Origin of the sequence: Frigidibacter oleivorans (assembly GCF_003993775.1) — a bacterium.
Lineage (GTDB): Bacteria > Pseudomonadota > Alphaproteobacteria > Rhodobacterales > Rhodobacteraceae > Frigidibacter > Frigidibacter oleivorans.
In genome coordinates this window covers 55,566-165,987 of the sequence record NZ_RJRZ01000006.1, presented here as the reverse complement: position 1 = coordinate 165,987, position 110,422 = coordinate 55,566, and the positions used below count along the sequence as shown (strand labels likewise).

General features: G+C 70.1%; 111 protein-coding genes, 1 tRNA gene, 1 other RNA gene and 1 pseudogene (1 of these 114 running past the window's edge). 49 read left to right on the top strand and 65 right to left on the bottom strand.

What is annotated here, in order from left to right:
• The 23 genes from EEY80_RS10465 to EEY80_RS10355 form a co-directional block, all read right to left on the bottom strand.
• The coding region (locus EEY80_RS10465) for an N-acetylmuramoyl-L-alanine amidase (protein ID WP_205749083.1) at window positions 1-449 on the bottom strand (449 nt) is incomplete at its 3' end.
• A gap of 108 nt (window positions 450-557) precedes the next feature.
• Window positions 558-929: a helix-turn-helix domain-containing protein gene (locus EEY80_RS10460; protein ID WP_126976512.1), complete on the bottom strand. Its 372-nt coding sequence runs from the start codon at window positions 927-929 to the stop codon at window positions 558-560.
• Entirely contained in the window at window positions 926-1,213 is a 288-nt protein-coding gene (locus tag EEY80_RS10455; protein WP_126976511.1) for a hypothetical protein, read from the bottom strand. Before EEY80_RS10455 ends, EEY80_RS10460 begins: the two co-directional genes overlap by 4 nt.
• Window positions 1,210-1,455, bottom strand: a complete 246-nt coding sequence (locus tag EEY80_RS10450) for a hypothetical protein (RefSeq protein ID WP_126976510.1) — start codon at window positions 1,453-1,455, stop codon at window positions 1,210-1,212. The genes EEY80_RS10455 and EEY80_RS10450 overlap by 4 nt, the downstream gene beginning before the upstream one ends.
• Window positions 1,452-1,694, bottom strand: a complete 243-nt coding sequence (locus tag EEY80_RS10445) for a hypothetical protein (RefSeq protein ID WP_126976509.1) — start codon at window positions 1,692-1,694, stop codon at window positions 1,452-1,454. The genes EEY80_RS10450 and EEY80_RS10445 overlap by 4 nt, the downstream gene beginning before the upstream one ends.
• Entirely contained in the window at window positions 1,691-1,888 is a 198-nt protein-coding gene (locus tag EEY80_RS10440; protein ID WP_126976508.1) for a hypothetical protein, read from the bottom strand. The genes EEY80_RS10445 and EEY80_RS10440 overlap by 4 nt, the downstream gene beginning before the upstream one ends.
• Window positions 1,885-2,337, bottom strand: coding sequence for a hypothetical protein (locus tag EEY80_RS10435; RefSeq protein WP_126976507.1), 453 nt, complete (start codon window positions 2,335-2,337; stop codon window positions 1,885-1,887). The genes EEY80_RS10440 and EEY80_RS10435 overlap by 4 nt, the downstream gene beginning before the upstream one ends.
• Window positions 2,337-2,798: a regulatory protein GemA gene (locus tag EEY80_RS10430; RefSeq protein WP_126976506.1), complete on the bottom strand. Its 462-nt coding sequence runs from the start codon at window positions 2,796-2,798 to the stop codon at window positions 2,337-2,339. Before EEY80_RS10430 ends, EEY80_RS10435 begins: the two co-directional genes overlap by 1 nt.
• On the bottom strand, window positions 2,795-3,034 hold the full coding sequence (locus EEY80_RS10425) for a hypothetical protein (protein ID WP_126976505.1): 240 nt from the start codon (window positions 3,032-3,034) through the stop codon (window positions 2,795-2,797). Before EEY80_RS10425 ends, EEY80_RS10430 begins: the two co-directional genes overlap by 4 nt.
• Complete coding sequence (locus tag EEY80_RS10420) at window positions 3,031-3,279, bottom strand: hypothetical protein (RefSeq protein WP_126976504.1); 249 nt, start codon at window positions 3,277-3,279, stop codon at window positions 3,031-3,033. Before EEY80_RS10420 ends, EEY80_RS10425 begins: the two co-directional genes overlap by 4 nt.
• Window positions 3,279-3,473 (bottom strand): hypothetical protein, encoded by a 195-nt coding sequence (locus EEY80_RS10415; RefSeq protein ID WP_126976503.1) that lies wholly within the window; start codon window positions 3,471-3,473, stop codon window positions 3,279-3,281. The genes EEY80_RS10420 and EEY80_RS10415 overlap by 1 nt, the downstream gene beginning before the upstream one ends.
• On the bottom strand, window positions 3,470-4,120 hold the full coding sequence (locus EEY80_RS10410) for a DUF3164 family protein (RefSeq protein WP_126976502.1): 651 nt from the start codon (window positions 4,118-4,120) through the stop codon (window positions 3,470-3,472). Before EEY80_RS10410 ends, EEY80_RS10415 begins: the two co-directional genes overlap by 4 nt.
• Window positions 4,121-4,145: 25 nt before the next feature.
• Entirely contained in the window at window positions 4,146-4,331 is a 186-nt protein-coding gene (locus tag EEY80_RS10405) for a hypothetical protein (protein ID WP_126976501.1), read from the bottom strand.
• Entirely contained in the window at window positions 4,328-4,723 is a 396-nt protein-coding gene (locus EEY80_RS10400; protein WP_126976500.1) for a hypothetical protein, read from the bottom strand. The genes EEY80_RS10405 and EEY80_RS10400 overlap by 4 nt, the downstream gene beginning before the upstream one ends.
• On the bottom strand, window positions 4,720-5,280 hold the full coding sequence (locus tag EEY80_RS10395; RefSeq protein WP_126976499.1) for a hypothetical protein: 561 nt from the start codon (window positions 5,278-5,280) through the stop codon (window positions 4,720-4,722). Before EEY80_RS10395 ends, EEY80_RS10400 begins: the two co-directional genes overlap by 4 nt.
• Window positions 5,277-6,050 carry an AAA family ATPase gene (locus tag EEY80_RS10390; protein WP_126976498.1) on the bottom strand — a complete coding sequence of 258 codons (774 nt, stop codon included), beginning with the start codon at window positions 6,048-6,050 and terminating at the stop codon, window positions 5,277-5,279. The genes EEY80_RS10395 and EEY80_RS10390 overlap by 4 nt, the downstream gene beginning before the upstream one ends.
• A 41-nt stretch (window positions 6,051-6,091) precedes the next feature.
• Window positions 6,092-8,227 (bottom strand): transposase domain-containing protein, encoded by a 2,136-nt coding sequence (locus EEY80_RS10385; protein ID WP_126976497.1) that lies wholly within the window; start codon window positions 8,225-8,227, stop codon window positions 6,092-6,094.
• A complete protein-coding gene (locus EEY80_RS10380; protein ID WP_126976496.1) occupies window positions 8,224-9,129 on the bottom strand; it encodes a ParB/RepB/Spo0J family partition protein in 906 nt (301 codons plus the stop codon). The genes EEY80_RS10385 and EEY80_RS10380 overlap by 4 nt, the downstream gene beginning before the upstream one ends.
• A complete protein-coding gene (locus tag EEY80_RS10375) occupies window positions 9,126-9,353 on the bottom strand; it encodes a hypothetical protein (protein WP_126976495.1) in 228 nt (75 codons plus the stop codon). The genes EEY80_RS10380 and EEY80_RS10375 overlap by 4 nt, the downstream gene beginning before the upstream one ends.
• On the bottom strand, window positions 9,350-9,664 hold the full coding sequence (locus tag EEY80_RS10370) for a hypothetical protein (RefSeq protein WP_126976494.1): 315 nt from the start codon (window positions 9,662-9,664) through the stop codon (window positions 9,350-9,352). The genes EEY80_RS10375 and EEY80_RS10370 overlap by 4 nt, the downstream gene beginning before the upstream one ends.
• Window positions 9,661-9,882 carry a hypothetical protein gene (locus EEY80_RS10365; RefSeq protein ID WP_126976493.1) on the bottom strand — a complete coding sequence of 74 codons (222 nt, stop codon included), beginning with the start codon at window positions 9,880-9,882 and terminating at the stop codon, window positions 9,661-9,663. The genes EEY80_RS10370 and EEY80_RS10365 overlap by 4 nt, the downstream gene beginning before the upstream one ends.
• Entirely contained in the window at window positions 9,879-10,058 is a 180-nt protein-coding gene (locus EEY80_RS10360) for a hypothetical protein (RefSeq protein ID WP_126976492.1), read from the bottom strand. The genes EEY80_RS10365 and EEY80_RS10360 overlap by 4 nt, the downstream gene beginning before the upstream one ends.
• Window positions 10,055-10,303 carry a hypothetical protein gene (locus tag EEY80_RS10355; protein WP_126976491.1) on the bottom strand — a complete coding sequence of 83 codons (249 nt, stop codon included), beginning with the start codon at window positions 10,301-10,303 and terminating at the stop codon, window positions 10,055-10,057. The genes EEY80_RS10360 and EEY80_RS10355 overlap by 4 nt, the downstream gene beginning before the upstream one ends.
• A 119-nt stretch (window positions 10,304-10,422) precedes the next feature.
• Between EEY80_RS10355 and EEY80_RS10350 the strand changes: the two genes are divergently transcribed.
• The 11 genes from EEY80_RS10350 (at window position 10,423) to EEY80_RS10300 (ending at window position 23,322) form a co-directional block, all read left to right on the top strand.
• On the top strand, window positions 10,423-11,091 hold the full coding sequence (locus EEY80_RS10350) for a S24 family peptidase (protein WP_126976490.1): 669 nt from the start codon (window positions 10,423-10,425) through the stop codon (window positions 11,089-11,091).
• A 4-nt stretch (window positions 11,092-11,095) separates the two neighbouring features.
• Window positions 11,096-11,590 carry a hypothetical protein gene (locus tag EEY80_RS10345; protein WP_126976489.1) on the top strand — a complete coding sequence of 165 codons (495 nt, stop codon included), beginning with the start codon at window positions 11,096-11,098 and terminating at the stop codon, window positions 11,588-11,590.
• Between the two features lie 531 nt (window positions 11,591-12,121).
• Window positions 12,122-13,363 (top strand): efflux RND transporter periplasmic adaptor subunit, encoded by a 1,242-nt coding sequence (locus EEY80_RS10340; RefSeq protein ID WP_126976488.1) that lies wholly within the window; start codon window positions 12,122-12,124, stop codon window positions 13,361-13,363.
• A 9-nt stretch (window positions 13,364-13,372) separates the two neighbouring features.
• Window positions 13,373-16,624 carry an efflux RND transporter permease subunit gene (locus tag EEY80_RS10335; protein WP_126976487.1) on the top strand — a complete coding sequence of 1,084 codons (3,252 nt, stop codon included), beginning with the start codon at window positions 13,373-13,375 and terminating at the stop codon, window positions 16,622-16,624.
• 319 nt (window positions 16,625-16,943) lie between these two features.
• Entirely contained in the window at window positions 16,944-17,642 is a 699-nt protein-coding gene (locus EEY80_RS10330; RefSeq protein WP_126976486.1) for a gluconate 2-dehydrogenase subunit 3 family protein, read from the top strand.
• Window positions 17,643-17,644: 2 nt separating this feature from the next.
• Window positions 17,645-19,414 (top strand): GMC family oxidoreductase, encoded by a 1,770-nt coding sequence (locus EEY80_RS10325; protein ID WP_126976485.1) that lies wholly within the window; start codon window positions 17,645-17,647, stop codon window positions 19,412-19,414.
• 10 nt (window positions 19,415-19,424) lie between these two features.
• Entirely contained in the window at window positions 19,425-20,744 is a 1,320-nt protein-coding gene (locus EEY80_RS10320) for a cytochrome c (protein ID WP_126976484.1), read from the top strand.
• A gap of 133 nt (window positions 20,745-20,877) precedes the next feature.
• Window positions 20,878-21,702, top strand: coding sequence for a 2,3,4,5-tetrahydropyridine-2,6-dicarboxylate N-succinyltransferase (gene dapD, locus EEY80_RS10315; protein ID WP_126976483.1), 825 nt, complete (start codon window positions 20,878-20,880; stop codon window positions 21,700-21,702).
• 138 nt (window positions 21,703-21,840) lie between these two features.
• A complete protein-coding gene (locus EEY80_RS10310) occupies window positions 21,841-22,098 on the top strand; it encodes a GlsB/YeaQ/YmgE family stress response membrane protein (RefSeq protein WP_126976482.1) in 258 nt (85 codons plus the stop codon).
• 92 nt (window positions 22,099-22,190) lie between these two features.
• The gene (locus EEY80_RS10305) at window positions 22,191-22,919 is read left to right on the top strand and encodes a YetF domain-containing protein (protein ID WP_235829786.1); all 729 of its coding nucleotides are present in this window, start codon (window positions 22,191-22,193) and stop codon (window positions 22,917-22,919) included.
• 58 nt (window positions 22,920-22,977) lie between these two features.
• Complete coding sequence (locus tag EEY80_RS10300; protein ID WP_126976481.1) at window positions 22,978-23,322, top strand: hypothetical protein; 345 nt, start codon at window positions 22,978-22,980, stop codon at window positions 23,320-23,322.
• Between the two features lie 16 nt (window positions 23,323-23,338).
• On the opposite strand, the gene EEY80_RS10295 is transcribed toward EEY80_RS10300, so the two are convergent.
• Window positions 23,339-24,418 (bottom strand): Hint domain-containing protein, encoded by a 1,080-nt coding sequence (locus EEY80_RS10295; RefSeq protein ID WP_126976480.1) that lies wholly within the window; start codon window positions 24,416-24,418, stop codon window positions 23,339-23,341.
• 9 nt (window positions 24,419-24,427) lie between these two features.
• Window positions 24,428-25,996 carry a Hint domain-containing protein gene (locus EEY80_RS10290; RefSeq protein ID WP_126976479.1) on the bottom strand — a complete coding sequence of 523 codons (1,569 nt, stop codon included), beginning with the start codon at window positions 25,994-25,996 and terminating at the stop codon, window positions 24,428-24,430.
• A 360-nt stretch (window positions 25,997-26,356) separates the two neighbouring features.
• On the opposite strand from EEY80_RS10290, the gene dapE reads away from it, so the two are divergent.
• From dapE to EEY80_RS10275, 3 genes are all read left to right on the top strand, one after another.
• Entirely contained in the window at window positions 26,357-27,523 is a 1,167-nt protein-coding gene (gene dapE / locus EEY80_RS10285; protein WP_126976478.1) for a succinyl-diaminopimelate desuccinylase, read from the top strand.
• Window positions 27,524-27,657: 134 nt separating this feature from the next.
• Window positions 27,658-29,934, top strand: coding sequence for a ribonuclease R (gene rnr, locus EEY80_RS10280; RefSeq protein WP_126976477.1), 2,277 nt, complete (start codon window positions 27,658-27,660; stop codon window positions 29,932-29,934).
• A 66-nt stretch (window positions 29,935-30,000) separates the two neighbouring features.
• Window positions 30,001-31,236: a lytic murein transglycosylase gene (locus EEY80_RS10275; RefSeq protein WP_126976476.1), complete on the top strand. Its 1,236-nt coding sequence runs from the start codon at window positions 30,001-30,003 to the stop codon at window positions 31,234-31,236.
• A gap of 48 nt (window positions 31,237-31,284) precedes the next feature.
• Here EEY80_RS10275 and EEY80_RS10270 read toward each other — a convergent pair whose 3' ends face one another.
• The gene (locus tag EEY80_RS10270; protein WP_126976475.1) at window positions 31,285-33,546 is read right to left on the bottom strand and encodes an ATP-binding protein; all 2,262 of its coding nucleotides are present in this window, start codon (window positions 33,544-33,546) and stop codon (window positions 31,285-31,287) included.
• 151 nt (window positions 33,547-33,697) lie between these two features.
• Here EEY80_RS10270 and EEY80_RS10265 point away from each other — a divergent pair, with 151 nt between their 5' ends.
• Both EEY80_RS10265 and pbpC read left to right on the top strand, forming a co-directional pair.
• Window positions 33,698-39,172, top strand: coding sequence for an alpha-2-macroglobulin family protein (locus tag EEY80_RS10265; protein WP_126976474.1), 5,475 nt, complete (start codon window positions 33,698-33,700; stop codon window positions 39,170-39,172).
• The gene (gene pbpC / locus EEY80_RS10260; RefSeq protein ID WP_235829785.1) at window positions 39,153-41,201 is read left to right on the top strand and encodes a penicillin-binding protein 1C; all 2,049 of its coding nucleotides are present in this window, start codon (window positions 39,153-39,155) and stop codon (window positions 41,199-41,201) included. Before EEY80_RS10265 ends, pbpC begins: the two co-directional genes overlap by 20 nt.
• Before the next feature lie 11 nt (window positions 41,202-41,212).
• Here the strand turns inward: pbpC and EEY80_RS10255 are convergent, their stop codons facing one another.
• Window positions 41,213-41,791 carry a TetR/AcrR family transcriptional regulator gene (locus EEY80_RS10255; RefSeq protein ID WP_126976472.1) on the bottom strand — a complete coding sequence of 193 codons (579 nt, stop codon included), beginning with the start codon at window positions 41,789-41,791 and terminating at the stop codon, window positions 41,213-41,215.
• 168 nt (window positions 41,792-41,959) lie between these two features.
• Here EEY80_RS10255 and EEY80_RS10250 point away from each other — a divergent pair, with 168 nt between their 5' ends.
• The 3 genes from EEY80_RS10250 to EEY80_RS10240 are packed head-to-tail and all read left to right on the top strand — an operon-like array spanning window position 41,960 to window position 45,763.
• Entirely contained in the window at window positions 41,960-42,454 is a 495-nt protein-coding gene (locus EEY80_RS10250) for a (2Fe-2S)-binding protein (RefSeq protein ID WP_126976471.1), read from the top strand.
• Window positions 42,451-43,506, top strand: a complete 1,056-nt coding sequence (locus EEY80_RS10245; RefSeq protein ID WP_126976470.1) for an FAD binding domain-containing protein — start codon at window positions 42,451-42,453, stop codon at window positions 43,504-43,506. The genes EEY80_RS10250 and EEY80_RS10245 overlap by 4 nt, the downstream gene beginning before the upstream one ends.
• The gene (locus EEY80_RS10240) at window positions 43,499-45,763 is read left to right on the top strand and encodes a xanthine dehydrogenase family protein molybdopterin-binding subunit (protein ID WP_126976469.1); all 2,265 of its coding nucleotides are present in this window, start codon (window positions 43,499-43,501) and stop codon (window positions 45,761-45,763) included. Before EEY80_RS10245 ends, EEY80_RS10240 begins: the two co-directional genes overlap by 8 nt.
• 82 nt (window positions 45,764-45,845) lie before the next feature.
• Here EEY80_RS10240 and EEY80_RS10235 read toward each other — a convergent pair whose 3' ends face one another.
• A complete protein-coding gene (locus EEY80_RS10235; RefSeq protein ID WP_126976468.1) occupies window positions 45,846-46,604 on the bottom strand; it encodes an SDR family oxidoreductase in 759 nt (252 codons plus the stop codon).
• A gap of 97 nt (window positions 46,605-46,701) precedes the next feature.
• Between EEY80_RS10235 and EEY80_RS10230 the strand changes: the two genes are divergently transcribed.
• Window positions 46,702-47,679 carry an AraC family transcriptional regulator gene (locus EEY80_RS10230; RefSeq protein ID WP_268885650.1) on the top strand — a complete coding sequence of 326 codons (978 nt, stop codon included), beginning with the start codon at window positions 46,702-46,704 and terminating at the stop codon, window positions 47,677-47,679.
• A 37-nt stretch (window positions 47,680-47,716) separates the two neighbouring features.
• On the opposite strand, the gene EEY80_RS10225 is transcribed toward EEY80_RS10230, so the two are convergent.
• From EEY80_RS10225 to EEY80_RS10215, 3 genes are all read right to left on the bottom strand, one after another.
• Complete coding sequence (locus EEY80_RS10225; protein WP_126976467.1) at window positions 47,717-48,013, bottom strand: hypothetical protein; 297 nt, start codon at window positions 48,011-48,013, stop codon at window positions 47,717-47,719.
• Window positions 48,014-48,179: 166 nt separating this feature from the next.
• The gene (locus EEY80_RS10220) at window positions 48,180-48,875 is read right to left on the bottom strand and encodes an HAD family hydrolase (protein ID WP_164738217.1); all 696 of its coding nucleotides are present in this window, start codon (window positions 48,873-48,875) and stop codon (window positions 48,180-48,182) included.
• A gap of 11 nt (window positions 48,876-48,886) precedes the next feature.
• The gene (locus EEY80_RS10215; RefSeq protein WP_126976465.1) at window positions 48,887-49,846 is read right to left on the bottom strand and encodes a sugar-binding transcriptional regulator; all 960 of its coding nucleotides are present in this window, start codon (window positions 49,844-49,846) and stop codon (window positions 48,887-48,889) included.
• Window positions 49,847-50,087: 241 nt separating this feature from the next.
• Here EEY80_RS10215 and EEY80_RS10210 point away from each other — a divergent pair, with 241 nt between their 5' ends.
• The 8 genes from EEY80_RS10210 to EEY80_RS10175 all read left to right on the top strand — a co-directional run bounded on the left by EEY80_RS10210 (window position 50,088) and on the right by EEY80_RS10175 (window position 57,459).
• Window positions 50,088-51,503, top strand: coding sequence for an ABC transporter substrate-binding protein (locus EEY80_RS10210; protein ID WP_126976464.1), 1,416 nt, complete (start codon window positions 50,088-50,090; stop codon window positions 51,501-51,503).
• A 98-nt stretch (window positions 51,504-51,601) separates the two neighbouring features.
• Complete coding sequence (locus EEY80_RS10205; protein WP_126976463.1) at window positions 51,602-52,477, top strand: carbohydrate ABC transporter permease; 876 nt, start codon at window positions 51,602-51,604, stop codon at window positions 52,475-52,477.
• Window positions 52,474-53,322, top strand: coding sequence for a carbohydrate ABC transporter permease (locus tag EEY80_RS10200; protein WP_235829783.1), 849 nt, complete (start codon window positions 52,474-52,476; stop codon window positions 53,320-53,322). The genes EEY80_RS10205 and EEY80_RS10200 overlap by 4 nt, the downstream gene beginning before the upstream one ends.
• 3 nt (window positions 53,323-53,325) lie before the next feature.
• The gene (locus EEY80_RS10195) at window positions 53,326-53,508 is read left to right on the top strand and encodes a DUF2160 family membrane protein (protein ID WP_126976462.1); all 183 of its coding nucleotides are present in this window, start codon (window positions 53,326-53,328) and stop codon (window positions 53,506-53,508) included.
• Between the two features lie 3 nt (window positions 53,509-53,511).
• Entirely contained in the window at window positions 53,512-54,552 is a 1,041-nt protein-coding gene (locus EEY80_RS10190; RefSeq protein WP_126976461.1) for an ABC transporter ATP-binding protein, read from the top strand.
• 3 nt (window positions 54,553-54,555) lie between these two features.
• Window positions 54,556-55,326 carry an SDR family NAD(P)-dependent oxidoreductase gene (locus EEY80_RS10185; RefSeq protein WP_126976460.1) on the top strand — a complete coding sequence of 257 codons (771 nt, stop codon included), beginning with the start codon at window positions 54,556-54,558 and terminating at the stop codon, window positions 55,324-55,326.
• Between the two features lie 4 nt (window positions 55,327-55,330).
• Entirely contained in the window at window positions 55,331-56,425 is a 1,095-nt protein-coding gene (locus tag EEY80_RS10180; RefSeq protein WP_205749082.1) for a zinc-binding dehydrogenase, read from the top strand.
• Complete coding sequence (locus EEY80_RS10175) at window positions 56,422-57,459, top strand: NAD(P)-dependent alcohol dehydrogenase (RefSeq protein ID WP_126976459.1); 1,038 nt, start codon at window positions 56,422-56,424, stop codon at window positions 57,457-57,459. The genes EEY80_RS10180 and EEY80_RS10175 overlap by 4 nt, the downstream gene beginning before the upstream one ends.
• A gap of 285 nt (window positions 57,460-57,744) precedes the next feature.
• Here EEY80_RS10175 and EEY80_RS10170 read toward each other — a convergent pair.
• Both EEY80_RS10170 and EEY80_RS10165 read right to left on the bottom strand, forming a co-directional pair.
• A tRNA-Ala gene (locus tag EEY80_RS10170) sits at window positions 57,745-57,820 on the bottom strand.
• A 194-nt stretch (window positions 57,821-58,014) separates the two neighbouring features.
• Window positions 58,015-58,341 (bottom strand): TIGR02300 family protein, encoded by a 327-nt coding sequence (locus tag EEY80_RS10165; RefSeq protein ID WP_126976458.1) that lies wholly within the window; start codon window positions 58,339-58,341, stop codon window positions 58,015-58,017.
• Window positions 58,342-58,507: 166 nt separating this feature from the next.
• Between EEY80_RS10165 and EEY80_RS10160 the strand changes: the two genes are divergently transcribed.
• From EEY80_RS10160 to EEY80_RS10150, 3 genes are all read left to right on the top strand, one after another.
• Window positions 58,508-59,266, top strand: a complete 759-nt coding sequence (locus EEY80_RS10160; RefSeq protein WP_126976457.1) for a M48 family metallopeptidase — start codon at window positions 58,508-58,510, stop codon at window positions 59,264-59,266.
• 32 nt (window positions 59,267-59,298) lie between these two features.
• A complete protein-coding gene (locus EEY80_RS10155) occupies window positions 59,299-59,943 on the top strand; it encodes a GntR family transcriptional regulator (RefSeq protein ID WP_126976456.1) in 645 nt (214 codons plus the stop codon).
• Between the two features lie 169 nt (window positions 59,944-60,112).
• A complete protein-coding gene (locus EEY80_RS10150) occupies window positions 60,113-60,961 on the top strand; it encodes a DUF1194 domain-containing protein (protein WP_126976455.1) in 849 nt (282 codons plus the stop codon).
• Between the two features lie 14 nt (window positions 60,962-60,975).
• On the opposite strand, the gene EEY80_RS10145 is transcribed toward EEY80_RS10150, so the two are convergent.
• The 6 genes and pseudogenes from EEY80_RS10145 to EEY80_RS10125 form a co-directional block, all read right to left on the bottom strand.
• On the bottom strand, window positions 60,976-61,986 hold the full coding sequence (locus EEY80_RS10145; protein ID WP_126976454.1) for an FAD:protein FMN transferase: 1,011 nt from the start codon (window positions 61,984-61,986) through the stop codon (window positions 60,976-60,978).
• The gene (locus tag EEY80_RS20725) at window positions 61,979-62,107 is read right to left on the bottom strand and encodes a PepSY-associated TM helix domain-containing protein (protein WP_407920729.1); all 129 of its coding nucleotides are present in this window, start codon (window positions 62,105-62,107) and stop codon (window positions 61,979-61,981) included. The genes EEY80_RS10145 and EEY80_RS20725 overlap by 8 nt, the downstream gene beginning before the upstream one ends.
• 46 nt (window positions 62,108-62,153) lie before the next feature.
• Window positions 62,154-62,591, bottom strand: a pseudogene (locus tag EEY80_RS10140) (PepSY-associated TM helix domain-containing protein); the annotation flags it as partial.
• Window position 62,592: 1 nt separating this feature from the next.
• Entirely contained in the window at window positions 62,593-63,102 is a 510-nt protein-coding gene (locus EEY80_RS10135) for a DUF2271 domain-containing protein (RefSeq protein ID WP_126976453.1), read from the bottom strand.
• On the bottom strand, window positions 63,099-63,647 hold the full coding sequence (locus EEY80_RS10130) for an EF-hand domain-containing protein (RefSeq protein WP_126976452.1): 549 nt from the start codon (window positions 63,645-63,647) through the stop codon (window positions 63,099-63,101). Before EEY80_RS10130 ends, EEY80_RS10135 begins: the two co-directional genes overlap by 4 nt.
• 84 nt (window positions 63,648-63,731) lie before the next feature.
• Window positions 63,732-65,693, bottom strand: a complete 1,962-nt coding sequence (locus tag EEY80_RS10125; RefSeq protein ID WP_126976451.1) for a TonB-dependent receptor plug domain-containing protein — start codon at window positions 65,691-65,693, stop codon at window positions 63,732-63,734.
• Between the two features lie 288 nt (window positions 65,694-65,981).
• Here EEY80_RS10125 and EEY80_RS10120 point away from each other — a divergent pair, with 288 nt between their 5' ends.
• Together EEY80_RS10120 and EEY80_RS10115 are read left to right on the top strand one after the other, a co-directional pair.
• Window positions 65,982-66,455, top strand: a complete 474-nt coding sequence (locus tag EEY80_RS10120) for a carboxymuconolactone decarboxylase family protein (RefSeq protein ID WP_126976450.1) — start codon at window positions 65,982-65,984, stop codon at window positions 66,453-66,455.
• Window positions 66,445-67,308 (top strand): sigma-70 family RNA polymerase sigma factor, encoded by an 864-nt coding sequence (locus EEY80_RS10115; RefSeq protein WP_126976449.1) that lies wholly within the window; start codon window positions 66,445-66,447, stop codon window positions 67,306-67,308. Before EEY80_RS10120 ends, EEY80_RS10115 begins: the two co-directional genes overlap by 11 nt.
• Window positions 67,309-67,371: 63 nt before the next feature.
• Here EEY80_RS10115 and EEY80_RS10110 read toward each other — a convergent pair whose 3' ends face one another.
• The gene (locus EEY80_RS10110; protein ID WP_126976448.1) at window positions 67,372-67,833 is read right to left on the bottom strand and encodes a carboxymuconolactone decarboxylase family protein; all 462 of its coding nucleotides are present in this window, start codon (window positions 67,831-67,833) and stop codon (window positions 67,372-67,374) included.
• A gap of 133 nt (window positions 67,834-67,966) precedes the next feature.
• The gene (locus EEY80_RS10105) at window positions 67,967-68,707 is read right to left on the bottom strand and encodes an SDR family NAD(P)-dependent oxidoreductase (protein ID WP_126976447.1); all 741 of its coding nucleotides are present in this window, start codon (window positions 68,705-68,707) and stop codon (window positions 67,967-67,969) included.
• 80 nt (window positions 68,708-68,787) lie between these two features.
• Between EEY80_RS10105 and EEY80_RS10100 the strand changes: the two genes are divergently transcribed.
• Window positions 68,788-69,441, top strand: a complete 654-nt coding sequence (locus tag EEY80_RS10100) for a TetR/AcrR family transcriptional regulator (RefSeq protein WP_126976446.1) — start codon at window positions 68,788-68,790, stop codon at window positions 69,439-69,441.
• A gap of 117 nt (window positions 69,442-69,558) precedes the next feature.
• On the opposite strand, the gene EEY80_RS10095 is transcribed toward EEY80_RS10100, so the two are convergent.
• Window positions 69,559-70,512: an alpha/beta fold hydrolase gene (locus EEY80_RS10095; protein WP_235829782.1), complete on the bottom strand. Its 954-nt coding sequence runs from the start codon at window positions 70,510-70,512 to the stop codon at window positions 69,559-69,561.
• A 58-nt stretch (window positions 70,513-70,570) separates the two neighbouring features.
• Between EEY80_RS10095 and EEY80_RS10090 the strand changes: the two genes are divergently transcribed.
• On the top strand, window positions 70,571-71,593 hold the full coding sequence (locus EEY80_RS10090) for a GlxA family transcriptional regulator (RefSeq protein ID WP_235829781.1): 1,023 nt from the start codon (window positions 70,571-70,573) through the stop codon (window positions 71,591-71,593).
• A gap of 70 nt (window positions 71,594-71,663) precedes the next feature.
• On the opposite strand, the gene ffs is transcribed toward EEY80_RS10090, so the two are convergent.
• From ffs to EEY80_RS10060, 6 genes are all read right to left on the bottom strand, one after another.
• Window positions 71,664-71,760: signal recognition particle sRNA small type (ffs, locus tag EEY80_RS10085), an RNA gene on the bottom strand.
• A gap of 67 nt (window positions 71,761-71,827) precedes the next feature.
• On the bottom strand, window positions 71,828-72,592 hold the full coding sequence (locus tag EEY80_RS10080) for an ABC transporter permease (protein WP_126976444.1): 765 nt from the start codon (window positions 72,590-72,592) through the stop codon (window positions 71,828-71,830).
• On the bottom strand, window positions 72,592-73,380 hold the full coding sequence (locus EEY80_RS10075; RefSeq protein ID WP_126976443.1) for an ABC transporter ATP-binding protein: 789 nt from the start codon (window positions 73,378-73,380) through the stop codon (window positions 72,592-72,594). The genes EEY80_RS10080 and EEY80_RS10075 overlap by 1 nt, the downstream gene beginning before the upstream one ends.
• Window positions 73,381-73,453: 73 nt before the next feature.
• The gene (locus EEY80_RS10070; protein WP_126976517.1) at window positions 73,454-74,458 is read right to left on the bottom strand and encodes an ABC transporter substrate-binding protein; all 1,005 of its coding nucleotides are present in this window, start codon (window positions 74,456-74,458) and stop codon (window positions 73,454-73,456) included.
• Window positions 74,459-74,622: 164 nt separating this feature from the next.
• Entirely contained in the window at window positions 74,623-75,282 is a 660-nt protein-coding gene (locus EEY80_RS10065; RefSeq protein WP_205749080.1) for an HAD family hydrolase, read from the bottom strand.
• A gap of 20 nt (window positions 75,283-75,302) precedes the next feature.
• Window positions 75,303-77,144, bottom strand: a complete 1,842-nt coding sequence (locus EEY80_RS10060) for a bifunctional 2',3'-cyclic-nucleotide 2'-phosphodiesterase/3'-nucleotidase (protein WP_164738215.1) — start codon at window positions 77,142-77,144, stop codon at window positions 75,303-75,305.
• A 356-nt stretch (window positions 77,145-77,500) separates the two neighbouring features.
• Between EEY80_RS10060 and nudC the strand changes: the two genes are divergently transcribed.
• Together nudC and EEY80_RS10050 are read left to right on the top strand one after the other, a co-directional pair.
• The gene (gene nudC / locus EEY80_RS10055) at window positions 77,501-78,469 is read left to right on the top strand and encodes an NAD(+) diphosphatase (protein WP_126976441.1); all 969 of its coding nucleotides are present in this window, start codon (window positions 77,501-77,503) and stop codon (window positions 78,467-78,469) included.
• A gap of 30 nt (window positions 78,470-78,499) precedes the next feature.
• Window positions 78,500-78,973: an SRPBCC family protein gene (locus EEY80_RS10050; RefSeq protein WP_126976440.1), complete on the top strand. Its 474-nt coding sequence runs from the start codon at window positions 78,500-78,502 to the stop codon at window positions 78,971-78,973.
• Window positions 78,974-78,983: 10 nt separating this feature from the next.
• On the opposite strand, the gene EEY80_RS10045 is transcribed toward EEY80_RS10050, so the two are convergent.
• The 3 genes from EEY80_RS10045 to EEY80_RS10035 form a co-directional block, all read right to left on the bottom strand.
• Window positions 78,984-79,835 carry a C40 family peptidase gene (locus EEY80_RS10045; RefSeq protein WP_126976439.1) on the bottom strand — a complete coding sequence of 284 codons (852 nt, stop codon included), beginning with the start codon at window positions 79,833-79,835 and terminating at the stop codon, window positions 78,984-78,986.
• Window positions 79,832-81,262: a leucyl aminopeptidase family protein gene (locus EEY80_RS10040; protein WP_126976438.1), complete on the bottom strand. Its 1,431-nt coding sequence runs from the start codon at window positions 81,260-81,262 to the stop codon at window positions 79,832-79,834. Before EEY80_RS10040 ends, EEY80_RS10045 begins: the two co-directional genes overlap by 4 nt.
• Window positions 81,263-81,484: 222 nt before the next feature.
• The gene (locus tag EEY80_RS10035) at window positions 81,485-81,901 is read right to left on the bottom strand and encodes a hypothetical protein (RefSeq protein WP_126976437.1); all 417 of its coding nucleotides are present in this window, start codon (window positions 81,899-81,901) and stop codon (window positions 81,485-81,487) included.
• 160 nt (window positions 81,902-82,061) lie between these two features.
• Here EEY80_RS10035 and EEY80_RS10030 point away from each other — a divergent pair, with 160 nt between their 5' ends.
• Together EEY80_RS10030 and EEY80_RS10025 are read left to right on the top strand one after the other, a co-directional pair.
• Complete coding sequence (locus EEY80_RS10030) at window positions 82,062-82,709, top strand: carbonic anhydrase (protein ID WP_126976436.1); 648 nt, start codon at window positions 82,062-82,064, stop codon at window positions 82,707-82,709.
• A gap of 72 nt (window positions 82,710-82,781) precedes the next feature.
• Window positions 82,782-83,423, top strand: coding sequence for a hypothetical protein (locus EEY80_RS10025; RefSeq protein ID WP_126976435.1), 642 nt, complete (start codon window positions 82,782-82,784; stop codon window positions 83,421-83,423).
• A 50-nt stretch (window positions 83,424-83,473) separates the two neighbouring features.
• Here the strand turns inward: EEY80_RS10025 and EEY80_RS10020 are convergent, their stop codons facing one another.
• From EEY80_RS10020 to EEY80_RS09970, 11 genes are all read right to left on the bottom strand, one after another.
• The gene (locus EEY80_RS10020; RefSeq protein ID WP_126976434.1) at window positions 83,474-84,496 is read right to left on the bottom strand and encodes an aspartate-semialdehyde dehydrogenase; all 1,023 of its coding nucleotides are present in this window, start codon (window positions 84,494-84,496) and stop codon (window positions 83,474-83,476) included.
• 222 nt (window positions 84,497-84,718) lie between these two features.
• The gene (locus EEY80_RS10015) at window positions 84,719-84,913 is read right to left on the bottom strand and encodes a hypothetical protein (protein ID WP_126976433.1); all 195 of its coding nucleotides are present in this window, start codon (window positions 84,911-84,913) and stop codon (window positions 84,719-84,721) included.
• A gap of 44 nt (window positions 84,914-84,957) precedes the next feature.
• Window positions 84,958-86,100, bottom strand: a complete 1,143-nt coding sequence (locus tag EEY80_RS10010) for a capsular polysaccharide export protein, LipB/KpsS family (RefSeq protein ID WP_126976432.1) — start codon at window positions 86,098-86,100, stop codon at window positions 84,958-84,960.
• A gap of 10 nt (window positions 86,101-86,110) precedes the next feature.
• On the bottom strand, window positions 86,111-87,082 hold the full coding sequence (locus tag EEY80_RS10005) for a 2-hydroxyacid dehydrogenase (RefSeq protein WP_126976431.1): 972 nt from the start codon (window positions 87,080-87,082) through the stop codon (window positions 86,111-86,113).
• Window positions 87,079-87,633 (bottom strand): NADPH-dependent FMN reductase, encoded by a 555-nt coding sequence (locus EEY80_RS10000; RefSeq protein WP_126976430.1) that lies wholly within the window; start codon window positions 87,631-87,633, stop codon window positions 87,079-87,081. Before EEY80_RS10000 ends, EEY80_RS10005 begins: the two co-directional genes overlap by 4 nt.
• Window positions 87,634-87,708: 75 nt before the next feature.
• On the bottom strand, window positions 87,709-89,424 hold the full coding sequence (locus EEY80_RS09995) for an ABC transporter permease (RefSeq protein WP_126976429.1): 1,716 nt from the start codon (window positions 89,422-89,424) through the stop codon (window positions 87,709-87,711).
• Window positions 89,414-90,400 (bottom strand): ABC transporter substrate-binding protein, encoded by a 987-nt coding sequence (locus tag EEY80_RS09990; RefSeq protein ID WP_126976428.1) that lies wholly within the window; start codon window positions 90,398-90,400, stop codon window positions 89,414-89,416. The genes EEY80_RS09995 and EEY80_RS09990 overlap by 11 nt, the downstream gene beginning before the upstream one ends.
• Before the next feature lie 8 nt (window positions 90,401-90,408).
• Window positions 90,409-90,996, bottom strand: a complete 588-nt coding sequence (locus EEY80_RS09985; RefSeq protein ID WP_126976427.1) for a histidine phosphatase family protein — start codon at window positions 90,994-90,996, stop codon at window positions 90,409-90,411.
• The gene (locus EEY80_RS09980; RefSeq protein ID WP_126976426.1) at window positions 90,990-92,060 is read right to left on the bottom strand and encodes an MBL fold metallo-hydrolase; all 1,071 of its coding nucleotides are present in this window, start codon (window positions 92,058-92,060) and stop codon (window positions 90,990-90,992) included. Before EEY80_RS09980 ends, EEY80_RS09985 begins: the two co-directional genes overlap by 7 nt.
• A 5-nt stretch (window positions 92,061-92,065) precedes the next feature.
• Complete coding sequence (locus EEY80_RS09975) at window positions 92,066-93,178, bottom strand: ABC transporter ATP-binding protein (RefSeq protein WP_126976425.1); 1,113 nt, start codon at window positions 93,176-93,178, stop codon at window positions 92,066-92,068.
• A gap of 172 nt (window positions 93,179-93,350) precedes the next feature.
• On the bottom strand, window positions 93,351-94,031 hold the full coding sequence (locus EEY80_RS09970; RefSeq protein WP_235829780.1) for a PadR family transcriptional regulator: 681 nt from the start codon (window positions 94,029-94,031) through the stop codon (window positions 93,351-93,353).
• Window positions 94,032-94,174: 143 nt separating this feature from the next.
• On the opposite strand from EEY80_RS09970, the gene EEY80_RS09965 reads away from it, so the two are divergent.
• The 4 genes from EEY80_RS09965 to EEY80_RS09950 all read left to right on the top strand — a co-directional run bounded on the left by EEY80_RS09965 (window position 94,175) and on the right by EEY80_RS09950 (window position 98,973).
• Window positions 94,175-94,936 carry a siderophore-interacting protein gene (locus EEY80_RS09965; RefSeq protein ID WP_126976423.1) on the top strand — a complete coding sequence of 254 codons (762 nt, stop codon included), beginning with the start codon at window positions 94,175-94,177 and terminating at the stop codon, window positions 94,934-94,936.
• 195 nt (window positions 94,937-95,131) lie between these two features.
• Window positions 95,132-96,019, top strand: coding sequence for a YghX family hydrolase (gene yghX, locus EEY80_RS09960; RefSeq protein WP_126976422.1), 888 nt, complete (start codon window positions 95,132-95,134; stop codon window positions 96,017-96,019).
• Between the two features lie 171 nt (window positions 96,020-96,190).
• Window positions 96,191-97,591: a beta-propeller fold lactonase family protein gene (locus tag EEY80_RS09955; RefSeq protein ID WP_126976421.1), complete on the top strand. Its 1,401-nt coding sequence runs from the start codon at window positions 96,191-96,193 to the stop codon at window positions 97,589-97,591.
• Between the two features lie 83 nt (window positions 97,592-97,674).
• On the top strand, window positions 97,675-98,973 hold the full coding sequence (locus EEY80_RS09950; RefSeq protein WP_126976420.1) for a class I SAM-dependent methyltransferase: 1,299 nt from the start codon (window positions 97,675-97,677) through the stop codon (window positions 98,971-98,973).
• 72 nt (window positions 98,974-99,045) lie between these two features.
• Here EEY80_RS09950 and EEY80_RS09945 read toward each other — a convergent pair whose 3' ends face one another.
• The gene (locus tag EEY80_RS09945; RefSeq protein ID WP_126976419.1) at window positions 99,046-101,064 is read right to left on the bottom strand and encodes a FepA family TonB-dependent siderophore receptor; all 2,019 of its coding nucleotides are present in this window, start codon (window positions 101,062-101,064) and stop codon (window positions 99,046-99,048) included.
• Between EEY80_RS09945 and EEY80_RS09940 the strand changes: the two genes are divergently transcribed.
• Entirely contained in the window at window positions 101,036-102,919 is a 1,884-nt protein-coding gene (locus EEY80_RS09940; protein WP_164738214.1) for a metallophosphoesterase family protein, read from the top strand. The genes EEY80_RS09945 and EEY80_RS09940 overlap by 29 nt on opposite strands.
• On the top strand, window positions 102,916-104,250 hold the full coding sequence (locus EEY80_RS09935) for an aspartate aminotransferase family protein (RefSeq protein WP_126976417.1): 1,335 nt from the start codon (window positions 102,916-102,918) through the stop codon (window positions 104,248-104,250). The genes EEY80_RS09940 and EEY80_RS09935 overlap by 4 nt, the downstream gene beginning before the upstream one ends.
• A gap of 320 nt (window positions 104,251-104,570) precedes the next feature.
• On the opposite strand, the gene EEY80_RS20590 is transcribed toward EEY80_RS09935, so the two are convergent.
• Window positions 104,571-106,142 carry a sensor histidine kinase gene (locus tag EEY80_RS20590; RefSeq protein ID WP_126976416.1) on the bottom strand — a complete coding sequence of 524 codons (1,572 nt, stop codon included), beginning with the start codon at window positions 106,140-106,142 and terminating at the stop codon, window positions 104,571-104,573.
• Window positions 106,135-106,872 carry a response regulator transcription factor gene (locus EEY80_RS09925; protein WP_126976415.1) on the bottom strand — a complete coding sequence of 246 codons (738 nt, stop codon included), beginning with the start codon at window positions 106,870-106,872 and terminating at the stop codon, window positions 106,135-106,137. Before EEY80_RS09925 ends, EEY80_RS20590 begins: the two co-directional genes overlap by 8 nt.
• 209 nt (window positions 106,873-107,081) lie before the next feature.
• Here EEY80_RS09925 and EEY80_RS09920 point away from each other — a divergent pair, with 209 nt between their 5' ends.
• The 4 genes from EEY80_RS09920 to EEY80_RS09905 all read left to right on the top strand — a co-directional run.
• On the top strand, window positions 107,082-108,326 hold the full coding sequence (locus EEY80_RS09920; RefSeq protein ID WP_126976414.1) for an ABC transporter substrate-binding protein: 1,245 nt from the start codon (window positions 107,082-107,084) through the stop codon (window positions 108,324-108,326).
• A 70-nt stretch (window positions 108,327-108,396) separates the two neighbouring features.
• Window positions 108,397-109,269, top strand: coding sequence for a carbohydrate ABC transporter permease (locus EEY80_RS09915; RefSeq protein WP_126976413.1), 873 nt, complete (start codon window positions 108,397-108,399; stop codon window positions 109,267-109,269).
• Window positions 109,262-110,170 carry a carbohydrate ABC transporter permease gene (locus EEY80_RS09910; RefSeq protein ID WP_126976412.1) on the top strand — a complete coding sequence of 303 codons (909 nt, stop codon included), beginning with the start codon at window positions 109,262-109,264 and terminating at the stop codon, window positions 110,168-110,170. Before EEY80_RS09915 ends, EEY80_RS09910 begins: the two co-directional genes overlap by 8 nt.
• A 4-nt stretch (window positions 110,171-110,174) precedes the next feature.
• On the top strand, window positions 110,175-110,422 hold the start of the coding sequence (locus EEY80_RS09905) for an ABC transporter ATP-binding protein (RefSeq protein WP_126976411.1). Its footprint extends 850 nt past the window's final position; 248 of the gene's 1,098 nt are visible here — the first part of the coding sequence; the start codon lies at window positions 110,175-110,177; the stop codon falls past the right edge of the window.

Below are 110,422 nucleotides of genomic sequence, written 5' to 3'. Positions count from 1 at the left end.
GCGCCGATCTGCGGTTCGGGGTATGGCATCCAGAGCCCGTGCCCGTGCTGACTCGTCTCGATCAGCTCGATCCCGAAGAGCGAGATCGACAACAGCTCTCCCCACCATGCCCGCGCCATCGTCTCCGAGGCCCAGGTCATCCGCCCGGCATTCACCATCTCGATGCCGAGCGAGAAGTCGTTGCATCCGGACCGGCCCTGCCAGGTGGATTTTCCGGCATGCCAGGCGGCGCGGTTCGCAGGCACCTGCTGGGTGATCTGCCCGTCGCGTTCCACCACGAAATGCACCGACACCTTGGCGTCGTTCCGGGCGAGGTAGGAGGCGGCGGCACCGGGGACAAGACGGCTGGCGGTGTCGTGCAGCACCACGATCTCGGGGGCGATCTCGCCGCCCATCCATTGCGCCTCCTGGAAGGGCACGCCCATCAGGCGGTGGTTTTCGATCCGCATCACATCCGAGCCTCCGATGGCTGATATTCCGGGCCGGTCATGCCCAAGCCGACGAGGCCACAATGGCCGGAGGCGCGACGCGAAAACGCCCGCAAGGATTTGCGGGCGTCAGAACAGGCGCATCTGTCGGGGATCGGACGGCGGGTCGGTCTTGCTGCGCTTCAGCCAGGATCTGACCGTCACATCCGTCGCATGCAGTCTGCGGGCGATCTCGGCCACAGGCAAGCCCTGCGACCGGAGCACTGCGGCGATCCACGGCTTGGCCGTCGGCACCCGCCGGGGCAGCAGCTCCTCCGCCAATGCCAGTGCCTTGTCGCGGCCGACCAGCCCCGCCACGCGGTTCCGCGCCTGCGGCGAGGCGGCGATGTAGATCTCCGCGCCCCCGAAGGTCATGAGGAACTCTACCGCAAGATCGAGACCGAGGACGCGGACATAGGGCGCGACATGCGCCGGGGGCGGAGGGATGGGCGCGGCAGTCATGCGATACCACCCGCCACCAGCTCGCGCTGCGACAGCGTCACGGTGAAGAGATCCGCCGGCAGGCCGCTGCCCTCGAGCCTCACCCAGAGGGCCCGGCCGCTGAAGGGCGGCGCGGGATCTCCGAGGCCGATCTCGAGCCGGCCGGACCCGTCCGTGAACAGCCCCTTGAAGACGCCTTCATCGGCGTCGAAAGCCAGCACGCAGCATTCGTCGAGGACGTGCGCGATCAGCGTGTCCCGCGTCGCCAGATCGAGCGCGCGACGCAGCTCCTGTTCCCCGGTCATGCGCGCCTCCGCTTGCGGCCGAGCCGGATGTCGGGGCTGCCGGTCGATACGACGGTCACGACGCGCCCGGCCTCGATCCGGTAGGACCAGCCGTCGATCGTCGTGCCGCAGGCGCCCATTTCGACCGCGCGATCAACCTTGCGCCCGACCTCGTCCCGGATGCCCTCGACATCCATGCCGAGGACCCGCTCGAGATAGCGCAGCAGCGCATGATCGGTGACCACGGCCAGCGGCTTCTTCATGCCTCGCCCCTCAGGTGCCGGCAGCCGGCGATGTCGCAGACCGGACAGACCGCGATGCGGATATTCCCCGCGGCAACGCGAGTATCGCCGACTGGACCGCCGGACGCTGGCGCCAGCCGCAGGGCCTCGCCCGCGATCGCCTTCGCTTCGTCCAGCGACGCGCAGAGCGCGATGCGGGTCATTGCCTGCTCGAGGCGCCGATACCGGGCGTCGAGTGCGCGGACGTCGATCCCGTTCATCGGGTCCCTCCGCCCGGCTTGCGGCGCGGCGGCACCGTGGCGTCGGTGGCGGACTCGGGCTCCTCGAGCTCGTCCCAGGGTGCCGCAGGCAGAGACACGGGCGTTTCGTAGATCTCGCCATATCCGCCCACGCCGGCGAACTTGCGCACCAGGTGGACGCGCTTGCGAAGGGGCAGCACGCCGGCGGGCTTCATCTGTCTGCCCCCTTCCCGGTCAGCGGCCAGTCGGCGCCCCTCGCCACGTTGAAACGAGCCTCCGCACAGTCCGCGGTCTCGCAGCGCACCGAAGCGCCGCCATGCCAGCGGCCCCAGCGGAGGGTGCCACCGCAATTGGGGCAGTCGAGATGACCGACGCACCCGATCGGCAGCGGCGCTGGCAAGGCCGCGACCGCGTTGCCGAGGCGCACGAGGCGGGCCGAAATCCAGTCCTCCCAGGCCGCACGCTCTTCGGCCGTGTACTCGCTGCGGAGCGGGCACTGGCGCGGCGGGTTCCGCAGTTTCTCCGGATCGGGCCAGCAGCTGCGGCTCGCACCCGGAGCGCCGAGATCCATGCCGAGGGCGCAGGTGGGCTCGCCCGCCCGCCGATCGAATGAGTAATGCCGGCAATGGCCGGTGGCCCGCAACGGGCGGTGATAGACGTTCATCACCGGCCCCCGTCGCGATAGGGCACGCCGGCGCGCTGGCACATCGCCTTCAGCGCGTCGAGGATGTCGGCGATCTGGCGATGATCGGTCATCGCGTCGATGTCGATCGGCACCGATCCCCAGACGCTGCCAAAGCGCGAGCGGATGAAGGCGTTGAGGCCGCGCGGCCCCGGCTGCCGCACGACGCCCCGCTCGGCCATCAGCCGCCAGAGCACATGGGCATAGCGGACATCGGCTCGGCGCGCGGGGGGCCGACCCCGACCGCCGCGGGCGGGGGTGCCGAACGGCTTGAAGCCCCGGCACTTGAGCGCCTCGACCACCGCCTGCAGCTCAGCCTCGCTCATGTCGCGCAGCGAGGCCTTGCCGGTGACGGCCAGCTGCAGGTCGTGGCGGGTATCGGCGCCGAGCCCGAGCTCGCGGCAGCCGACATGGATCATTCGCTGAAGGGCACGGTCGGTCATTTCTTCACCACCAGGGACAGCGGGGATTGGGACGGTTTGGGCGGGTCTTCGTTGAAAAGGCGCGCCAGGCGGGCCTGCTCGCCCTGCGCGATGGCCGAGAACATCTCCGGCTCTTCCTCGGCCGTCTCCGCGGCGGCGGCGAAGAGGCGGGTCACATCCGAGTGCCAGCGGTCGCGCGCGGCCAGAAGCCGGTTCGACGCCTCCCGCAACAACCGCTGGAACTCGAGCGGGCTCATGAGTGCTCTCCCGGAACAAGCGAGGTCCGATCGGCCGTGGTCAGCGCCAAGGGCGAATTCGGCCGTGCCGGCTTCAGCTGCTGTCCCGCTTGCACCTCGGCCAGCTCTTTGAGCGCGTGGCCGAGCGCCCACATGTCGCTGGTTTCGATTTCGATGCGGATGACCGCCTTCGCGCCTTTCGAGGTCGACCCGAAAGACTTGAGCCTCAGGGTCTCGTCGGGCGCGCCGAGCAGGTGAAAGCTCATCACCGCCCACCCAGTGCCAGGCCTGCCGCAAAGAGCAGGATGATCGATGCCGCGAGTCCGATGGCCGAGAGGATCAGGGCGGCCCGCGCGCCGGTGCTTTCCTTGGTGAGCGACCAGCTGACCGCGACGGCCAGGACGAAGGTCGGGATGAACAGAAGCAGGGCCGCGGCCAGCAATACCCACCCCATCGTCAAGCCCTCGCCAGATCGATGGTGACAGCCTCCCAGGGCGCATCCGACGCCGCCCGGCGGTAGAAGCGCACGTAGCTCTTCGAGCCGACCACCCGCATCGCGTCGCGGATCGCCTGCATCGCCTGCTTCCAGCGCGGGTCGGAGATCTCCAGCCGCAGCAGATGATAGAGCGCCGGCCGGTTGATCTGGCCTTCCTTGTCGGTGTTGAAGGCGCGGGTGATGACGGCTCGAAGCTCTTCGGCCGCACCTGCGCTCCACTCGGTCAGGCATTCGTCGACGAGCGTCTTCGCGACCTGCAGCTCGGGGCCAAAGACCACGTGGTCCGCGACCTGGACGGTGATCTTGTAGAGCCCGTCATAGCTCATCAGCGTCTTGTTGCCCTTCCGGCCGCCGATGCCCGTTCCATAGCGCTCGGCGATCAGATCCTCGAAGGCCCCGAGGTTTTCGAAGAAGTGCCCCAGGAAGCGCGACAGCTGCTCGGAGAGCGCCACCGCATGGCCGATCTCCTGCCGCACCAGCTCGTCCTCCATGACGTGCTGGGGCTTGACGATGGCGAGCGGCAGCTTGGCGCCGTCGGGGCCTAGGATGTGCTCGACGCCGTCCAGGACCGTTCGGCCGGACGGGATCTGCGCGGGCGGGTAATGGGTCATTGAAAGGCTCCTTTCAGGAGGGGGATCATGCCTCTGGCGCTTTGGCGCCGGGCGGTATCGCTGGGAGGCCGAGGAGCACGAGAGCGAGCGCCATAGCCTCGATCTCGTCCTGGCTCAGCATGGTCAGGCCGCGGGTGCCCCAGTGGTCCACCTTGCCCAGCGCGCGGGCGGCGGTGCTCAGGACACTGCGGGCGGTGGGTACCTGCGTCATTCCGGTTCCTCCTCGGGCTTGCGGCAGCGCGGGCAGGCGCTGCAAGCGCGGTACATCCGCACGCGGAGGGCGTTGACGTTGACGAACTGGCGTTGCTTGTCCCGCCAGTCGCGGCACTCGTTGGTCGGAATGTGGCCAAGCGCCGGACAGGTGACGGTCGCATTGCGGAACACGCCTTCGAAGAGGTCCTGCACCGCCTGGAGATCGCCCGGGTATTTCCGGGCGAGGACCTGGCTCACCAGCGAGCCAGAGCGGCCGAGCCGTCCGGCCACCTTGCTCTGGCTCATGCCGGGACGCGCGCATTCCCGCGCCAGCGCGAGCACCCACTCGGGCAGCTCCGCGCCCCATGCCTCCTGCGCCCGCTCGACCGGGGTCTTGCCGGCGGGGCTCATTTCGAGGCTCCTGCGATGTGCACATATTCGCCGAGGTTCGGGTCGAGGACCGCCCGCACCCGCTTCTCGACCGGCGCCTCGGGGCCGGTGTTGCGGATCAACCGGTAGGTGGCACGCCGCCGCGGCGGGCGGGCCTTTTCCAGCACCCGCAGATACCCGCCTCGTAGCAGCAGCTGGCAATATGCGCTGGCATCGGCCTCGCTGACCGGGGTCTCGGGGGTGTTGGCGTGGATCGCGATGTCGAGGGGCGTGAACCGCTGCAGGAGGCGCGCCGCAGCCCACATGTTCCAGAGCGGGTCGGGAGAAAGCGGTTGCGTACTGTTGACCTGCTGCTCCTCGGCTTTCGCGACCTGGTAGAAAAGCCTCGTACCCTGCCGCTCCAGGAAGGTGATCTCGCCATTCCTCTCCCAGACGGAAATGTAATGGCGAACGGTGATCGGGCTCACCTTGAGCGGTGCCGCGATATCGGCCGCGGTGAACCTGCCGAGTTCGCACGCTGTCTTCCACGCACGCCGGTAGTTGTCGCTGTTGTAGCCGCGGACGATCTGATCGCTCATGCAATTTCCCTCCGCGCGCCGGGGATCACGCGGAACTCGCGGCGTGCCGGGGGGGCCTCGCCGGAAAAGAAGCGCCGGCTGCCCCATTCCTTCCGCCCCACACGCTCCACCGCGAGGGTGCGAGCCAGTTCGGCAAGCCGGTCGAGATTGACGCAGATCCGACGGATCGAGCCCGCCGACTGCCGCACCAGCTCCTGCCGAAGATCTTCCTCGATCTCGAGGCCGGGGCAGTAGACCGGCGCTAGGTGCAGCAGGTCGTGCATGTCGCCCGGCTCGGCCGCAACCCAGTCCAGCATCCGGCCGTGGACCCGTTCCCAAGTCTGCAACTTCTGCGGCAGCCGCTCTTCGCCGATCAACACGATCGCCGCGCCCGAACTCTCGTAGATGTCGCGGACCAGTTCGACCATGCGCCGGTCGATCAGATGGTCGGCCTCGTCGATCAGGAGCGGGCGCCCGGTGCGGGCCAGTTCCTCGCTGATCTGGTCGACCATGTCGGCCGTGATGCGGGCAGGCTTCAAGCCGAGGTCGATCAGCACTGCCTCGCAAAATTTCTTCGCGGTCCAGGTGCTCTTGATCTGGACCGTGTAGGCGCGAAACTTCGTGGTGGCGTAGACGCAGGCCGTGCTCTTGCCGAACCCGCTCGGACCGTAGAAGGTCGCCATGCCGGGCAGGCCGTGGCCCCGGCCCTGCACCCGATCGATCAGGGCCACGAGGGCAGCCACATTGCGCAGGGGTGCGACGCTGCCATACAGGTGCTTTTCTTCCCTCATCCGTTTCTTCTCCTTTGCTCGGTCCCGCTGCCGCGGGGGCCTCATCCGAAAATCGCGTCCCCGAAATCGTCCCAGATCATCTTCTCGGCCCGGTATTCTGGGGTGGTCTGGTAGGCGCGGAGCCAGCGCTGCTGGTCGGCCGTCGCCTCCGACCCGCCGCGCGCCAGGGCACGCTCCAGTTCGAGCGCGCGCCGGAACCGCTCCCGGGGAGCTTCCTCCGGCCGCTCCGGCGCGCGGCGACTGGCAAGGTCGGCCACCACTGCGGCATGGGCCGCATCGATCTCGGGCGCGGCGACAGGTGGCGCCGGCGGCTCGGCGCGACGGAAGACCGGGCGCACCACCTTGGCTTCGGGCGGCGCTGCGCCTGTCACGATCGGCATCGAGTTCAGAACAGCCCCGATCTCCGACGCCTTGAGCTTCCGATGGGCGGCGAGCGCCAGCTTCTCGGCGGTCAGCCAGGTCTTGCGCGCCTTCGAATGCGAACGCGCCTCTGCCATGTCCATGAACCCTGCCTTGTCGCGGCAGGGCGCCTCGCCGAGGTAGGAGTTGTCGGCGCCGTAGATATGCAGCCCGGCCCAGAGGTCGGCGGGATCGAAGCGGATGATGATCTGCTGTCCTGCGATGTCGGCCATCCAGGGCGCCCAGTATTCGTTCTTGCGGAAGCGGACGAGGCCGGTCCTGCGGTTCGCGGTCAGCCCCTCCGCCCCGAGCAGCCAGAGCCTCCGCTGTGCCTCGGTCGCCTTGCGGATCGGCGCGGTCGCATAGCTCTCGTCGAAGACCTCTGCGAAGGACCGGCCATAGGCCACTTCCGACCGCCTTCCCTGCCGGGTGTTGTGCTCCTCGATCCCTTCGGCGAGGACCGACAGGAAGGCGTCGAGATCGATGACGCGACTGCCATAGTCCTCGGGCTTCGCGTCGGGACGATTGCCGGTGTAGGCGCCATCGAAGCGGGGATCCTTGGCGATCGAGTCGCACATATCGCGAAACGCGCGTTCGATCGGCTTCGACTGGCCCGAATAGGGCGTGGCCCAGTGGATCTTGCAGCCCAGCGTGGTGAAGAGACCGGGCACGTCGCTGGGACGCACCTTGAAGCGGTAGCGCGTGGGTGCGCCGCCGGTGAGAGCCTTCGCCGCGAACTCCCGACCGTTGTCGAGCAGGATGTGCTCGGGAATGCCCCAAGTCTCGATCATGTCGCCCGCGGCCAAGGCCACGGCGGTCGAGTTGGGCGTCTGGTCGACGCGCCAGGCGAGGATGCGGCCGGAATGGATGTCCTGGAAGGCCACCATCTGGGGACGGCCGACATAGGGACGCTCGTCTTGTCCGAAGTCGCCGGGCCAGCGCACGAAGACGTCGAACTTGTGGAAGTCGGCATTCACCACCTCCATGGCGTGGAGCGCGGTCTTGTCCCGGACCTGGCTTGGGTAGAGGCGCTTGAGCGCATCGAGCCCCTTGCGCGCCAGCACCTGCGTCGCCTCGCTCACCTCCGCGTCAAGCCTGCGGCGAAGAGTGCGCTCGTCCGCGAAACTCCAGCCCTTCTCTTCCGCCACGCGCACCGCCCGCCGGAAACAGCTGCTGAAGGACGGACCGGCCGGACGCAGATAGTCCGACTTGAGGAACTCCATGAAAGCGAGGTCGACCGCGGCCTTCGCCGGCCGGCGCTGGACCGCGCGGTGACGAGGAGCCAAATAGGCAAGACGGTCATCGAGCCGGACACCCTCGACCAGGTCGAACCAGTTCCAGATCGAGCGAGCGGCGATTTTTTCCAGCCGGGCGACCGTGACAACCGCAAGGTTCTTCGTGTGCCCCGCGGAGGCCAGAGCCTCGACCTTCTGCAAGGTCAGCAGCCGCGAGCGCGCTTTCGCCTTCACGCTCTCGGGCAGCTGGTCGAACCACTGCCAGGCAGCGTCGCGGTCTTTCGATACCGCTGGTATCTCAACGCTCGCCAGAATTACCTGGGCCAGCAATCGCTGCTGCGCGCGGGCGGGGAACAACTTCCAAGAGTATTCCCACCCGCCGCCACGGCCGGTCCGCCGACGGGCGAGGTCAAGGTGGCCGCGCCAGTTCAGGCGCTTCGCCAGCGCCTCGACTCCCTGTTGGCTGGACGGCATGTCCGTGAGGTTTGCCGCAGCGATCTCTGCCGCAGTCCACCATTCCTGCGCGGGCGCGATGCGGGTCATTCTGCGGCCACCGCCTCTGCCGCGGCTGCCGTCTCCTCCGCCGCCTCGGACCAGTTGTTGAGCGCGGCGCCAGAGTTCTGTGCGTGCCAGATGTCCCGCGCGAATTCGAAGAGGAACCGCTTGCGGGCCGCAGCTCCGGCCCGCGTCCAGGCATCCGACAGGGCGCGGAACTGCGTGTCGACGGGGTCCTTCACCGGGGCTTCAACGCCGGCTTCAACGCGCAGTCTCTTCCGCGCGGCGGCGGCGGATTTGGCCCGCCCCTCGGCCAGCGCAGCGACGATGTCCATCCGCTCGCCGTACTCGGCTTTCCCGATCACCTGCAGATCGGCGAGCGTCACGGCCCCGGGGGCGTCGCGCAGCCGCTTGACGTCGTGGGGGGTCAGGGCGCTCCCAGCCGCAATCATCCGGCGCACATGGCGATCCGTGAGGTTGAACTTCTCGGCCGTAGCGGCGGCGAAAGATCGAACGGACATTGTGTCCGCTTGAAACACTGCGCTGCGCCGATCTCCGCCGTGCTTGGTCTCCGGGTGCAGCCGCTCGTAGACCTCTTTCCGCCGGGCCAGAAACACCGCGGTGTCCAACGCGTTCATCTCGGCCCCGGCCAGGTTGTCGTCGATCTCCATCAGTCGCGCCCAATCGTCGGTCACGTCCGCCCAGACCTTCGCCTCGATTTCCTCCCATCCCAGACGTCGGGCTGCCTCCAGCCGATGCGCCCCGGCGATCAGCACCAGGGTGCCGTCTTTTTTCTTCCGGAGGTGGATCGCGTCCTTCATGACGCCCGTTTCGGCGATCGAGGCGATCAGGCTCTGCACGCCCGCTTCGGACACCGGCCGCAGGCGGCTGATCTCGCGCACATCGGCAACAGCCACCCGGCTCGTCTGTATCAGGATCGGGGTCTTCATTCCTTGGGTGCCTTCGTCATTGTGTAGTAGAAGCGCCGCGCGCCGTTCACGATCTGCGCCTGGCAAATGATCTCTGCCCCGTGGAACCGCAGTTCTGCGATGCAGGCATTCACCGCCATCACCCGCGCCCGCCGCACGATGTCGCGCGTCGTATGGGGCCTGCCGTCCTTCAGCAGGGTCAGCACCCGCTGCAGCCGAGGCGAGGCGAGCGGTGCCGCGTTCATCTGAGGCCCGCGCGCCCCGAGGAGTGCGCGGCCTTCCGCATCGCCGGCAGGCCGGGCGCCCGCTCGCCCCAGGCCACGGCCTCGCCCCTGCTGCAGATCGGGCAGAGCCGGTCGTGAATACCCTCGCTGGCGAAGACCCGGTCGCACTTGAGGCAGGGCCGGTCCTGTGGCGCCCGGGTGGTCGAGAGGCGGGCTGCAAAGGCCTCTGCCGTCTCCCGCCGGACGAAGACCGGGCTGACCCGCTCTCCGCCGCTCGTCACCGTCCAGCCGAGCGGCCGCTCGACCACGCGGAACTGCTGCTGATCCATCATCGATCCCTCCGGTTCAGGAAGTTGAGGAGCGCCGCCAGATCGCCGGTGGCGCGCAGCGCCTTCAGCTCGGCGAGGATGCCGTCGACGGCGCTCACATAGCCGTCGGTCGCCTGGTCCCGGGCCTCGCCGGGCTGCGCGGGATCGGACATCAGGTGATCCGCCGCGATGGCCTCGGTCACCAGCTGGTTGATGCGCGCAAGGCGCTTGGCGGGGCTCATTGCAGCACCCCCGCGGCGACCACGAGCGCGATGCCGGTCAGCATGAGACAGAAGGCCCCCAGCAGATCGCCGATCCAGCATGCCTCGATCCTCGCGTTCAGCCGGACGAGCCAGCGCCAGCCGGTCGAGTAGATGAACCGCGCCACGCTGGGGCGCAGACGGGACAGGCGCATCATGCGGCCTTCTCTTTTGTTTTCGGTGGACGGGGGATGTCGTGCGGCCAGTCCAGGTCGGCGGGCCAGTGGTCGGAAAACCACTGCATCACCAACTCGGCCTTCCTGAGGGTGCAGCTGGTGGTGGCACCCTTGAGCCCCGGGAGCCACTTGCCGTCGTTCGCGGCATAGGTCGAGACGGTCGACAGCTCGAGAACGAGGTGCCGACCGTAGAGCTCGCCAAGTTGGACAAGGTGTTGCTTGTTCATGTTCGCTCGCGTCGGAGTATTCTCCGATACTATAAGCGGTGTTTTCTCCGATTTGCAAGCGCGCAACTTTTCGGTATTTTCTCCGAATCGTGGAGACCGCTGAACAAACCCTTGCCGCGATGATCGACCAACGCCTTAAGGCATTGGATACGAACGCTTTTGCGTTCGAGCGATCACACGGACTTCCGGCGGATGCCGTGCGGAGCGTGCTTCGCGGCAACAAGAAGTCAGGGACTACGCTCAACCGGGCTCAGCAGCTCTGCGACGCGCTCGGGATCGAGCTCTACATCGGTCCTCCTCGGTCTGATGATGCAGAACCCAAGGCATCGCCAGACGAGCAACGAAACGCGATCCTGTGGTTCCAAGAAAACTTCGGCATCGTGAAGGCGTACGAAGCCGACATGTCAGCGGGCGGCGGATCGACCAACAGCGCCGAGGTCGCGGCCTCAGGCGTGGCTTTCCGGCGGGATTGGCTGAAACGGTTGGGGATCAGCCCTGATCGAGCCTGCCTCGTGAGAGTAAAGGGCGACAGCATGGAGCCTGGCCTGCACGATGGGGACTCGGCTCTGATAGATCAGTCCAGGACATCCATCAGGACCGGCCACGTCTACGCATTTAATGATGTCGACGGGAGTACCAGGGTAAAACGCCTCGAGGTTGTCGATAAGTCTGGTGTAGCCCTTCGCTCTGACAATCCGGAATACAAGCTCGAGTACCGAATGGGATATGAAGCGAACCGGCTCAGTGTGATCGGACAGGTTGTTTGGTCCGGCCATGTTTGGAGATGATAGAATGCGCCTTGCCTTCATCGTCCTTTTTGCTCTTTCTCCCGCCATTGCAGCGGCAGACGAAAGAAAAGAAGCGGCTATTCATTGTCTTGAAGCCGTCACGAGCGGCGATTTCGTAACTGCTGCGCAAGTTGCCGAGGGAATTAAATCATGGAGCTACGAGTTTAACTTCGAAACCGTGAGACTCGGAGAGCAGTGCCTGAATTCCGCCCTTGGGGAGGAATGGCTGTACTCTTCTGTTGCAGGAAAAATGGTCACTCGCACCGCGGCCGCTGCAATGACTGAAGAGAGCGTCGAGAACAGCAGCCTACGCGAACAGCAAGAAGCTGCCGCTCGTGTCGAGCGTGTTACGCAACTCGAGAGGGAGGCTGACGCTCGCTTCGAGCTGGAACGACGGATACTTGCGGCGTGTCGCACTCTGTTCCTGAGGGATGAGGTCGAAGCACTGACCAATGAGGTCTGTGTGCCCGTCTTCCGAGTGACGGGCCTTCCCGATTGACGGGTCCCGAAGACCCAGTTGTATGTTTCCGGTCGCCGGCTTCCCCGATCCCGCCAGCGTAAATCTATAAATTTCCGGTGGTTAGCCGCAACCTACAACTGGCGTCCGAACATACAAGCCCGGTTGTAGGTTCCGCGGCGCCCGTGTCGCGCCCTACGGCACGGAATGCCCTTGTTTCTTTGGCGTTTAAGCCTGCTTCAACGACCTGCGACAGATCGCCCTCGATCGCCCCCGGCGCGCGCTTCGCGCCCTCTACTGCAAGAATGCTCGCCAGCCCGAGCGCCTCGCAGCATCGCAGGCAAGCCGTTGTATCCCCGCCCTTTTTCGAGTCTTCCCGGCTGATCCCACCTGATCCCGGTTCACTGCAGGAATATCTGTCAGCGCACAGCCGCGCCTCCACCCCACCCGCGGAATTCCTTTCAATGTGACAGAAGAATAATGTACCATCGGGTTCAGTTCCAGACAGGAGCCTTGTCCGCCGTTCCGGTCCGTCACCGCCGCCTTCCCTGTTCCTCCTGTTCGGGTTGTCCGATGCCCTGCCTCCTTCCCGCCCTGCGGCGTGCCGCCGCCCGCGCCTGTCTCGCCGGCCTGACCGCCGGCTGCCTCGCCGTCCTGCCCGCCTCGGCGCAGGAGGCGGCGCCCGATCCCGCGGCCCCCGGACCCTCGACCGAGGTGCAGCTTCCGGCCATCACCGTGGCCACCGTCGCCCAGGCGACGCTGCGCGACCGCGTGGTGGCGACGGGCGAGATCGCGCCGGTGGAGACGGTGCAGGTGCAGCCGCTGATCGAGGGCCAGCCGATCGAGGCGCTGCTGGCCGATGTAGGCGACCGGGTGGCGGCGGGCCAGCCGCTGGCCCGGCTGTCCGATGCCTCGCTGACGCTGGCCAAGGGCCGGCTGGTGGCCAGCCGCGCCGCCGCCGCCGCCGCCATCGCCCAGGCCGAGGCGCAGCGGATCGAGGCGCAGAGTTCCGCTGACGAGGCGCAGCGCGTCCGGCGGCGGACCGAGGATCTGCGCCGCGACGGCACCGCCTCGCAGGCGGCGCTGGATCAGGCGGTGGCGCAGGCCGAGGCTTCGCAGGCCCGGGTCACCGCGGCGGAACAGGGCCGTCTGGCCGCCGAGGCGCAGCTGCAGGAGGCCGAGGCCCAGATCGCCGACATCGACCTGCAGTTGCGGCGCACGCTGATCGTGGCGCCGGTGGCGGGGCTGGTGACGGCGCGCAACGCCCAGGTGGGCGCCATCGCCACGGCCGCGGCCGGGCCGATGTTCACCCTGATCCGCGACGGCGCGCTGGAGCTGCGGGCCGACGTGGCCGAACAGGACCTGTTGCGGCTGGCGGAGGGGCAGGCGGTCACGCTGCGCCCGGTGGGGCTGGCCGAGCCTCTGGCCGGCCATGTGCGGCTGGTCGAACCCTCGGTGGACAGCGCCACCCGGCTGGGCCGGGTCCGCATCGCCGTCGATCAGCCCGAGCGCGTGCGCCCCGGCCTGTTCGCCGAGGCCGAGATCCTGGTGGCGGAACGGCAGGCGCTGGCGGTGCCGGCCGCCGCGATCCGGCGGGACGACGGGCAGAACGGGACCGGGGGGCAGGATACCGTGCTGCGGGTGGCCGCGACGGGCGAGGTGGAACGGGTCGAGGTCACGACCGGCATCCGCGACGGCGCGCTGGTCGAGGTGACGGGGCGGCTCTTCGCCGGCGACACCGTGGTGGCGCGCGCCGGCGCCTTCGTGCGGCCGGGCGAGAGGGTCTCGCCCGTTCCCGCCCCAGCGACGAATTGAGGGCACGGGATGAACTTCTCCGCCTGGTCGATCCGGAACCCCATCGCCCCCATCCTAGCCTTCGTGCTGCTGATGGTGCTGGGCTGGCAGTCCTTCAACACCCTGCCGATCACCCGTTTCCCCAATATCGACGTGCCGCTGGTCGCGGTGACGGTAACGCAGGCGGGGGCCGCCCCCGCCGAGCTGGAACTGCAGGTCACCAAGGAGATCGAGGATGCGGTGGCCGGCATCGCCGGCGTCAAGCGCGTGTTCTCGAAGGTGACGGACGGGGTCTCCACCACCTCGGTCGAGTTCCGGATGGAGGTGCCGACGGATCAGGCCGTGCAGGACGTCAAGGACGCGATCGACCAGATCCTCGGCGACCTGCCCGGCGATGTCGACACCCCGATCGTCAGCCGCATCGACGTCGAGGGGCAGGCGATCATGACCTTCGCCGTCTCCTCCCCCGACCGCACCATCGAGGAACTGTCGTGGTTCGTCGAGGATGTGGTGCGGCGCGACCTGCAGGGCCGGCCCGGCATCGGCCGGATCGACCGCTATGGCGGCGCCGACCGCGAGATCCGGGTGGAGCTGGACCCGGTGCGCATGGACAGCTTCGGCATCACCGCCGCGCAGGTCAGCCAGCAGCTGCGCGCCACCAATGCCGACCTCGGCGCCGGGCGCAGCACGCTGGCCAGCGGCGAACAGGCGATCCGCCTGCTGGGGGATGCGCGGGCGGCCGACGACCTTGCCGCGACGACGATCGCCCTGCCCTCGGGCCGCTTCGTGCGGCTGTCGGACCTCGGCACCGTGGTGGACGGGTATGAGGAGCTGCGCTCCTTCAGCCGCTACAACGGCGACCAGGTGGTCACCTTCGCGGTGTTCCGCGCCAAGGGCGCCTCCGAAGTGTCGGTGGCCGAAACGGTGGAAGAGTCGCTGGCGGCGATCCGCGCGGCGCATCCGGGCATTGCCATCACCCCCGTGGACGACACCGTGGGCTATACCTACGGCAATTACGAGGCGGCGCTGCACACGCTGATCGAGGGCGCGATCCTCGCGGTGCTGGTGGTGCTGGCCTTCCTGCGCAACTGGCGCGCGACGCTGATCGCGGCGATGGCGCTGCCGCTGTCGGCGGTGCCGACCTTCTGGGTCATGGACCTGCTGGGCTTCTCGCTGAACCTCGTCAGCTTTCTCGCGATCACGCTGGCGACCGGGATCCTCGTCGACGATGCCATCGTCGAGATCGAGAACATCGCCCGGCACATGGGCATGGGCAAGTCGCCCTATCGCGCGGCGGTCGAGGCCGCGGACGAGATCGGGCTGGCCGTGATCGCGACGACGCTGACCATCGTCGCGGTCTTCGTCCCCGTCTCCTTCATGCCGGGGATACCCGGGCAGTATTTCCGACAGTTCGGCCTGACCGTGGCGATATCGGTGCTGTTCTCGCTGCTGGTGGCGCGGCTGATCACGCCGATGATGGCGGCCTACCTGATGCGCGGATCGGACGCGGATCACGGGCATGAGGGCGCGCCCGACGGGCGGGTGATGCGGGCCTACAGCCGCGTCGTGCGCGCAACGATGCGGATGCGCTGGCTGACGCTGGCGGCGGCGATCGGCGTCCTCGTCGTCTCGCTGCACTTCATGCTTCAGATTCCCGGCAGCTTCATCCCGCCCGAGGATGTCAGCCGCATCTCGCTGTCGGTGGAACTGCCGCCCGGCGCCGCGCTGGAGGATACCGACGACACGACCGAGCAGATGCGCGAGATCATTGCCGGGGTGGAGGGCGTGCGCGACGTCTTCGTGCTGGGCGGGTCGTCCCCCGTGGGCGACCTCGACATCCGGTTGGCGGCGATCAGCGTGCTGCTGGAGGATCTGGACCATTCGCTGGTCAACCGGCTGCACGAGATCGGCCGCGGCCTGCCGCTGGTGGGCGGGCTGCTGCCGCCGGTGCAGCACGAGGGCCGCACCCGGCCGCAACATGCCATCGAGGCCGAGATCTTCGACCGGCTGGCCGCCGTGCCCGACATGCGCGTTTCGAAGCTGAACGACCGGGGCGAGCGCGACATCTCGTTTTCCGTCCTCGCCCCTGACGCGGCAACGCTGAACCTTGCCGTGGCGCGACTGGAAGGCGCGCTGCGGGGCGATCCGCTGCTGGCCAATGTCGCGACCTCGGGCGCCCTGCCCCGGCCCGAGGTGCAGATCCGTCCCCGCCGGGACGAGGCGGCCCGGCTGGGCGTCTCGACCGCCGCGATGGCCGAAACCATCCGGGTGGCGACCATCGGCGACTATGACGCAGCGCTGGCCAAGGTGTCGGTCGACGACCGGCTGATCCCGGTGCGGGTGCAGGTGGACGAGGCGGTGAAGGACGATCTGGACCGGATCGCGGCGCTGCGGGTGGCCACCGCCGCCGGCACCACCGTGCCCCTGGGCGCCGTGGCCGAGATCGCGCTGGCCGAGGGGCCGAGCCTTGTGGACCGGCTGGACCGCGAACGCCGCGCCACCATCGGGGCAAGCCTGCCGCAGGGCGTGGCGCTGGACACCGCAACGGCCCGGTTCCGCGAACTGGCGGCATCGGTGGACCTGCCCGCCGGCGCCCGGATCGAGGAGGCGGGCGATGCCGAGGTGCAGCAGGAACTGCTGGTCAGCTTCCAGAACGCGATGATCATGGGGCTGATGCTGGTGCTGACCGTGCTGATCCTGCTGTTCGGCAGCGTGATTCAGCCCTTCACCATCCTGCTGTCGCTGCCCCTGGCCATCGGCGGGGTCGCGGCGGCGCTGATCCTGACGGGCAGCCCGGTGTCGATGCCGGTGCTGATCGGCATCCTGATGCTGATGGGGATCGTGACCAAGAACGCCATCCTGCTGGTCGATTTCGCCATCGAGATGCGCGCCCGCGGCCTGCCCCGGTTCGAGGCAATGGTCGAGGCAGGGCGCAAGCGGGCGCAGCCCATCGTCATGACCTCGATCGCGATGTCGGCGGGGATGCTGCCCTCGGCGCTCGGGGTCGGCGAGGGCGGCACCTTCCGCGCGCCGATGGCCATCGCGGTGATTGGCGGCATCATCATGTCCACGATGCTGTCGCTGGTGGTGGTGCCCTCGTTCTTCCTGATCATGGACGATCTGGGCCGGGTCCTGGGCTGGCTCTTCGGCCGGCTGATCGGCCCGAAAGAGGACGAACCCGCCGCCCCCGATCCGGCGACCCTGGCGGCGGAGGTGGAGGCGGTGAAGTCCCGGCTGTCGCGGCTGGAACAGCCGGGCGACCTGCGGCACGCCGCGGAATAGGCGCCGCGGCCGCCCGCCCACCCGCCGATCACGGGTCCGTGATCTTCCGGAACGATTTGCTCACGGGATCGTTGCCCCCCTGAACAGGGGGACGGCACGCCATGGCCCGACGCATCTGCACCCCGCGCCCCGGTCGCGCGGTCGAGGTCGACGCAGCCGTGGCGTCCGCGATCCGGTCGGATGGTGTCCAGCTGCGTCGTTCCCCCCTCCCCGGCCGCCCCAGCGCCCTGCCCTTCCTCGATCCCGGATAGGCCCTGCCCCTGCCAGCGACGCGCCCCTCGCGGGGCAATGGGCAAGCATCAGGGACAGGACGAGACAGATGCCACTACCGGACTGGAAGACGACCCGCCGCGGATTCATCGGAGGCGGGGCAGCGGGTGCCGCGCTCGGCGCGATGGCGCTGCGGGTCGAGGCGCAGCAGGCGGAACCGCCGTCGCTGACCGAATACACCCCCGAATTCTTCGGCGCCGAGGAATGGGCCTTCGTGATGGCCGCCTGCGCGCTGCTGATCCCCTCCGACGACAGCAGCCCGGGCGCGATCGAGGCGCGGGTGCCGGTGTTCATCGACCTGCAGATGACGGGCGAGTTCGGCGCGGCCAGCGACTGGTACATGGAAGGCCCGCACGATCCTTCGGCCGATCCGTTGCTGGGCTACCAGTCGCCGCTGACGCCGGCCGAAATCTACCGGCAGGGCATCGCCGCGGTGAACGACTGGTGCAGCCGCAGCCATGACGCGGTCTTCGCCGACCTGCCGCCGGAAACCCAGCTCGAGGTGCTGACCGCGCTCGACGCGGACGAGATCGAGCTCGCACCCGAGATCCGCGACTTCTTCAACCTGCTCCTGCAGAACACCAAGGAAGGCTTCTTCGCCGACCCGATGTATGGCGGCAACCACCGTATGGCCGGCTGGCTGCATGTCGGCTTTCCCGGGGCGCGGGCAAGCTACCTCGAATGGATGGACAAGCCCGGCGTGCCCTATCCGCTGGGACCGGTGGCGATTTCCGGGGAAAGGGGCTGATCATGGCGCGCACCGACCCGAAAAAGGATGTGGTGATCGTCGGTCTCGGCTGGACCGGCGCGATCATGGGCATGGAACTGGCGAACGAAGGGCTGGAAATCCTCGCGCTGGAACGCGGCCCCGACCGCTATACCGTGCCGGACTTCAAGTATCCCGACGTCATCGACGAACTGAAATACGGCATCCGCTTCGGCTTCATGCAGAAACCGCGCAACTCGACCCTCACCGTCCGCCGCGGGCTGGACGAGGTCGCGCGCCCCTACCGGCAGCTCGGCTCGTTCCTGCCCGGGGATGGCGTGGGCGGCGCGGGCATCCACTGGAACGGCCAGACCTGGCGCCCGATGGAGGAAGAGTTCCGCCTGCGCTCCTATGTCGAGGAAAGCTTCGGGGCCGAGATCATCCCCGAGGACATGACGATCCAGGACTGGGGCGTCACCTACGAGGAGCTCGAGCCGCATTTCGACCGCTTCGAATACATGGCCGGCATCGCCGGGCAGGCGGGCAACATCCAGGGCGAGATCCAGGAAGGCGGCAACCCTTTCGAGGCGCCGCGGTCGCGCGGCTTCCCGCTGCCGCCGATGAAGCAGGGGCTGGATGCGCAGATGTTCGCGGATGCGGCGCGCGGGATGGGGCTGCATCCCTTCCCGCGCCCGGCGGGCAACGCGACGGCGCCCTATGTGAACGAATACGGGATGCAGCTTGGCCCCTGCAACTATTGCGGGTTCTGCGAACGCTATGGCTGCCTGAACTATTCCAAGTCCTCACCGCAGACCTGCATCCTCGACGCGCTGCGCCGCAAGCCGAACTTCAGCTACCGCGTCAATTCCGAGGTGCTGCGGGTGGAGCTGGCCGAAGACCGGCAGACGGCCACCGGCGTCACCTACTGGGACGAGGAGGCGCAGGAAGAGGTGTTCCAGCCCGCCGACATCGTGCTGCTCTGCGCCTATCAGCTGCATAACGTGCACCTGATGCTGCTGTCGGGCATCGGCCAGCCCTATGACCCGACGACGGGCGAGGGCGTTACCGGCAAGAACTATGCCTATCAGATGAACGGCGGCACGACGCTGTTCTTCCGCGAGCATGACTTCAAGCCCTTTGCCGCCGCGGGGTCGAACGGCATGTCGATCGACGACTATGCGATCAACCGCATCGACTTTGCCGCCGAGGGCTTCATCGGCGGCAGCTATATCACCGCCGGCATCTCCAACGGGCAACCGATCCGCGGCATCTCGCTGCCGCGCGGCACGCCCTCCTGGGGGCCGGAGTGGAAGGCGGGCATCCGCGAATGGTACGGGCATGCGATGTCGATCGGGTCGCACGGGTCGAACATGTCCTATCGCGACTGCTATCTGGACCTCGATCCCACCTATACGGACCGGCACGGCCGCCCGCTGATGCGGATGACCTTCAACTGGAAGCCGAACGACATCCGCATGACCCAGTTCATGCGCTCGAAGATCGAACCCATCGCCGAAGCGATGGCCCCCGACAGCTGGCAATCCTCCTACAAGGCCGAGGGCGCGCAATACGACGTGCGCCCCTACCAGACCACGCATAACGTGGGCGGGGCGATCATGGGCACGGATCCCAACACCTCGGCCGTCAACCGCTATCTGCAGGCCTGGACCCAGCACAACGTCTTCTCGCTGGGCGCGGGCGCCTTCCCGCAGAACATCCAGTACAACCCGACCGGGGCCGTGGGCGCGCTGGCCTACTGGACGGCAGAGGCGATCCGCCGGGATTACCTGCCCAATCCCCGGCCGCTGATGTGAGGGTGCCGCAATGATGACCTTTCTCCGCATCCTCACCGCGCTGGTCCTGATCGGGATCGTCGCCCTTCTGGCCTTCATCTTCGTGCCGCCGCAGGTCACCGGCCCGCAGACGGCGCTGACCGCCGACTGGCAGCCCGAAGAGGGCGCCGGCGAATACACCATGCGGCTGGCCGATTGCGAGGCCTGCCACACTGCCGAGGGCGGCACGCCCTTTGCCGGGGGCCGGCCGATCGAAAGCCCGCTGGGCACGATCTATTCGACCAACATCACCCCCGACCCCGAAACCGGGATCGGCGACTACACGCTCGACCAGTTCCGCAACGTGCTCTACGACGGGCTGCGCGAGGATGGCGCGCATCTCTACCCGGCGATGCCCTATGCCAACTACCGCCGCCTGTCGGAAGAGGATGTCCGCGCGCTCTATCACTTCTTCATGGAAGAGCTGGAGCCGGTGAGCGCCCCCGACCACGAGAACGAGATGCCCTTCCCCTTCAACCAGCGTTGGGGCATCCGGGCGTGGAAATGGGTGGGCCTGGGCGAGGGCAACCTGTCCTCGGAGGATCGCGGCGCCTATCTGGTCGAGGGGCCGGGCCATTGCGGCGCCTGCCACACCCCGCGCAACGCGGTCATGGCCGAAAGGGGCTACACCGCCGACGACCCCGCCTTCCTGACCGGGGGCGAGATCGCGGGCTGGACCGCGCCGCCGCTGCACGGCCCGGCCAGCGCGCTGCGCGGCTGGAGCGACGAGGACATGAAACTGTTCTTCGCCTCGGGCCGGAACGACCATGTCGGCGTGAATGGCGAGATGGCGCTGGTCGTGCGCGACTCGACGCAATACTTCCGCGACGAGGATCTCGACGCGATGGTGGCCTACCTGAAGGGGCTGGGCCAGCCCGCCCCCGCCACGGCGGCCGCGGCCGATGCCGGCGGCACGCAGGCCGTGCTGGAGGCGGCCGATCCGGGCATGGCGCTCGGGCCGCGGCTCTATCTCGACAACTGCAATGCCTGCCACTTCACCAATGGCCGGGGCGCCGACCAGGTCTTCCCGGAACTGGACGGCAGCTCGCTCGTCACCGCCGCCTCGCCGGTGGGCCTGATCGAGACGATCCTCTGGGGCGCGGAACTGCCCTCGACCGAGGCGCGGCCCTATTCGCTGCGGATGCCGGGCTTCGCCGACCGGCTGAGCGACGAGGAGGTGGCCGAACTCGCGACCTTCCTGCGGGACGGCTGGTCCAACGATGCCGGTCCGGTGACGGCCGACGCGGTGGCCGAACGGCGGCAGGACGACACGCGCGAGCCGTCGCAGCAGCCGCAGCCCGCGCAACGCTGACCCGGTTGCACCGAACGACGGAAAGGGGCGGTCCGCAGGGGCCGCCCCTTTCCGCATGTCCCGGTCCCGCGTTGCGCGGTCGGACGGGCCGGTCTATAGCCCGGACACGCCGACCCTGACCCGAGGAGACCCCATGACCACCGCCGCGCTGGAAGCCGCCATCGAAGACGCCTGGGATGCCCGCGACACGATCACCCCCGCCACCGCGGGCGACACCCGCGACGCGATCGAACAGACGCTGGCCGCGCTCGACGCAGGGACCCTGCGCGTGGCGGAACGGCGCGGCACGGACTGGCATGTGAACCAGTGGGCGAAGAAGGCGGTGCTGCTCGGCTTCCGGCTGAAGGACATGGAACCGCTGACCGGCGGGCCGCAGGACAGCAGCTGGTGGGACAAGGTCGACACCAAGTTCAAGGGCTGGGGCGACAACCAGTGGCGCGAGGCGGGCTTTCGCGCGGTGCCGGGCGCCATCGTCCGGCGGTCGGCCTTCATCGGCCGGGGCGTGGTGCTGATGCCCTCCTTCGTCAACCTCGGCGCCTATGTGGACGAAGGCACGATGGTCGACACCTGGGCCACGGTCGGCAGCTGCGCGCAGATCGGCCGCAACGTGCACCTGTCGGGCGGCGTCGGCATCGGCGGCGTGCTGGAACCGATGCAGGCCGGCCCGACGATCATCGAGGACGACTGCTTCATCGGCGCCCGGTCCGAGGTCGTCGAGGGCGTGATCGTGCGCGAGGGCTCGGTGCTCGGCATGGGCGTCTTCATCGGCAAGTCGACCAAGATCCTCGACCGCGAGACGGGTCAGGTCTTCTATGGCGAGGTGCCGGCCGGATCGGTCGTCGTGGCCGGCTCGATGCCGTCGAAGAACGGCGTCCACCTCTATTGCGCGGTGATCGTGAAACGGGTCGATGCGCAGACCCGGTCCAAGACCTCGATCAACGAACTTCTGCGCGACTGACCGGGGATCGTCCCTCCGGACAGCCGCACCGAAGGCCGGAAAACATCCGGCGCAGGGAACCAGCCCCCCGCCCGCGCGTTCCGCCGCAGGAAAGCCGGGGGGCTGGCCCCGGCTGCATAACTTCGGGAGTACGGGACAATGGAAGGCCTCGGCTGGATCCTGACGATCATCATCGGCGCGCTTGCGGGCTGGATCGCGGAAAAGATCATGAAATCGGACCACGGTCTGCTGATGAACATCATCCTCGGCGTCGTGGGCGCAATCGTGCTGAACTTCATCCTCGCGGCCATCATCGGCTTCGAGGCCTATGGAATCATCGCCAACCTGATCGTGGCGGTCATCGGTGCCTGCCTGCTGATCTGGGTGGGCCGCCTGATGCGCGGCCGCCGCGTCTGACGCGGGCGCGACCGGCCCCCGGGCCGTGAGGCAGACAACCCGCCCCCGGCGCCCGGCGCCGGGGGTTTTTCGCCTCGGAGACTACGCGCGCGATGGACCAGACGGTAATCCCCTTCGACCTGCCCCGGATGCTGATGGGGGACGAACCGCCCCTGTTCCTGCTCGAAATCCTCGTCCGCACCGCCATCATCTACATCTATACGCTGCTGCTGATCCGCTGGGTCGGCGGGCGCGGCGTGTCGCAGCTGTCGCTGGTGGAATTCCTGCTGGTGATCGCGCTCGGGTCCGCCGTGGGCGACGCGGCCTTCTATCCCGACGTGCCGATGCTGCACGCGATGCTGGTGATCACGCTGGTCGTGCTGATCAACAAGGGGCTGGACCGGCTGATCCTGCGCCACGACGCCGCCAAGCGGGTGATCGACGGCGTGCCGGTCGCGGTGCTGCGCGACGGGCGGCTGCTGGCCGCGGGTCTGGGCCAGCGCGACATCGGCGCGGCCGAGGCGATCGCCGCGCTGCGCAAGCAGGGCATTCGCAACCTGGGCGAGGTGGAACATGCCTTCGTCGAGGGCGACGGCCAGTTCAGCGTCTTTCGCCGCGACCGGCCCCGGCCGGGCCTGCCCATCGTGCCCCCGGCCGAGGTGGAGCCGCTGCACATGCTGCACGATCCGGCACTGGCGGCGGACGGGCAGGCCTGCTGCACCCGCTGCGGCACGGTGGAGCCGGCCGCCGAGGTCCTGCCCGACGGCGCCTGCCCGCATTGCGGCCACCGCCAGTGGACGGCCCCGCGCCTGCACGCCGCCCCGGGCATTGCTACCGACTGATGCCTTGAACGCCGGCGGAAAGACTGCCATCGCTGCGATCCAGCCGCGGGAGGAGACCATGACCGACACAGCCGATCCCAAACCGAAACGCCCCCAGCAGGTCTTCACGCTGGTGGTCGAGGTCGGCCGCTCGGCCGAGGACGGGCTGCCCAAGGGGGCGACCGGCGCGGCGCTGATGTGCTTCGCCTCCGGCGTGGACGAGGCCGAGGCGGTGCGCGAGACGGTCGCGGTGCTGAAACAGGCGGACCTGTCGCCGCTGGACGTGCAGGGCTATGGCACGCTGGACGAACGGTTGGCGCAGGGGCACGAGATCGAGGCCGAGGAGCGCGCGCTGATGCAGCGGGCCCTGGACGAGAATGCGGTGATCGTGGCGCAGATGACGCCGTTCTTCGACAAGGACTAGCGGCAGGAACCGGGCCTCAGGCCGCCAGCGGCCCCCGCGCCCGCATCCGCATCGCCGCCAGCGCCCGCGCCTCGCAGCCGTGCAGGTCGGGCAGGCAGGGTCGGCGGTGCAGCGGCAGCGCCCCCTTCGCGGCCAGATCGGCGAACAGCGTCGTCGCCGCCAGCGCGGGCCGCCGCGCCAGACTGCCGGCAAACAGCGTTTCCACCGCCAGCCCGCCGGCAAGGACCAGATGGTGGCCCGCCAGCATCAGCCCGTGCCATGTCATCACCGGCGCCTGCGGGTCGGGCCGCACCGCCGCCTCGTCCACCAGATGCCGCAGCTCGGCCAGCGCCCGTTCGCGCCCCGTCGCATCCTCGAGGTCCAGCCCTTTCAGCAGGATGCGCTGATGCGGGGCGAGGATCAGGTCGTCCTCGCAGCCGAAGCAGGCCGCCGCCAGCCGCAGCGGCGTGAACATGCCCGAGGCCGGCGCCGTCATCCGCCCCGACCAGATCACCGGCTGCGGGCCTGCGTCGAGCGTGGTCACCGTCATCCCCGGCCGCAGCGCCTCGACCGGCAGGGGACCGTCCGGCGTGTCGATCCGCGTGCCCGCCGCCAGACCGGGGCAGGGTCCGGGGCAATGGACGTGGCTCGCCGCCGCGAACCAGGCCGCCGCGCCGTCGCGCCGGGCCAGCGGCGCGGTGAACAGCCCCTCCAGCGCCCGGCCCGGTACCGGCAGCGCCATCGCCAGTTCCGACTGGCGGACCGCGCCCGTCGCCGGATCCTCCAGCGTCAGCAGGCTGCGCCCCGCCGCCGCGTCCCAGGAAAAGGTCAGCCGGGTGCGGTTGGCGACGCTGTCCACCCAGCCCGACAGGGTCAGCGACAGGTCCTGCCCGTCGCGCGACGTGGCCAGCCGCACCCCGCCATCGGCGAGGATGTCGAGCGCGATCCACCAGCCCGCCGCCGGATCGTTATGTCCCAGCAGCCAGTGCCCGCGCGGCACCGGGCCGGGGGACAGGATCTCGATGCACAGGCTGCCGCGCGCCATTTCGGCCGGGAAGGCGGCGGGCAGCAGCCGGCGCGGGCCGCGGCGATGGGTGAAGGTCGCGAGCCAGGCCATGCGCGGGCCTCAGGCGGCGGCCAGAACCCGCGCCTCGAAGGGGCGCAGGGTCCGGCGGGCGGAGGGGCCGTAGCCCGCGCCGGTGGCCGGATCGAGTTCGGGGAAGACCGCCACGATCTCGGCCAGGACCTCGGCCTCCAGGCTGCGGGCCATCACCGGTCCGGGCAGGAAACTTTCGCTGGGCAGACCCTCGGACAGGACGATCTGGTGGCGGTCGAACAGCAGGTGGACATAGTCGACCGTCCCGCCCGGCAGCCGCCGGACCGCGCGACCGTCGACCAGATCGCGCGCGGCGACCAGCACCTCGTCCTCGCCGAACAGCAGTTGCGCCCGCGCGTCGCGCAGCAGGATCCGGTGCAGGGGCGACACCGTCAGGTCGCGATGCGGGCCGAAGGTGCCCGCGGCGATGTGCACCGGGGCGAGGTCGCCCTCCGCCGCCACCCGCCGCCGCCCGATCCAGCGCAACGGCTGCGGCCCGTCATCCCGGGTCAGCACCAGATCGCCGGGCCGCAGCGCCTCGACCGGCCGCTCGCCCCCCGGCACGCGGATCAGGGTCCCGGCGGTGAAGCAGGGCACGGTATCGACCGTGACCATGCCGATGTCGGTCTTTCCGCTGCCGTTCGCGATCTGGTAGGTAAAGTTCACCTCGTCGCCATCGGCATCCGAGGTGAAGCTGAAGGTCATGTCGGCGTTCAGCTTCACGCTGTCGCCCGAAGGCAGCACCACCGTGTCGCCGGGGTTTACCGCCACGCCGTTGATATGGGTGACCCGGACGTTGCTGTTGCCGGTGGTGTTGATGTCGTTGCCCAGCACGTCGATGACGGTCGTCGCGTTCAGGTCGCCGTTCGCGGCATCGTCCATCGCGATGAAGGTGGTCTGGCCGCTGTCCGCCGCGATAAGCACGGCGGAATCGTAGTTGCTGTCCGACACGTCGGCGACGCCGATGCGGATGGAGTTCACCTGCCCCGGCACCACCGGAAAGGTCACCGACATGGTGACCGTGAAGCCGTCCATCTCGGTGTTGTAGGTGTCGCCGGTGTTGTTGATGTAGAGGTTCTGGTTCGCGCTGCCGTTGATGTTGGTGACGCTGGCATCGCCATTGCCGGCGCTGAGGCTGACGGGCTGGCCGTTCACCCAGATGCCGACCATGTCGTTGTACTGCGAGTTGATGTATTCGGGATATTCCTCGGAGGCGAAGGTGAAGGACAGCGTCATCGTGTTCCCGGTGGGGATGAAGTCGATGTCCAGCATCGCCGCGTCATAGGTGTTGGTGCCGGCGAGGTCGTCGAAATCGTCGTTGCCGTTCACGCCGCCGGTGTTGGTGCTGGTCTGGCTGCTGCGGTTCGGGTCGCCCGAGGACTGGGTGAAGTCCGAGACATAGCCCGTGGACAGGATCACCCCGGTATCCGAGGGCGTCGCCTCGGGCGAACGGCTGTCGCCCCGGCTGTAGGTGCCGCTGGAATAGCGATCGCCCGAATAGCTGGCCGAGACAACGGTGACGCCGTCCCCCATGATGGTGTTGGCCATCGTCGTGGCAGACGCACTGGTGTTGTAGGTAAGTTCCGATCCCGTCGCCATGTCCCGCCCCCAAGGCCCAAGACATCGCGCCATACCCGGCAGACCCCGCCATCGCGAGGGTGCCGTCCTGTCATGTGGCGTCGGATCCGTGCCTGCGGACCGGCGCCCTTGCCCGGTGGGCCGGCGTTGCGGCCCCGTATGCTCGCCCTGCCTCGGGTCGATATGATTATTGAACCGGAGCCTGCCGCAAACATGGCAATCGGTGAATGCGTTTCGGACAGTGGTCTCCCTTTCGGCACATAGGGTGGCGCGGGCGCCACAGTCCCGCGGCGGACGATCCGCCGGGGGGCGGCGTTGCGCGCGCCGGTGCCAGCCGCTATCGCTGAGCCGTCCGCACCCCTCCGCACCGAGGAGCCCGCCATGCCTGTCGGCCCCCTGCCCGCCGAACCCGTCGATCCCGTCGCGCTGACGCAGGCGCTGATCCGCTGCCCCTCGGTCACGCCGGACGAGGGCGGCGCGCTGGTGCTGCTGGAACGGCTGCTGGCCGGGGCGGGCTTCGACTGCCGGCGGGTGGACCGGAACGGCATCGCCAACCTCTTCGCCCGCTGGGGCGCGCAGGGCGCGAACCGCAGCTTCGGCTTCAACGGCCATACCGATGTGGTGCCGCCCGGCGATCCGGCGCTGTGGACGCATCCGCCCTTTTCCGGCGCGCTGGTCGAGGGCGAGGTCTGGGGCCGGGGCGCGGCCGACATGAAATCCGGCGTCGCGGCCTTCGCCGCCGCCGCCATCGACTTCGTCCGCGCCACCCCGCCCGAGGGCGCGGTGATCCTGACCGTCACCGGCGACGAGGAGGGCGCGGGCCGCGACGGCACCCGCGCGCTGCTGGACTGGATGGACGCGGCGGGCGAGCGGATGACCGACTGTCTGGTGGGCGAGCCCACCTGCCCGTCGCGGATGGGCGAGATGATGAAGATCGGGCGGCGCGGATCGATGACCGCCTATGTCGAGGCGGCGGGCGTGCAGGGCCATTCCGCCTATCCGCACCGGGCGAAGAACCCGCTGCACGCGCTGACCGCGCTGCTGTGGGACCTGACCTCGACACCGCTGGACGCGGGCACCGACCATTTCGAGCCGTCGACGCTGCAGGTGACGACCATCGACTGCGGCAACCCGGCGAACAACGTGATCCCGGCACGGGCGACGGCGACGGTCAACATCCGCTTCAACGACGCCCATACATCCGACAGCATCGCCGCCCGGCTGCGCGAGGCGGCGGCGCGGGTGGAAAGCGAGACCGGCGTGACGCTGGCGCTGCGGATCGAGGTGTCGGGCGACAGTTTCATCACCCCGCCCGGCCCGCTGGTCGATCTGGTCGCCGCCGCCGTCACCGCGGAAACCGGGGTGGTGCCGGAACTGTCCACCTCGGGCGGGACGTCGGATGCGCGCTTCGTCAAGGATCACTGCCCGGTGGTGGAATTCGGCCTGGTGGGCACGACCATGCACAAGACCGACGAACGGGTGGCGGCCGCGGACATCCATGCGCTGAAGGCGATCTATACCCGCATCCTGCGCGACTATTTCGCCTGAGGGACCGGAGGGCAGAGGGGGCTCTGCCCCCGTCGCCTGCGGCGACTCCCCCGGGATATTTGGATCAGCTGCAGGGGGCGGGGCGGATCGGGGGCGCCCTTTCCGGCCCGCGCGGCGCATGATACCGAAAGGGCATGGCACAGATCCCCACCCGACAGCAGATCCTCGACTGGATCGCCGACCATCCCGGCGCCACGGCGAAGCGCGACATCGCCAAGGCCTTCGGCATCAAGGGGGCCGAACGGATCGAGCTGAAGCGGCTGCTGAAGGAGCTGGAGGCGGAGGGCCTCCTGGAACGGCGCCGCCACAGCTGGCGCGATGCCGACAAGCTGCCCCCGGTGACGGTGCTGACGATCCTGGCGGCCGATGCCGATGGCGACCAGTTCGCCAGGCCGATGGAATGGGAGGGCCGCGGCCCGGCGCCGCGCATCCTGTTCGTGCCGCGCAAGGCCGATGCGCCAGTGGCGGCGGGCGACCGGGTGCTGTGCAAGCTGATCGAGCTCAGGTCCGAGGATCACGACTATCAGGCGCGGCTGATCCGCAAGATCGGCGTGGCCAGCCACAAGGTGATCGGCATCTTCCGCAAGGCGACCGAAGGCGGGCGGATCGTGCCGATCGACAAGGGATCGGACAAGGAATGGCGGGTCGGGCGCGATGCCACGCTCGACGCGCAGGACGGCGAACTGGTCGAGGCGGAACAGGCCGGCCCGCGCGGCCGGCTGGGCCTGCCCTGGGCGCGGGTGACGGACCGGCTGGGCGACCCTTCGGCACCCAAGGCCGTCAGCCTGATCGCCATCCACCAGCACGGCATCCCCGACGACTTTCCCGACGAGGTGATCCGCCTGTCGGATGCGATGGTGCCCGCCGGTCCCGAGGGGCGCGACGACCTGCGCCACCTGCCCTTCGTCACCATCGACCCGGCGGATGCGCGGGACCATGACGATGCCTGCCTCGCCCATGCCGACGACGACCCGCGCAACCCGGGCGGGCATGTGATCTGGGTCGCCATCGCCGATGTCGCCCATTACGTCACCCCGCAATCGCCGGTGGACCGCGAGGCGCGGAGGCGCGGCAATTCCAGCTATTTCCCCGACCGGGTGGTGCCGATGCTGCCCGAGCATCTGTCGGGCGACCTCTGTTCACTGCACGAGGGCGTGGCGCGGGCCTGCATCGCGGTGCGGATGAAGATCGACGCCGAGGGCAACAAGATCGGCCACCGCTTTCACCGGGCGCTGATGAAGTCGGTGGCGAGCCTGACCTATGAAGAGGCGCAGGCCGCGGCCGACGGCAACCCGACCCCGCGCTGCGCCGCGATGATGGACGAGGTGATCCGCCCGCTCTATGCCGCCTATGGCGCGCTGAAGGCGGCGCGGGCGCGGCGGCAGCCACTGGACCTCGACCTGCCGGAACGGCGGATCGTGCTGTCCGACGACGGGCGGGTGCAGTCGGTCAACTTCCGCGACCGCCATGACGCGCACCGGCTGATCGAGGAGTTCATGATCCTCGCCAATGTCGCCGCCGCCGAGGAACTGGAACGGCTGCGCCGGCCGCTGCTGTACCGCGTGCACGAGGAGCCGAGCCCCGAGAAGCTGAACGCGCTGCGCGAGGTGGCCGAGGCCTCGGGCTTCGTGCTGGCCAAGGGGCAGGTGCTGCAGACCGCGCATCTGAACCGGCTGCTGGCGCAGGCCGAGGGCACGGATTTCGACGAGCTGATCAACATCAGCACGCTGCGGTCGATGACGCAGGCCTATTACCACCCGCAGAACCTTGGCCATTTCGGGCTGGCGCTGCGGTCCTACGCGCATTTCACCTCGCCGATCCGGCGCTATTCCGACCTGATCGTGCATCGGGCGCTGATTTCCGGCCATGGCTGGGGCGGCGGCATGGACGGGCGGACCGACGGGCTGTCGGCGCAGGACATCGAGATGCTGGAAGAGACCGCCACCCATGTCAGCGACACCGAACGGCGCAGCATGGCGGCGGAACGCGACACCACCGACCGCTATCTGGCGGCCTTCCTCGCCGACCGCGTGGGCAGCGAATTCACCGGCCGGGTGTCGGGGGTGGCGCGGTTCGGGCTGTTCGTGAAGCTGGACGAGACGGGGGCCGACGGCCTGATCCCGATCCGCAACGTGGGGCGCGAGTTCTTCCATTTCGACCCCGACAGCCAGACCCTGATGGGCGCGGATACCGGCACCGTCATCGGCATCGGGCAGAAGGTGCTGGTGCGCCTGTCCGAGGCGGTGCCCCTGACCGGCGGGCTGATGCTGGACCTGCTGGAGATCGAGGGCGCGATCCTGCCGGGGGGCGGCGGCGCCAGCGGCGGGCGCAAGGGGCGCGGCGGGCGCAAGCCCGTGGCCAAGGCCAAGGCCGCGGCGCCCCGGCGCAAGGTTCTGCGCACCCGCCGCTAGCGGCTTTGCGCCGGCACGGTCGCGCGCTAGACTGGGCGCAACCACCAAGAACGAGCAGGACGGATCATGCGCCTTTCCCCGGTTGTGCTGTGCACCGCCTTCACCCTGCTGCCCGCCTGCGGCGGGGCGGAATTCGCGGCCCCCCTGACCTCGCCCGTGCCGGTGACCCGCAGCAGCGTCGCGGGTTTCGACGGCTGGGTGCGGGATTTCCGCGCCCGGGCGCTGGCCTCGGGCGTGTCGGCCGCCACCTATGACCGGTCGATGCAGGGGGTGCGCTATCAGCCCTCGATCATCGCGCTGGACCGGAACCAGTCGGAATTCACCCGGGCGATCTGGGATTACCTCGACGGGGCGGTGTCGGGCGCGCGCATCGCCGACGGGCGGGCGGCGATGGCGCGGCAGGCCAGCCAGCTGGCCGCCATCGAGCGGCGCTATGGCGTCGATGCCGAGGTGGTGGCGGCGGTCTGGGGGCTGGAATCGAGCTTCGGCGCCAATCGCGGCAGCACGGCCACGCTGCCGGCGCTGGCGACGCTGGCCTATGACGGGCGGCGCGGCGCCTTCTTCGAGGAACAGCTGATCGCGGCGCTGAAGATCGTGCAGGCGGGCGATGTCTCGCCGCAGGGCATGGTGGGAAGCTGGGCCGGGGCGATGGGCCATACCCAGTTCATGCCGACGAGCTTTCTGGACCATGCCGTCGATTTCACCGGCGACGGGCGGCGCGACATCTGGTCGGACGATCCGACCGACGCGCTGGCCTCGACCGCCGCCTATCTGGCGCAGTCGGGCTGGCGGCGCGGCGAGCCCTGGGGGCTGGAGGTGCGGCTGCCCGAAGGCTTCGACCGGCGGCTGGTCGGCAAGGAGACGACGCGCAGCGTGGGGCAATGGGCGGCGATGGGTGTGGCCCCGGCCGCCGGCGGCAGCCTGCCCACGATGGGCGCGGCCTCGGTCCTGACGCCGGCGGGGGCGCGGGGGCCGGCCTTCCTGATCGGGCCGAATTTCGCGGCGATCACCCGCTACAACACCTCGGACAGCTATGCGATCGGGATCGGGCATCTGGCCGACCGGCTGGCGGGCAAGGGCGGCTTCGTGCAGTCCTGGCCGCGCGGCGACCGGGCGCTGAGCACCGCCGAGCGGATGGAGATGCAGCGCCTGCTGACGGCGAAGGGCTTCGACACCGGGGGCGTGGACGGCAAGCTGGGCTCCGGGTCGCTGGCGGCGCTTCGGGCCTGGCAGGCCTCGGTCGGGCTGCCGCCCGACGGCTATGCCAGCGCCGAGATGCTGGAACGGCTGCGCGCCTCCTGACCCGGAAAACAGGGAGGGGCGCTGCCCCTCTTGGCCGTGCCGGCCAGTTCACCCCGGGATATTTTCGTCAGCTGCAGGGGGCGGGAGGAGAGCGTCCGGCGCGAGCGGTTCCGCCTGCGGCGCGGCGGACAGCGGCGGGACCGCGCCGTCGGGCGCATGGGCGAGGATCGCCTCGACGATGGCGGCCCGGCGCAGGGGTTTGGTCATGTAGCGGTCCATTCCGGCGGCGAGGATCGCCTCCGCATCGCCGTCCAGCGCATGGGCGGTGAGGGCGACGATGGGCACATGGCCGCCCTGCGCCGCCTCGGCCGCCCGGATCGCCCGGGCCGCCGCCACGCCGTCCATCCGCGGCATCGACACATCCATGAAGATCAGGTCCGGCCGCCAGTCCCGCCACCGGTCGAGGGCGGCCAGCCCGTCGCCCGCGAAGGCGAGGTCGATGGCGAGCCCCGCCACCATCTTGGCGAAGACCAACTGGTTGGTGCGATTGTCCTCGGCCGCGAGCACGCGCATCCGCCGGGGGGTGGAGGGTTCGGCGGGAGGTGTGGCGGGGGCGGGCGCCTCTGCCGGCGCGAGCGCGGAAAGCGCCCGCCACAGGTCGCTGCGCAGGACCGGGCGCGGCAGCATGGCCGCGATCGCGGGGGCGGAGGCCGGGTCCGCCGCGGCGATCGCCTCGGGCAGGGGCTGCCCCGGGGGCGCCATCAGGAAGACCGGCAGCCCGGAGGCGATGCGTGCCAGCGTCGCCGTCATTGCCGCCGCCTCCGCGGGCAGCGCCGCCAGATCGGCGATCACCAGATCGACGGGCGCGGCCCCCGCCGCCTGCCGCAGCGCATGCGCGGCCTCCGGATCGGCGCAGAGCACCGGCGCGATGCCGAAGGTCGCCAGCTGGCGGCCGAGGATCGTGCGGTCCAGCAGCTGCGCGTCGATCACCAGCGCCCGGGCCAGCGGCCGCGCGAGCGCGGGCTGGCGCCGTTCCTCGCGCGGTTCGGCGGCGGGCAGGCTCAGCCGGAAGCCGAAGCACGACCCTTCGCCCGGCACGCTGTCCACCCAGACCTCGCCCCCCATCAGCGCGATCAGGCGGCGGGTGATGGCGAGACCCAGCCCCGTGCCCTCGAAGCTGCGGCTGGCGGCGGCCTCCACCTGCTCGAACTCGTCGAAGATGCGTTCGACATCGGCGGCGGCGATGCCGATGCCGGTATCCTCGACCGTCACATGCAGGTCGAAGGTGCCGCTGTCCGCCTGTTCGATCCCGGTCACGCGGACCAGAACATGGCCCGCGGCGGTGAACTTCACCGCGTTGCCGGCGAGGTTGGTCAGCACCTGCCGGATCCGCAACGCATCGCCGACGAAGCGGGTGGGCAGGAACAGGTCGAAATCCACCATCAGCGACAGGCCCCGGTCGCGGGCCGAGGGGCCGAGCAGCAGCATCACCTCGTGGATGCAGCGTTCGAGGTCGAAGGGCGCGGGGGCCAGCGTCATCCGGTCGGCCTCGATCCGCGAGAAATCGAGCACGTCGTTGATGATGGCCAGCAGCGCCTCGCCCGAGGAGCGGATGGTTTCGGCGCAAAGCCGCTGCTCCTCGGTCAGCGGGCCGGCGCAGAGCAGGTCGGCCATGCCGACCACGCCGTTCATCGGGGTGCGGATCTCGTGGCTCATGTTGGCGAGGAAGGCGGATTTCGCCCGGCTCGCCGCCTCGGCCCGGGCGCGGGCGTCTTCCAAGTCGCGCTGATGGCGGGTGATGTCGGTGACGTCGCGGGCAAGGCAGGCGAGGTCGCCCTCGGGCCCGCGGCGTTCGGTCAGCCGGATCAGCCGCCCGTCGGCCAGCGCCACCGTCACCGGCGCGGGCGTGTCGTCCTCGAGCCGCGCCCGCATCCGCGCCACCCAGTCCGGGGCCAGATCCGGCGGCAGCCGTCCCCCGGCCCGCGCCGCCGCCAGCATGGCGTCATAGCCGGTGCCGGGATCGAGGACCTCCGCGCCCGTCCACAGCCGCGCCCAGACCGGGTTGGCAAGGACCAGCCGCAGCCCGCGATCGAACAGCGCAAAGCCGTCGTCGATGCTGTCCAGCGCCTGCCACAGCCGCCGTTCGGCGCGCAGGGCCTGCCAATGCGCGCGTTCCGCCTCGGCCATGGCGCGGCTTTGCCCGGTCTTCAGCCCCTCGGCCTCGGTCCGCTGGGCGACGATCTGGTCCGACAGGCTGCGGGCATGCAGCGCGAGCCTGCGGTTCGCCTCGATCAGTTCGCGGCTTTTCTGGTCCAGCAGCCGTTCCGCCGCCAGCCGCGCCCGCCGTTCCTTTGCCAGCAACTCCAGCATGCGCCCCCGTCGACCGGCGTTCCGGCACGATCATCGCCGGCACGACCATCGCCGCTGCGGGTGAAGGCGGGCTTAACCGCGCATCGGCGACTCGTTGCAATGGCCGCCCGCCCCTGCGAGCATCCGCCCGCACGGAACGGGAGGACGCCCCATGCTGAACCGGATCGCCGCGATCCTGATCGCCTCGTTGACGCTGGGGGCCGGCGCGCCGCTTCTGGCGCAGGAGGGCGGGCTGGTGCCCGACCGGCGGGCCGTGCTGACCGAGGGGACGGATTTCTACGGCTCGGACCTGCGGCCGATCTTCGACACCACGCTTCAGGCCTGCCGCGCCGCCTGTCTGGCCGATACGGCCTGTGCGGCGTTCACCTTCAACAGCCGGGCGGGGTCCTGCTTTCCCAAGACCGGCGTGACCGAGGAGGTGCCCTATGAGGGTGCGATCTCGGGCCGGGTGGTCGATGCGGCGGCGGGCGCGGCCGATCTGGCGCGGCAACGGGCCGGAGAGCTGGGCTTCCTGCAGCAGGCGGATTTCGACATGGCGCTGGTGCAGGCGCGCGGCCTGTCGGACCTGCACCGCGCCGCCGACGCGCCGGTCGAGGACTACCTTGCCGCGGCCGCCCGCGACCGTGCCGCCGACCCCGCGACCGCGCAGGACTGGATGGGCCGCGCGCTGAGCGTGACCGACGCGCCCGAACATTGGGTGGACTATGCCGAACTGGGCCTGGCCCGGCCGGGCGAGGACTATGAACGCCGGCAATATGCCGAGACGGCGCTGTCCGCGGCGGTGAACGCCTATCTGCGCGCCGGGTCGGCGCCGATGCAGGCCACGGCGCTGGCCACGATGGCCGCGGCGCTGGAACGGGTGGACCGGGGCCGCGCGACGATCCCGGCGCTGCGTCTGGCGCAGGCGCTGGACCCGCGCGACGACACCGCGGCGGCGCTGGCCGATGCGGTGGGCACATACGGTTTCCGCATCGACAGCCACGAGGTGCGCGCCGACAGCGCCCGCCCGCAGATCTGCGCGATCTTCACCGAGGATCTGGCGCAGGCGGGCGTGGACTATGCCACCTATCTGCGCCTGCCCGATCCGGGGCTGGCGGTCGAGGCGACCGACCGGCAGATCTGCGTCACCGGCGTCAGCCACGGCGCGCGCTATGAGATCACCTTCCGCGCCGGGCTGCCCTCGGCCGCGGGCGAGGAACTGGCCCGCGACGTGGCGGTCACCGGCTATGTCCGCGACCGGACGCCCGCCGCGCGCTTTCCGGGCCGGGCCTATATCCTGCCCCGCGCCGCCGGGGCCGGCATCCCGGTCGAGACGGTGAACACCGACCGGCTGGAGCTGCGGCTGTCCCGGCTGTCGGACCGCAATCTGGTGCGGGCGATCCAGGGCGATTTCTTCGGCCGGCCGCTGGAGGTCTACGAGATCGAGAGGCTGGACGACGCGATGGCCGAGACCCTGTGGGAGGGCGAGGCCGAGGTGGCGATGGAGGTCAACCGCGACGTGACCACCCGCCTGCCGCTGGACGCGGTGCTGGCGGATGCGGCCGGCGCCGGGCCGGGCATCTATGTGCTGACCGCCGCCGTGCCGGGGCAGGATCCGTGGGATCATCCGCCGGCGCTGCAATGGTTCCTCGTGTCCGACATCGGCATCACCACGCTGCAGGGGGGCGACGGGCTGCATGCACTGATCCGCTCGCTGGCCGATGCCGGGCCGAAGCCGGGCGCGCGGGTGCAGCTGATCTCGCGCGCCAATGCGGTGCTGGGCGAGGCGGTGGCGGATGGCGAGGGCCATGCCCGCTTTCCCGCCGCGATGACGGCGGGCACGGGCGGGGCGGCGCCGGCGCTGCTGACCGTCAGCGCCGGCGAGGGCGAGGCGGCCGACTTCGCCTTCCTGCCGCTGACGGAACCGGAGTTCGACCTGTCCGACCGCGGGGTGGAGGGGCGCGAGCCTGCGCCGCCCATCGACCTGTTCCTGACCACCGACCGGGGCGCCTATCGCGCGGGCGAGGCGGTGCATGTCACCGCGCTGGCCCGCGATCCGCGGGTGGCGGCGCTGACCGACCTGCCGCTGACCCTGCGGCTGATCCGCCCCGACGGGGTGGAACATGCGCGGCAGCTGGTGGCCGATGCGGGGGCGGGCGGGCATGTGGCGGCCTTCCCGCTGGCGGGCAACGTGCCGCGCGGCACCTGGCGGGTCGAGGCGCTGGCCGATCCCGACGCGCCGCCGCTGGCGGGACAGTCGATCCTCGTCGAGGATTTCCTGCCCGAACGCATCGACTTCGACCTGACCCTGCCGGACGGTCCGCTGGCGCTGGACCGGCGGCCCGAGGTCGGGATTTCGGCGCGCTATCTCTTCGGCGCGCCGGGGGCGGATCTGGCGGTGGAGGGCGACCTGCGCCTGTCGGCGGCGGACAGCCTGCCGGGATGGGATGGTTACCGCTTCGGCGCGCATGACGCGGGGCTGTCGCCGCAGTTCCAGACGCTGGAGGCCGGCGGGCGCACCGATGCCGAGGGGCGCGCCACCCTGCCGGTGATCTTCCCCGACATGGGCGGGGCCGCGCAGCCCCTGTCCGCCGCCATCGCCGTGCGTCTGGTCGAGGGGTCGGGCCGGCCGGTGGAACGGCGGCTCGACCGGGTGGTGATGCCGCAGGGCCCGGTGCCGGGCCTGCGCCCGCTGTTCGAGGGCGGGCTGCCCGAAGGCGCCGAGGCGGGGTTCGAGGTGATCGCGCTCGGCCCCGATGCGCGGCCGGTGCCGGCCACCGTCTCGTGGCGGGTGAACCGGGTCGAGACGGACTGGCAGTGGTATGTCCTGTACGGCGAATGGCAGTGGGAACCGGTGACGACCCGCACCCCGGTGGCCGGCGGCGAGGCGGTGCTGACGGGCGACGGCCCCGTGACCATCGCGGTGCCCACGGACTGGGGCGAATACGAGATCATGGCCGAGATCGCGGGGCCGGTCCCCGCCACCGCCTCGCTGCCCTTCAGCGCCGGCTGGTTCGCGCCCTCGGCCGGCAGCGACACGCCCGACCGGCTGGACGTGGCGCTGGACAGGCCCGCCTATGCGCCGGGCGACACCGCCACGCTGCGGCTGGTGGCGCAGAGCGCGGGCATCGCGCAGGTCAGCGTCCTGTCCGACCGGGTGATCGAGACGCGGATGGTCGAGGTCGCCGAGGGCGCGACCGAACTGCCGCTGACCGTGACCGATGACTGGGGCGCGGGGGCCTATGTGATGGCCTCGCTGCTGCGCCCGCTGGAGGGTGCCGGGCCCGATGACCGCGCCCCGGTGCGGGCGATGGGTCTGGCGCATGCCGCGGTGGCGCCGGGCGACCGGCAGCTGCGCGCGGCCTTCGAGGTGCCGGAGGCGGCCGATCCGCGCGGCCCCCTGCCCGTGGCGCTGAAGGTGGAGGGCGTGGCCCCGGGCGAGACCGCCTTCGCCACCATCGCGGCGGTCGATCTGGGCATCCTCAACCTGACCGGCTTCGACAGCCCCGACCCCTCGGCCCATTACTTCGGGCAGCGCAAGCTGGGCGTGGCGGTGCGCGACAGCTATGGCCGGCTGATCGACGGCCAGACGGGCGAGATGGGGCTGGTCCGGTCCGGCGGCGATGCGGGTGCCGGGCTGCGGATGCAGGCCCCGCCCCCGACCGAGGATCTGGTGGCCTTCTTCGAGGGGCCGGTGCAGGTGGGCGCGGATGGCTATGCGCGCGCCAGCTTCGACCTGCCCTCTTTCAACGGCACGGTGCGGCTGATGGCGGTGGTCTGGTCGCCCGCGGGCGTCGGGCAGGCCGAGGCCGATGTGCTGGTGCGCGACCCGGTGGTGGTAACGGCGGCGCTGCCCCGCTTCCTGACGCCGGGCGACAGCTCGCGGCTGCGGCTGGACTTCGTGCATGCCACCGGGCCCGCCGGGGACATGGCGCTGGAGGTCGCGGGCGAGGGGCTGGACCTGTCCGCCCCCGCGACGGTGACGCTGGCCGAGGGCGGCACGGCGACGCTGTCGCTGCCGCTGACCGCGCCGGATGCCACCGGCCTGCACCGGATCCGGGTGACGCTGACCACGCCGGACGGCAGGCGGCTGGACAAGCTGCTGTCCCTGCCGGTGCAGGTGAACGATCCCGAGGTGATGCGGCAAAGCCGGTTCACGCTGGCGGCGGGCGAGACCTTCACCTTCGACGCCAATGTCTTCGCCGGGCTGATCCCCGGCACGGGCCGGGCGACGCTGGCGGCGGGGCCGGTGGCGCGCTTCGACGCGCCGGGCCTGCTGTCGATGCTGGACACCTATCCCTACGGCTGCACCGAACAGATCACTTCGCGGGCGCTGCCGCTGCTGTATCTGTCGGGTCTGGCGCAGGATCTGGGCGTTGCGGCAGAGGACGGCATCGCCGGACGGATCGACGAGGCCATCGCGGCGGTGCTGCTGAACCAGACGGCGGGCGGCGCCTTCGGCCTGTGGTCGCCGGAGTCGGGCGACCTGTGGCTCGACGCCTTCGTGACCGACTTCCTGTCGCGCGCCCGGGCCGAGGGCCATGACGTGCCCGATACCGCCTTTCGTGCCGCGCTCGACAATCTGCGCAACCAGATCAACTATGCCCCCGATTTCGACGCGGGCGGCGGACCCTATGCCTATGCGCTGATGGTGCTGGCGCGCGAGGGCGCGGCGGCGATCGGCGACCTGCGCTATTACGCCGACGTGCGGGCCGCGGCCTTCGACACGCCGCTGGCGGCGGCGCAGCTGGGGGCGGCGCTGGCGGCCTATGGCGACCAGACGCGCGCCGACGCGATGTTCGCCCGCGCCGCCGGTCTGGCCGAGGCGCCGCTGGCGGATGAACCGCAGGTCTGGCGGGCGGATTACGGCACGCGGCTGCGGGATGCGGGCGCGGTACTGGCGCTGGCGGCCGAGGCGGGATCGGGCGCGGTGCCGCAGGCGGCGCTGGCCGACCGGCTGGCACAGGGCATCGCCGGGCGGAACCTGTCCACGCAAGAGGCGACATGGGCGCTGCTGGCGACCCATGCCCTGATCGACCGGGCGGGCGTGTCGGGGCTGACGGTGAACGGCGCCCCGGCGGAAGGCCCGCTGGTGCGGCTGCTGGAAGACCGGGTCGCGGGCGGCGACACGCTCGCCATCGCCAATGGCTCGGGCGCGGAGACGGACCTGACGTTGACCACCTTCGGCGTGCCCTCCGAACCCGAACCCGCGCAGGGCAACGGCTACGCGATCACGCGCAGCTATTACGACCTCGACGGCAACCCGGCCGACCCCTCGGCCGCGGCGCAGGGCGACCGGCTGGTCGTGGTGCTGGAGGTGCAGCCCTTCGCCGGCGGCGCGGCGCGGCTGATGGTGGACGATGCCCTGCCCGCGGGGTTCGAGATCGACAACCCGAACCTGATCCGCGCCGGCGACATCGCGGCCTTCCCCTGGATCGAGCCGGTGGAGACGCGGATGACCGAGTTCCGGCAGGACCGCTTCCTCGCCGCGCTGGACTGGGAGGGAAGCGAGACGTTCCGGCTGGCCTATGTGGTGCGGGCCGTGTCGCCCGGCGCGTTCCATCACCCGGCGGCGGTGGTGGTGGACATGTACCGCCCCGACTATCGCGCCCGGACCGCGGCTGGCCGTGTCACGATCGCCGAATAGGGGCGCGCGCTGGCCGCTGGCCCTGGTGCTCCTGACCGGGCTGGCGGCGGGGGCGCGGGACGGGCTTGACGCCTGGGTCGGGCGCACGGTGCTGCCGCCGCTGGCCATCGCCACCTCGGTCGAGGTGCGCGCCCGCGACGGCAGCCTGCTGCGCGCCTTCACCGTGGCCGACGGGCGCTGGCGGATGGAGCCGGGGCCCGTCGATCCGCTGTTCCTGCAGATGCTGACGGGATACGAGGATCGCCGCTTTGCCCGCCATCCGGGGGTGGACGGGCGCGCGATGCTGCGCGCCGCGGCGCAGGCGGCGCTGCAGGGCCGGGTGGTGTCGGGCGGCTCGACGCTGACGATGCAGGTGGCGCGCCTGCTGGAGGACAGCGGCACCGGCCGGCTGGCGGGCAAGCTGCGGCAGATCCGGGTGGCGCTGGCGCTGGAACGGCGGCTGACGAAGGCGCAGATCCTCGACCTCTATCTGCGCATCGCGCCCTATGGCGGCAATGTCGAAGGGCTGCGGGCGGCCAGCCTGACCTGGTTCGGCAAGGAGCCGCGCCGCCTGACCCCGGCCGAGGCGGCACTGCTGGTCGCCCTGCCGCAATCGCCCGAGGCGCGGCGGCCCGACCGTTTTCCGCTGGCGGCGCGGGCGGCGCGCGACCGGGTGCTGGACCGGATGGTGGCGGCAGGGGTGCTGACGGCCGAGCGCGCGGCGGCGGCGAAGACCGAGCCCGTGCCCGACAGCCGCCGGCCCTTCCCGGCGCTGGCCCCGCATCTGGCGGCCCGGTTGCGGGCCGACCAGCCGGGCGCGGGGCGGATCGACACCACGATCGACGCGCGGCTGCAGGCGGCGCTCGAGGCGCTGGCCGCCCGCGCGGTGGCGCGGCAGGGCGCCCGGCTGTCGGCGGCGATCGTGGTGGCCGATCACCGGACGGGCGAGATCCTCGCCAGCGTCGGCGGCGCCGAATGGACAGACGATGCCCGCGCCGGCTTTCTCGACCTGACGCAGGCGCGGCGCTCGCCCGGATCGGTGCTGAAGCCCTTCGTCTATGCGCTGGCTTTCGACGAGGGACTGGCCCATCCCGAAACGCTGATCGAGGACCGGCCCACCGCCTTCGGCGACTATGCCCCGCAGAATTTCGACCGGATGTTCCGCGGCACCCTGCCGGTGCGCGAGGCGCTGCAACAATCGCTGAACATCCCCGTCGTCAGCCTGACCGAGGCCATCGGCCCCGCGCGGCTGGTGGCGCTGGTGGAACGCACCGGGGCGCGGGTGGAGATTCCGAGCGGGCGGCCGGGGCTGGCGGTGGCGCTCGGCGGGCTGGGGATCAGCCTGCAGGATCTGGTGCAGGCCTATGCGGCGCTGGCACGGCTGGGGCAGCCGGTGACCCTGTCGGCGCTGCCGGGCGCGGCGGTGGCGGCGCCTCGCCGCCTGCTGCGGGCGGATGCGGCCTGGCAGGTGACGGACATCCTGTCCGACATCGTGCCCCCGCCCGGCGCGCCGCCGCGGCGGCTGGCCTGGAAGACCGGCACCAGCTATGGCCACCGCGACGCGCTGGCCGTGGGCTGGGACGGGCGGCATGTGGCGGGCGTCTGGCTGGGCCGGGCCGATGGCACGCCGGTGCCGGGGGCCTTCGGCGCGGACCTGGCCGCGCCGATCCTGTTCGAGGTCTTCGGCCGGATCGCGCCGGACTTCGCCCCCCTGCCCCCGCCGCCGCCCGCGACGCTGATCCTGCCCAATTCCCGGCTGCCGCAGAACCTGCAGCGGTTCCGCCCCGCCGGCCGTCTGGCCGCGCCGCCCGACGCGCCCGAGATCGCCTTTCCGCCCGACGGCGCGGGGGTGGCGCTGCGCGACGGGCAGCTGGTGGCCAAGGTGCGCAACGGCAGCCCGCCCTTCACCTGGCTGGCCGATGGCGCGCCGGTGGCCCGCGCCGTCCGCGCGCGCGAGGTGCAGATCCCGCTGGAAGGTCCGGGCTTCGTCACGCTCAGCGTGATCGACGCGGGCGGGCGGGCGGCGACGGTGCGGGTGGGCCTGCGCTGACCCCGGCCCCGTCAGCCGCGCCGCAGCCCGTCGACGAAAATGTCGAGCATCCGGCCGGTCGCGCCCTGCCAGTCGGGCCGCGCCGTGCCATAGCTGAGGCTGATCAGCACCGTGACGATATCCTCGCCCGTCACGTCGTCCCGCAACTCGCCGCGCAGGGCGCCGGGACGGACCAGCGCCTCGGCCGCCTGCCGCATCCGGGCGGCGGTGTCGGTGTAGAAGGGCGCGCAGGTGTCGACCGCCGGGCGCAGCGCCGCGGCCATGCCCTTCTTCGTCGCGATCATCCGCAGCGCGGCGCGCAGCCATGTCTTCAGCGCCTCGCCCGAGTCCGGCCCGCCGGCAAGATCCCGCGCAAGGTTCGCCAGTTCGTCGACCTCGCGCGCATAGACCGCCTGAAACAGCGCCTCGCGCGTCGGGAAATGGCGATAGAGCGTGCCGATGCCCAGTTCGGCGGCGCGGGCGACGGCCTCGAGGCTGGCCTCGGGTCCGCCGGCGGAAAACACCTGCCGGGCGGCGTCAAGCAGCCGTTCGCGGTTGCGAAGCGAATCCGCCCGCGGCTTGCGGCTTGCCTTTTCCCCTGCCTCGCCCATCTCGACTGACGATCCCTTCCGATGCACCCTTGCAAAACGGAGGCATCCTCCGTATAACTCATCATGCGCCCGGCGGAACCCATTCTTCGCGCCGGGCGTCCTCCCCCGGCGGAATGGGGACCACATTCCGCATCTAGCCACATATACAGCCAACCACAGGGAGAGAACATGACCCTGTCCATCACGATGACGGTCAACGGCGACCGTCTGGCGCTGACGCTGGACGATCCCCGCACCACCTTGCTCGACCTCTTGCGCGACCGTGTCGGCCTGACCGGCACCAAGAAAGGCTGCGACCGCGGCCAATGCGGCGCCTGCACCGTCCTCGTCGACGGGCGGCGCATCAACAGCTGCCTTGCGCTGGCGGCGGCCCATGACGGGTCCGACATCACCACGGTCGAGGGGCTGGCGCAGGGCGACGACCTGCACCCCGTCCAGGCCGCGTTCATCGCGCAGGACGGCTTCCAGTGCGGCTATTGCACCCCCGGCCAGATCATGAGCGCGGTGGCCCTGATCGCCGAGGGCGAGGCGGGCGACGACCCCGAGCGCATCCGCGAGGGGATGAGCGGCAACATCTGCCGTTGCGCCGCCTATGCCGGGATCACCGATGCGGTGCGCGAGGCGACCCGCCGGATGCAGCAGGACGAACGGAGAAGCGCATGACCCCCTTCGAGTTCATCCGGCCGGCGACGCTGGCCGAGGCCGTGGCCGCCGGTGCCGAGCCGGACAGCCGCTATCTGGCGGGCGGGACCAACCTGCTCGACCTGATGAAGCTGGGCGTGGCGGTGCCGCGCCGGCTGATCGACATCAGCCGTCTACCCGGGCTCGACCGGATCGAGGCGCAGCCGGACGGCGGGCTGCGGATCGGGGCGATGGTGCGCAATTCCGACCTCGCCCGCGACCCTGCCGTACTGCGCGGACATCCGGCGGTGGCCGAGGCGCTGCTGTCGGGCGCGTCGGCGCAGCTGCGCAATGCCGCGACCGTCGGCGGCAACCTGCTGCAGCAGACCCGCTGCCCCTATTTCCAGGACCCGGCCGCCGCCTGCAACCGGCGCGATCCGGGCGCGGGATGCGAGGCGATCGGCGGGGTGACGCGCGGACATGCGGTGCTGGGCTGGACCGAGACCTGCATCGCCACCCATGCGTCCGACTTCTGCGTGCCGCTGGCGGCGCTGGATGCGCGGGTGGAAATCGCGGGTCCCGGCGGCACGCGCGAGGTCGGGATGGCCGAACTGCATCCGCTGCCGGATGAGGACAGTGCCGGCAACCCGGCCATCCGCCCCGGCGAGGTGCTGACGGCTCTGGTCCTGCCCCCGGGCAGCGACGCCTTCGCCGGCCATTCCCGCTATGTGAAGCTGCGGGAGCGGACGTCGTTTGCCTTCGCGGTGGTGTCGGCAGCAGCGATGCTGGACATGGACGGCGGGACGATCCGCGCCGGCCGCCTGGCCCTGGGCGGCGTCGCGGCCCGGCCCTGGCGCGTGGCCGAGGCCGAGGCGCTGCTGGCCGGGCAGGCGCCCGATGCCGAACTCTTCGACCGCGTGGCCGGGGTCCTGACCGAGGGCGCGCATCCCTCGGGCCAGAACGGCTTCAAGATCGCGCTTGCCCGCCGGATCGCCGTGCGCGCCCTTGTGGCGGCGGCGGCAGGCACGCCCGCGCGGATGCCGGCGCTGCCCGGCTCCGTCTTCGCCAGCGAAGGAGACCTCACCCATGTCTGACGTCATTCCCATGCCCGTGGGTCCCGCCGGCGGCCATGTCCGCCTGGGGTCCAATGCCGGCCAGTCGATGACCCGGCGCGATGGCATCGCCAAGGTGACGGGCACCGCCACCTATGCCGCCGACAACCGCCCCGACCGGCTGCTGCATGCCGTCTATGCCTCGGCCAGCATCGCGCGGGGCCGCGTCACCTTCCTCGACACCGCCGCCGCCGAGGCGCATCCGGGCGTCGTCATGGTGATGACGCCCGCCAACCGGCCGCCGCTGGCGATCCACCCGGACGAGAAGGTCGGAATGTTCGGCCAGAAGATCGAGGCGCTGCAGGATGACGGCGTGCGCTATGCCGGCCAGCCGATCGCGCTGGTCGTGGCCGAGACGCTTGAGGCCGCCGCCGAAGGGGCGCGCCTGCTGGCGCCCCGCTACGAGGCGCTGCCCCCGCGGATCGACATCGACGCGCAGCCGCGCTTCGAGGCAGAAACGGTGGGCTTCGGCTTTCCGGCCGCGCATGCGGTGGGGGATCTCGAGGCGGGGCTTGCCGCCGCGGCGCGGGTGGTCGAACGCGACTATGTGACGCCCGCCCAGTATCACAACGCCCTGGAACCCCATGCCATCGTCGCGGAATGGCAGGGCGACCGTCTGATCATCGACACGCCGAACCAGGCCATCGTGATGATGCGCGGGGTCTTCGCCGCCTATTTCGACATGCCCGAGGAAAACCTGCTGCTGCGCAGCCCCTATCTGGGCGGCGGCTTCGGGTCGAAGGCGGCGGTCTGGGGGCCGCAGCTGCTGGTCATCCTCGCGGCCAAAGCACTGGGGCGCCCGGTGAAGCTGGCGCTGCGGCGCGACCAGATGTTCGGGCCGGTCAGCCATCGCGGCGCCACCCGGCAGAAGCTGCGCCTCGGCCTCGATGCCGAGGGACGGCTGACCGCGCTCGAACATCGGGCGGCCGCGGTCGGCAGCAGCTTCGAGAACTTCTTCGAACCCGCGGGCCGTGCGTCGGAAAACCTTTATGCCACGCCGGCGATGGCGATGTCGCATGAAGGTATCCGCATCGACACCGGCACGCCCGGCGCGATGCGGGCGCCGGGGGAGGCGTCGGGGTCCGCCGCGCTGGAATCCGTCATGGACGAGGCGGCGTTCGAGCTGGGCCTCGACCCGCTGGAATTCCGCCTGCGCAACTATGCCGAAACCGACCCCGCCACCGGCAACCCCTTCTCGTCCAAGGCGCTGCGCGAATGCTATGCGCAAGGGGCGGCCCGGTTCGGCTGGGCCGGCCGGCCGCTGCAGCCCCGGCAGATGCGGGATGCGGCGGGCCTGCTGACCGGCTGGGGCATGGGCACCGCGATCTTCCCCGCGCCGATGTTCCAGGCCACGGCCCGCGCAGTGCTGCGCGCCGATGGCAGCGCGGTGGTGGAAACCGCCGCCGCGGACATGGGACAGGGCGCCTGGACCTCGCTGGCGCAGATCGCGGCCGACGGTCTGGGTATCGACGTGTCGCGGCTGGAATTCCGCTCGGGCTCGTCCGACCTGCCCGATGCCGGGGTGGCGGGCGGATCCGGCCATACCGCCACGGCGGGCAGCGCGCTGTTCAACGCCGGCGCCGATGCGGTGGCGAAGCTGGCGGAACTGGCCACCAAGGATCCGGCCTCGCCGCTGTTCGGGGCCGGCAATGCGGCGGTGGTGGCCCGCGACGGGCGGCTGATGCTGGCCGATGACGAAAGCCGCGGCGAAGCCTATGAGGACATCCTGGCCCGCGCCGGGCTGGACCTGATCGAGGGCCACGGCAAGGGCGTCCGCGGCGAGGCCGAGGCGCAGTCCCGGGCGATGTTCTCGCATGGGGCCGTCTTCGCCGAGGTGAAGGTCGATCCCGATCTGGGGCAGGTGCGGGTCAGCCGGCTGGTCGGTGCCTTCGCCGCGGGCCGGATCATCAACCCGAAGCTGGCGGACAGCCAGCTGAAGGGCGGGATGATCTGGGGCATCGGCTTCGCGCTGCAGGAAGAGGCCATCCACGACCCGCGCACGGGCCGGCCGGTGAACGCCGATCTGGCGGGCTATCACGTGCCGGTCAATGCCGACGTGCCGCATGTCGAGGCGATCACCGTGCACGAGGACGACCCCTTCGTGAACACGCTCGGCGTGAAGGGCGTGGGCGAGATCGGGATCACCGGCACCGTCGGCGCCATCGCCAATGCCGTCTGGCATGCGACCGGCGTGCGGGTGCGCCGCTTCCCGATCCACCCCGAGGACCTGATCGGCTGATCCGGCTGGCCTGAGAAACCAGGCACCCGCCGCCCCGAAGGGCGGCGGGTGTTTTCGTCGCGGCGCGGTGCCGTCCCGATCCTCAGGACGCGCCGTGGCCCGCCTTGCGGTAGGCGGTTTCCGCATCGGCCCCGGCGGGCGTCATCATCGGCGCATCGGGGTCGGTGACGGCCCGCCACACCGCCTCGGCCACATCGCCGGTCGTGGTCTTTTCGGGGGATCCCCGCAGCGCCTGGATGTAGCCTTGGACGAAGGCGCCATAGGCCTCGGGCACCTCCATGCCCATCCGGGCGAGAGCGTTCCGGCCGAAGGCGGTTTCGGGCGCGGCACCGGGAAGGACCAGCCGGGTGCGGATGCCGAACTCTGCCGCCTCCAGCGCCAGGCTTTGCGTGAAGGCGTTCACCGCCGCCTTGCTGGCCGAATAGACCGCCAGGGCCGGCAGCGGATGCAGCGTGACGCTGGAGCTGATGTTGACGATCACCCCGGACCGCCGCGCGCGCATTCCCGGCATCACTGCCTTCGACATGGCGATGGTCCCGAAGACGTTGGTGTCGAACAGCTCGCGCGCCCGGTCCAGATCGACGCCTTCCAGCACGTTCAGCAGGCCGACGCCGGCATTGTTGACCAGCGCGTCGAGCGGGCCGGCCTCGGCGATGGCGGCGTCGATGCTGTCCTGTTGCGTCACGTCGAGCGCGAGGATGCGAAGCCGGTCGCTGGCGGGCAGACCCTCGGGGCTGGGCCGGCGCATGGTGGCGACGACCTCCCAGCCCTCGTCGAGGAAGCGCGCGGCAATCGCCTGCCCGAAGCCGGAAGAGCAGCCGGTGATCAGAATGCGGGGCATGATGATGTCTCCTGTGGTGTGTCGGCAGGAGATACGCAGGGAACGTCGGACGTGCTATGTACAGAAGTCCGCAAGTATTCATCGAAAGTCCGAATCCGTGACCAGCCCGGCCGCAGCCCCCCCGTCCAGTGCACCGCCCCAGTCCGGCGCAGACCCCCTGTCCAGCGTCGTCGCCCTGTTGAAGCCCCGGCCCGCCATCTCGAAGATGATCGAGGCCGGCGGGCGCTGGCAGGTGACGCGCAGCGACCTGTCCACCCCGTTCTATGCCGCCATCGTCGAGGGCTGCGCGCGCCTGACGCTGCCGGGCCGCGCACCGGTGACGCTGAAGGCAGGAGACTTCGTGCTGGTTCCCGCCCCCGACCGTTTCACGATGACGAGTGCCGTGCCCCCGCCCCCGGGCACGGCCCGCCTCCCGCTGGAAACCGGGCCGGGCGTCTTCCGCCTCGGGCCGCGGGACGGCCCGGTCGAGATGCGCGCGCTGGTGGGCCATTGCCGCTTTGCCGCCGCCGACAAGGCCCTGCTGCTGTCCCTGCTGCCCGAGATGATCCATGTCCCGGGGCAGGAGCGGCTGATGACGCTGGTGCCGCTGATCCATGACGAGACGCGGGCCGACCGGCCGGCCCGCACCATGATCCTCGACCGGCTGCTGGAGGTGCTGATGATCGAGGCGCTGCGATCCAGCCCCGGCCCCGAGCGGTCTGCGGGGCTGATGCGCGGCCTGTCAGATCCCCGGCTGGCCGCGGCGCTGCACCGGATCCACGGCGACACGGGCAGCCCGCTGTCGGTCGCGGCGCTGGCCCGCGCCGCAGGCCTGTCGCGATCCACCTTCTTCGAACGCTTCCGCCATGCGCTGGGGGCGACGCCGATGGACTATGCGACGGCCTGGCGGATGGCGGTGGCCCGCGACCTGATCCTGCGCGGCGGGCTGACCAATGCCGAGATCGCGGACCGGATCGGCTATGGCTCGGCCAGCGCCTTCGGCATGGCCTTCCAGCGGCATGAGGGTGTCTCGCCGGGCCAGTTCGCGCAGAGGCACGGGGGCCGCATGTCGCAGACGGACGGAGCCCCTCTGTGATCCGGGCGCCGACATGCCATCCGCCGACAGATGCGCATCACTTGTTCCCGTCGATCCATTTCGACATCAGCCCCTTGTCGCGGAAGCATTCGTCCGGGACGGCGCGGCGCTTGATCCGGGCGAGCTTCTCCGCGAAGGCCACCTGCCTTGAGGTCGGCAGGCCGTCGATGTCGGATACCGGCTTCAGCCGCGCCTGCAACTCGATCCAGGCACTCAGGGACCGGCGGTCCTGCTGAACCTCCCACGGCAGGAGGGTCTGGTTGCGCCGGGCGAGCGCGCGCGCATAGGCGATCTGCCTGGGCGTTGCGGGCAAGGCATGCGTGGTGCTGTCCATCGGGAAACTCCCTTGCTGGCCTGGCGTTTGATATAGAACATAACAGGAACAAAATCAACCCGCGCGCACGGGACGAGAGGGTTCGACAGGGAACAGGGGGATGGGAAAGATCAGGCCCGAGGGGGGCCGAGAGAGCAGCTTGAGATCCGGGACATCCGGCCGGGGGCTAATCCTCGACCCGATCCACCGGACGCCGGGACGGAACACCCAGCAGCAGTTCGGCGGTCTGGGCATGGTTTGCAGATGTTGCAAACGTTCCGGCCCTGGCAAGCCGTTCGGCCTGCCTTTTGGCCACGGGGGCCAGATGTGTCCCGCCGACAAAGCCGATGGCGCGCATTCCTGCCGAACGTGCCGCGGTGACGCCGGCGGTGGCATCCTCGACCACGATGCAGTCCCCGGGGGTCCGGCCACGCCGCGCCGCGGCGAACAGCATCAGGTCAGGGGCAGGTTTGCCGCGGGCCACGTCATCGGCGCTGAAGGCGCGGCCATGAAAGCGTCCGGCCAGATCCAGGCACTCCAGCGCAACGCCGAGCCTGCGATCGGAACTGCCGGAGGCGATACAGTAGTCCACCCCGTCGCAATCCAGCCGGTCGAGAAGCGCCATGATGCCGGGCACGGGCTGCAATTCGCGCCGGTAGCGGTCAAACAGCCGCGCATACCAGACCTCGCGGAAGTCGTCGTGCACGGGCGCCCCCGTATGCTCGGCCAGAGCGGCAGTAATGCTGGACAGCGACGCCCCGAGGAACCGGTCGATCAGGCTGTCCATCGGCAAGGTCAGGCCATGATCGGCCAGACAATCCTGAAGCTCGGCCAGCGCGATGATCTCGCTGTCCGCAATGACGCCGTCGAAGTCGAAGATCACCAGAGGCGCGCTCATCCCAACCGTTCCAGCACCAGCCTGGCCGTCACGTCGTCGGTGATCAGGGTCTGTGCCAGACCGCGGCGGCACGCGGCAATGATGATGTCGACCTTGTGCGCCCCGGCCGCGGCCAGAACCCGGTTGGGCACGTTCATCAGCGATTCCAGATCCATGCCGATGGCGCTGCGGCTGATCGGATGGTCAACCTCTGTGCCGTCGTGTTTCAGGAAATGGCCCAGCACGTCGCCCACCGCGCCTGCGTCGATCAGGTCCTGCGGCTTGACCCCGGAGGGAAGGCCCATCGACACAAGGAAGGACCGCTCGGTCACGTCACCGGCCACAAGCACGGCCAGATCCAGCTTCTGAAGCCGCGCCAGATGTGCCTGAAACGCGCCTTCGGCCAGAAAGATGGCCCGGTCCGTACCCGGCGAAAGATAGATCGGGGCGGAAAACAGCGAATAGCTGGCCCCTAGCCGGTCGGCCATGGCCGAAGCCACGCCGAAGGCGTTGAAGCTGGCCCCCTGCGAGGTGCCGCCGATCATCGACACGATCTCAAGATTCTCGAGCGTCAGGCGCGGCAGCCGCTGGATCGCCGTTTTCAGGGTCTGCCCCCAGGACAGCCCGATCGATCGTGAATGCCCCTCGCGCAGGTATTTTTCCAGCCAGAACGCCAGCGCGGCACCGACCGGGCCGTGATAGTCATGGTCGTCCGGATCGGCCGGCGCACAGATCGCCTCGGAAAGACCGAGGCGGCGGCAAAGCTCTGCCTGCAGCTCAAGCCGCGCGACGAAGGGCGAGTCGATCTCGATTCGCACGACCCCCGCCGCACGGGCCAGTTGCAGCGCCCGGTTCACCCGCAGCCGCGTGACCCCCATCAGCCGCGCGACATCCTGCTGTGTCATCTCGTTGACATAATAGTGCCAGCACACCTCGGCCAGAAAGGACTCGGGCTCTTCCGCTGTTGTCGTGTTCATCCGCCCCCTCCTTCGTCCGCCTGTGCGCCGGCCGGTCCGAATTTCCCTGAACGTTTCGTGTAGCGCAGTCGCGACCAGATGAAAATCGAAGATTACATCTGTACTTTACACTTGTGAATGCGTCTGCACAAATGTATTCAGATCATGCCTCGGGTTAAGGTGCGCCCGGTGACGGTCCGGCTCGCGCCGAGGTTCGTTGAATGCGCCGGGTCGCGCAGACGGCCCGAATGGGAGGAATGAAATGCCGAAACTCTTGCTCGCCACTTCGGCGATCGCCGTTGCCTTGTCTGCTCCGGCCTATGCCGATTTCTGGTCGGATGCCGGTGCCAACCTGCAGGGCGTGACCATCCGCGGCGTGTCCGAAAGCACCCCGCCGTCGAACTATGTGCGCGACGTCCTGGCGCCGCAGTTCACCGAAGCCACCGGGATCGAGGTCGAATTCGAGACCACCTCGTGGGACCAGATGTTCGACAAGGCGATCAAGGACATGGAGGCCGGTTCGGGCATCTATGACTTCGTCTACATCGAACAGGACATCATCTATTCCTACCTCGCCCGCGACTTCCTGGTGAACATCTCGGACGCGCTCGAGGCCAACCCCTCGCTGCAGGCGCCCGACTTCAGCATCGAGGATTTCACCACCTTCATCGACAATTTCCGCGGCGCGGATGGCGACATCTTCGGCGTCCCGATGGAGGCCTTCATCAAGGTCTATCTCTACCGCAAGGACCTGTTCGAGGATCCCGCCCATCAGGAGGCGTTCAAGGCCAAGTACGGCTACGATCTGGCCCCTGCCACGACCTTCGACCAATGGCGCGACAATGCCGAGTATTTCGCCAACCTCGATCCGAATGACGAGTTGTGGGGGACGACCGTCCAGGCAGCATCGGGCCACCCGGCGGCTTTCTACGAATTCTTCGAGTCGATCGCGCCGACCTATGGCGTCTATGACTGGGGCATCGACATGGCAAAGGGTGCGGCCACCGTCGAGAAGGGCGGCCGCATGAACTCGCCCGAGGCGAAAGAGGCGCTGGCCTTCTGGGTCGGCCTGCTGGACTTTGCCCCGCCGGAAGCCACCGCCTCGACCTGGGACGAGGTCGCCTCGACCTTTGCCGCGGGCCGTGCCGCGCAGGGGTGGGTCTATGGCGAGAACGCCGCCTGGGTTGCGACCAATCCCGAAAAATCGACCGTGGTCGGCAAGGTCGGCGTTGCCCTGCCGCCGATGAACCCCGGCGTCATGGAAGAGGCCGAGGCCGGCGAAGGCTATATCGGCTATTATGACGGCGGCGCCTTCGGCATCCCGCATTCGTCGAAGAACAAGGAAGCCGCGTTGCTGTGGCTGCAGTTCATCGGCCAGCCCTCGGTCCAGGCCGACTGGGCGGTGGCCGGGTCGCGCGTGGTGCATCAGGCCACATTCGACGATCCCAAGGTCAAGGAAGTGGATGCCATGGCCGACGGCTATTTCACCATGATGAAAGAGCAGGGCCACCTGTTCAAGGGCGCGCCCGAATTCCCCTTCCATGCCCAGGTGCGCGAGGCTGTCGCGCCCTTCATCTACGAGGCCATCGTCGGCACGATGACGCCGGAAGAGGCGCTCGACCAGGCCGCCGCCGCGGCCGAGGCCGAAATGGCCAATCTGGGTTACGGCGGCAACTGATCCCGCCCGGCCTGCCGGCGGGGCGTTCCTCCCCGGGCTCCGCCGGCGCCCTTTCCTGTCCAGCCGCCGTTGCGGGGGCTCAAGACAAAGGTGCTGCAATGCGCAACACGACCACGGGCTGGCTTCTGATCGCTCCGACCCTTTTCATCCTGTTCATCACCGGGATGGTGCCGTTCCTCTATGTTCTGGCTGTCGGTTTCCTCGACTGGAACACCTTCGCGGCAAACCCCGAGCCGCGCTTTGCCGGCGTGGACAACTTCCGCAGGCTGGTGTTCGACGCGGCTTTCCTCAAATCGCTGTGGCTGACGTTCAAGTTCACCCTCTTCGTGCTGGCAAGCCAGCTGATCATCGGCTTCTTCCTGGCCAAGATGCTGATGCGCAATGTGCCGCTGAAGGGTCTGTTCCGTACCGTTCACACCCTGCCGCTGATGATTGCCCCCATCGCGGTCGGCGCCACCTGGCGGCTGATGACCGTGCCGGGGCTGGGACCCATCCCGCACTGGATGCAGCAATGGTTCGACATCAGCTATGTGCTGTCCCGTTTTCCCGATCAGGCATTCGCCACGGTCGTGATCATGGACATCTGGCACTGGACGCCGCTGGTCACGCTGACGCTGATGGCGGGCCTGTCGAACCTGCCGGAAGAGCCGCTGGAACAGGCCCGGATCGACGGCGCGGGCGAATGGCGCATCTTCTGGGACATCACGCTGCCGTTCCTCAAGCCCGTGCTGCTGACCACCATCTTCATCCGGCTGATGGATGCGCTGCGCACCGTCGATGAGGTCTGGATGCTGACCGGCGGCGGCCCCGGGGCCGAAACCCGCTTCATCGGCCTGCACATCTGGCGCGTGGTCTTTCCCAAGACCGACTACGGCTATGGCGCGGCCATGTCGCTGATCACCCTGTATCTGACCATCGTCATGTGCTGGCTTCTCTATGTCGCCATGACCGGCATGAAGGAGAAAAGCCGGTGAACCGCGGCATCCTCTCTTCCCGCCTGCTGACGTTCCTGTTCTGGATCGCCATGTCCGCCCTGACCCTGCTGCCGGTCTGGTGGATGTTCCTGGTCTCGGTCCGCACCCGGGCCGACCTGTTCGGCAAGCCGTCCTTCCTTCTGGATCTGTCGGCGATGACCTGGGAAAACTACGCCGCGGTTCTGTCGAACCCGACCTTCCAGAAATACATGACCAATTCCCTGATTGTGGCCACCTCGAACGCGGTGCTGGTGTCGATGCTGGCGCTGCTGGCGGCCTATGCGATGTCGCGCTTTGCACTGGCGGGGAAGGACAACCTGTTCTTCTGGGTGCTGACCAACCGGATGGCCCCGCCCGCGGTGTTCCTGCTGCCGCTGTTCCTGATGTTCACCGGGTTCCGCATCGGTGACTGGTCGCTGTTCGACACGCGGATCGGCCTGATCCTGCTCTATTGCGTCTTCAACCTGCCCTTCGCCTTCTGGCTGCTTCAGGGCATCGTGGATGCCATTCCGCGCGAGCTGGACGAGGCGGCCTATGTCGACGGCGCCAGCACCTTCACCGTGCTGATGACGGTCATCTTTCCCCTGGCCCGCCCCGGCCTTGCCGTGACCGGCATCCTGACATGGGTGTTCGCGTGGAACGAATATCTTTTCGCCTCCACGCTCACCTCGGTCGATGCGCGGACCATCACCACCGGCCTTGCCGAATTCGTCACGGTGACGGGCACCAACTGGGGCGAACTGGCGGCCGTGGCCATGCTGACGCTGGCCCCCGCCGCGCTGGTCCTTGCGCTGGTGCAGCGGCACATCGTGGCCGGCCTCACCTTCGGTGCCGTGAAAGGATAGCCCATGGCCGAGCGCAACGGTTTCCTGCCGATCCGGACCAACACCTTCGACCGCGTCTTCATTTCGGTCGTGCTGTTCATCGCCATCTCGCTGTTCTGGATGCGGTTCCTTGAACCCCATGCGCCGCTTTGGGTCTCGACCCTGCTGTCGGCGATCCTGGGCCAGTGGATCATCAGAAAAGGATAAGACATGAGCCGCGTCACCCTCGAAGCGGTCGGTAAGAGCTATGGCGCCCTGACGGTGCTGAAGCCCCTGGACCTCGATATTGCCGATGGCGAGTTTCTGGTGCTCCTCGGGCCTTCGGGCTGCGGCAAGTCCACCACGATGCGCATGATCGCCGGGCTGGAGGCGATTTCCACCGGCACCCTGCGCTTTGACGGGCGCGACGTGACCCAGCTGCACCCGCGCGACCGCAATGTGGCGATGGTGTTCCAGAACTACGCGCTTTACCCGCACATGACCGTGGCCGACAACATCGGCTATCCGCTGAAGGTGGCCAGGGTCGCCAAGGCCGACCGTCAGGCCCAGATCGAGGCGGCGGCCCGCAAGGTGGACCTGACGCCCTATCTGTCGCGCTATCCGCGCGATCTGTCGGGGGGGCAGCGGCAGCGCGTGGCGCTGGCCCGCGCGCTGGTGCGGTCGCCCGGCGTGTTCCTGCTGGACGAGCCCCTGTCGAACCTGGACGCCAAGCTGCGCGTCGCCATGCGGGCCGAGATCAAGCACCTTCAGCGCAGCCTGGGCGTGACGATGATCTATGTCACCCATGACCAGATCGAGGCAATGACCCTGGCCGATCGCGTGGTGCTGCTGAACGATGGCCGTATCCAGCAGGTCGGCACGCCGGACGAAATCTACGACAACCCCGAGAACCTGTTCGTCGCGGGCTTCATCGGATCGCCGCCGATGAACTTTGTCGAAGGCGCGGCGGCCGACGGCACCTTTGCCGGGCCGGGCGTCGCGGACCTGCCCTGCCCCGGCGCGGGCCGGCTGACCCTGGGCTTCCGGGCCGAGGATACCACCCTTTCGGACAGCGGCCGGTTCTCCGGCACCGTCTATGAGGTGGAGCCGACGGGCGAGGCGACCTACATCGTCCTGCAGATGGGGCCGCATCGGGTGAACCTGCGATGCGACAAGCGGTTCCGCCCCGACCTGGGCACGACGCTGCGCTTCGACCTGGGCGCCGGGCAGGCGCTGTTCTTCGACACAGCCTCGGGCCAGCGGGTGGGGTGAACCATGGGTGGAATTCTTGACAGGTTCAGCCTGACGGGCCAGCGCGCGCTGGTGACCGGGGCCAGCAAGGGCATCGGCCTTGCCAGCGCGCGGGCGCTGGCGCAGGCCGGGGCGCATGTCATCCTGACCTCGCGCGATGCGACAGCGCTGCAGCGCGTGGCGGCCGACCTGGCGGCGGCCGGGCACAGTTCCGAATGGCATGTGCTGGACGTAACCGACAGCGTCGCCGCGACTGCGCTGGCCGAACGGCTGGGGCCGCTGGACGTGGTGGTCGCCAATGCAGGCATCGCCCGGTCGGGCACCGCGGCCGAGGCGGCAGGCGACGATCTGGTGGCGGATGTGATGAACACCAACTTCTACGGTGTCCTCTATACCGTGCGGGCCTTCGGGGCGCAGATGCTGAGGGCCGGAAAAGGCTCGATCGTGGCGATCGGCTCGATCTCGGGCGATATCTCGAACCGGCCGCAGAACCAGAGCTACTACAATGCCTCCAAGGCGGCCGTGCACCATCTGGTGCGCTCGACCGGCGCGGAATGGGCCGCGCGCGGCGTTCGGGTGAACGCGGTGGCGCCCGGCTATATCGAAACCGAGATGACGAAATACGCCATGGTCGACGATCCGGTCATGGCCGCGAAATGGATGGAACTGACCCCGATGGCCCGGGCGGGCCAGCCGGACGAAGTGGCCTCCATCGTCGTCTTCCTTGCGTCCCCTGCCTCCAGCTACATGACCGGGTCGGTCGTGACGGTGGATGGCGGCTATACCTGCTGGTGATCCCATGACCCGAATTCCCGAGACGATGCAGGCCGTTGTCTGCCACGGCCCCGGCGACTACAGGCTGGAAACCCGTCCCGTCCCGCGCCCCGGTCCCGGCGAGGTGCTGGTCAAGGTCATTGCGGCCGGGATCTGCGCGGGCGACGTGAAATGTTTCCAGGGCACGCCGATGTTCTGGGGCGATGCCAACCGCAAGCCCTATGCCGAAACCGATGTGATCCCCGGCCACGAATTCGTGGGCCGCGTCGTGTCACTGGGCGAAGGCGCGGGCGATCGGCACGGGCTGGCCGTGGGCGATGTGGCTGTCTCCGAACAGATCGTGCCCTGTGGCGAATGCCGGTTCTGCCGCGAGGGCAATTACTGGATGTGCCAGCCGCATGACCTGTACGGCTTTCACCGGGTCACGCAGGGATCCTGGGCGGACTACATGATCTACCCCGCCAAATCCCGCAACTACCGCCTGCCCGACGGAATGGACCCGCGCCATGGCGTCTTCGTGGAGCCGCTGGGCTGTTCGATTCATGCGGTGAACCGCGGCAATATCGGCTTCGACGACACGGTAGTGATCTCGGGCTGCGGGGCGCTGGGGCTGGGCATGGTGGCGGCGGCGCGGATGAAGAACCCGGCACGGCTGATCGCGCTGGACCTGAACCCGCACCGGCTCGAACTCGCAAAGCGCTGCGGCGCCGACATCGTGATGAACCCGGCCGAAACCGATGTGGTGCAGGCCATCCGCGACCTGACCGAAGGCTATGGCTGCGACGTCTATATCGAGGCGACCGGCGCGGGCAAATCGGTGGAACAGGGCCTGCTTGCGATCCGCAAGCTGGGCACCTTCGTCGAATTCTCGGTGTTCAAGGACCCGGTCACGGTGGACTGGACCATCATCGGGGACAGCAAGGAACTGAACATCCACGGCGCGCATCTGTCCCCCGGCACCTACCCCCATGCCATCCGCATGATCGCCGAAGGCCGCCTGCCGATGGAGGAGATCCTGACCCATCGCCTGCCGCTCTCGGGCTTTCGCGAGGGGATCGACATTGCCGCCGACGGACGGCGGTCGCTCAAGGTCATTCTCGATCCGGAGGCCGCAGCATGAAAGCGCTGGTTCTGGAAAGGCAGGGCGTCCTGTCGCTGCGCGACATCGACCTTCCGACCGAGGTGGGGCCGCATGACGTGAAGATCGCCGTCGATACCGTGGGTATCTGCGGGTCGGACGTCCATTACTACACCCATGGCAAGATCGGCCCGTTCGTCGTGACCGCGCCGATGGTTCTGGGCCACGAGGCCGCGGGCGAAGTGATCGCCGTCGGTGCGGCGGTGACCCATCTCGCCGTCGGCGACCGTGTCTGCATGGAGCCGGGCATTCCAGATCCCAGTTCGAGGGCGGCGAAACTTGGCATCTACAACGTCGATCCGGCCGTCAGATTCTGGGCCACCCCGCCCGTTCACGGCTGTCTGGCGCCCGAGGTCGTCCACCCCGCGGCCTATACCTACAAGTTGCCCGATACGGTGAGCTATGCCGAAGGCGCGATGGTCGAGCCCTTTGCCATCGGCATGCAGGCGGCGCTGCGGGCCAGAATCAGACCGGGCGACATGGCCGTGGTCACGGGGGCCGGGCCTATCGGGATGATGGTCGCGCTGGCCGCCCTGGCCGGGGGCTGCGCACGGGTGATCATCTCTGACCTCGCCCAACCCAAGCTCGACATCATTGCCGCCTATCCCGGCATCACGCCGGTCAACCTGCGCCGGCAGGCGCTGGCCGAGGTGGTCGCGTCGGAAACCGCGGGCTGGGGCGCGGATGTGGTGTTCGAATGTTCGGGTGCAGCGCCCGCCATTCTGGGCCTGCCCGAGCTTGTGGCGCCGGGGGGGACCGTCGTTCTGGTGGGAATGCCGGTCGACCCGGTGCCGTTCGACATCGTGGGCCTTCAGGCGCGCGAGGCGCGGGTGGAAACCGTGTTCCGCTATGCCAATGTCTACGACCGGGCGATCGCGTTGCTGGCCTCCGGCAAGGTGGACCTGAAGCCGCTGGTGTCGGCCACCATCCCCTTCGCGGACAGTATTGCCGCCTTCGACCGGGCGGTCGAGGCGCGTTCCACGGATGTGAAGATCCAGATCGCCATGCCGGGCTGAGGCTTCGGCCTCACGTTTCCGAGGGAGGGGCCGGGCGCAGGTGCGCCCCCGGGCCCACCGGCGCCAGGTCCCCGGCAAAAGGCTGATATCCGGCGCGCCGGTCTGCCAACGGGCGACAGTCAAGGTGCGCATGGGGTGGGGAGAGCAGCCGGCTGGCGGCGTGGCACGGCGGTCGCGGCGACCGGCCTGCGGCAATCGCCACCGCCGACCCCGCGAGGACATGGACGCAACGACAGGAAAGGCGCCCGACGGGGCGCCCCTAACATCGTGCAATCAGGAGAGATTTGGTGGAGCCAAGGGGAGTCGAACCCCTGACCTCTTGAATGCCATTCAAGCGCTCTCCCAACTGAGCTATGGCCCCACCGGAGGTCCGGGCGATGACTGTGTCGCCGCCCGTGTCGCGCCGTATAGGCAGTTGCCGGGCGGGGTGCAAGCGGAAACTCCGGCGTGCCGAAAATCTTCCGCTCCGGCGGTTCCGCCGCGCCCGGCCCGGCGGCCGCCATGGCCGCAGGCCGGGCCGCACGCGCGGGGACGCGGCCCCGCGCAAGGGGTGGCTCAGCCCTCGTCCTCGCCGCCGGCGACGTCGGCGATCTCGTCCAGCGAGACGTTGTCGTCCTCGTCATCCTCGAGCAGGTCGTCGTCCAGATCGACATCGCCCGAATCGTCGTCCAGGACCTCGTCGTCGTTGATGTCGTTTATCTGGTCGTCGCGGTTGCGTACGGCGGCCTTGTCCGCGATCATCGAGCGGCCCCGGCCCGTCAGGCTGTCGAGGTCGACGACCTGCCCGGTATAGGGGCTGACGATCGGGGTGCGGTTCAGGTCATAGAAGCGTTCGCCCGTCGTCGGGCAAATCCGCTTCGTGCCCCATTCCGGTTTGGGCATGTGGGTTCCTCTAGAGCTGGCTTCCGGGATTCGAGGGTGCTTGCCATACCGCCCTGCTGCTGTCAAAGCCTTTCGGAACACGGTGTCGCGCGGGCCGCCGGACCGCCCGCCCCCCTGCCCGCCCCCTGCCCGCCCCGCCTGCCTCCCGCCCCTGCCAGAGCCACCGATGCCCGCCCCCCGGACTGCGAAGACCACCGCAACGCCCCCTGCGACCACCCGCCTGCCCGGCGACCCGCCGCTGGAGATCACGCTGCGCCGGTCGGCCCGGGCGCGGCGCTTTTCGCTGCGGGTGTCGCGGCTCGACGGGCGGATCACCCTGACGCTGCCCCTGCGCGCGGCCGAACGCGAGGCGATCGCCTTCGCCCGCGACCGCGAGGGCTGGATCCGGGGGGCGCTGGCGGGCATGGGGTTCGACCCGGCGGACGGGTTCGCCGGCGCCGGCCCGGCCTTCGGCCAGACGGTGCCCTTCGAGGGGCGCGACCTGACGCTGCTGCCCGGCGCGGTGCGCAGCGCGCGGCTGAGCGAGGCGGGGCTGGTCCTGCCCGCCGATCCGGCGCGGATGCCGGCGCGGCTGGCGGCCTTCCTGCGGCTGGCGGCGCGCGACCGGCTGACCGCCGCCTGCGACCGCCATGCCGCCACGCTGGGCCGCCCCTATGCCCGCATCACCCTGCGCGACCCTCGGTCCCGCTGGGGCTCCTGCACCTCGGACGGGGCGCTGATGTTCTCGTGGCGGCTGGTGATGGCGCCACCGGGTGTGCTCGACTATGTCGCGGCGCATGAGGTGGCGCATCTGGCCGAGATGAACCATTCCCCCGCCTTCTGGGCCGTCGTCGCCCGGCTGAAGCCCGGCTATGCGGCGGATCGCGACTGGCTGCGGCGCCATGGCGCGGGGCTGCACCGGCTGCGGCTGGAGCCCGCCGCTTGACGGCGGCGCGCAAGCTGTGATCACGCTCGGACATGCAGAAACCCGCCCGCCCCGCCGAACCCGCCGCGCATGAACGCCTGTATCGCAGCCTGCGCCAGCAGATCATGCATGGCGAGCTGGCGCCCGGGCAGGCGCTGACCCTGCGCGGGCTGGCGCGGCAGCACGACCTGTCGATGACCCCCGCGCGCGAGGCGCTGCGCCGGCTGGTGGCCGAAGGCGCGCTCAGCCTGTCGGCCTCGGGCCGGGTGACGACGCCGGAACTGTCGAACGAGCGGATCGAGGAACTGGCGATGCTGCGCGCGCTGATCGAGCCGGAACTGGCCAGCCGCGCCCTGCCCCGCGCGCATCTGGCGCTGATCGAACGGTTGCAGACGATCAACGCCGCCAATGCCGAGGCCGTGGCCCGGCGGGACGCGGTGGGCTATATCCGCACCAATCTGGAATTCCATCGCACGCTCTATCTGCGGGCGCAGGCGCCGGCGATGCTGGCCATCGTGGAAACGGTCTGGCTGCAGCTGGGGCCGACGATGCGCGCGCTCTATGGCCGGTTGCGTCGCAGCGAGGCGCCGCCGCATCACCGGATGATCATCGCATCGCTGAAGGCGGGGGACGAGCCGGGGCTGCGGCTGGCGCTGCGCACGGATGTGACGCAGGGCCTGCGGCATCTGGCGGGCTGACACCGAAGGCTGAACCCGGGGGGCGCCGCGCCGTGGCGCGAACCGGAACCGCCCGGACCTTCGGCAGATGCGGGCCGGACCGGCGATGCGGCGCGCAGGGGCGGCCATCTAGGGGCGCGATGACCCTTTCGTGAATTGCCCGGTGCCGGACCTCGGGCATCATCGGGGCATGAACCCTGCCGTCACCCTCCTTCCCCTGCTGCTGGGGCCGGCCCTGACGCTGGCGGTCCCGCCCTCTGCGGCCCGTGCCGCCGAGGATGTGGGCGTGGGCGTCGAACTGGTGCTGGCGGTCGATGTCTCGCGCTCGATGGACATGACGGAACAGCGCGTCCAGCGGCAGGGCTATGCCGCGGCCTTCCGCAGCGACGAGGTGCTGGGCGCGATCCTGAACGGCGGCTGGGGCCGGGTGGCGGTGGCCTATGTGGAATGGGCCGGCACGCAGACGCAATCGGTGATGATTCCCTGGACGCTGATCGACAGCGCCGACAGCGCCGAGGCCTTCGCCCGCGCCGTCGAGACGGGGCGGATGGGCACCTATTCCCGCACCTCGATCTCGGGCGCGCTGGAATTCTCCACCGCGCTGTTCGAGGATAACGGCTATGCCGGCCTGCGTCAGGTGATCGACGTGTCTGGCGACGGGCCAAACAACCAGGGCCGGGCGGTGACCGAGGCGCGCGACGCCGCCATCGCGCGCCGCATCACCATCAACGGCCTGCCGCTGATGACGAATGTGGGCGATCCCGACAACGGCTTCGGCGGCTGGAGCACGATTGCCGATCTGGACGTCTATTTCGAGGATTGTGTCATCGGCGGCCCGGGCGCCTTTGCCATTCCGGTGGTCAGCTGGGACCAGTTCGCCGCCGCCGTGCGGCAAAAGCTGGTGCTGGAACTCGCCGGCGACATGCCCGGGGCCGAGGGGCCGGAACGCCTGATCCGCGTGCAGGCGGCCGCCTCCTCCCGGGTCGATTGCCTGATCGGCGAGACGCTGTGGCAGCGCCGCCAGCAGATGTGGGAGTGAGGGCGCCCGCCCGGTCAGCCGCCCGATCCGCTCCAGCCCGCCAGGTCCGGCGTCGGCTCGGCAGCCAGCCCGTGGGCGCCCCCGATCCACAGCAGGGCCGGGATGCGGTGCCGGGCCGCGAAGGCGCGGGCGCGGTCGGCGGGCATCGCCATCAGCGCGCTGGCCAGCGCATCGGCCCGCGCGCCGGTGGCGGCAAAGACCGTGGCGGCGCGGACATTGCCGCGCACCGGCGCACCGGTCGCAGGGTCCAGCGTATGGGAGACCGGCTGCCCGTCCCATATCCGCTGCCGCCGGTAGTCGCCGGAACTGGCCATCGCGCCATCCGTCAGCGCGACCCGATGCCGGCGCCCGTCGCCGCCCGGATGCGGTTCGACCTCGATCCACCAGGGGCGGCCATCGGGTTTCAGCCCGCGGGTGACGATCTCGCCCCCGATCTCGATCATGTGGACCGGCGCCCCCGCGGCGCGCAGCGCGTCCGACACGCGATCCGCCGCCCAGCCCTTGGCGATGCCGCCGAGGTCGAGCATCAGGCCGCCGGGCTGGAAGGCGCGGCCCCCGTCCCGATCCAGCCGCAGCCGGGTCCAGCCCGCGCGGGCATGCGCGGCGGCGATCTCGTCCGCCGTCGGCGGGCGGTCGCGGGGCGTAGGGCCGAAGCCCCAGAGATCGGCGAGTTCGCCCAGCGTCGGGTCGAGCGCACCCTCGCTGGCCCCGGCCAGCAACAGTGCCTCGGCCAGAAGGTCCAGCACCGGCGCGGGCAGGTCGTGCCAGCCCGGTGCGGCCCGGTTGAACCGCGACAGCGCGCTGTCCGGCTGCCACAGGCTGAACAGGCGGATGGCCTCGTCCAGCGCGGCCTCGATCGCGGCGGCGAGGGGCGGCGCCTCGCCCGCATGCCAGACCTGCGCCGTCCAGACCGTGCCCATCGTCTGCCCGGCCAGCCGGTGCCGGCGGTCGCCGGGGCCGGCCATGGCCGAGGGCAGCGCCTCGGGCGGGATCAGGATCACCGGCCGGCCCGGCGCGTCAGACATGCGCGACCAGCAGGATCAGGATCACCGGCGCGGCAAGCCCCAGTCCGGTCAGCGGCCAGGTCGAGGGCCGGTTCTTCGCATGGGCCCACAGGATGCCCAGACCCGTCAGCGCGAACAGCACGCAGGCGATCGCCACCGCGTCGATGAAAAGCCGCCAAGGCGACCCCCGCGGCGCGGCCGGTATGCAGGTCGGCCAGATAGGCCAGCCAGCCGTGGCTGGTCCGCTCCAGCACCGCCGCGCCGGTCTGCCGGTCGAGGATCAGCGCCGCCGCGCCCCCGGGCCGGGGCAGGTCGAGGAACACCTCGCGCCGGTCCCAGTCGGCGGGCAGGCCCGCGACCCGGATGCCGAATTCCCGCGCGGCCCAATCCGCCAGCGGCGCGGGCAGGGGATGGCTACCCTCGGGCTGCGCGGCCAGCGGCGCCAGCAGGTCGGCCGGCAGCGGCGCCGCCTGTTCGCTGTGGCGAGCATGGTCGGGGATCAGCCCGGGATGGTTCAGCAACAGGCCGGAGGCCGCGAACAGCAGCAGGCCCGCCAGCGTCACCGCACCCGACAGCCGGTGCCACAGATGCACCTGGCGGACGAAGACCGCGCGTTTCCGTGGCATCTCAGCGCGACACCGTCAGCCGGACCGCGCCCAGTTCGGTCTGGCCCGCCCCCTGCGCCTCGCCCGGGACCGGCCAGTCGAAGGGCAGGCTCAGCACCTCGCGCCCGCCCTTTTCCCGCGCCGCCTCGACCTTCAGCACATAGGAGCCCGGTGGCAGCTCGGCCAGCGGCCCGCCCTCCGCGCCGAAGCGCAGGTCATGCCTGCCCGGCGCCCGGGTGGCGCCGCTGATTGCGTCGGCGGGCAGGTCCAGCGCCTCGCCCTCGGCCCGCCACCACTGGCGCAGCTCCTTCAGCCAGCCCTCGCCCAGATCGTCGCGCAGGCGGGTGTCGTACCAGACAGCCAGCGTCGCCGCCGGCTCGCCCGCGCCCGTCTCGACCCAAGCGGCGAGATAGGGGCGGTGATAGCGCGGCACGTCGAGCTGCGGCAGCTCGATGGCGAGGTCGAGCGCGGCGGGCAGCGCCGGCCCCGCCGCCAGCACCGCCGCCCCGCCCAGAAGGGCAGCGCGCCTCAATTCGACGCCCCGGTTTCGGGTGCGGCTTCGGGCGCATCCGCCGGGGGCGGCGGCAGCGGGTCGTCGGTGGACACCACCCCATCGCCATTGGTGTCGCCGCGGGCAAAGCTGTCCTCGGCCACCATCGCCTGTTCCTCGGCCGACAGCAGCCCGTCGCGGTCGCGGTCCACCACCGCGTGCCGCACATGCGCCTGCTTGATGGCGCGGTCCCAGAATTCGTCCGGTTCGCGGCCCTGTTCGGCATATTGCAGCTTCAGCCGGCCCTCGAACTCGGCCACATATTCCGCTTCGTCCAGATGGCCGTCGCCGTCGGCATCCGCCCCGGCGAAGCGTTCGTCGCGCACCGCGCCGTATTCCGCCAGCGTCACCCTGCCATCGCCGTCCCGGTCATAGCTGGCGATGAAGTAGTCGCGGCCATGCCCGCCGGCGCGGCCGGGCGCGGGGGCCTCGCCCTCCGGCGCGGCCTGCTGGGCGGCGGCGGGAAGGGCCGCCAGCAGGGCGGCGAGGGCAAGGACGGGCGGGGCGAGGGTCGATATCCGGGTCATCGGGGTCTCCTGCGGATGAAAGGGGCGGGAAAAGGGTCCGGCGGGGTCACGAGGGGACGGCCCCGCCGGGGATCGGTCCGGGCGTCAGAACGTCCGGGCCAAACTGAGTTTCAGGTTGCGGCCGGGGGCATCGCGTGTGGCCAGGTGCTGGCGATAGTCGAGGTCGAGCAGGTTCTCGACCCGGGCGCGCAACTCGATCCCGGCCAGACGCCCGTCCTGCGGGGTCCAGGTCAGGCCGACGTTGTGCACCAGCGACTCGTCGGTGGGCGTGGTCGCCCGGTCCATCTCGAAATTGTAGACCGTCTCCCATTTCAGGTCGTAGGTCTCGCCGAACCGTTTGCCCAACCCGACACGCAGCTGATCCGCCGGCTCCTGCGACCAGTAGCCGGTCGCGGTCTCGGGCGAGAGCTGTTCGTCATAGGCGAAGGCCGCGTTGACATCGGCGTAGAAGCCGTTCGCCATCGAATAGGCGGCCTCGATCTCCAGCCCGCTCAGCTCGATCTTCGACACGTTGGAATAGGCGGTGATGTCCCAGACCAGCGACTGATAGAGGTTGACCTTCAGCGCCAGCGCGTCGCCCGGCCCGAATACGTCGGCCGAGGCGTAGGAGGCGCCCAGTTCATAGGTGCGCGCCTTCTGCGGCTGTTCCATGTAGACCGGGTTGGCCATGTCGTCGATGATCGGCAGGCCCTCGGTATAGGCCGCGCTGCCGAAGACCGCGATGCCGTTGTCCCATTCGTGGCGCAGGGACACACCGCCCATCAGCGCGTCGTTCTCGTATTCGTCGTCGGCATACTGGCCCTTGCCCTCGACGCGCTGATCCTCGTAGCGCAGCGCCGGCGTCAGGGTGAAACCGCGCCAGCGGATATCGTCCACCACGAACAGCGCGAAACGGTCGTCGATCCCGCCGGGGGCGGAGCTTTCGTCGGTGCGGTCGCGGCGGCTGAACTCGATGCCTGCGACGAGGTCATGGCTTGTCGCGCCCAGGTCGAAGCGCGCGGTGTTCTTCGCCGTCAACTTGGTGGTGCGATAGCGCGGATCGGCGTCGAGCAGCGGGTTGCCCGGCACGATCGCGGTGCTCTCGATGTCCTGGTCGGCATGGGACAGCGTCACCTCGGTGTCGATCAGCGCGCTGGCCGGATCCCATTCGTAGGACAGCACCGCGGTCCTGCTGCGGATGTCGCGGTCGACGTTGCCGAAGTCGGTGGTACCGAACTGGTCATAGGGCACATCGCGTTCGCTGATCGAGGTATCCGAATAGGACAGGGTCAGTGACTGGTCGCGCGCCGCACCGAAATGCCAGGTCCCCTTCACCAGCCACGAGGGCTGTTCCGTCCCCTCCGCGCCCAGATCGTCGCCGTCGCCATCCTCCTGCCGCCCCAGGTCGCGCCAGGTGTAGTTGGCGAGGAATTCCAGATCCTCGCTCGGCTGCCAGGCGAGGATGGTAGAGGACAGGCGGCCGTGGCCATTGGTGTCGTAGCCCAGCGTCTGCCGCGCCCGGAACCCGGGCGCGCCGCCGGTGAAGTCGCTGGCATCGGCCGTTTCGAACTGGACCATGCCGCCGATCACGCCCGAGCCGTATTCGAAGCTGCCGACCGTGCCGCGTACCACCTCGGCCGTCTTGTAGAGCGCGGGGTCGGTGTAAAGCTGCGTGCCGATGCGATAAAGTTCCTCGCCCCCCACCGTCGCGCCGTCGATGAGGATCAGCACCGACTGGTCGGACCCGTAGGTGCCGGACCAGGCGCCCATGCCGCGGATGTTGATCGCCGAGCCGGTCGCGGTGGAGCCGTTCACCAGCGTCACGCCCGGCACGGAATCGAGCAGCTCGGCCACGCTGCCGGCCTGCCGGTCCTGGATTTCCTCGCTGTCGATCCGGGTCACGGGGACGGCGGTATCCGTCGCCACCTCGCGCTGCGAGTCGACCACGATCGTGTCGAGGAGGAGGGGGTCTTCTGTGCCTGTCGCGCTGTCCTGCCCGAAGGCGGGACCACAGGCAATGATCGCGGCGCCGCACAAAAGCAGCCCGCGCACGGACGTCGGAGCCATGCTGTCACCCTTGGTTCTTGTTGTGTTGTAAGGGGCTGGCTGCGCCGAGTCGGGCGAGGCGTGCAGTGTCCGACTCTTTGATCGGACAGCAGCGGGCGTATGACGTCGGACCATCCTGGTCAACCGCCCGCGCGGGGCGGGGACCGGCCGGCGACGGGGGCCGCGGCTTGCCTGCCGCCGCCCGGCATGGCGCCCGCAGCCGTCCCGCCCGGGAAAAATCTCCGGCGGCCGTGTCACAGCCGGCTTGGCTGCCTCGTCATCGCGGTATCAGATGACAAGGAGATCCTGATGACCGCCCGCATGACCGACCACATGAAACGCGCCGACGCCGGGTTCCGGCCCCTCTTCGCCGTGGAAGCCGCGATCCAGGCCAGCAGCCTTGAGCCGCTGCTGGTTCACCTGGTCAAGCTGCGCGCCAGCCAGATCAACGGCTGCGCCTTCTGCATCCAGATGCACGCGGCCGAGGCGCTGAAGGACGGCGAGACGCCGCTCAGGCTGCACATGCTGCCGGCATGGCGCGAAAGCCCGCTTTATGCGCCGCGCGAGCGTGCGGCGCTGGCCTGGACAGAGGCGTTGACCCGCCTGCCCGAGACGGGCGCGCCGGATGCCGACTGGGCCGAGGTCGAGGCCGCCTTCGACGCCGACGAGCGGGCCTGGCTGACGCTGGCCATCGGCGCGATCAACCTGTGGAACCGGGTGCAGGCCGGCCTGCGCGTGCCTCATGCGACCAGCCTGCCGGGGCCGCGGGCCGATGCGGCCTGACCCCGCCACGACCTTCGAGACGGAGCGGCCGCGGCTGCTCCGCCTCGCCTACCGGATGCTCGGCGCCCATGCCGAGGCCGAGGATGTGGTGCAGGACGCCTATCTGCGCTGGCATCGCACCCTGGACGCCGGCGAGGAGATCGCCTCGCCGCCTGCCTGGCTGACCCGGGCGGTGTCGCGGCTCTGCCTCGACCGGATGAAATCGGCCCGGTCGCGGCGCGAGACCTATCCGGGCACCTGGCTGCCCGAACCGCTGATCGAGGCCGAGGACGACGCTCTCCGGCCCGACAACCTGACGCTGTCGCTGATGCTGGCGCTCGAACGGCTCTCGCCGCTCGAACGCGCGGCCTTCCTGCTGCACGACGTCTTCGGTCAGCCCCTGGACGACGTTGCGGACACGATCGGCCGCAGCCTGGCCGCGACACGCCAGCTGGCCTCGCGCGCCCGCGCCCATGTCAGGCTCGACCAGCCCCGCTACGAGGTCCCGCGCGAGATTGGAGAGGAGATCGCGCGCGCCTTCTTCGCGGCGTGCAGCACCGGCGACGCGACCGCCTTGGCCGCGATGCTGGCCGAGGGCGCGACGCTGCATTCGGACGGCGGCGGCAAGGTGCTGTCCTATCCGAACGTCATCGAGGGTGCGCCGAACCTCGTGCGTCTGTTCATGGGCCTGCACCGCAAGTTCGGAAACGCCATGCAGTTCATCGAGGTCACGGTGATCGACGGGCTGCCGGGCTTCGTCGCCAGGTTCGACGGGCAGTTGCAGACCACCGCGCTCGAAATCGCGGGCGACCGGATCGCCGCTATCTACGTCACCCGCAATCCCGACAAGCTGGGCTCGGTGCTGCGCCACTGACGGCCCTGCCGTCCTGCCGCCGGGCCGGCCCCAGGAATCTGGCCTGCCCGGCGGTGCGCCGCGTCACCGTTCTGCGGGAAGCTCCGGACCATGCGCGACCCGGAAGGCGATCTGCGTCCGGTTCCAGAGGTTGATTGCCCCGATGGCGAAGGTCAGGAACGCCACGTCATCCTCGGTGAAGACCGCGGTCACCTCGGACCAGACATCGTCCGGGGCGCCCTTTTCGGACACCAGTGTCAGCGCTTCGGTCCATGCCAGCGCCGCCCGCTCGCGGGGCGTGAACAGACTGCTGTCGCGCCACGCCGCGACCATGTGCAGTCGAAGATGGCTTTCGCCATCCTTGAGGGCGTCGGCGACGTGGATATGGACGCAGAAGGCGCAGCCGTTCAGCTGGCTGGCCCGCAGCTTGATCAGATGGAGCAGCGAGTGGTCGAGCGGCCCGTTGCGCAGCTCCGTCTCGAAAGCCACCAGCCCCTGAAAGGCGGGGCCGATGCGTTTGAAGTGATCAGTCATGCGTGGCGTCACGGCGGTCTCCTTTGTGATTGGCACAGATAGGACGACGCAGCGACACCCTCTGTGACATGCCGTCAGAGGAAATCGTTCGTTGGGTCTCTCCTTGCCCGGCCCGGGCGCGGATGCCTGACGCGCTTTCCCGGTCTCAACTCAGCGCGCCGCCATCCACGGTCAGGATGGTGCCGGTGATTTGCCGCGCGGCGGGCGAGGCCAGGAACGCGACCGCCGCCGCGACATCCTCGGGCTGGCCATAGCGACCAAGAGGGATCAAGGCGCGCTGAAAGTCGGCGTACTCGCCGTCTTCCGGGTTCATCTCGGTGTTGGTCGATCCCGGCTGCACGGTGTTCACGGTGATATCGCGCGGTCCCAGTTCCTGCGCCAGCCCGCGCGTCAGCGACTGGATCGCCGACTTGGTCATGTAATAGACGGTGCCGGGCGATCCGACGATCCGCTCGGCGCCGGCCGAACCGATGTTGATGATGCGGCCGCCAGCGGGCAGATGCGGGATCGCCGCCTTCGATGCCAGGATCGGCCCACGGATGTTCACCGCCAGTTGCGCGTCGATATCCTCGACCAAGTAATCGGCGATCGGGCTGTAGCGCGCAATGGCGGCGTTGTTGACCAGAATGTCCAGCCCGCCCAGCTGCGCAACCGTGTCTTGGACCGAGCGCTGGATGGCGGCCGGATCGGCGCTGTCGGCCTGGATCGCCACCGCCTTGCGTCCTTTTGCTGTGATCGCTTCCACAAGTCGAGCAGCGCGATCCGCCGCGCGCTCGTAGGTTATCGCCACGTCCGCGCCTTTCTCCGCAAGCGCCATAGCGATTGCGGCGCCGATACCGCGCGATCCGCCCGTCACCAAGGCACGCTTGCCTGCCAGTTCCATCATCTTCGCCACCTTTTTGTATCAGTCGATACAGAATAGGTGGGAGCGTTGCGATCCACTGTCAATGGTTTATGTATTGATCGATGAAGAAAGAACCGACAGCGACGAATGAGGCTGACTGCGCGCCCCGCGCGCGCGGCCGTCCACGCGCGTTCGACCGCAAGGCGGCATTGGATGCCGCAACCCGATTGTTCTGGAAGAAGGGCTATTCCGCCACGTCGATTGCCGATCTGACCGAAGCGTTGGGGATCGGCTCGCCCAGCCTTTACGCCGCGTTCGGCTCCAAGGACCAGCTCTACGCCGAGGCACTCGACCATTATCGCCGCGAAAACGAGGCGAAGGCCTGGGGAGGGTTCTTCGCGGCAGAGACCGCACGCGGCGCCGTGCAGTCCTTTCTCATGGACTCGGCCGCGAGCCTCAGCCAGGCGGTTGCGGGTTGCATGGTCACGCTCTCGGCCGTCGGCTGCGAGGGCAATGCGCAGCTTGGCGCGCTGGTCCTGTCAGCCCGCAATGCCGCGTTCGAGCGGCTTGAAGAGCGGCTGCGGCGCGGCGTCCAGGATGGTGAGATACCCGCCACGGTCGACATCCATGCACTTGCACGCTTCGTCCAAGGCGTTCAGAACGGCATGTCGGTCCTCGCCCGCGATGGCGTCACCCGCGCCGACCTGGAAAGCATCGCCGAGATTGCCATGATGGCCTGGGATGCGCGCGTCAGCGGGCGGAGCGTGACATCCTGAAGAAAGCGGCCGCGTTCCGGCGCGGGAAACCACCTGAGGTTCGCCCTCAACGCCAAGCACCGCCATATCTGCCCCCCGTCGGGGGACCGCGCGTGGCGGTCCCCCGGTCGGCGGCGGTCAGGCCTTCACGAAGGCCAGCAGATCCGCGTTCAGCACGTCGGCGTTGAGGGTCAGCATGCCGTGACCATAGCCCGGATAGGTCTTCAGCGTGCCGTTCCGCAGCAGCTCGATCGACTTCAGCGCCGCATCGGCAATCGGCACGATCTGGTCGTCCTCGCCATGCAGCACCAGCACCGGCACGCCGATTGCCTGCAGATCCGCGGTCTGGTCGGTTTCCGAGAAGGCCTTGATGCCTTCGTAATGGGCCTTGGCCGAGCCCATCATCCCCTGGCGCCACCAGTTCTGGATCACGCCTTCAAAAACCTCGGCCCCGTCCCGGTTGAAACCGTAGAACGGCCCCGCCGGCACATCGCGGTAGAACTGCGCCCGGTTGCCGGCCAGCGCCGCGCGGAAGCCGTCGAAGACCTCACGAGGCAGGCCTTCGGGGTTGGCTTCGGTCTTCAGCATCAGCGGCGTCACCGCCGACACCAGCACCGCCTTGGCGACGCGGCCCGCGGGTTCGCCGAACTGCGCGACGTATCGGGCAACCTCGCCGCCGCCGGTGGAATGGCCGATATGGATCGCATTTCTCAGATCCAGCGCTTCGGTCAGCGCCGCCACGTCGGCGGCGTAATGGTCCATGTCGTGCCCGTCCGAGACCTGCGCGGACCGGCCGTGGCCGCGCCGGTCATGGGCGATGACGCGATAGCCCTGGGCCAGGAAGAACAGCATCTGCCCGTCCCAGTCGTCGGCCGACAGCGGCCAGCCATGGTGGAAGACGATGGGCTGCGCATCGCGCGGGCCCCAGTCCTTGTAGAAGATCTCGACGCCGTCCTTGGTGGTGATGGTGGACATGATGATGTCTCCTTGTGCTTGAAGGGTCTGGGCGAGGGCGCGGCACGACAGGGCGCCGATCGCGGCGGCAGCGGTCGCGGTCGCCAGCATCGCGCGCCGGGTCAGTTCGATGTGCATTGCCTGTCCTCCGGGTTTCGACATGGACAAAGCTAGGCGCTTTGGCCGAGGATGAGGCGTGGCAAATCGGACAATGATCGAGGCAGAACCGCCAATGACGCATCCCGGCGAACCGGTGGCCGAGATCGGCCTGCTGATCTATCCGGATTGCCAGCTTTCGGCGATCTACGGGCTGACGGACCTGTTCCGCATCGCCGGCGAATGGTCGGGGACCCCCCGGCGCGAGATCCGCGTGTCGCACTGGCGGGCCGGCGGCGACGGGATCCGCGCGGACTGGGACAGCCATCCCTCGGACCGCCACCGCCTGTCCCATGTGATCCTGCCGCCAAGCCTGGTGATGCCCGAGCGGATGGCGGCGCGGCCCGACGCCGCCGAATGGCTGCGCGACCGTCATGCCGAAGGGGCGACGCTCTGCTCGGTCTGCGCCGGAGCCTTCGTGCTGGCCGAGACCGGCCTTCTGGAAGGTCGCCGCGCCACCACCCACTGGGCCTTCGCCGAGGCGCTGGCCCGCCGCCATCCCGGTATCCATCTGGCCGAAGAGCACATGGTGCTGGACGACGGCGACATCGTCACCGCGGGCGGCATCCTCGCCTGGACCGACCTCGGCCTGACGCTGGTCGAGCGGTTGCTCGGCCCCTCGACCATGCTCGCCACCGCGCGTTTCCTGCTGATCGAGCCGCCCCGGTCGAGCCAGCGCCCCTTCACGCCCTTCCTTCCCCGCTTCGATCATGGCGACGAACCGATCCGCCGCGCGCAGCATCACCTGCATGCGCATTCGGCAGAACCCCTGACCGTGGGCGACCTGCAGGCGGTGGCGGGGATGACCGAGCGCACCTTCCTGCGCCGCTTTACCGCCGCCACCGGGCACCGTCCGAACGACTATCTGCAGCAGGTCCGTGTCGCGCGGGCGCGCGAGGCGCTGGAAGGCACCAACGCCCCCGTGGACCGCATCGCCTGGGATGTGGGCTACGGCGATGTCGCCGCGTTCCGCAAGAGCTTTCAGAAGCTGACCGGCATGGCCCCCGCCAGCTATCGCCAGTCCTTCGGGATCGGCCCCGCGCGACAGGCCGCGGCGGATTGAGGCCGTCGCCCCGCGTCATGCGCCGCGGCCGCCGAGGCGGTCGCACCATTCCGGCGATATGCGGGGAAAGGGTGAGAGGCTGGACAACGACCCAAGCGGGGCTCGTTACGGCTGCTTCCTTCCGGACCTGACCGGGTTGGCGAGGTGCCTGCCCGCGCCAACCTCTCGGGGGGCCATATAGACCCGGGCGCGCGGTCCTGCAAGGCCCGCCAGGGATCGCACCCCGACGGACGTCTAGTGGGGCTCGCGTTCGGCCCAGCCGGCGAAGATGCGTTCCAGCGCCACCACCGCGTAGTAGAGCACGATCCCCAGCAGCGCGAGCGCGATGAGCACGGCGAACATCAGCGGGTAATCCCCGTTGGTGACGCCCGAGGAGAACAGCGCCCCAAGCCCCCGGCCATGCGGGGCCACGATCTCCACCAGATTGGTGCCGATGAAGGCCAGCGTCACCGCCACCTTCAGCGCGCCGAAGAATTCCGGCAGCGTCTTGGGCAGGGCGATCTTGCGGAAGATGGTCAGCCGCGAGGCGCCGAGCGAACGCAGGATGTCGCGGTATTCCGGCTCCAGCGTCGACAGGCCGATGCCCACCGACACCGCGATCGGGAAGAACGAGATCAGGAAGGCCATCATCACGGTGTTGAAGTTGTGCTGGCCGATGAAGATCAGCGACAGCACCGGCACCAGCGTCGCCTTCGGCACGGCGTTGAACCCCACCAGCAGCGGATACAGCGCCTCGCGCGCGATGCGGGAAAAGCCCATGATCATGCCGAGGATCATCCCCACCAGCACGGCCAGCGCCAGCCCCGCCACCGTGCGCCACAGCGTCTGCCAGCCCATGACCAGGAACAGGTTCCAGAACCGGGCATAGGCCGCCGGCAGGTCCGAGGGCGAGGCCATGACATAGTTCGGCCAGCCATTGGCCCAGACCAGCAACTCCCACAGCAGCAGGAAGACGACCATCGCGGCCAGCGGCACGCCGATCTTCTGCGCGGTCTCCATCAGTGCACCCCGCCGTCGCGCCCCTGGGCGATGCGGATCTGGTCGCGCAGGATATGCAGCATGTCGGCCACCTGGGGCGTGTAGAGGATGTCGAGCGTCCGGTCGGCGGGCAGGGTCACGTCCATCACGTATTGCGTGGTGGCGGGCCGCCCCGACAGCACGATCACCTGATCGCCCAGGAAGACGCTTTCCCGCAGGTCATGGGTGATCAGCACGCAGGTGAAGGGCTCCTTCGCGCGCAGGTCGCGCATGGTCTGCCACAGATCCTCGCGGGTGAAGTTGTCGAGCGCGCCGAAGGGTTCGTCCATGATCAGCACGTCCGGCCTGTGCACGATGGCGCGGCACAGGCTCGCCCGCTGGCGCATGCCGCCGGACAGTTCCGAGGGGCGCTTGGCCTCGAACCCCGCAAGGCCCACCATCGCCAGCAACTCGCGCGCCCGAGCCTCCTTCTGCGCGCGGGGCATCGCGGGGGCCACGATCTCCAGCGGCAGGATGACGTTGTCGAGGATCGTGCGCCATTCCAGCATCACCGGGTTCTGGAAGGCCATGCCCACGGTCTTGCGCGGGCTCTTCACCAGTTCGCCATGCAGCCAGACCTCGCCCCGGTCGGGCTTCATCAGCCCCGCCACCAGCCGCGTCAGCGTGGACTTGCCGCAGCCCGAGGGGCCGACGACGGCGCAGAACTCGCCCTCCGGCACCGCGATGTTGAGGTTGTCCAGCACCGGCAGCGGGCCGGCCTTGGTGCGATAGGCGTGGGTCACGCCCTTGATGTCGATGAGGTTGGTCATGGTCCCGCCGCCGAAGGGGCCGGGCGACGCGCTCGCCCGGCACAGGTCCGCCCTTTTGCCGATCCGGCCGCGATCATTCCAGCGTCGCGCCCTCGGGCAGGAAGCTCGCGTCGAAATACAGCGCGGCATCGGGTTCGTTCTGGAACGTGTAGACCGATTTCGTCTGCTCGATCGCCTTGTCCATCCGCGCCGGGTCGATGCCGCCAAAGCCGTTGGCCCTGACCCAGTCGGTCAGCACGTTGTCGGCGATGGCCATTTCCAGCCGTTCCTGTTCCAGCGCCATGTCGGCGGCCGGGTTGCGGCTGGCCAGCGCGGCCACGGCGGCGGCGGGGTCGGCCACCGCATCCGTCCAGCCGGCGGCGACGGCGGACAGGAAGCCCCTGACCGCATCGGGGTTGGCCGCGGCAAAGTCGGTATTGACGATGATGCCGTTGCCATACAGCGCCACACCGTAATCGGCCATCAGCAGCACCGCGATGTCATCCGCCGGCACGCCCAGCCGCTTGGCGTTCAGCGCCGAGGTGAAGCTGAAGCCCGTCACCGCCGCAACCTGCCCGTCGGCCAGCATCGGCTCGCGCACCGGGAAGCCCACGGGTTCGACCGTGATCGCGGCCATGTCCAGCCCGTTTTCCGCCGCGAAGATCGGGAACTGCGCCCAGGCCCCGTCCGGGGGCGGCGCGCCCAGGGTCTTGCCTTCCAGATCCTTCGGCGCCGCCACGCCCAGCGACTTGCGCCCGACCACGGCGAAGGAGGGCTTGTCATAGACCATCATCACCATCGTCACCGGCGCGCCGGGATTCTGGTCGAGGAATTTCATCAGGCTGTTGATGTCGGCGAAGCCGAAGGGATAGGCGCCGGTCGCCACCTTCGGGATCGCGTCGAGCGAGCCCGCGCCTTCGGAAATGGCCACATCCAGCCCGGCCGCCGCGAAATGGCCGTTGTCGATGGCCAGGAAATAGGGCGCCGAGGGGCCCTCGAACTTCCAGTCCAGCGCAAAGGGCGTGCTGGTCTGGGCAAGCGCGGCCCCCGCCAGCAGCGCGGCGGCGGCGGCAAGCGCGGCAATCTTCTGATGGAACACGTCGGTCACTCCCGGATCGTCCTGTCTCTTCGGAAGGACAGTGGCGCCGCTTCGCTGCCGCCGGAACGGCCGCCCCGGCGGCGCCGGGGGCGAAAGCGTGCGCCGCCCAATCCTTGGGCAGAAAGATGCCCCCGCGCGCAAAGGGCGGGCGCGGGTTGCCGGGATCAACCCCCGGGTTGCAGCAGGTCGATGATCTCGTCCAGCCGCTGCGCCTGCCGGTGCGCGCGGCCCTCGCTGCCGGGCAGCAGGTCGGGCACCTGCACCACGGTCATGCCCGCGGCCAGCGCCGCCCGCACGCCGGTGTCGCTGTCCTCCAGCGCAAGGCAGCGCGTCGGATCGGCGCCAAGCCGCCGCGCCGCCTCCAGATAGACGTCGGGGGCGGGCTTGCCGGCGGCGACATCGGTCAGCCCGACGATCACCGGAAACCGCCCGGCCAGCCCCGCCGCCTGCAGCTTCGTCCGCGCCCGCGCCGTGGCGCTGTTGGTGGCGACGGCACGGGGCAGGTCCAGCCGGTCCAGCGCGTCCAGAACCGCATGCACGCCCGGCCGCAGCGGAATGCCCGAGGCGGCGATCATCAGGTCCATCTCGGCCAGCCAGCTGCGGTCGAGTTCGTCGGCATCCAGATCGCAGCCCAGATGGGCACACAGCCGGCGATGCCCCTCGGGCGCGTCGATGCCCACCAGCGTCAGGAAGAACTCCTCCCCCACCTCGTGCCCCATCCGCGCCAGCACCGCCCGGCCCGAGGCCAGCGCCAGCCGTTCGGTATCCAGCAGCAGCCCGTCCAGATCGAAGATGACGGCCGCGAAGGCAGGCGGTGCGGACACGGGGATTTCCTTCCTGCGGCTCAGAAGCGGAAGCGGAAGCGGGCAAAGCCGCCGGCGCCGGTGCCTTCGAGGCTGATCCGCGGATCGGCCGCCGCCGCCTCGGCCGCCGTCGCCTCGGGCGATCCGTCGAACAGCGCCTCGGTCCCCGGCAGGTCGACGAAGCGCCACGTCCCCGGTCGGCGCGGCGCGATCCGCGCCTGCGCGTCGATATGGCGGCGCAGCGCCTCGCGGTTGGTGATCTCGCCTTCGTAGACCAGCCGTCCCGCCCGGCCCGACACCCCGCCGCCATGCGCGCGGTAGTTGTTGGTGGCGACGATGAACCGGTCGGACGGCTGCACCTTCCGGCCGCGATGGCGCAGGTCGCGGATGCGCCCCGGCCCGTCCCAGACCCGCTCGCCGCCGATGTCGAACCGCGCCTGCCGGGTCGGGTCGATCCGGTACGTGACGCCGTGGATCACGTCGAAATTGTAGCCCGGGAAATCGGTTTCCATCAGCAGCTGTTCGGTCACGCCGGGTTCCAGCCGGCGGAAGAGGCTCGCGCTCTGTTCCAGCCAGTCGACCAGTTCCGCGCCCGTCACCTCGACCGCGCACAGCCGGTTGGGATAAGGATAGAGGTCGGCCAGATGGCGCAGCAGGATCTCGCCCGGCGGGATATGGGTGTAGTTCCCGGGGCCGCCCCGCCCGCCGGCGCGGAAGGGCGCCACCGCCGACAGGACCGGCATCGCACCTTCGGGCTTGCCGGCGAGGAATTCGCGCAAGGGGCTGGCCTGCGCCTCGGCCACCAGCGCCAGCGCCGGGCAATCGGCGACCTGGGCAAAGCGGGTCGACAGCGTCACCCGCGTTTCGCCCACCGGGCTGCGGATCGCGGCGAGGGTCGCCACATGCGCCACGACCACCGCCGCCGACAGCCGCGCCTCGGCCGGGCCGGAGGGGGCCGCGGGGTCGATCTCCTGCACCCGCGCCTTCGACTCGGCCACGCGCCACGCGCCGCCCGCGTCGCGGTCCAGCGCCAGATCGATGACCCCCAGATGCGATCCCCAGAAGCCCGGCATCACCGCCGGCTTGCCGTGCAGGCGGCCCTGCGCCGCGTCGACGCCGGGAAGCCCCGCGAAGGGGGCCGAGGGAAAGACCAGATGCGAATGCCCCGCCACCACCGCATCCACCCCCGGCAGCGCGGCGATGGGCAGGGCGGCATTCTCCATCCCGTCGCGGTATTCGGCGCCGCCGATGCCGCAATGGGCCAGCACCACCACCAGATCGGCCCCCGCAGTGCGCATGTGCGGCAGCCAGGCCGCCAGCGCCTGCACCGGATCGCGCGTCGTCACCCGCCCCAGCAGCAGCGGCGCGTTCCAGGTCATCACCTGCGGCGGCACCGTGCCGATCACCCCGATCCGCAGCGGATGCCGCGCCCCCGCCTCGTCCACCACCTCGCGGTCGAGGATCACGAAGGGCGGCAGCAGGGTTTCGTCCTCGGCGGGCGTCGCGCCCTGATGCGTCACCACATTGGCCGAGATGACGGGGAAATCCGCCCCCTCCAGCGCCCGCAGCATGAATTCCAGCCCATAGTCGAAATCGTGGTTGCCGACCGTCGCCGCGTCGAAACCCGCCACGTTCATCGCCGCGATCATCGGATGCGGGATCCCCTCCTCCAGCCCGCGTTCGGCGACCAGATCGCCCATCGGGTTGCCCTGCAGCAGGTCGCCATTGTCCAGCAGCAGCGAGTTCGGGCAGGCGGCGCGCAGGGCCGCGATCTGTTCGGCCAGCAGCGCGAGGCCCAGCGACCGGTCCGGCCGGTCGCCATAGTAGTCATAGGGCAGGACATGGGCGTGCAGGTCGCTGGTCGCCAGAAGGCACAGCCTCACCCGCGCGACGCCGCCACGCGCTCCGCCGGAGCCGGGCGGAGGTATCAGTTCGGCTTCGGCCACGTCCGTCCTGTCCAGATCGCCGCCTGACGCCTTCGGAAGAGGGTTTCCGGTCCGGCCCCGCGGTCTCGCACCTCAGGTTAAGTCCGCAGCCGACCGCGTCAACGCGCTTTTCTGCCCTGACGAAAAATTCGCGCGAAGGTTGTTTCCGCGCCACGCGCCGGATCGTCCGCCAGCACCGCCCTCGGGCCGCCGTGGATCGCCCGCGGAAAGGACGCGCAATTGCGCCACCGCCGGACCCGTGGCAGAACGGCGCCGACACATGCCGCGGGTCGTTGCGCGGCCGGAGGGGCATCATGCGGGCAGAACACGGGCTGGCCTTCGCGGGCGGCGCAGGCGGTGCGCTCGACCGCGCGGCGGCGCTGCGGTCCGATGCCGGGGCGCTGGCCGCGCGGCTGTCCGAGGCCGGCACCGTCCTGCTGCCGGTCTGGCGGGGCAGGCCGCTCTTCGCCGCCGGCGGCGAGCGTCTGGCCTGGCTGGAGCCGGGGCATCCGGTGGTGGCCGGGCTCGATCCGCTGTTCCTCGGCCTCGTCGAAGGGCAGGCGCGCTTCGCCGTCGATATGTCGCCCTGGCAGCCGGCGGATGACGCGCCGGAACTGCCCGGCAGTGGCTTCGACCGCAGCGAACAGGGCCATCCCGGCCTGCCGGCAGACCTGCGCTTTGCCGAACTGCGCGCGAAGATGGCGCTGCTCGACCCGCTGGAACAGGAACTGGCGGCGACGGCGCGGGCGCTGCTGACCTGGCATGGCAATCACGGCTTCTGTTCCGCCTGCGGCAACGCCTCCGCCATCGCCGAGGGCGGCTGGCAACGGCGCTGCCCCGCCTGCGGGGCGCAGCATTTCCCGCGCACCGATCCGGTGGCGATCATGCTGGTCACGCAAGGCAACCGGACGCTGCTGGGGCGCAGCCCCGGCTGGCCCGAGGGGATGTATTCCTGCCTCGCCGGCTTCATGGAACCGGGCGAGACGCTGGAAGCGGCCGTCCGCCGCGAGGTCGCGGAAGAGACCGGCGTCGCCATCGGCGCCGTGCGCTATGTCGCCAGCCAGCCCTGGCCCTTCCCGGCCTCGCTGATGCTGGGCTGCCATGCCGAGGCGCTGGACGACACGATCCGCATCGACCCGGTGGAGATCGAGGACGCGCTGTGGCTGACCCGCGAGGATCTGGCGCAGGTGATGACAGGCGACCATCCCGCCATCCGCGCGCCGCGGCACGGGCCCATCGCCGGGCATCTGATGCGCTTGTGGCTTGCGGACCGGCTGGTTTGACGCCAGCATCCGGCAAATTTCGGAGATCGCATGAAACTGTCCGCCCGCGAGGATATCGAGGCCCCCGCCCAGCACGTCTTTGCGGCGCTGACGGATTTCGAGGGCTTCGAACGGGGCGCCCTGCGCCGGGGCGCCGAAATCCGCCGGCTGGACCAGCATCCCGCGCCGGGTCCGGGCATGTCATGGGAATTGCGGTTCCGCTGGCGGGGCCGGCAGCGCGTGGTGATCGCCGACCTCGTGCGGTGGGAACCGCCGGCGGCGGTCGGCTGGCGGGCGGAATCCTCGGGCTATGACCTCGACTTGGGGTTTTCGCTGGTGGAACTGTCGCCCCGGCGCACCCGGCTGACGGTCGAGATCGAGGCGCGGCCGCGGACGCTGGCGGCGCGGATCCTGTTGCAGTCGATGAAGCTGGGCAAGGCCAAGCTGACGCGCAAGATGCAACAGCGGCTGCGGCAGGCCGCGGACGAGCTGGAAGAGCGCTGGCGGGCCGAAGGCGCGGCCTGAGCCTGCCCCTTCAGGGACGGCGGGCGCAGAGCAGCGGACCCTCGCCCTGCGCCTCGATCCGGGCGGTGCAGGTCTCGATCCCCTCATGGGTAACGGCGCAGCGAAAGCCGTTGGCATGGATCAGGCGCAGCGGATCGACCGCCATCGCCACATGCCCGGGCCAGAAGAACAGGTCGCCCGCCTGCCACGGCCCCTGCGGGGGCAGCAGGCGGCCCACCGCCTCGCGCTGCTGGTCGCTGTCGCCCGGGCAGGGGATGCCGCAGGCCAGCAGCGCCGCCTGCACCAGCCCGGAACAGTCGATGCCGGCGCGGGAATTGCCGCCCCACAGATAGGGGGTGCCTAGGAAATGTTCGGCCACCGCGACGGGATCGGCCTCGGTCTCGTCCACCGGGGCCAGATGGGCGCGGGGCACGAAGAAGCCTTCGGCCGTTTCGGCGAAGCGGCCTTCGGCATGGTCGTCGACGATCGCCAGCCGCGCCCCGAAGGACAGGGCGGCATGGTCCCGCGTCTTCAGGTTCGGCGCGCGGTACAGATGCGTGGCCGGGGCCGAGACGCGATGCGTCACCGCCCGGTCCGGCGCCAGCGCCGCCGCCGCGATCCAGCCGCAATAGCCGTCCTTCGCCGCCATCACGAAGGCCAGATCCTGCTGGCGGTCGATGACGGTCACCGCCTCGCCCATCAGCAGCTGCCGGTCCCGCATGCCTTGCGGTGCGGTGGACAGATCGACCAGCGGCCAGCCGATCCGCGCCTGTTCGCCCTCGGTCCAGACCGCCGCCTCGACCTGACCCTGCAGCGAGACATGCGCCGCCCGTCCGGTCGCCGGGGTCAGCCGCCGGTCGCGGGCTGCGGGTTCGGCGCTCACAGCCCCAGCACCTCGGGCAGCGCGGCGAGGATCGCGCGCGCGCCCTGCTGCACCCCGCCCTTGGGCCGGGCGGGCGCCGCCGCCGGCTGCCAGGCATAGATGTCGAAATGGGCATAGCGCGCGGCATCGCTGACGAAGCGGCGCAGGAACAGCGCGGCGGTGATCGCGCCCGCCATGCCGCCCCCCGGGGCGTTGTCCAGATCGGCAATGCCCGGCTCGATCATCGTCTCGTAGGGCGTCCAGAAGGGCAGCCGCCACAGCGGATCGGCCGAACGGGCCGCGCCGCCCGCCAGCGCCGCCGCCAGCGACTCGTCATCGGTGAAGAAGGGCGGGCAGTCGGGGCCGAGCGCCACCCGTGCCGCGCCGGTCAGCGTCGCCATCGAGATCATCAGGTCCGGCCGTTCCTCGTCGCCGAAGGCCAGCGCATCGGCCAGCACCAGCCGGCCTTCGGCATCGGTGTTGTTGATCTCGACCGTCAGGCCCTTGCGGCTGGTCAGGATGTCCTGCGGGCGGAAGGCATCGCCCCCCACCGCGTTCTCGACCGCGGGGACCAGCACCCGCAGCCGCAGCGGCAGGTCCAGCGCCATGATCGCCTGCGCCAGCCCCATCACCGTGGCCGCGCCGCCCATGTCCTTCTTCATCAGCCCCATGCTGGAGGCGGGCTTGATGTCGAGCCCGCCGGTGTCGAAGCAGACGCCCTTGCCCACCAGCGTCAGCAGCGGACCCGCCCCGCCCCATCGCAGGTCCAGCAGCCGCGGCGCGCGGGTCGAGGCGCGGCCCACGGCATGGATCATCGGGAAGTTCTGTTCCAGCAGCGCCTCGCCCCGGATCACCCGCGCCTCGGCGCCGAAACGGTCGGCGAGGTGCAGGAAGGCGGTCTCAAGCTCTGCCGGCCCCATGTCCGAGGCGGGCGTGTTGACCAGATCGCGGGTCAGCGCCTCGGACCGGGCGAGGATCTCGATCCGCCGGGGGTCGATGCCCTCAGGCGCGATCAGCTGCGCCCGGCCCGGCGCCGGGGCGGCGGTCTGCGGACGATAGCGGGCAAAGCGATAGGCGGCGAGCAGCCAGCCGAGCGCGGCCTCGTCCAGGTCCGCCGGTTCGGGGGCGCGGGCGAGGTGCCATTCGATCCGCCAGCCGCCCGCGGGCAGATCGGTCGCCGCCCTGGCCAGCCAGAAGCGTCCGCGCGCCCGGGCCGGTGCATCGCCCCAGCCCACCGCCGCCCCGGCCGGACGGCCATCGGCACCGGGCAGCAGCAGCAGTTCGCCCAGCTTGCCGGCAAAGCGCGCCGCCTCGGCCCAGGCCGCCTGCGCCGCCGGCAGCCCGGCCCGCCACTCGCCCAGGCGCGCCTGTTCCACGACATGCAGCGGCAGGGCCGGCGCGGCGGGGTCGGCGAAGGCGGGAAGGTCAGGCTCGGTGGGGGCGGTCATTGCAGGCTCCGGTGTCTTGGCCGCCTCGGGCGCGGCCGGGCCAGCCTAGTGCTTTGTCCGGCCCCCGCAAGGTTGCCGTTGGCGCAGGCGGTGCCGGGCCGGGATGCGGACGGACACGGGCGGGTGCAGCGCAACGCGGACAAAGGTGCGGACCCTGTGACCGCGACGGCCGCGCAGGCGCCGGGCCGGAGCCGCATGCCCGGCGCTCCGCCCGCTGCCGGCTCAGCCCGCCCCGTCCCGCAGATCCCAGATCGCGGTCAGCGACCGGTCGCCCACGCGCACCAGACGCGCCATCACCGCGCCGGCGGCGACCGGGTCGCCCCAGTCCGCCGCCCCCGCCAGATCGCCCGCCACCCGCGCCATGGAGGTCATCCCGATCCGCGCGGCCCGCGCCGACAGTCGGCGCGCGCCGTCGGCCATGGCGGCGAAATCGCCCAGCAGATGCAGCCGCTGCAGCCCGGCCAGCGCATCCGCCATCTCCTCGACCGTCGAACACAGGGCGCGTTCGGCCCCGATCTCGCCCAGTTCGGCGAACAGCGCCACCAGCGGGTCGCCCTCCAGCCTCACGCCTTCCTGGTGAACCAGCCGCACGACGGCCGGTCGCCGCGCCACCCCGCGCGGACTTGTCTGCTGCGTCACCCCTTCGCCCCTTCTTCCGGCGCCCCCACGCCTTGCCGCCAGTCTGGCGCGGCGAAGCTGAAGGAATCCTTCATGACGGCGTGGAAACCGCTCGAAAAACCCCGCGCCAAACGCTACCTCTTCGCAGGCGCAGCAGCGCCGTCAGCAATCGGAGACCCTGATGGAGAACGCGAAACCCCTGCCGTCCTACCTGATCCAGCGCTATCACGGCTGGCGCGCCACCACCTTTGCGGAAAACCGCAGCTGGTACCGGCGGCTGGCCGAGGACGGGCAGCGCCCGCGCGCGATGATCATTTCCTGCTGCGACAGCCGGGTGCATGTCACGTCGCTCTTCGGGGCGGATTCGGGCGAGTTCTTCATCCATCGCAACATCGCCAACCTCGTGCCGCCCTATGCGCCGGATGGCGAACAGCACGGCACCTCGGCCGCGGTCGAATATGCGGTGACCTCGCTGAAGGTGTCGCATCTGATCGTGATGGGCCATTCGCAATGCGGCGGCGTCAGGGGCTGCCACGACATGTGTTCGGGGCATGCCCCGCAGCTGGAGGAACGCACCAGCTTCGTCGGGCGCTGGATGGACATCCTGCGCCCGGGCTACGAGCGGATCGTGCATCTGCCCGAGGACGAGCGTGTGCAGGCCCTGGAACGCGAGGCGGTGGTGATCAGCCTGGAAAACCTGATGACCTTCCCCTTCGTGCGCGACGCCGTCACCGCGGGCGACCTGTCGCTGCACGGGCTGTGGAACGACATCGGCGACGGCACCCTGATGCAGTACGAGACGGCGTCGAACAGCTTCGAGCCGGTCTGAGCCGGACGTCCTGCCGGAGTGCGGGGCGCGCCTGCGAACCGGGCCTTAACCCATGTCCGCCACAGTGCGGGCATGGATCAGCCGATCGCGCCCCCGTCCTTCCGCCCGCCCGCATCCGACGAGATGCGGCAGGTCACGCTGGCCCTGCCGGCGGGGATGATCGCCGCCATCGGCCGGGCGGCGCGGGCGCGCGGCCTGCCTGCGGGCGATGTGGTCTGCCAGGCGCTGGCCGCGGCGCTGGCCCTGCCGCCCGGCAGCGATGCGGCGGTGGCCTCGGCCTTCGCGCAGGCCAATGGCTGGCTCGACCTGCAGGCCCGGCTGCGCGCCGCAGGCTTTGCGCTGCGCCTCGGTCCGGGACAGCGGCTGGACCTGCACGACTGGCCCGCCAACCGCTGGCTGATGGAGGCGGAGTTGCTGGGCCAGTCGCTCGCCCGGCTGACGCTGCGGTTCCGCGCGCCCTTCCCCGGGCTCAGCCCGGGCGACGGCCCGCCCGGCACGGCCCCTTCCGGCACGGCCCCTTCCGGCAAGGCCCCTTCCGGCAAGGCCCCTTCCCCGCAAGGCACCGGGCCGCGACGGGGCGGCGGCCTGAACGGCAAACGGCGGCCCCGGGGGCCGCCGTCACGATCCGGGCGATGCGGTGCCGCGCGAGGACGCGGCATTCTCGCGCCGCCGCATCTTCCGGCCCTCGGCATGGCCTCGGGCGTTCGCATCTGAAAACGCTCCACCGAAGCGTTTTCCCCGGCGGCAAAGCCGCCGGGCGATGCTCACCCCTTCTTCAGGCAGCGGCGGCCCAGCACTTCGGCGATCTGCACCGCGTTCAGCGCGGCGCCCTTGCGCAGGTTGTCGGACACGCACCACAGCGAGATGCCGTTATCCACCGTCGGGTCCTGCCGCACCCGCGACACGAAGGTCGCGTAGTCGCCGACGCATTCGACCGGGGTGACATAGCCGCCGGGTTCCCGCTTGTCGACCAGCAGCACGCCCGGCGCCTCGCGCAGGATGTCCTGCGCCTCCTGCCAGTCGAGCGAGTCCTCGAACTCGATGTTGATCGCCTCGGAATGGCCGACGAAGACCGGCACCCGCACGCAGGTCGCCGTGACCTTGATCGCGGGGTCGAGGATCTTCTTCGTCTCGGCCACCATCTTCCATTCTTCCTTGGTCGAGCCGTCGTCGAGGAAGACGTCGATATGCGGAATCACGTTGAAGGCGATCTGCTTGGTGAACTTCGCCGGCTCGACCTCCTGCCCCGGGACGTACAGGCCCTTGGTCTGGTCCCACAGCTCGTCGATGCCCGCTTTGCCCGCGCCGGACACCGACTGATAGGTGGCCACGACGACGCGCCTGATCCTCGCCCGGTCATGCAGCGGCTTCAGCGCCACCACCATCTGCGCGGTCGAGCAGTTGGGGTTGGCGATGATGTTCTTCGCGGCATAGCCGTCCACCGCCTCGGCATTCACCTCGGGCACCACGAGCGGCACCTGCGGGTCGTAGCGGTAGAGCGAGGAGTTGTCGATCACCACGCAGCCCGCCGCCGCAGCCTTGGGCGCATAGATCTTGGTCGCGTCCGAGCCGATGGCGAACAGCGCGATGTCCCAGCCGGTGAAGTCGAAGGTGTCGAGGTCCTTGGTCGTCAGGGTCTTCTCGCCGAAGCTGACCTCGGTGCCCAGCGACTTGCGCGAGGCAAGCGCGGCAATCTCGTCGACGGGGAATTCCCGCTCGGCGAGGATGTTCAGCATCTCGCGGCCCACGTTGCCCGTGGCGCCGGCGACGACGACCTTGTAGCCCATGAGGAACCTCCATTCGCAAAGGACGCGGTTCCTTAGCCGAAAGGGGGGAGGGGGGGAAGGGGAAAGGCGGCACGGGCCGCGGGCCGCGGTCCGGTCACTCGCCGCTGGTCACTCGGCGGGCGGCGGCTCGGATGCCGTGAACCGCACGACCAGCACGATGGAGCCCGCCAGCAGCAGCGCGACGGCGGGCACGATGATGTCGAACAACGTCATGATCCGCTCCTATCGCAGGTAGCCCAGAACATAGTGCGAAACCCTGTGCAGGACTACCCCGGCCAAGGACCACCCAACCAGCACCAGCGCAGGCGCCCCGTCTTCCACGATCGGGCGCAGGACGGCGATGCCGATCAGCCCGATGCCGATCCCGTTCAGAAACTCCGCCGTCAGCTTCAACCTTTCGTTCCGAATCAGGCTCACCGCAGCCTCCGTGCCCCCGCCCCTGCGGTCTACCGGGGCGAGGGTTAACGCAGCCTTGCGCGCGCCTCGGCCAGCACGCGGTGCACCGCCTGCGGGTCCACCGTCGCCGCGCCCTCCGGGCCTTCGGTGACGCGGGGATAATAGACCCGGTCCAGCCAGTTCATGAACCGTGCGCGGAACCGCGGGTCGAAGCTCAGATCCGCGGCCCCGGCGAAGGCCGCCTCCAGCGCCCCGGCGCTGTCCGCCACCGCGACCAGCCCCGGCTGCGCCCAGAAGGCCCGCCCCGCCGCGATCACCGGCCGGTCGTGGAAGAAGGCCTGCAGCCCCATCGAGGAATTCAGCGTCACCACGCCGCGGCTGGCCGCCAGCAGGGCAAAACTGTCGGTGGCATTGTCGACCGCGATCCGCCCGCCCGAGGCCGCGACCGCCGCCGCCAGCTGCGGCGCGACCGAGACCCGGGCCGAGGGATGTTCCTTCACCACCAGCCGCCAGCCGGCGGGCAGGGCGCGCGCCGCCGGACCGAGCGCCGCGATGAAGCCGTCGAGGCTGCCCGCCCATCCGGCGAACAGCCGCATCTGGCTGTCATCGGGCACCTGCAGCGGCGCGAAGAGGAACGGCCCCGGCTGCTGCACCGCCCCCTCCCCCTGCCCGACATCGGCGCGGCGCGAGGCGCGGGCGGTCAGCCCCTGCCCCAGATCGCGCCAGCCCTCGCCCTCGCGGTCCGGGTCCTCCGCCGCCCAAGCGTCATAGAAGGCCCGGTCGCGGGGAACCGAGCTTTCGGCATTGACCCCGGCCCAGTCCAGCGTCACCCGGCCCGGGAACGGCGCCAGTTCCAAGAACAGCCGCGCCGCCCCGGCATCCGCCGCGCCCTGCATGAAGGCCCAGCGGGACCCGGTCAGCCCGTTCCAGCACATCGCCACATCGCCGGGCGCGCCGCGGAAATGCCGCAGCGCCCAGTCATACTGCCCGGCGATCAGCGCGGATTTCAGCGCCCGTCCCACCGGCCCGCGCGGTTGCCGCTTGGCCCGGGCCAGCGCCTCGGCCGTGCGCGCCCGCACCTGCGCGCCGCGCGGGCCGAAGCCCACCGGCGGCAGGGGCAGCCGCCGCCCGCCCTCGCCGGCCGCGGCCACGACCGAGGCGAAGAGCGCGTTCTGCCGGCGCGACCATTCGCGCGGGTACAGGATCATCGTGGCCCCGTCACAGCGGCGTCAGGGGGGGGCGCCCCGACAGGACCGCCGCCACGTTGTCGAGGCTGTGCATGGCCATCGCCGTCCGCGTCTCTTCGGTGGCGCTGGCCAGATGCGGGGCCAGCACCACGTTGGGAAGCCGGGCATAGCGCGGATCGGGCGACGGCTCGCCGCGGAACACATCGAGCCCCGCCGCGCGCAGATGGCCCGAGGTCAGCGCCGCGATCAGCGCCTCGTCCTCGACCAGCCCGCCGCGCGCGGTGTTGATCAGGATCGCCCCCTTCGGCAGCAGCGCGATCCGCCGCGCGTCGATCAGCCCCTCGGTCTCGGCGGTCAGCGGCGCATGCAGGCTGAGCACATCGACCTGCGGCAGCAATTCCTCCAGCACCGGGACATAGGTCGCGCCCTCGGCCATCGCCTCGGGCAGCGGATGGCGGTTGTGATAGAGGATCGGCATCCCGAAGGCACGCGCCCGCCGGGCCAGCGCCCGCCCGATGCCGCCCATCCCGAGAATGCCGAGCCGCCGCCCCGACAGGCTCGTGCCCAGCATCGCGTTGAAGTCGATGTGCCGTCCCCAGCCCTCCTGCAGGATGCGGCCGTATTCCGGCAGGCGCCGCGCCGCCGCCAGCATCAGCAGGAAGGCGAATTCGGCCACTGCCTCGTCCTGGATGCCCGGGACATTGGTGACGATCAGCCCCCGCGCCCGCGCGGCGTCGAGGTCGATATGGTCGTAGCCCGCCGAGGTCGAGGCCGCGATCTTCAGCGTCGCGGGCAGCCGCGCGATCGTGGCGCCGTCCAGCGGCACCGTCCCGTTCAGCACCAGCCCGCCCGCGCCGGTGCGCTCCAGCGCCGACAGCATCTCCTCCCGCGGCATCCGTCCGGTCGCGGGGGGCGGCACCGGCAGGTCGAACTCGGCCGCCAGCCGCGCCATCGCCGCGTGCGGCAACGGAACGGTCACCACGACCCCGGGCCGGCCGGTCATGCGGCGCCCCGCACGAACCCGGCGAAGCCCGCGACGAAGGCCGCCAGCCGCTGCTGCGTCTCGGCATCGGTCAGGTTGCCCCCGGCATCGAACAGGCCCCCGGCGCGCGACACCATCAGCCGGCCCTCGAACCAGGGCCGGCTGCCCAGCGTCCGCAGCACCGGCAGCCACATGTTCTGCGCCAGCATCGTGCCGAAGCCGCCCGGCGAGGCGCCGATCACCGCGACCGGCTTGCCCCGGAACAGGTCGGTGCCGCCGGGCGGGCGGCTCATCCAGTCGATGGCGTTCTTGAAGACGCCGGGAATGCCGTTGTTGTATTCGGGCGTCACCAGCAGCAGCCCGTCTGCCTCCGCCAGCGCCTCTTTCAGCGCGGCGACGGCGGGGGGAACGCCCGCGTCGCGTTCCAGATCGCCGTCATACAGCGGCACGCCCTGCAGGGTGCGGGCGTCGAGGGTGACGCCCTCGGGCGCGGCTTCGGCGGCGGCGCGCAGAAGCCCGGTGTTGAACGAGGCGGCGCGCAGGCTGCCGGACAGGCCGAGGATGCGGGTCATGGGATCTCCGTTCGCGGGTGGCGCCACGCTAGGACAGCGGCGCGGCGGTGTCGATCATCTCGCCGCGGCGGGCCTTCAGCGCGGCACCACGCGCCAGGGCAGCGTGCCGGGCGGCAGCCACGGCGCCAGCCGGTCGATGGCCAGCACCAGCGCCAGAACCATGCCGACCGACAGCACCGACACCGCGGCGGCGGCGGTGGAATTGCCCTCGTATTGCAGCGCGAAGACCATAACGCCCAGCGTTTCCTTGCCGCTGGACCACAGCAGCGCCGACAGCGTCAGTTCGTTCAGCGCCGTCATCACGATCAGCAGCGCCCCGGCCGCGGCGGCGGGAAAGACGGCTGGGGCGAGGATCGCCAGCACCCGCCGGGCCGCGCCCGCGCCGAAGATGCGCGCGGCCTCGTCCAGCGCCGGGTCGAGCGTTTCCGCCGCCGCCACCACCGGGCGCAGCACCAGCGGCAGGAACCGCGCCAGATAGGCCACCAGCAGGATCGCCATCGTGCCGTAGAGCGACCCGATCAGCGGCCGCGGCGGCAGGAAGGCCAGGATCATCGCCAGCGCCACCACCGTGCCCGGCACCACCCAGGGACCGTCGGCCAGCCAGTCGAGCCCGCGCGCCACCGGGTTGCGCAGCACCACGCGCGCAAAGGCGAAGGGCACCGCCACCAGCGCGCAGAGGATCGCCGCCGCCAGCGACAGCGACAGCGAATTGCCGAAGGCACGGCGCACCGCCGGGTTGGACAGGACATCGGAGAAGTTGGCAAAGGTCAGCGTCTCGGCGGTCAACGGCACGCCGAGCGCGGGCGACAGGGCCGTTCCGGTCAGCGCCAGCATCGGCGCAACGCCGATCACCACCAGCACCAGCCAGACCCCGGCCTCGATGGGCAGGCGCCAGCGCCCGGCCTCGAAAGGCGTCATCGCGGCGCCGCTGCCCACCGGCACCGACAGCCGCGCCAGCAGCAGCGACCGCAGCGCCAGCGCCGCCAGCGCCAGCGCGACGAGGATCAGCGCCAGCACCGCCACCTGCCCCGCCATCGCCGGGCCGAACCCGTTCAGCCGCTGGTAGATCAGCGTGGTCAGCATCGGGAACCGGCCGGGAATGCCCAGAAGGGCCGGCACGCCGAAATTCCCCACCGCCGCCGCGAAGGCCAGAACCGATCCGGCCAGCGCCGCGGGCAGGACCAGCGGCAGCAGCACGGCGGCGACGATCCGTGCCCGCCGGGCCCCGGCGACGCGCGCCGCCTCGACGAGGTCGCCGGGCAGGGCCAGCAGCGCCGCGCGCACGGCCAGAAACACCAGCGGCATATGCTCGATCCCCATCAGCAGGGCGATGCCGCCGCCGGAATAGATGGGATTGGTGGTGCCCGGCGGCGGGGCCAGCCCCAGCGGCCGGAGGATGGGCGAGGAACTGCCCGTCAGCTCGATCCAGGCCAGCGCCATCGTCTGCGACGGGATCAGCAGCGGCGACAGGATCAGGAAGGTCATCGCCACCCGCCCGCGCAGCGCGAACAGCCCGGTGACCAGCGCCAGTCCCAGCCCCAGCACCGCCGAGATCGCCACCGACCCGGCCGAGGCCGAGAGCGTGTTCCAGAAGGCCCGGCTGGTGGACCGCGCGGCCAGCACCTCGGTCATCAGGCCCAGCGGGCGGCCGTCGTCGCCCGGCGCCAGCGCCTCGACGAACAGGCGCGCCAGCGGCCAGACCGAGACCGCCAGCAGGTAGAATGCGATCAGGGCGACGAGCAGATGCTCGCCGCCCCGGCGGTTCAGGCGAAGGGCGGTGTCAGCCGCCATAGATTTCCGCGAACATCTCCTTGTTCGCCTGATCCTCTTCCAGCATCTGGCCGGCATCGGCGGGCAGCAGCGTCAGCGTCGCCGGGTCCGGATAGCCCTCGGGCTGGGCCACGCCGGCGACGATCGGGAAGTAGCCCTGCGCCACCGACTGTTCCTGCGCCGTCTTCGACAGCTGCCAGTCCACGAAGACCTTCGCCGCCTCGATCGCGTCGCTGTCCTTCAGGATCGCGACCGGCTGGGTGATCGACGAGACGCCTTCCTCGGGGAAGACGAAATCGACGGGCGAGCCCTTGGCCTTGGCGTTCAGCGCCATGTATTCGATGATGATGCCATAGGCCTTCTCGCCGCGCGCCACGGCCTCGATCACCGTGCCGTTGCCCTGGCCCGCGACCGCGCCGTTATCGGCCAGCGTCTCGTACCAGTCCCAGCCGAATTCCGGCTGCTGCACCATGGTGCCGACATGGATCACCGCCGCCCCGGAATAGAGCGGGCTCGGCATGATCAGGCTGCCCGCGACCTCGGGGGCGGCCAGGTCGGCCCAGCTGGTCGGCGCCTCGGACACCATGTCGGTGTTGTAGACGATGCCGGTGGTGATCAGCTTGGTGCCGAAGAAGGTGCGGTCGGCATCGACCACCGCCTCGGGGATGCCCTCGAGCGGCGCGTCGGTATAGGCATAAAGCCGGTCGTCGTTCTTCAGCTGGGTCATCGCCACCGCATCGGCGATCAGCATCACGTCGGCGGGGGTCGAGCCGGCCTCGAACTCGGCGGCGAGCTTCGCCATCAGCTCGGTGGTGCCGGTACGGAACACCTCCACCTCGATTTCCGGATGATCCTTGTTGAACGCCTCGACCACGGCGGCCATCTGGTCCTGCGGCTGCGAGGTATAGACGGTGATCTTGTTCTCTTGCGCGACGGCGGCGCCGGCGGTCAGGCCGGCGGCCAGCAGGGCGGCCAGGGAAAGCTGATACGCGGTCATGGGGATCCTCATCCTTGGGAATGGCTGGGGCCTAGCGGCTGCGTTTGACAGACGGGTGACAGTTTCGTGCAGGTCCAGTGACCATCCTCCCTGCGCTGCCAGATCACCGGCACGGCGTTCTCCAGACGTTCGAGCGGTTCGGCCGTCAGCGCGGCGTGGATTTCGCGCCCCGTGCCGGAATGCGCCACGATCAGCACCGGGAAGGGCGGGGCGATGGCGGCCAGCGCGGTCCGGATGCGGTCACGGAACGTCTTTGGCCCCTCGCCGCCGGGCGGGGTGGCATCGCGGACAAGGATCGACCTGTCCTGTCCTTCCCACGCGCCCCAGTTCCGTTCCGCCAGCCCCGCCAGCGGCACCAGCGGCGCGCCGGTGACCCGCGCCACCGTCGCCGCCGTCTGCGCCGCCCGGATCAGCGGCGAATGCCAGATCGCGGCAACGGGATGGTGGCGCAGCACCCGTGCCGCCGCCTCGGCCTGCGCCAGCCCCCGCGCGGTCAGCGGGCTGTCGGTCGATCCGCCGATCCGGTTCGCGGCATTGTCGGCCGTCTCGCCATGGCGCAGGAACAGGAAGGGCCGGTCGAAGAGCGGGATCACCATGTCATCTCTCGCGCCGCGGTCAGGTTCGGGATCAGGGCGGCCAGCGCCCGCTGCGCGGCGGGCGCACAGAAGGCGGGCATCGCCGTGTCGGGGGAGACCGCGTCCAGGATCGCGCGCATCCCGGTCAGCGTCGGATGCACGTTCCAGCGGCGGAACAGCGCCCCGCCGCCGGCCACCCAGCCCGGCGCGGGCGTGCCCTCGGCCAGATGCCCGGTGAATACCACCCGCCCCGTGCCCTCGGCCAGCAGCCGGGGCGCCAGCGCCCCCGCCACCCCGCGTTCGGCATTCGGGCCGGCGGCGATCATCACGCCCCGCACAGGACCATCCGGCGCCAGCGGTCGCGCCCCTGACAGCAGGTCGGCCAGCGCCGCGGCCCCGCCCGGTGCCAGCCAGCCGGGGCGGGCGACCATCGCCTCGGCCACCATGCGATGCGCCGGGCAGATCGCCACCTCGTGCCCCGCCGCGCGGAAGGTCAGCGCCATTTCCAGCCCCCGCCCCCCGGCCGGCGCGGGCAGCAGCAGCGGCCCCGCCGCCGCCAGCGCCAGCAGGCCCGCGACCTGCGCCGGCAAGGGCTCGTCGGCATCGCCATAGGAGGCGTCGAAGACCAGCGCCCGCGCCGGCGGCGGCAGGGTGGCGCGGTAAAGGCTGCTCTCCTGCGACAGGTCGCCGGTATAGACGAGGCCCTCCGGCCCGCCGATCCGCATCCAGCAGGCGCCCGGCGCATGGCCGGCGGGGCCGAGGTCGATCCGCAGCCCGAGCGCCGCCCCCGCCCGATCCAGCGGGTGCGCCGCCGCAAGCCCGCCGTCGCGGGCCAGCGCGATCGCCGGTTCCGGGGCGAAGACCGGCGGATCGCCCGGCCCCCCCGCCAGATGCAGCCCGCCGGTATGGTCCACATGCCCGTGCGAGATCAGGATGCCGTCGACCCGCCCCACCCCGGCCAGATCGGGCAAGGCATCGCCGTCGGGCCCGCGCCCGAGGTCCAGCAGCAGCCGCCGCCCGCCCGTGTCCAGCAGGAAACAGGCCGGTCCCTTGCTGCCGAAGCCGGACAGGGCGGTCAGGCGCATGCGGATCAGGCCACGGCCAGCGCGCGCAGGGCCGCGGGCGCGTCATCCCCGACGGCCACGCGCGGCAGGACCCATCCGCCGGTCAGCGCCAGGTCCAGCACCTCGCCCGGCCGCGGCGCGGCGGTCATCAGCAGGTCGACCTCGCCCCCTGCATCGCCGGAACCGGCATCCTCCAGCATCGCGGTCACCGCATGGGCGCCGCCCTGAAAGCGGTGATCGAGCACCCGGGCGCGCAACCCGCCGCCCGCCGCCACCGACAGGTCGCGCGCCCGCAGGCACAGCCAGCCCGGCCCCGGCCCGGCCTCGGGCAGGCCCGGCAGCAGATGGTCCCGGCCCTGCAGGCGCAGGCGGCACAAGTCGCCCTCGCGCCCGATCACCGTCACCGGCAACGTGCGCCCCTGCCCGACGAAGCGGGCGACCATCGGTGTCGCCGGCTGGCGGTAAAGCTGTTCGGGCGGGGCCACCTGTTCCAGCCGCCCCTTGTCCATCACGCCCACCAGCCCCGCCACCGCCATGGCCTCGTCCTGGTCATGGGTGACGAAGACGAAGGTGGTGCCCGAGGCCGCATGAATGCGCCGGAATTCGGACAGCATCACCCCCCGCAGATGCGCGTCGAGATTGGCGAGCGGTTCATCCAGCAGGATCAGCGCCGGCCGCGTGGCAAGGCTGCGCGCCAGCGCCACCCGCTGCCGCTGGCCGCCCGACAGCTGATGCGGGCGGCGCGTCTCCATCCCGGTCAGGCCCACCATCTCCAGCGCCTCGGCGATGCGGCTGCGCTCTTCCGCGCGAGGCAGACCCTTGACCCGCAGGCCGAAGCGGATGTTGCCGGCCACGGTCATGTGCGGCCACAGCGCATAGGACTGGAACACCATGCCGAGTCCGCGATCCTCCGGCCCGACGAAGGCGCCGTCATCGGCCACGACCCGCCCGCCGATGGCGATGCGGCCCGCATCCGGCCGGTCGAGCCCCGCCAGCAGCCGCAGCAGCGTGGTCTTGCCGCAGCCCGAGGGCCCGAGCAGCGCGAAGAACGTCCCGGACGGGATGGTCAGCGACACCTCGTCGACGGCGCGGGTGCCCGCGAACAGGCGCGAAACGCGGGAAAGCTCGATATCGGCCATGCGGCTGCCTCCGGCGGGCGCGGCCCGGTTCGGGGAATTGGCGTCCCCGCCAGCGCCTTGCGGGCAGGACGGCCGCTGCGGCCGGGCGGGGGACGGATCGGTCGGGCCGGGGATAAGGGCGCGATGCGACAGTTTCGTGACTGCCGGACAGCCGATCCCCGGCCCGCGCCGGTCAGCCGGCCTCGACCGCCGCCGCCGCCGCCGCGATGGCCGCGGCGATCCGCTCCTGCGCCGCGGCGCTGTCCTCCGGGTCCCGGTCTTCGGCGCCCGGGGCCTCGGTGCCATAGCGCGCGGCCAGCGCCGCCTTCAGCCGCTGCATCGCCTCGGCCACCGGGTCGGGCAGGCCGGGCCGTTGCGGGGCGCGGCGGACCAGCAGTTCCTCGGCCGCCGCGCGGTTCGCCTGCAGGAAGGACTCGCCCTCGGCGGTCAGCCGGTAGAGCTTGCGCCCGCCGCGATCCTCGCCTTCGGTCTCGATCCGGGCATAGCCCATGTCGTCCAGCCAGGCGAGCGTCGGGTAGATCACCCCGGGGCTGGGGGTATAGCCGCCGCCGAAACGCTCCTCGATCTCCTTGATCAGCTCATAGCCGTGGCGCGGCCGCTGCGCGATCATCGCCAGCAGCAGAAGCCGCATCTCGCCATAGTCGAACAGGCGGCGGCTGCCCCGGCGGCCCCGCTCACCCCGTTCGCCGCGGCCGTCGCAGGGCCCGCCGTCGCGACCGCGTTCCCGGTGGCCGCGCCCACGGCCCGCCCCGTGCCCGTGGCCATGCCCGCCCCCGTGCCCATCTTCGGCGCCGAAGGCCCTGCCCCGCGGACCGCCGCGTCCCCACATCATCTTCATCCTGAGTCTCGTCATGTTTTTCATCATACCGGCAAGATGGGTCTGGATATATCGTAAATCAAGATATATCTGGATGGCATCAGCCACCGCCCCGATGCGGCAGCGAACGGATCATTGCCGGCGACCACGGGCGCGCCGGCACAGCCCGAGGACCGACCATGACCGCAAACCGTCCGGCAGGGACCGCCCTGCCCAGCATCGAACGCCGCCGCTTCGACACCCGCCGCCGCCAGCTGACGGTGACCGCCTGCGACCGCATCACCCCCGCCATGCTGCGCCTGACGCTGGAAGGCCCGGACCTGGCCGATTTTCAGTCGCTGTCGCCCGGCGACCACATCAAGGTCTTCGTCCCCGACGGCGCGGGCGGGACGGCGATGCGCGACTATACCCCCCGCCGCTATGACACCGGGGCGCGCCGGCTGGTGCTGGACTTCGCGCTGCACGAGGCCGGCCCCGCCACGGTCTGGGCGATGAACGCCCGCCCCGGCGACCTGCTGGAGATCGGCGGCCCGCGCGGATCGCAGATCATCTCCGGCCCCATCGCGCAGTGGCTGCTGATCGGGGACGAAACCGCGCTGCCCTCGATCGGGCGGCGGATCGAGGAGATGGCGGCCGGCGTGCCGGTGACCAGCCTCGTGGCGGTGCCCGGACCGCAGGACGAACAGCGGATCGAAACCGCCGCCCGGCATCGCGCGGTCTGGGTGCACCGGACCGACCCGGCCGACGCCGCGCCGCTGCTGGCGGCGCTGCGCGACATCGCGCTGCCGCCCGGCACCTTCGTCTGGCTCGCGGCCGAGGGGGGCGTGGTGCGGCAGCTGCGCGCGCATCTGCTGGAAGAGCGCGGCCACCCGAAGGAATGGCTGCGCGCCTCGGGCTATTGGGTGCAGGGTCAGGCCGACGCGACCGAGAAGTTCGACTGATCCCCGGCGGCCCGGGCATCACGATTGCGCGGGGTCCGGGCATCCGCTGCCCGCCGGAATTGCCAGAATCGTCGAGGCCCCGGAAGGTGACGGGTGCGGGCGCGCAAGGCGCCCCCCACCCGCCGCCCCTGCCGGCCGTGCCGTCCTTCCCGCCCGGCCGGGCCACACCTGAACCCCCGATGCCGGAGCCCCAGGATGACCCGTCTGACCGCGAAGGACTTTCACCCCGACCTGCTGGAACTGTACGACTATTACGCCCACGGCCGGATTACCAAGCGCGAGTTCCTCGACCGCGCGGCGACCTATGCCGTGGGCGGGCTGACCGCCGCCGCGATCCTGTCGCAGATGTCGCCCGACTATGCGATGGCCCAGCAGGTCGAGTTCACCGACCCCGAGATCCTGCCGGAATATATCACCTATCCCTCGCCCGAGGGGCATGGCGAGGTGCGCGGCTATCTGGTCCGCCCGGCCAATGCCGCGGGCAAGGTGCCGGGCGTGGTGGTGGTGCACGAAAACCGCGGCCTCAACCCCTATATCGAGGATGTGGCACGCCGCGTCGCCAAGGCGGGCTTCGTCGCGCTGGCACCCGACGGGCTGACCTCGGTCGGCGGTTATCCGGGCAATGACGAGAAGGGCCGCGAGTTGCAGTCGCAGGTCGACCCGGAAAAGCTGATGAACGACATGTTCGCCGCGGTCGATGTCCTGATGACGCATGAGGCGACGACCGGCCGCGTCGGCATCACCGGCTTTTGCTATGGCGGCGGCGTGGCGAATGCGGCGGCGGTGGCGATCCCCGACCTGGGGGCGGCGGTGCCCTTCTACGGTCGCCAGCCGCAGGCCGCGGACGTGGCCCGGATCAACGCGCCGCTGCTGATCCACTATGCCGAACTCGACACCCGGATCAACGAGGGCTGGCCCGCCTATGAGGCGGCGCTGCAGGAGGCCGGCAAGACCTATGAGGCCTATATCTATCCCGGCGTGAACCACGGCTTCCACAACGATTCCACCCCCCGCTATGACGAGCCGGCGGCCGAGCTTGCCTGGACCCGCACCATCGACTGGTTCCGCACGCATCTGGCCTGACGGGGTCGCGAAGAGGGCGCGACGGGGGCTGCGGCCATCGGGGCTGCGGCCCCGCTGGGGCGGCATTCATTATTGACAGAAATAATCGGGTATTTAAGGTGCCCCCAGCCGCAGGCTGCCCCGCAGGGGCCGTGCCCGCATGCCAGAACGCGCAATCATCTGGATAATCCCATGTCAAACCTTCCCCGGTTCCGCCGCCATGTCCTGTCCGGCGTTTCCGCCGCGGCGCTGATCGGCCTCGCCTCGGCCGCCGCCGCAGACACCCTCTTCACCCGGCCCGCCGCCTTCGTGGGCGAGGTGCAGACCGCGGGCGCGGAGCCGGGCCTGCCCGTCTATGCCGGCGAGACGGTCGTCTTCTCGGGCCGCGGCTTCGTGCCGGGCCAGTCCGTGACGCTGATGCGCGGCACGACGGCCCTGACCGAGACGCCCGTGACCGCCGACGACAAGGGCGAGTTCACCTTCGACTATGCGCTGGATGCCGAGGCCGAGGCCGGCCTGCAGCCGATCGTCGTCGTCACCACCGGCCCCGACAGTGCCGGTGTGGTCGAGATGAAGGTGTCGCCGAAGCTGCCGCTGTCGGGCGAGAACCTGTTCGAGGTGAAAAGCGCGCCGGTGACCCGCGGGCTGTATCAGGTCGCCTATGGCGCGGCCTCGGATGCGCTGTTCGTCACCGCCGCCGTGGGCCGGCCGCCGGTCGCGAACTCGTCGCTGGTCAAGATCGACCCCGAGACGCTGGAAATCGTGGCGCAGGTGTCGCCGGAGCCCGCCCCCGACCGTGCCGACGGTCAGCCGGGCGGCGTCTTTTCCGTCTACGGCATCGCCGCCGATGACGAGAACGGCACCGTCTGGACGACCAATACCCGTCAGGACACCGTGGCCGTCTACCGGCAGGACGACCTGTCGCTGGTCAAGCAGTTCGAACCGGGCGCGGTCGCCCATGCGCGCGACGTGGTGGTGGACGAAGGGCGGGACCGCGCCTTCGCCGGCGCCGGCGCCCGCAACACCATCGAGGTCTTCGACACCGCGACGATGGAGAAGGTCGACAGCATCGCCATCGCGTCGCAGGTGCGGGGCGAGGATTTCGGCGTGATGAGCATGTCCTATGATGAAGAGGCGGGGCAGCTTTTCACCGTCAGCCTTCGCACGCCCGAGGCGGCGGTGATCGACGTCGACAGCGGCGAGGTCCGCATCATCCCGCTGCCGGGCGCCGTCCGCGCCTCGGGCATCGCGCATGATGCCGAAAGCGGCCGGTTCTTCGTCGTCTCGCAACTGAGCGACGACCTGATGATCCTCGATGCAGACGGCGCGCTTCTGCATGACGTGCCGGTGGGCGCGGGGCCGCTGAACTTGGTCTTCGATCCGGCCAGCGGGCTGGCAATCGTGGCCAACCGCGGATCGGGCACCATCACCGCGGTCAATGCGGAAGGCGAGATCGTCGCCAATATCGAGGGCGGCACCTATCCGAACCACCTGGCCCTGACCGACGAGGGCATCTACGCCGTCAACAAGTCGCGCGGCGAGAACGACCCGAACGGCGACCGCATCTGGCATCTGGTGCCCGCCTCGAACTGAGGCGCGGACCCGTTCCGGCATGCCGGGGCCGCGGAGAGTTCCGCGGCCCTTTTCGCTGCCATCGCCCAAGACGAGGAAGGCCCATGTCCGCCAACGACCCCGCATCGTCGGCCTACCGCACCGGCGGGCTGCGCTATCCGCCGCGCCACCACCGCGAACATGCCCCGGTCTGGATCGACGCGGTGCTGGCGGCCCTGGGCCATGCGCCGGCCTTTCCGGCCGGGGGGCCGGTCCGGCTGTGCGATCTGGGCTGCGGCACGGGGCTGGGGTCGCTGGCGCTGGCCGCCGCAGACCCGCGGATCCGGCTGACGGGCATCGACCTCGATCCGGCGCATATCGAGATCGCGGGCGCGGCGGCCGCGGCGGCAGGGATTGCCGCGAAATTCCGCTGTGCCGACGTGGCGCAACTCGATCCGCCGCCGGGTCCGTTCGACGTGATCCTGTGCCACGGACTGCTGTCCTGGGTGGACGACGCCACGCGGCAGGCCGTCGCCCGGTTCGTCGGCGGGGCGCTTGCGCCCGGCGGCGTGGTGCTGCTGCACTACATGTCCCAGCCGGGCGGGGCGGCCTTCGCGGCCTTCCATCAGGTCTTTGCCGCCCATGCCGATGCCCGCGATCCGGTGGCTGCGGGGCTGGCGGTGCTGCGCGGCTTGCGCGATGCGCAGGCGGGCTTCTTCCGCCTGCATCCCCATGCCTCTGCCACGCTGGACTCGCTGCTGGCCGAGGATCCGGGCTATGTCGCGCATGAATACCTCAACCCGTGCTTCACGCCGCTGGCGGCCGGCGCGGTGATGGCGCTGATGCGGGGTGCGGGCCTGACCTATGCCGGCAGCGCCACGCCCTGCGAGAATATCGACGCGCTGTCGCTGCCCGGATCCTGCCTGCCCATGGTGGCGGCGGAACGCGATCCGGCCCGGCGCGAGACGTTGAAGGACATCGCGCGGAACCAGGCACTGCGGATCGACCTGTATCGCCGCCCCGGCACCGGGCTGGCCGATGCCGCGCATCTGGCGCGGATGCGGTCGATCCCCTGGGCGGCCATGACGGATGCGCCCGGACCCGGCCGGCTGACCTTCGACACCCGGATCGGCCCCGTCGAGGGCGCGGCCGAAATCTTCGGGCCGCTGCTGACGGCGCTGGCGGCGGGTGCGCAGACTTTCGGCGCGCTGGAACGGGTGCCGCCCTTCGCGGGGCGTCCTGCACTGCTCAATCAGGCGCTGCAGATGCTGCTGTGGGCGGGGATCGCGCATCCGCTGCGCCAGGACGGGACGGCGGCGGATGCCGCGCCCTTCAACCGCTGGGCCGAGGCGCAGCGCCTGCCCTTCCGCGCCGCGCCGCGGCTGGGGTCGGCGCTGGCGCCGGGGCGGCATGTCCGCCTGTAGCCCGGCGGTGCCCCAGGCATGACAACGGGGGCGCGCCGGTCCGCGCGCCACCGTCATCGCCGCGCAAGCCGATCAGAACGAGGCGTTCAGCCCCAGATAGAAGGCCCGGCCCGGTTCGTTGTAGCTTTCCGCGCCATCGCCCGACCGCAGGATCTGTTCGTCGAAGATGTTGGTCACCCCGCCCGACAGGCGAACGCCATTGTCGAATTCATAGTTCGCGGCGAGGTTGACCAGCGTGTAGGGATCGCGGTCGGTCAGGTCCGCATCGTCCTCGGGATAGCCGGTGGTGGAGCTGTAGTCCGACGCCTCGGTCTCGCCGTAATGGGTCAGCGACGGCGTGATCGTCAGCCGGTCGGTCGCCTGCCAGTCGATCTGCGCGTTGATCGTGTATTCCGGCACCAGCGACAGCGGCACATCGACCGTCACCGCCGGATAGCTGACGCCCGAGGAGTCGGTCCCCGCCGGCAGGTCCAGCGTCTGTTCCGACTTGATCATGTAGGTGGCGTTGACGGTCAGGGCCAGCGTCTCGCCGATCGGCATCGAGAAGCTGCCTTCCAGGCCCTCGACGACCGAGTCGGGAATGTTTTCCCACTGATAGACCCGATAGTCGGTGCCGTTATAGGTGATGTAGCCCACCTGGTCCGTGCCCGACTGGATCTTGTCGTTATAGTCGTTGTGGAAGTAGGTCAGCGTCGCGTTGATCCCGTTCAGGCCGGAATAGGCGACGCCGATCTCGGTGTTGATCGAGGTTTCGGGGTCCAGATCCTCGTTGCCCAGCACATAGCACGGCCCGTCGCCGGTATAGGGATAGGGGCAGCCGTTGCCCATGGTCGTGTAGACGTAGCTTTCCGACAGCTGATACAGGTTCGGCGACTTGAAGGCGCGCGCGACGCCGCCGTTGATCGTCCAGGCCTCCGACAGCCGGAAGGTGGCGTTCAGGCCGCCCGACAGGTTGGTGCCGAAACTGTCGACATAGTCCATCCGCAGCGACGGCGTCAGCGTCAGCCGGTCGGTCCACAGGATATTGGCCTCGGCATAGAACCCGACATTGTTCTGCGTGGTGACCGGATCGGGGTCGGCGTCGGGATCGAAGGCGGTGGACGCGAACGAGTTGTAACCGTCGAGGTCCAGCCGTTCATAGCGCAGTTCCGCCCCGAAGGTCAGCTTTGCCTCGCGGCCCAGCACCGTGCTGTCGACGATGGCCTCGGACTTGCCCGACACGATGTCGAGGATCGACCGGTCGTAGTCGTCGGTCGAGTTGATCGCGCCCTCGCCGCCGCCGGCCGCGCCCTCGGTCAGGCGCTTGTTGTTGGTGTTCTCGTACTGGACATAGCTGTTCAGCTCGCCCCAGGAATAGTCGCCGGAATGGGTGACGGCCAGCGTGCCGCGGCGCACGACGTTGGTTTCCGATCCGGGCTCGGCCACAGTATTGATGCTGCCAAGCTGGTTGTCGCCGGAAAACAGGTTGCCCTGCCGCGAATAGCCGATGTCGAAGTCGAAGGTGTCGCTGCCCGTGGGCGTCCAGCGCAGGCGGACCGTGCCATCCCTGTTGACCACGCCTTCCGGCGGCGCCGAATAGCTGCAGGTCGTGGCGTCGTCGTCGCAGACCGCCTCGTTCAGCGACTCGTCGTCCGCCTCGGATTCGTTGTAGTTGCCGGTCAGGCGCAGCGACAGGTTCTGGGCCAGCCGCTTTTCCCACAGCACGTTCGCGCGCCGCGTGCTGCCCTCCAGCCCGCTTTCGGGCTGGTTGTAGTGGACGCCGAACTGCCACAGGTCGTCTTCCGGGGTCTTGGTGATGATGTTGACCACGCCACCGGCGGCACCCGAACCGTAGCGCGCCGCCGCCGGGCCGCGGATCACCTCGATCCGCTCGATCAGTTCCGCCGGAACCCAGTTGGAATCGCCCCGCGTATCGCGCTCGCCGCCGCGGCCCATCCTGACCGAGGTGCGCGACAGCACCGGCTTGCCGTCGATCAGGATCAGGGTGTTTTCCGGCCCCATGCCACGGATGTCGATCTGCCGCTGGTTGCCGCGCTGCCCGGTCGAGGAGGCACCGGTCAGGTTGACGCCCGGCATCAACCGCCAGGCCAACGCCCGCACCCTGCGCGTGCTGGAACAGATCGCGGCGGCGAAGCCCGACTGTGTGCTGCATATGGGCGACGTGGTAAATCCGCTGCCGCAGGAACCCACATACCCCGAGGTCAGCCGCTTCGCCGCGCGGCTGATGGCGCCGTTCGACCTGACAATCCATATCGCGCCCGGCAATCACGACGTGGGCGACAAGCTGGCCTTCGTCACCCCGGCACATGGCATTGACGAGGCCACCGTGGCCCTTTTCGACAAGCTCGTGCGGCCGAACTGGTCCGCTTTCGACCTGGGGCCGGTGCGGACGTTGATCATCAACGCCTCGCTCATCGGGTCGGGCCTGCCGCAGGAAGCAGAGCAATGGGACTGGCTGGAGCGCGAGCTCTCCGCCCATCAGGATCGCCGCCTGTTCCTGGCCACGCATTATCCCGTGTTCATGGGGCAGCCGGACGAGGGATCCCTTTACGACAACATCGAACCTGAGGGCCGCACGAGGCTTCTCGGACTGCTGGAGGCCTACGCGGTCGAGGCCGTCTTCGCGGGCCATGTCCACAATTTCTTCCATCACGTCCTCGGTCCGACCGAGTTCCACATCCTGCCCTCTCCTTCCTTCGTGCGGCAGGACTATGCCGAACTGGCCAGTGTCGCACCGGACAACGACGGTGGCATGGAAGGCGGGCGCAACGATACCGCCAAGCTCGGATGGGCCATGGTCGAGATCTTCGAGGAAGGCCATGTCGTTCACATCCACCGAAGCGAGATGCCGGCGGATGCCGCCATGGAAACGGCCCCGCGGAACCACCCTAAATTTCGGTCCGAAGGCCTGCCCGGACTGCAGCTGCGCCATGCCTGGGCAGAGCCGGGGATCATCCCCCTGAACGGCCCGATCGAGGAATTCACCCGACGCCGCCAGCGCAACGACTATCCGCTTCTCGCCCTGCAGGAGATGGGCACCCGCGATCTGCGCGCGCCCCTGACGGATCTGGACGACCCGCTGTACCTCCGGCGCGCCGAGGATCTGGGCCAGATGGGCTACCGCTTCACCTTCTTTTCCCTGGGCGTCCCCTCCGACGCCCTTGCCGCGAAGGCAGCGTCCCTTCCCGCCGCAGCCGCGCTGGAAGTGATCCTCCCCTGGCGCAGGATTGCTGAACTCACGGCTGCGCTGACCGCCTTTCGCCAGGTCTGGAAGGGCCCGCTGACGGTCGCATGTACCGTTTCGGCCTCGGATCACCGCGAAGTCTCGGTGGGTGCCAGCTACACGGTGACCTTCGGCTTCGACATCTCTGAGTTCGGCCTGCTCGCGACGTTCCACGCCGAAACCGGCGCGGCGCTCGACCTCGGCTACTGCTTCCGCCTCGCCGAATTCCAGGATGTGCTGACGGATGGCCGGAAGATCGCCGACTTTGCCGCCCGCATGGACGTCCCCGCATCGCTCCATGTCACGCTGGGCGGCGAACACCCGGGACTCGTCCAGCGAACCGAGGCACAGGTCGCCGCCCGCGTCGTGGAGGCTGCCGTGCTGGCGAAGACCACGCCCCTCACGGTCTTCCTCGACCGGCCAGCGGATGTCGACCGCTCCTATTTCCCGGGCTTTGGCCTCTATGACCGGCTCTGGAATCCGCGCCTGCCCGGCCGGGCGCTGGCCGCCGCGACCCGCCTGCTGGCCGGCAGCCAGCGCGCCGAACTGCTCGGCGTCGAGACGGGCGGGGCCGCCCGCATCTGCCGCCTGTCGCTGAACGGCCGGGTGCTGGAACTGGCGATCCCGACGGACGGCGAGACGCCTGCGGGCTTTTCCCCCCTCGTCACCGCTGCCCCGGGCCTCCCCGGTTGGCGCATCACATCTCAAGAGGCACAGGCATGACCCGCGTTCTTCACCGCAGTACCCGCGAAACATTCGAGACTGCCCTGTCGGGGGAGGGCAGCTGGCTCAACCTGAAGGCGGGTGGTCGCGTCCTCGACGCTGCCGGCGGCGCCGCGGTCACCTGCATCGGTCATGGGAACAAGCGCGTCGCGGCCGCGATCGGCGAACAGGCGGCAAAGCTGGCCTACATCCATACGCTGTTCTTCACCTCGGAGCCTGCCGAGGAACTGGCCGCACTGCTGACGGATGACGGTTCCTTCGCCCGCGCCTTCTTCGTCTCATCCGGTTCCGAAGCCATGGAAAGCGCGTTGAAAATGGCGCTGCAGTACCATGTCGAGCGCGGCGAGCCCGGACGCACCCGCTTCATTTCCCGCCGGCAAAGCTATCATGGCAACACCTTCGGGGCGCTGTCCGTCGGCGGCCACCCCGCCCGCCGCTCGATCTACGAGCCGGTGCTGTGGGACTCCGTCAGCCACGTCTCTCCCTGCTTCCCCTACCATTACCAGGGCGCGCAGGAAGACGACGCCGCCTATGTCGCCCGTCTGGCGCAGGAGCTGGAGGACGAGATCCTGCGCCTCGGTCCCGGGAGTGTCGCGGCATTCGTGGCCGAGACCATCGTTGGCGCCACGTCCGGCTGCGTCACCGCGACGCCCGGCTATTTTGCCGCCCTGCGCGAGGTCTGCGACCGCTACGGCATCCTGATGATCGGGGACGAGATCATGTGCGGGATGGGCCGTTCGGGCAGACGCCATGCGTGGGAGTATGAAGGCTATCAGCCCGACATACAGACCATTGCGAAGGGCCTCGGCGGCGGCTACGTGCCCATCGGCGCCATGCTGATCAACGATCGCGTGCATGACGTACTGGCCGGACATTCGGGTGCCTTTGTCCACGGTCACACCTACCAGGCCCATCCGCTGGCGGCCCGCGGCGCACTGGAAGTGCAACGCATCATCCGCGAGGAAGAGCTGGTAGAGCGGGTCGCCGCCAACGCCGATCCGCTCCGCGACCGGCTGGTGCAGGCCCTGAAGGGGCATTCCTGCATCGGAGAGATTCGCGGCCGCGGCTATTTTCTGGGAATCGAGTTCCTCGCCGACCCGGCGACCCGCACCCCTTTCGCGGCCGAGGCTCACTTCGCCGCCCGGCTCAAGGCCGCCGCACTGGACGAAGGGCTGGCGCTCTATCCGAATGGGGGCACGATCGACGGCAAGACCGGCGATCACGTCATCGTCGCCCCGCCGTTCAACGCGACCCAGGACGAGCTGGACTACATCGCCGAAAAGCTGGCCCTGGCTGTTTCCGGCGCGGAGGGCGCGGTCAGGGCGTCATGACGAGAGGCGCAGGAAGCTGTTCGTGGTCAGAACATCTGGCGCGGAGGGCATAGACAAGCCGTGCCATTGGCGAGGGACCGTCTGCCTGAGGCGTCCCTCGACCCCTTGTAATTCCGGTCCTCCCTTCCGCTTCCGCATTTCCTGCGGGATCACGCCGCCTTGCGACTGCGCCCGCTCGCGGCATCTCGATAAACGGTCACCTAAAAGCTTGATTATATCGGGCTCCGGACTGTCGACACGGAACCAGGTCCAACAGTGAGCTAGACCCGCCGGGACGCCAGCTTCGAGCCGCGCCACAGCCGGGGGTGCCGCGCCGGGCCTCAGGCCCGCTCGATCGTCAGCCGCACGATCAGCCCGCGCGGCCCGCGGTCGAAATCCAGCCGCCCGCCATGCTGTTCGGCGACCGCCGCCGCGATGGTCAGGCCGAGCCCGAAGCCGGTGCCGGGCGGGGCGTTGACGCCGCGCCGGAACGGGGCTGTCAGCCGCTCCATCTCGTCCGGGGACATGGCGCCGCCCTCGTCCTCGACGGCGATGGTGGCGTGGGTCGAACTGGCGGTCAGCCGCACAGTCGCCCGCCGGCCATAGCGGATGGCGTTTTCCACGATGTTGGTCACCGCCCGGTTCAGCGCCATCGGCCGCGCCGTCACCAGCACGCGCCGTTCCTCGGTCAGGACATGCTGCCCCCGCCGCGCCGACAGGACCGAGGGCGCGCCCTCCACCACCTCGGGGTCGGGCGCGGCCAGATCGACGGGGCGGCCGAGGTCCTGATAATCCGCCACCAGCGCCTCGACCAGCGCGGCCAGCGACAGGCGGCGCGGCGCCTCGACATTCTGTTCCGACCGGGTATAGGCCAGCACGCTGTCGATCATCCCGGTCATGCTGTCGATATCGGCGTCCAGCTTGCGGCGCAGGCCCTCGTCGGCGATCAGCGCCGCGCGCAGGCGCAGCCGGGTGGCGGGCGCGCCAAGGTCGTGGCTGACGCCCGACAGCATGTCCGCCCGCCGGACCAGCGCCGCCCGTTCGCGTTCCAGATAGCGGTTCACCGCGCGGACCGTGTCGCGCAGTTCCGCCGGGCCGCGCGCCTCGTAGCTGTCGGGGCCGCCCAGATGGCGGCGGCTGTGCAGCGCCTCGGCGAAGGCCGCGAATTTCGCCGAAACGTCCGATACGCTGGCCAGCGCGACCGACAGCGACAGCGCCGCGATCAGTGCCGCGATCAGGCGCAGGTCGGCGGGGGCCGCGCCGCAGTTCCAGACCTGTGCCCCGTCGACGCGGAACCAGCGTCCGTCGGCATTCTGCACGATCACCGCCGGATCGCTGCAGAACCCCGCCATCAGCCGCGCGATCGCGCCCAGCTGGCTGGCCGGGGCGATCCCGTCCGACAGGTCGAGCCGCGAGACGGGATAGCGGATCTGCGACGACAGGATCGCGACGGTCATCAGCCGCCCGCCGCTGCCGGCGACCGGCCCCCCGCCCGGCCCCCCGCCCGGCCCGGCCCCCGCGCCGGTTTCGGCCGGCGCGCGGATCGTGACCACGGTGTCGAGCGGCCGGTGCGCCGCCGCGCCCAGCCGGGTGAAGTCGCCCGCCGCGGCGAGCGCCGACTCGACCGGGTTCAGCGGGTCGATCCGCACCCCCGGCACGTCGTTGCGCCCCTCCTGCACCGCGCCGAACAGCGTCAACCCCGCGATCTGCGCCCGGGCCAGATGCGCCTGCCAGGCCGCTTGCGACCCCGCCCAGACCAGCCCCGCCGCCAGCCCGCCGGCAAAGGCCAGCGCCACCCAGCCGGTGCCGGTGGCGCGCAGCGTCGGCAGGTGCCGGGGCGGCAGCCGCCAGCGGCGCGGGCGGGGCGGGTCCGGGCGCGGCTGCGGGTCAGGGCCGGGCTGCGGGTCAGGCATCCATCCGCTCGACATCGACGCCGAAGACATAGCCCACCGCCCGTTCGGTGCGCAGCATCTGCGGCTGGCGCGGATTCGCCTCGATCTTGGACCGCAACCGTCCCACCAGCACGTCGATGGCGCGGCCCTGCGCCTCGGGGGCGGCCTCGCCCTCGCCGGTGACGTCCAGCGCCGCCGCGATCTCCTCGCGCGTCAGGGGCACATGAGGATTGGCCAGCAGCACCTTCAGCAGCCGGCTTTCCCGGCCCGACAGCGGCACCTGATAGCCCGAGGGCGAGGTGACCTCGTCGCGCTTGCCGTCATAGGTCCAGCCGGCGAACCGCCAGACCGCCGCCGTGCGCCGGTAGCCCAGCGAGGGCGACCGCCGGCCCCGGCGCAGCACGGCGCGGATGCGGGCCAGCAGGATCTCGGGGTTGAAGGGCTTGGCGACATAGTCGTCGGCCCCGACCTCGTAGCCCGCCATCTGGTGCTGGTCGGCGGACAGGGCCGAGACCAGCACGATCGGCAGGTCCCGTTCCGCCCGCAGCCGGGCGCAGATCTGCACCCCGTTTTCGCAGCCCAGCATGACGTCGAGCAGAATCAGGTCGACGCGCGTCTGCGACAGGACCGCCAGGATTTCGGCCTCGCTGGCGGCGGGCAGGGCGATGAACCCGTTTCGTTGCAGGAAGGTCACCAGCATCTCGCGCATCTCGCCGTCGTCGTCCACGACCAGAAGCCTTGGTATCGCCATGCGCCGTCCCCTTGCCCGCCCGGGTCCCGGGCCGGATCGTCCTAACCCGTTCGCAGGTTCATTGTAACGCACTGTAACAGACGTGCTATGTTTGTGACGTCGGATGGCGGCTGGAGGAGCCGGACGGTTGTCGCCATCGGGGCTCGGGCTAGTAAGTTACGCGCGTCGCCGGCGGCAGGGCTGCCGGCACAGATCGGGAGGACATCGACATGAAACTCTTTACCGCGGCTTCGGCCGCGTCGGTTCTGGCCATGACCGCCGGGGCGGCCTTTGCCGAACCCAAGGCCGAGGTGATGCACTGGTGGACCTCGGGCGGCGAGGCGAAATCGGTCGCCGTGCTGCAGGAAGAATTCGCCGCGCGGGGCGGCAGCTGGACCGACATGCCGGTGGCCGGCGGCGGCGGCGACGCGGCGATGACCGCGCTGCGCGCCCGCGCCCTGTCGGGCAACCCGCCCACCGCCGTGCAGCTGAAAGGCCCGGCGATCCAGGAATGGTACGAAGAGGGTGTGCTGGCCGACATCTCGGACGTGGCCGAGGCGCAGGGCTGGGCCGACGTGCTGCCCGCGCAGCTGGCCGAGCACATGAAATGCGACGGCCACTGGTGCGCCGCGCCGGTGAACGTGCACCGCGTCAACTGGATCTGGGCCAATGCCGACATCCTGGAATCGAACGGCATCGAGATGCCGACGACCTGGGAAGAGTTCAACGCGGCGGCCGAGAAGCTGAAGGCCGCGGGCGTCACGCCGCTGGCCCATGGCGGCCAGTCCTGGCAGGACGCGACCGTGTTCGAAACCGTGGTGCTGGGCCTCGGCGGCCCGGAATTCTATCAGCAGGCGCTGGTCGATCTGGACGAAGAGGCGCTGACCTCGGACACGATGAAGCAGGTCTTCGACGAGATGCGCGTACTGCGCGGCTATGTCGACGACAACTTCTCGGGTCGGGAATGGAACCTCGCCACCGCGATGGTGATGAACGGCGAGGCCGCCTTCCAGATCATGGGTGACTGGGCCAAGGGTGAATTCGTGGCCGCGGGCAAGGTGCCGGGCGAGGACTTCCTCTGCGCCCCGACCCCGGGCGAGGGCTATCTCTACAACGTCGACAGCTTCGCCATGTTCGAGGTCGAGGGCGAGGACGCGAAGGAAGGCCAGGCCCTGCTGGCGGAACTGATCGTCGGCCCCTCCTTCCAGGAAACCTTCAACCTGAACAAGGGCTCGATCCCGGTCCGCACCGATGTCAGCCTCGACAAGTTCGACATGTGCGCGCAGAAGTCGTCGGAAGACATGCAGGCCGATGCGCAGAACGGCAGCCTGCTGCCCTCCTACGCGCATGGCATGGCGCTGCGCGGCGCGCAGGCCGGCGCGATCACCGATGTGGTGACGGCGCATTTCAACTCCGACATGTCGTCGGAGGAAGCGGTCGAGCAGCTCGCCGCCGCCGTCGCCAACTCGATGTAAGACACCCCCTGCCCCACCGGCCCGGGACCGCAGCCGCGGCCCCGGGCCTTGCGGCTTAGCGAGGCTTGCCATGTCCGACTGGCTGGGGCGACAGATCCCCAAGATACTTCTCGCACCGACCTTCCTGGCGGTGCTCGTCTTCGTCTACGGCTTCATCGCCTGGACCGCGTGGATTTCCTTCACCCGGTCGCGGCTGATGCCGCAATACGAGATCGACGGAGTCATCCAGTACGAACGCCTGTTCGCCGCCCCCCGCTGGGACACGGCGATGAACAACCTCTACGTCTTCGGGACGCTGTTCATCGTCATCGCGATGGTGCTGGGCCTCGCGCTCGCCATCCTGCTGGACCAGCATATCCGGGCCGAGGGCGCGCTGCGCACGATCTATCTCTACCCCATGGCGCTGTCGATGATCGTCACCGGCACCGCCTGGAAGTGGATCCTGAACCCGGGCCTCGGCATCGAGGCGATGGTCAGGGGCTGGGGGTTCGAGAGCTTCAGCTTCGGCTGGCTCGTCGATCCCGACAAGGCGATCTACACGATCGTGCTCGCGGCGATCTGGCAATCCTCGGGCTTCGTGATGGCGCTGTTCCTGGCCGGGCTGCGATCCGTGGACGGCGAGATCATCAAGGCCGCGCAGGTGGACGGCATCCCGACCTGGCGCATCTATACCGCGATCATCATCCCGTCGATGGCGCCGATCTTCCTGTCGGCCTTCATCGTGCTGGCGCATCTGGCGATCAAGAGCTTCGATCTGGTCATCGCGCTGACGGGCGGCGGCCCCGGCTATGCCACCGACCTGCCCGCCACCTACATGTATGCGATGGCCTTCTCGCGCGGGGATCTGGGTCAGGCGGCCTCGTCCGCGATGATCATGATGTCGGTCGTCTTCGCCATCGTCGTTCCCTACCTCTATTCGGAACTGAGGGCCAAGCATGACTGATCAGGCCTTTTCGGACACCCTGCCGCGCGCCGGCGCCGGCCAGTCGCGCGCCCTGCGCATCGGCCTGCGCTGGACGCTTTACGCGGTGCTGATCCTCTTCGCGCTGTTCTACCTGATGCCGCTGTTCGTGATGGTGACCACCTCGCTGAAAAGCCTCGAGGAGATCCGCACCGGCAGCCTTGTCGCGCTGCCGCGCGCCGTCACCTTCGACGCCTGGGCCAAGGCCTGGTCCGGCGCCTGCACCGGCATCCAGTGCGAAGGGGTCCGCCCCTATTTCTGGAACTCGGTGGTGCTGGCGGTGCCCGCCGTCGCCATCTCGACCTTCATCGGCGCGGTGAACGGCTACATCATCGCGCACTGGCAGTTCCGCGGCGCCAACCTGTTCTTCGCGCTGCTGCTGTTCGGCTGCTTCATTCCCTTCCAGGTGGTGCTGCTGCCGATGGCGCGCCTTCTGGGCATCCTCGGGCTCGCCGGCACGATCCAGGGCCTGATCATGGTCCATGTGATCTACGGCCTGGGCTTCACCACGCTGTTCTTCCGCAACTACTATGTCACCATTCCGCAGGAACTGGTGCGCGCGGCCAAGATCGACGGGGCGGGCTTCTTCCGCATCTTCTGGTCGATCTTCCTGCCGCTGTCGCTGCCGATCATCGTGGTCACGGTCATCTGGCAGTTCACCCAGATCTGGAACGACTTCCTGTTCGGGGTCTCGTTCAGCCAGGCGGGGTCGCAGCCGATCACCGTGGCGCTGAACAACATCGTCAACTCCACCACCGGGGTGAAGGAATACAACGTCGACATGGCCGCCGCGATCATCGCCGCGCTGCCGACGCTGCTCGTCTACATCATCGCCGGCAAATACTTCATCCGCGGTCTGACCGCGGGGTCCGTCAAGGGATAGCTTCATGGCGCCGATCCTCGAAATCCGCAATGTCACCAAGAATTTCGGCACGACCGAGATCCTGAAAGGCATCAACGTCGCCATCGAACCCGGCGAATTCCTCGTGCTGGTCGGCCCCTCGGGCTGCGGCAAGTCCACCCTGCTGAACTGCATCGCGGGGCTGGAGGAGACCTCGGGCGGGGAAATCCTGATCGGGGGCCGCGACATGACCCATGTCAGCCCCAAGGACCGCAACATCGCGATGGTCTTCCA

Excerpts from the sequence above, each read along its gene's own strand:
- EEY80_RS10175 (WP_126976459.1), top strand. The coding sequence starts at position 56,422 with ATGAAAGCGCTGGTTCTGGAAAGGCAGGGCGTCCTGTCGCTGCGCGAC.
- EEY80_RS10265 (WP_126976474.1), top strand. The coding sequence starts at position 33,698 with ATGCTGAACCGGATCGCCGCGATCCTGATCGCCTCGTTGACGCTGGGG.
- EEY80_RS09980 (WP_126976426.1), bottom strand. The coding sequence starts at position 92,060 with ATGCGCCTGACCGCCCTGTCCGGCTTCGGCAGCAAGGGACCGGCCTGT.
- EEY80_RS10455 (WP_126976511.1), bottom strand. The coding sequence starts at position 1,213 with ATGACCGGGGAACAGGAGCTGCGTCGCGCGCTCGATCTGGCGACGCGG.
- EEY80_RS10345 (WP_126976489.1), top strand. The coding sequence starts at position 11,096 with ATGCGCCTTGCCTTCATCGTCCTTTTTGCTCTTTCTCCCGCCATTGCA.
- EEY80_RS10370 (WP_126976494.1), bottom strand. The coding sequence starts at position 9,664 with ATGATGGATCAGCAGCAGTTCCGCGTGGTCGAGCGGCCGCTCGGCTGG.
- EEY80_RS10295 (WP_126976480.1), bottom strand. The coding sequence starts at position 24,418 with ATGGCCTGGCTCGCGACCTTCACCCATCGCCGCGGCCCGCGCCGGCTG.
- EEY80_RS10405 (WP_126976501.1), bottom strand. The coding sequence starts at position 4,331 with ATGACGCAGGTACCCACCGCCCGCAGTGTCCTGAGCACCGCCGCCCGC.
- EEY80_RS10190 (WP_126976461.1), top strand. The coding sequence starts at position 53,512 with ATGAGCCGCGTCACCCTCGAAGCGGTCGGTAAGAGCTATGGCGCCCTG.
- EEY80_RS10330 (WP_126976486.1), top strand. The coding sequence starts at position 16,944 with ATGCCACTACCGGACTGGAAGACGACCCGCCGCGGATTCATCGGAGGC.
- EEY80_RS10210 (WP_126976464.1), top strand. The coding sequence starts at position 50,088 with ATGCCGAAACTCTTGCTCGCCACTTCGGCGATCGCCGTTGCCTTGTCT.
- EEY80_RS09970 (WP_235829780.1), bottom strand. The coding sequence starts at position 94,031 with ATGACGAGACTCAGGATGAAGATGATGTGGGGACGCGGCGGTCCGCGG.
- EEY80_RS10420 (WP_126976504.1), bottom strand. The coding sequence starts at position 3,279 with ATGAGCTTTCACCTGCTCGGCGCGCCCGACGAGACCCTGAGGCTCAAG.
- EEY80_RS10095 (WP_235829782.1), bottom strand. The coding sequence starts at position 70,512 with ATGCACATCGAACTGACCCGGCGCGCGATGCTGGCGACCGCGACCGCT.
- EEY80_RS09965 (WP_126976423.1), top strand. The coding sequence starts at position 94,175 with ATGACCGCAAACCGTCCGGCAGGGACCGCCCTGCCCAGCATCGAACGC.
- EEY80_RS09925 (WP_126976415.1), bottom strand. The coding sequence starts at position 106,872 with ATGGCGATACCAAGGCTTCTGGTCGTGGACGACGACGGCGAGATGCGC.
- EEY80_RS10050 (WP_126976440.1), top strand. The coding sequence starts at position 78,500 with ATGAAACTGTCCGCCCGCGAGGATATCGAGGCCCCCGCCCAGCACGTC.
- EEY80_RS10155 (WP_126976456.1), top strand. The coding sequence starts at position 59,299 with ATGCAGAAACCCGCCCGCCCCGCCGAACCCGCCGCGCATGAACGCCTG.
- yghX (WP_126976422.1), top strand. The coding sequence starts at position 95,132 with ATGACCCGTCTGACCGCGAAGGACTTTCACCCCGACCTGCTGGAACTG.
- EEY80_RS10435 (WP_126976507.1), bottom strand. The coding sequence starts at position 2,337 with ATGAACGTCTATCACCGCCCGTTGCGGGCCACCGGCCATTGCCGGCAT.
- EEY80_RS10395 (WP_126976499.1), bottom strand. The coding sequence starts at position 5,280 with ATGAGCGATCAGATCGTCCGCGGCTACAACAGCGACAACTACCGGCGT.
- EEY80_RS10115 (WP_126976449.1), top strand. The coding sequence starts at position 66,445 with ATGCGGCCTGACCCCGCCACGACCTTCGAGACGGAGCGGCCGCGGCTG.
- EEY80_RS10305 (WP_235829786.1), top strand. The coding sequence starts at position 22,191 with ATGGACCAGACGGTAATCCCCTTCGACCTGCCCCGGATGCTGATGGGG.
- EEY80_RS10195 (WP_126976462.1), top strand. The coding sequence starts at position 53,326 with ATGGCCGAGCGCAACGGTTTCCTGCCGATCCGGACCAACACCTTCGAC.
- EEY80_RS09910 (WP_126976412.1), top strand. The coding sequence starts at position 109,262 with ATGACTGATCAGGCCTTTTCGGACACCCTGCCGCGCGCCGGCGCCGGC.
- EEY80_RS10125 (WP_126976451.1), bottom strand. The coding sequence starts at position 65,693 with ATGGCTCCGACGTCCGTGCGCGGGCTGCTTTTGTGCGGCGCCGCGATC.
- EEY80_RS10020 (WP_126976434.1), bottom strand. The coding sequence starts at position 84,496 with ATGGGCTACAAGGTCGTCGTCGCCGGCGCCACGGGCAACGTGGGCCGC.
- EEY80_RS10025 (WP_126976435.1), top strand. The coding sequence starts at position 82,782 with ATGGATCAGCCGATCGCGCCCCCGTCCTTCCGCCCGCCCGCATCCGAC.
- EEY80_RS10275 (WP_126976476.1), top strand. The coding sequence starts at position 30,001 with ATGCGCCTTTCCCCGGTTGTGCTGTGCACCGCCTTCACCCTGCTGCCC.
- EEY80_RS09995 (WP_126976429.1), bottom strand. The coding sequence starts at position 89,424 with ATGGCGGCTGACACCGCCCTTCGCCTGAACCGCCGGGGCGGCGAGCAT.
- EEY80_RS10410 (WP_126976502.1), bottom strand. The coding sequence starts at position 4,120 with ATGACCCATTACCCGCCCGCGCAGATCCCGTCCGGCCGAACGGTCCTG.
- EEY80_RS10105 (WP_126976447.1), bottom strand. The coding sequence starts at position 68,707 with ATGATGGAACTGGCAGGCAAGCGTGCCTTGGTGACGGGCGGATCGCGC.
- EEY80_RS10385 (WP_126976497.1), bottom strand. The coding sequence starts at position 8,227 with ATGACCCGCATCGCGCCCGCGCAGGAATGGTGGACTGCGGCAGAGATC.
- EEY80_RS10255 (WP_126976472.1), bottom strand. The coding sequence starts at position 41,791 with ATGGGCGAGGCAGGGGAAAAGGCAAGCCGCAAGCCGCGGGCGGATTCG.
- EEY80_RS10205 (WP_126976463.1), top strand. The coding sequence starts at position 51,602 with ATGCGCAACACGACCACGGGCTGGCTTCTGATCGCTCCGACCCTTTTC.
- EEY80_RS10075 (WP_126976443.1), bottom strand. The coding sequence starts at position 73,380 with ATGACCAACCTCATCGACATCAAGGGCGTGACCCACGCCTATCGCACC.
- EEY80_RS09950 (WP_126976420.1), top strand. The coding sequence starts at position 97,675 with ATGTCCGCCAACGACCCCGCATCGTCGGCCTACCGCACCGGCGGGCTG.
- EEY80_RS10365 (WP_126976493.1), bottom strand. The coding sequence starts at position 9,882 with ATGAGCCCCGCCAAGCGCCTTGCGCGCATCAACCAGCTGGTGACCGAG.
- EEY80_RS10120 (WP_126976450.1), top strand. The coding sequence starts at position 65,982 with ATGACCGCCCGCATGACCGACCACATGAAACGCGCCGACGCCGGGTTC.
- EEY80_RS10185 (WP_126976460.1), top strand. The coding sequence starts at position 54,556 with ATGGGTGGAATTCTTGACAGGTTCAGCCTGACGGGCCAGCGCGCGCTG.
- EEY80_RS10215 (WP_126976465.1), bottom strand. The coding sequence starts at position 49,846 with ATGAACACGACAACAGCGGAAGAGCCCGAGTCCTTTCTGGCCGAGGTG.
- EEY80_RS10245 (WP_126976470.1), top strand. The coding sequence starts at position 42,451 with ATGACCCCCTTCGAGTTCATCCGGCCGGCGACGCTGGCCGAGGCCGTG.
- EEY80_RS09935 (WP_126976417.1), top strand. The coding sequence starts at position 102,916 with ATGACCCGCGTTCTTCACCGCAGTACCCGCGAAACATTCGAGACTGCC.
- EEY80_RS10445 (WP_126976509.1), bottom strand. The coding sequence starts at position 1,694 with ATGAACGGGATCGACGTCCGCGCACTCGACGCCCGGTATCGGCGCCTC.
- EEY80_RS10240 (WP_126976469.1), top strand. The coding sequence starts at position 43,499 with ATGTCTGACGTCATTCCCATGCCCGTGGGTCCCGCCGGCGGCCATGTC.
- EEY80_RS10040 (WP_126976438.1), bottom strand. The coding sequence starts at position 81,262 with ATGACCGCCCCCACCGAGCCTGACCTTCCCGCCTTCGCCGACCCCGCC.
- EEY80_RS10030 (WP_126976436.1), top strand. The coding sequence starts at position 82,062 with ATGGAGAACGCGAAACCCCTGCCGTCCTACCTGATCCAGCGCTATCAC.
- EEY80_RS10300 (WP_126976481.1), top strand. The coding sequence starts at position 22,978 with ATGACCGACACAGCCGATCCCAAACCGAAACGCCCCCAGCAGGTCTTC.
- EEY80_RS10380 (WP_126976496.1), bottom strand. The coding sequence starts at position 9,129 with ATGAAGACCCCGATCCTGATACAGACGAGCCGGGTGGCTGTTGCCGAT.
- EEY80_RS09920 (WP_126976414.1), top strand. The coding sequence starts at position 107,082 with ATGAAACTCTTTACCGCGGCTTCGGCCGCGTCGGTTCTGGCCATGACC.
- EEY80_RS20590 (WP_126976416.1), bottom strand. The coding sequence starts at position 106,142 with ATGCCTGACCCGCAGCCCGGCCCTGACCCGCAGCCGCGCCCGGACCCG.
- EEY80_RS10360 (WP_126976492.1), bottom strand. The coding sequence starts at position 10,058 with ATGATGCGCCTGTCCCGTCTGCGCCCCAGCGTGGCGCGGTTCATCTAC.
- EEY80_RS10165 (WP_126976458.1), bottom strand. The coding sequence starts at position 58,341 with ATGCCCAAACCGGAATGGGGCACGAAGCGGATTTGCCCGACGACGGGC.
- EEY80_RS10460 (WP_126976512.1), bottom strand. The coding sequence starts at position 929 with ATGACTGCCGCGCCCATCCCTCCGCCCCCGGCGCATGTCGCGCCCTAT.
- dapE (WP_126976478.1), top strand. The coding sequence starts at position 26,357 with ATGCCTGTCGGCCCCCTGCCCGCCGAACCCGTCGATCCCGTCGCGCTG.
- EEY80_RS10235 (WP_126976468.1), bottom strand. The coding sequence starts at position 46,604 with ATGCCCCGCATTCTGATCACCGGCTGCTCTTCCGGCTTCGGGCAGGCG.
- EEY80_RS10290 (WP_126976479.1), bottom strand. The coding sequence starts at position 25,996 with ATGGCGACGGGATCGGAACTTACCTACAACACCAGTGCGTCTGCCACG.
- EEY80_RS10390 (WP_126976498.1), bottom strand. The coding sequence starts at position 6,050 with ATGAGGGAAGAAAAGCACCTGTATGGCAGCGTCGCACCCCTGCGCAAT.
- EEY80_RS10160 (WP_126976457.1), top strand. The coding sequence starts at position 58,508 with ATGCCCGCCCCCCGGACTGCGAAGACCACCGCAACGCCCCCTGCGACC.
- EEY80_RS10425 (WP_126976505.1), bottom strand. The coding sequence starts at position 3,034 with ATGAGCCCGCTCGAGTTCCAGCGGTTGTTGCGGGAGGCGTCGAACCGG.
- EEY80_RS10150 (WP_126976455.1), top strand. The coding sequence starts at position 60,113 with ATGAACCCTGCCGTCACCCTCCTTCCCCTGCTGCTGGGGCCGGCCCTG.
- EEY80_RS10355 (WP_126976491.1), bottom strand. The coding sequence starts at position 10,303 with ATGAACAAGCAACACCTTGTCCAACTTGGCGAGCTCTACGGTCGGCAC.
- EEY80_RS09915 (WP_126976413.1), top strand. The coding sequence starts at position 108,397 with ATGTCCGACTGGCTGGGGCGACAGATCCCCAAGATACTTCTCGCACCG.
- rnr (WP_126976477.1), top strand. The coding sequence starts at position 27,658 with ATGGCACAGATCCCCACCCGACAGCAGATCCTCGACTGGATCGCCGAC.
- EEY80_RS10310 (WP_126976482.1), top strand. The coding sequence starts at position 21,841 with ATGGAAGGCCTCGGCTGGATCCTGACGATCATCATCGGCGCGCTTGCG.
- EEY80_RS10270 (WP_126976475.1), bottom strand. The coding sequence starts at position 33,546 with ATGCTGGAGTTGCTGGCAAAGGAACGGCGGGCGCGGCTGGCGGCGGAA.
- EEY80_RS09985 (WP_126976427.1), bottom strand. The coding sequence starts at position 90,996 with ATGGTGATCCCGCTCTTCGACCGGCCCTTCCTGTTCCTGCGCCATGGC.
- EEY80_RS10005 (WP_126976431.1), bottom strand. The coding sequence starts at position 87,082 with ATGACCGGCCGGCCCGGGGTCGTGGTGACCGTTCCGTTGCCGCACGCG.
- EEY80_RS10375 (WP_126976495.1), bottom strand. The coding sequence starts at position 9,353 with ATGAACGCGGCACCGCTCGCCTCGCCTCGGCTGCAGCGGGTGCTGACC.
- EEY80_RS10100 (WP_126976446.1), top strand. The coding sequence starts at position 68,788 with ATGAAGAAAGAACCGACAGCGACGAATGAGGCTGACTGCGCGCCCCGC.
- EEY80_RS10325 (WP_126976485.1), top strand. The coding sequence starts at position 17,645 with ATGGCGCGCACCGACCCGAAAAAGGATGTGGTGATCGTCGGTCTCGGC.
- EEY80_RS10400 (WP_126976500.1), bottom strand. The coding sequence starts at position 4,723 with ATGAGCCCCGCCGGCAAGACCCCGGTCGAGCGGGCGCAGGAGGCATGG.
- dapD (WP_126976483.1), top strand. The coding sequence starts at position 20,878 with ATGACCACCGCCGCGCTGGAAGCCGCCATCGAAGACGCCTGGGATGCC.
- EEY80_RS10340 (WP_126976488.1), top strand. The coding sequence starts at position 12,122 with ATGCCCTGCCTCCTTCCCGCCCTGCGGCGTGCCGCCGCCCGCGCCTGT.
- EEY80_RS10180 (WP_205749082.1), top strand. The coding sequence starts at position 55,331 with ATGACCCGAATTCCCGAGACGATGCAGGCCGTTGTCTGCCACGGCCCC.
- EEY80_RS10350 (WP_126976490.1), top strand. The coding sequence starts at position 10,423 with ATGATCGACCAACGCCTTAAGGCATTGGATACGAACGCTTTTGCGTTC.
- nudC (WP_126976441.1), top strand. The coding sequence starts at position 77,501 with ATGCGGGCAGAACACGGGCTGGCCTTCGCGGGCGGCGCAGGCGGTGCG.
- EEY80_RS10440 (WP_126976508.1), bottom strand. The coding sequence starts at position 1,888 with ATGAAGCCCGCCGGCGTGCTGCCCCTTCGCAAGCGCGTCCACCTGGTG.
- EEY80_RS09975 (WP_126976425.1), bottom strand. The coding sequence starts at position 93,178 with ATGGCCGATATCGAGCTTTCCCGCGTTTCGCGCCTGTTCGCGGGCACC.
- EEY80_RS10250 (WP_126976471.1), top strand. The coding sequence starts at position 41,960 with ATGACCCTGTCCATCACGATGACGGTCAACGGCGACCGTCTGGCGCTG.
- EEY80_RS10010 (WP_126976432.1), bottom strand. The coding sequence starts at position 86,100 with ATGATCCTGTACCCGCGCGAATGGTCGCGCCGGCAGAACGCGCTCTTC.
- EEY80_RS10430 (WP_126976506.1), bottom strand. The coding sequence starts at position 2,798 with ATGACCGACCGTGCCCTTCAGCGAATGATCCATGTCGGCTGCCGCGAG.
- EEY80_RS09955 (WP_126976421.1), top strand. The coding sequence starts at position 96,191 with ATGTCAAACCTTCCCCGGTTCCGCCGCCATGTCCTGTCCGGCGTTTCC.
- EEY80_RS10335 (WP_126976487.1), top strand. The coding sequence starts at position 13,373 with ATGAACTTCTCCGCCTGGTCGATCCGGAACCCCATCGCCCCCATCCTA.
- EEY80_RS10320 (WP_126976484.1), top strand. The coding sequence starts at position 19,425 with ATGATGACCTTTCTCCGCATCCTCACCGCGCTGGTCCTGATCGGGATC.
- EEY80_RS10145 (WP_126976454.1), bottom strand. The coding sequence starts at position 61,986 with ATGTCTGACGCGCCGGGCCGGCCGGTGATCCTGATCCCGCCCGAGGCG.
- EEY80_RS10130 (WP_126976452.1), bottom strand. The coding sequence starts at position 63,647 with ATGACCCGGATATCGACCCTCGCCCCGCCCGTCCTTGCCCTCGCCGCC.
- EEY80_RS10225 (WP_126976467.1), bottom strand. The coding sequence starts at position 48,013 with ATGGACAGCACCACGCATGCCTTGCCCGCAACGCCCAGGCAGATCGCC.
- EEY80_RS09990 (WP_126976428.1), bottom strand. The coding sequence starts at position 90,400 with ATGACCGCGTATCAGCTTTCCCTGGCCGCCCTGCTGGCCGCCGGCCTG.
- EEY80_RS10080 (WP_126976444.1), bottom strand. The coding sequence starts at position 72,592 with ATGGAGACCGCGCAGAAGATCGGCGTGCCGCTGGCCGCGATGGTCGTC.
- EEY80_RS10000 (WP_126976430.1), bottom strand. The coding sequence starts at position 87,633 with ATGACCCGCATCCTCGGCCTGTCCGGCAGCCTGCGCGCCGCCTCGTTC.
- EEY80_RS10450 (WP_126976510.1), bottom strand. The coding sequence starts at position 1,455 with ATGAAGAAGCCGCTGGCCGTGGTCACCGATCATGCGCTGCTGCGCTAT.